Here is a 101,803-nt window from a genome sequence, read left to right as displayed (position 1 = left end):
TCTCAAGCTACCGCTACCTCCCGCAGGAGTCTCACCCCCTCCACTTCAGTCAACAGGGAAGAGATTTGCTTAGACATAGTAGATTGCTTTAACACCCTGTTTCCTTCCGTTATGGGAGTTCGCTTTCCGCGGGGCGTGTGCTTGAGCCTCCTCGCTGCGCTGTGGGGTCTCAAGCTACCGCTACCTCCCGCAGGAGTCTCACCCCCTCCACTGCAGTCAACAGGGAAGATTTGCATAGATAAATTGATTGCTTTAACGCCCTGTTTCCTTTCGTGAAAATTTGGTATGGTAAGAGTAAGAGTGTCTTAGGAGGCAAGGTATGAAAGAGAAAAGTGTGTTAAGGGAAGAGATGAAAAAAATACTAGGGAACATGGACCGTTTAAGCCATGCAGCAAAAAGCAAAGCGATTCATGATAAGTTGTTTGCTTCAAAAGAATGGCAGGATTCACAAACAATTGCTGTGACCATTTCACGTTATCCTGAAGTGGATACGGAAGCCATTATTATGCGCGCGTGGGAAGAAGGAAAGAAAGTGGCCGTACCGAAATGCTTTCCAAAGAATAAAAGCATGGAGTTTTATTTCCTAGAAAACTTCAATCAACTGGAAACCGTCTACTTTGGATTAAAAGAGCCCATTGTCTCAGAAGTGGAAATATGCTATAAAGACAAGCTCGAATTAATTCTAGTTCCTGGTCTGATTTTTGATGAGGAAGGATATAGAATAGGCTTCGGCGGTGGTTATTACGACCGTTACCTGGTTGATTACATTTGCTCTAAAGTATCATTGGCATTTACAGAACAGCTGGTTAAGAAAGTTCCAACAGATCAATTCGATATACCCGTACATAAAATTGTGACAAATGAGGTCGTGTATGACTGCTCTATTAGAAAATGAGGTTGTATTGTTAATAGGTATTGCTTTGTTGGCATGGGGAGGATATAAACTAAAGGCATTAGCTGCTTCCGGAGCGATTGGAACGTTCCTAGTAGGGATTTTAATTGCAATAGGTTTTAAAGGGTATGGTCTTCTATTGATTGGACTATTCTTTGTTACCTCTAGTTTCTGGAGTAAATATAATCGTAAGCAAAAGGAAAGCATTACTGATATGCACGAAAAAGGTTCGCAACGAGATATAGTGCAAGTTTTCGCTAATGGCGGAGTACCTGCGCTATTAGGGGTTTTGGCATACCTGTTTCCTGCTGATTATTGGATTTACGGCTTCGTCGTTGCCATAGCTGTCGCGAACTCAGATACTTGGGCATCGGAAGTAGGTTCACTAAGTAAAAAGCGCCCGTTCTCAATTATACAGATGAAAACAGTGGAGCCAGGAACGTCTGGGGCAATCTCTTTACTTGGAACACTAGCGTCAATTGTAGGTTCTGCATTAATAAGTGTAGTTTCCTACTTTTTCTGGAGTGAAATAAATTTCGCGATAACCATTCTGCTTACCGCAATGGGGGTGTTGGGCTGTTTTATTGATACATTCTTAGGTGCAACTGTTCAATCCGCCTACAGATGTAAAGTATGCGGAAAGCGTGTGGAAAAAACAGAACACTGTCAACAACCCACACAATTAGTAAAAGGCAATTCGTGGGTGAACAACGATGTGGTCAATATCTCCTCCATATTAATAGCAAGTGTCATCACTATCTTGGTACTGTTGTAACGAAATAGTTATATTTTGCTCAGTATTTCACAATCTTTTTTGGTATAATATATTTGAAACGTAACCTAGGTGAAAAGAGGAGATACCATGAGAAACGGAATTAGTCGTGTTGCTTTAATAGGAACAGGGTTCGTCGGTTCAAGTTATGCATTCGCCTTATTGAATCAAGGCGTGACAGAAGAACTCGTATTGATTGATCTGAACAAGGAAAAGTCAGAAGGCGATGCAATGGACTTAAATCATGGAATAGCATTTGCGCCAACACCAACGAGAATCTGGTATGGTGATTATAAGGATTGTCAGGATGCAGACATTGTGGTGATATGTGCCGGTGCCAATCAGAAACCAGGTGAAACGAGATTAGATCTTGTCGAGAAGAATACGAAAATATTTAAAAGTATAGTGGATGAAGTAATGGGGAATGGATTTGATGGCATCTTCCTCGTTGCAACAAACCCAGTTGATATCTTAACTTACGCTACTTGGAAGTTTTCAGGCCTGCCTAAAGAGAGGGTAATCGGTTCAGGAACCATTCTAGATACGGCTAGGTTCCGCTATGTTCTCGGTGATTATTTTCAAGTAGATGCCCGTAATGTGCATGCTTATATCATCGGGGAACATGGAGATACGGAACTGCCTGTATGGAGTAAAGCTGATATTGGGGGAAAACCAATCTTAGAGCTGATGGCGAAGCAGGAAAAATACAAAGAGGAAGATCTAAATGACCTATTTGTCAGTGTAAGAGATGCTGCCTACCAAATTATAGAGAGAAAAGGTGCAACCTATTATGGAATTGCCATGGGGCTTGTCAGACTGACAAAGGCAATCCTACAAAATGAAAATTCCATTTTAACGGTTTCAGCCTATTTGGATGGAGAATATGAAAGTGAGGACATTTACATTGGAGTTCCCGCTATCGTCAACAGAAACGGAATTAGAGAAATCCTTGAACTTGACTTAAGTGAAAAAGAAAGGGAGCAGTTTCAACACTCTGTTCAAGTACTTTCAGAAATAAAAGATAAAGTATTCTAAAACATGTCTATTCTTGGGCATGTTTTTTTCATTTTTAAGCAAGATATAGATAGGAGGGATGACAATGGGATTCTTACTAAGAATTTTTCTAATAGGCGTGGGTACATATGCCATTTACCAAAGTCGTTATAAAATCCTAAATTATATTTTGGGAATCGCTAGCATCAGAAGATTTGTTGTAGCATTCGGAATGGACATTCCATTTGTACGCGAACGATTTTTACAAACCGTATTTCGAGGATAAACTGCCAGTAGTTGCTGGTGGTTTTTCTTTTGTTTTTAAAATTACATAAAATTAACATTGCATTAATATTCTTCCTCTATAATTTATTCTGTTAGGCGAATAGGAGTTACAGGGGGATCAACTGGATGAAACAACTAGTAAAATATAAAAAGAGAATGGACGAGAAATTTCAACATTACATCGGAAAAATAAATTTAGGAACTAGACTATTCCTACTCTTTATAACATTGATGTTGGCGTCTATATCGGCAGTCGGGCTGGTTTCTTATATCAAATCAAAAGAAATGACCGTCAATAGTATAGAAAACCGTCTTGTTAGAGAAGTAGAGCTTATGGGTTACATTGCAGAAAACTTAAAGTTTACATACATAAGTGATGATGCATATTTTATGCAGCAGTTGGAGGTGAATATACGCTCTCAAAGGGATACATTGAAAGAGGATGGAATCTTTTCGGAGTTCTTTTACATAACCAATAACGAGACACAGCCATTCAAGGTAAGCGAAGGTAATCTTCCTAAAATGACAGATTCCATGGTGGATGCAATGGTCAACAGTAAAAATGGCATTATTAAGGAAAGCATTAATGGGGTGGAATATACTATCTCATTTAGGGAAATGAAGGAGCTGGATGGAATTTATGGTTTGATTATTCCAACTAGTTCTTATTTAAGTCCTGTCCATGATATGGGTATTTTCACACTTATGGTCATCATTGGTAGTATCGTGATTTTCACTTGCATTACAATTATTTTTGTTCGAACTTTAACAAAGCCATTATCTGTTCTTCGGGAAGCAATGAGAGAAGGAAGAGAAGGGAATCTTCGGCCAGCTAAAAACATTAAGACATCGATTCCTGAAATTGTGTCTCTAAACAAGAGCTATAATTCCATGATTCATAACATGACACAAGTATTAAGAGAGATCAAGCAAACGACGAAAGAATTAGAAGAGACAGGTAACCACCTTGGACTTTCATCAGAGGATTCCATGGTTTCCACACATCAATTGATAAGTTCCATCAATATGGTAAAAGAAGGGGCTATGCAAACTGCTTCTAGTTCTGAGACCAGCGTTGAATCGATTAAAGAAATGAAGGACCTTATAGGAGAAATGCAAAAAAATATGTCACATGTTTTTTCTAGTTCGAATCGAATGGATGACTCTGCCGAGATAGGGAAAAAACACATGAATACACTTATCACAACTATTATCAAATTTGAACAGGATTTTGAAGAATTGTCCAACACCGTGAAAAATGTAAAAGATTATTCAGTTTCTATTACAGGATTAGTGGGGTTAATTAAAGGGATGGCGGAACAAACAAAGCTATTGGCACTGAATGCAACCATTGAAGCTGCCCGAGCAGGAGATGCAGGGAAAGGATTTGCTGTTGTAGCTAACGAAGTAAGAAATCTAGCAGAACAATCAACTTCTGCCGCCGAGGAAATCACAAATTCCATTGGGCATATGGAAAATGTAACAGCTAAAGCTGTAAATGAATTTGAAAACATGCATGTGAAAATTAAAGATAACTTACACATGGCAAACCTTTCAAAAGTTACATTTGATGAGCTCATGTCTGAAATGGAAGAAGTGAGTGAGAATCTAACTGTCATTAATGGAGACTTGAAGGGTTGGAAAGAGTTTTTACCTAATTTAGAGTTTGCAGCTGACAGTTTACTCTCTGTGTCGCAAGAAACCTCAGCAAGTTCAGAGGAAATGCTATCAGCAAGTGAGAATCAGGTCGAACAGATGGAGTACACAAATGAAATAGGCAAGAAATTGAATGCCCTGTCTAAATCACTTTCTGTTATTGCTGCAAGGTTTGAAATCAATAATTAAACTTCTTGATAACAGCTTCTAGAACGACTGTTGTACCGTTATATTTTTACTTTTCTCCTTGAACCATTTAAAATAAAGGGAACGAGGAGGCGGGCAATTGAAACAAGATATCTTATTTTGGCAGATCATTCAACATTTTGTTGTAATGAAAGAATATCGAATTTTACATATCTCTCCAGATCAAAACGAACTTTGGTTAGAAAACCTTACCCATAAAAAAGCACCAATTATTAGAATCTATCGACATGATCTAGATTGGAGCACGTGGCTTCAACGTGATATTGAAAATGCATCCAGACACGTTGTTAATTTCAAGCAGCAACTGCGAAAGCGTCGTTTACATGCATTCAATATATATGTATCTTCATACCCTCCTGTCGATGATTGGGAGTTCAGGGTGGAAGAACCTTTTGTAAGTGAAAAAACGGAACTTCATTCTATCGTGTTGCATGAAGGCAATACACAAAAAGCGTTAAATAGGATTTCTCATGTAACTGGGGATGAGGTAACCATAAAGGAACAGGACGCACTAGATGATCTTGGACTATATCATCTCAAGCAAAGTGTTCTAAACGCATCCTCACAAAGAGATAAAAAGGAAAGGTCTTTGTTTCAACATGGAAAACCCCTTTTCACCTACTTTTTTATCTTTTTACACCTAGTAATGTTTTATCTACTGGAAACAAACGGAGGAAGCCAGAATCCTGAGACATTGGTTAAGTATGGTGCAAAATATAACCCAGCCATTCTGGAAGGGGAATGGTGGCGTTTCTTTACACCTATTATTCTCCATATTGGGGTACTTCATCTATTGCTAAACACAATGGCGATATTTTACCTAGGCACTGCGGTAGAAAGAATATATGGGAACGTTCGCTTTCTAGTCATTTATTTGTTTGCTGGATTTGCTGGTTCTTTAGCTAGTTTTGTTTTTACTTCATCGTTATCTGCAGGTGCCTCCGGTGCAATTTTTGGTTGCTTCGGTGCGCTCTTGTTTGTTGGGATAACCCACCCTAAGTTATTTTTCCGGACAATGGGTACGAACATTCTCGTATTAATAGGAATAAATCTAGCGATCGGATTCACCATTCCAGGTATCGATAATGCAGGTCATATTGGCGGGTTGATTGGTGGCTTTTTAGCATCAGCTATAGTGCATTTACCGAATCATAAAAAATTTATCCAGAGAATTTTTGGTTTAGCATTAGTTTCTGTTTTAACTTTCTTTCTCTTACAAAAAGGGTACAATGCCGAAAATCCAACTGCTCTCATTAAACAGGCAGAAACATTCATTCAACAAGAAGAATATGAAGAAGCATATAATCTGCTTATTGATTTAGAGGAAAGGGAGGAGGAATTCCCTGAGGTCCTTTTCTATCTTTCCTACATAGATATTCAAGAAGGAAAAATAGAGAACGCGAAGAATCGATTAGAAAGACTTACTACTCTACAGCCTAGTTTTCATGAAGCGCATTATAATTTAGCATTAGTTTATTTGGAGCTGGATGACGCTGAAAAGGCATCAAGTTCTATTAATAAAGCAATCGAACTTGATTCTACCGTGGAAGCATACAATAGCCTTCGCACAGAAATAGATGGGTTAATAGAAGAATAAATTTCTTATAAAAAACAGCAAGGACTACCATTCCATTGAGATGGGAGTTCCCTGCTGTTTTTTTGTGCAATCTTGTATTATTTCTTTGGGATTAGCAGAAAATGAAAAGATGATAAGTACTTCAAACCTAATATATGAAGAATTAGGAGGAAATCATTTTGACTTGGCATAAACCAACGAGAAAAATGTCGGGAAACTTCGATGAAGATGTTGGATATTTAAAAGAAAGAATGGCTGTTGATAAAAGTTTTGATTTAATCTTTCTAGACCTCCATTATGCGGGCAGAAAAATAGGAATGTTCTTAGTGGACGGTTTCGGTAAAGATGATATCATGCTCTTTTTAATGAAATTTCTATCCGACCTATTGCCAGAAGATCTTAATGAAAAACCTCTGGACAAGTTATTAAAGACCTACATACCTTATGTCGAAATTGGTAAAACAGACGATTTGGAAACAGTTGTAGATCAGGTCCTTGCAGGTCCAACTGTCATCATTGTAGAAGGACTAGAGGAAGCGATCATTATTGACTCAAGAACGTATCCAGTTAGAGGTCCGGAAGAACCAGACATGGAAAGAGTGGTTCGCGGTTCCAGGGATGGATTCGTTGAGACAATGATATTCAACTGCGCATTAATCCGTAGAAGGATAAGAGACAGTTCACTCAGAATGGAATATTTGCAGGTAGGAAGAAGATCAAAGACTGATATAAGTATCTGTTATATGGATGAACTGGCAGATCCCGATCTGGTAGAAAAAATTAAAGATTCATTAAACAACATTGACACAGATGGTCTGCCAATGGCTGAAAAGACACTGGAGGAATTTGTAGGAGGAAGACACTGGAATCCTTATCCTACAGTCAGATACACAGAAAGGCCAGATACAGCAGCGGCGCATTTATATGAAGGACATGTACTAGTCATAGTAGATGGTTCTCCAAGTGTCATCATAACACCGGCTACTTTTTGGCATCATCTGCAACATGCTGAAGAGTACAGAAACAAACCGGTTGTTGGGGCGTACTTAAGGCTGGTTAGATTCCTTGCAGTCTGGGCGTCTATATTTATTCTACCTTTATGGTACTTGCTAGCAACGAATACACAGTTACTGCCTGAACAACTATCTTATATCGGGCCGACTGAAACGGGTGAAGTTCCTTTAATCGCCCAAATACTTATTATAGAAATCGGGATGGACATGCTCAGAATGGCAGCCATTCATACGCCAACTTCTTTAGGTACCGCCCTTGGATTAGTAGCGGCAATTCTCATTGGAGATGTTGCAGTAAAAGTAGGTCTTTTTGTACCAGAAATAATTTTGTATCTGGCTATTGCTGCTATTGGAACATTTTCAACTCCGAGTTATGAACTTAGCTTGGCAAACAGATTATTTAGGATTGTGCTCCTTTTATTGACTTACATGTTTGGAGTAATTGGCTTTATGATAGGACTTGTCATTCTCATTCTATTCCTGATGATGATGAACTCTTACAACGTTCCTTACCTATGGCCATTTATCCCATTCAATTACAGAGGTTTCCGTGATGTTATAATACGATCACCGATTCCGTTGAAAAACAGAAGGCCGACAATCCTACACTCGGAAGATCCGGATCGATAAAAAGAATTTAATAAAGAAAAACGGATGGTCCTCAACCCATCCGTTTTTTTATGAAGATTAAGAAAGCATATAAAAGGTTGATTTCCGTTCCAGGCGCTTCGCTTGCCTGCGGGCAGCCCGTGAGCGTCCTCAGGCTTCGCATTCAGGGGTCTCACCTGTCCCTTCCTCCCGCGGGCGTCTACGCGCCTTCCACTTCAATCATCAAAGTTACTTCATTCAAATAAAGAAATTGTTTAAGTATTAAAATAACATCATTAACCTTTATGTGATTCCTAGCTGAGGATTGGAGCAAATGGCGAAGACTCCAGCGGGGGAGAAACGGTTGGTTGAGACCCCGCAACGAAGTGAGGAGGCTCAAGCACCGTCCCGCGGAAAGCGAAGCCAATTGCGGAAAGGAACAGCGGAGGTTAACCATCCAACTTAAGCTTTTCAGAATTAAAAGGACTGGCATGGTTTTCTCGGTTTTTCTTACGTTTTCTTGCTTGACGCCACAAGTGAATCCTTTATACTAAAAATGGAGCGTAAACCCTTTCAACTAGTAAAGCAGAAAAGGTGAAGTCATGAAAACAATGTTAGACATAAGACAACTCTTAAAAAGCTATGGAGCCTTTATTTATACAGGCGACAAAATAGCAGATCTAGAGCTGATGGAAGATGAAATAAGGGAGCTCTATCGCTCAGGAGTATTGGACGCAAGTGTGTTCCAATCCGCCATGATTATCCTGCGACAAGAATTATCCAAATTAAGATAAAGAAAAGGTGAAACAAATGGAAAACAAATGGCTAGTAGGTGTCGACTTAGGTGGCACAACGATAAAGATGGCGTTTATTACACAATACGGTGAAATCGCTCACAAATGGGAGATTGTAACGGATATAAGTGAAAAAGGAAAAAATATTACAACAGATATAGCAAAGGCTATAGATAGTAAATTAGAGGAACTTGGTGAATCAAAATCAAAATTAAAATCACTTGGAATGGGTGCGCCAGGTCCAGTCAATATGGCAACTGGTTTAATATACGAAGCAGTTAACTTAGGTTGGGAAAACTACCCGCTTAAAGATCTCTTGGAAGTAGAAACGGGATTGCCTGTAGTAGTAGATAATGACGCGAACCTTGCTGCAATCGGGGAGATGTGGAAAGGTGCCGGTGAAGGATCTAAGGATCTCATTTGTGTTACCCTCGGAACGGGAGTTGGAGGCGGTATCATTACCAATGGAGAAATTGTACATGGCATAAACGGAGCCGGCGGAGAAATTGGTCATATTACAGTGATCCCAGAAGGTGGAGCACCTTGCAACTGTGGAAAAACAGGGTGTCTGGAAACGATTGCATCTGCAACTGGTATAGTTCGTCTTGCTAAAGAAGCGATGGAAGAAAATCCAGGAAGTAAGCTGGAAGAGTTAGCACAACAAGAAGGATTAACAGCAAAGTTAATATTTGAACAGGCGGATGCTAAAGAAGAGATTTCACAATACGTTGTCGATAAAGTCTCCTCTTATCTAGGACTGGCTCTTGCAAATTTGGCAAACGCCATGAACCCGGAGAAAATCGTTATTGGTGGGGGAGTATCAAAAGCAGGAGATAAATTATTAGATCCTGTTCGTCATCATTTTGTAAAATACTTATTTCCAAGAACCAAGGTTGGCGTGAAAATTGCTGAAGCAACCCTAGGAAACGATGCTGGGGTAATCGGAGCGGCTTACCTTGCAAAAACAAAATTGTAAAAAAGTGTGTAGTTTATTCTTTCTTTCTCTTGGGTAAAAAAGATAGAAGGAAGCGAGAATAGCGCGTAATGGAGGCTTCTTAATAGAAGTCTCCATTTTTTGACTATTTTGAATAAAAAAACATCTTTATTTTTTGAAACTTTTAGGCTTGTACCGCGTCTATTATATATAGTCGCAAACAACGCCAAGACTATTATTCTAGCTCTTCAATATAAATACAGTATTAATTATCCATTGATTTTTTGTAAAAAAAGTTTTAAGATATGTCGTAGCCAAATTTTTTGAGTGATGAAAAGTTGGTCATGGATACATCTAAAATGTTTTTTAAACAATAATAATAAATACCGAAACTAATAAAGAGCTTCCCTGTCTTTGCTATAAGGAGGTAAAAAAAGATGAAGCAAGCTTTTAAATCCAAAGTGCCTTTTATCCTAATTGCAGTTGTCCTGCTCTGGATAAAAACATATATCGTATATAAAACAAGTTTTAACATTACAATTGAATCCCTAAAACAAGAATTTATTCTATTTATTAACCCATTAAGCTTTATCCTGCTTATTGCCGGTTTTGCCCTCTTCTTTAAAGAAAAGGGAATGAAGCGATACCTAATTATTACAAGTTTTATCGTTTCGTTTGTACTTTATGCAAATGCAGTCTATTACCGTTTCTTTAATGATTTCATCACCATTCCGTTACTTTTCCAATCAGGTAACATGAGTGATCTAGGCGGTAGTATTACGGAACTAATGACACCTGTTGACTTACTAATGTTCATCGATGTAATTATTCTGATTGCCATTGCAAAGTGGACTCCATCATTTGTAAGCATGAGCACGTGGAGGCCGAAAGTTCGCAAGATGTACTTCTTATCCATTGTAGGTATTTTTCTCTTCAACCTAGGTTTGGCTGAAACAGAAAGACCTCAATTATTGACTCGTACATTTGATCGTGAAATCCTTGTGAAAAACTTGGGTACGTACAACTATCATGTGTATGATGCAGTCATCCAGTCCAAAACTCGTGCACAACGTGCGATGGCGGATGGAAGCGAACTTGCTGAAATTCAAAACTATATTAATGCTAGCTATAAAGCACCAAATGACGACCTTTATGGTATTGCAAAAGGCAAGAATGTCATAGTGGTAAAATTAGAATCCATGCAATCCTTTGTGATTGATAAGGAAATCAACGGTGAGCCGATCACTCCGTTCCTAAATGAATTAAAAGACCAAAGTTATTACTTTAATAACTTCTTTCATCAAACAGGTCAAGGGAAAACATCTGACTCTGAATTTTTATTAGATAATTCCTTATACCCTGTAGGACGCGGTGCCGTGTTCTTCACTCATGGAACTAATGATTTCCATACAGCAACACCTAACGTAATTAAAGAAGAAGGTTATACACCGGTTACTTTCCATGCAAACAACAAAAGTTTCTGGAATCGAGATGTAATGTATAAGTCACTTGGATATGACCAATTCTTCGATATTGAAAGTTATGATGTAAACGAAGAAAACTCTGTAGGTTGGGGTTTGAAGGATATTGAGTTTTTTCAACAATCCATCCCATACATGCAGGACCTAGAAAAACCTTTCTATGCAAAATTTATTACGTTAACCAATCACTTCCCATTCGTCTTGGATGAAGAAGATAAATTTGTAGATGAATTCGATTCTAACAGTCGTACTTTGAACCGTTATTTCCCTACAGTAAGATATAGTGATGAATCAATTAAAGTCCTTTTTGATGAGTTAAAGAAATCAGGTCTTTATGAAGATTCCATCATTATTCTGTACGGAGATCATTATGGTATCTCTGAAAACCATAACGAAGCAATGAGCCAGTATTTAGGAAAAGAGATCACTCCTTTTGAAAATGCTCAATTACAGCGTGTGCCAATGTTCGTACACATTCCAGGTGTAACGGATAAAAATCCGAAAGAATTTGATACAGTTGGTGGACAGATTGACCTTAAGCCTACTATCAAACACTTACTTGGAATGGAAACGAAAAATGATATTCAATTCGGTGCAGATCTTTTCTCCGAAGACAGAAATGATTTTGTAGTTTTCCGTGACGGTAGCTTTGTAACAGACAAAGTGGTATATGCAAAAAACGCTTGCTATGATAAGGAAACGGAAGAAGAGACAGACCAATCAGCATGTGAGCCTTACATGGAAAAAGCGAAAAAAGAGCTTCAATATTCCGATGAAATTGTATACGGAGATTTGCTTCGTTTCTATGACGGAACATCCATTCAAATGGACGATAGCAAATTGGAAGAATAAAGTCAAAACACCGAAAGCAGGTTCAATGCTATCGGTGTTTTTTTTATACATCTCCATATCGTTCTAAATTTTAGCCATTCACCATATGGATTAGTATAAATGCTAATGGTGGGCGGTGATTTAGAATGAAGGTCTTGGCAAGAAGAGGCGACTCCTTATGGTACTATGGCCAATTATTTGGGTTGCCATTAGATTTAATATGCGATTCCAACCCTACGATATCATCTGGTTCAGAACCCCTTAAAACGGGAGAAGAAATAGCTATTCCTGGGTATGTACCTAGAGATCATAGGATTCAAAAATTGGAGACCATCCACACAATTGCTCAAAAACTAAATATAGCACCTGATTGTATGCTGCTATTAAATCAAAATAAAGACATTGGTCGTTTAAAAGTTGGAGATGTTCTGAACATTCCACATAGAATGACACAAAACATAGTTAATCCTAAAAAGCGATACAATTATGAATCATTAAAAAATGACATTGAAAAGCTAAAGGACATTTATCCATTTATTCAATGCAATTCTATTGGACAATCTGTGATGGGAAAACCATTGCATCACATTCGATTAGGGAAAGGGAAAAATAAAGTACATTGGAATGGCAGTTTTCATGCAAACGAATGGATTACTAGTGCGGTAATTATGAATTTACTCAATGATTACCTTAGATGTTTAACAAACTTTACCCCACTAAGAGGAATCTCATGTGCACCTTTATATGAACAATCAGAGCTTTCTATTGTTCCGATGGTAAACCCTGATGGAGTAGATCTTGTACTAAATGGCCCTCCAACTGAAACACCATACAAGGAACTTGTGGAAAGTATTAATCTTGATCGTCCTGATTATTTAGGGTGGAAGGCAAACATTAGGGGAGTAGATTTAAATAAACATTTCCCTGCCAATTGGAAAATTGAAAAGGTTAGAAAAGAAGAGAAAGTTCCTTCACCTCGAGATTTTCCCGGTGACCTGCCATTGACTGAGCCTGAAGCAGTGGCGATGGCAAACCTGGCCGATAACGAAGACTTTAATAAAGTGATTGCTGTTCACACCCAAGGAGAAGAGTTCTACTGGGGATATGAAGGGCTGGAACCTAAGGAAAGTGAAAGGATTGCTCAGGAATTTGAAAGGGTCAGTACCTATAAAAGCGTCCGTTATGTCGACAGTCACGCTGGATTTAAAGATTGGTTCATTCAGGAATATAAAAAGCCTGGCTTTACTTTGGAACTTGGTAAAGGAATTAACCCACTTCCATTGTCCCAATACGACACTATTTATCAAAAAACCCTCGGCATCTTTTTAGCTTCCCTATACACTTAAACGGCAAAGCAGCCAGCTTGCCGTTTTTTTTAGGGTGAAATTATTACTGTAGGAATATTAATTTTTTTTAGCTTGTATTGAAACCTTTCCTGCCTCATAATCGTTATTAAGATAGGAAAAAAGGAGGGGTGCAATGAAAAAGAATTTTTGGGTAGTCTGTATCATAATTTGTATGTTGATAGGATGTCAATCTCCTTCTCACCCCAAGGATGTTAGTAACGCACCTGCTCTCTCAAATCAGGAAAAACAAAAACCTTTCAAACCATTAAACTTTCATAATGAGAAAAAGCTCTCTATACCCTTTGATCAATTTAGTGCTGTTTCAGAATGGTTGAATGATGATACCATATTATATATAGTTAACGATGGAACAGGTTCTATCATTCATTCCTTTGATCTGGTTTCCGGTGAAACAGATATATTTTATCAATCTGAAGAACTAATAATGTCAGTAGAAGCAAATAAGACGTATGAAATGTTTCTTGTTCGATCTGCCGTTTCCGCTACAGAAGGGAAGTTAAGGGTTCTATCTGATAAAGGAGAAGAACTTGCAGAATGGAAATTTGAAAATTCCATAGATCTTGTTTTTTCATGGAATCCCTTTTCTGGTCAACAAATAGTTGCCTCCTCTTTTAAGGAGGACTGGTCTTACGATAGCTATCTGCTTGATGTAAAGAACAAAAGTATGGTAAAAAAAGATGTGAAAGATCCGTTTGTCCAATGGCTTCCATATGAAGAAATAGCTTATATAGATTGGAATCATGATATGCCTTCTCTAGAAGCTCCGCTATATGCAGAGAATTTAGGGACAAATGAAAAAAGGGAGCTCAAGGAAAGTGTCGTAATGTTTCATGCCTATGACAACCTACTATTAACCGCTGGGTCAGTGGATGATAATGGTATAGCATCCTATTCGTTTTCTAGCCTTCCTGAACTGGAAGAAATACAATCTTATAAAGCGCCATTACTAACGTTATATTCCAATTATTTTATTCCTTATTATGATTTTGTAGAAAACTCAAAAATATTCTATACATTTGAGTCAAATCGAGCTGGGAATGCAGATGGATATAACGATGGTTTTCAATTCATTTCATTTGACAGCACAAATGGACTGAAAAAGGTTCTTGTAAAAGAAATGGAAAACAAGCCATTGAAATGCTCTCCAAACGGCATCTATTGTTTATACGGCTACCAATTAGAGCAATTAATAATTCCTTCAACAAAGGAAATAGTAAATCTAGTGGAATTATCCTAAAAGAGGGGTGTAAAAAGAATGGCGATTGTTGATGTAACCGTTATTCCTATTGGAACAAATGGGCCAAGTGTAAGTGACTATGTTGCAGATATTCAAGACATATTAGAGGGGTTTAAAAAAGAAGGGAAAATCAACTATAAATTAACTCCGATGAGTACCATTATAGAGGGAGAGCTCCCGACATTATTGCATGTGGTACAAGTTATCCACGAAGCACCGTTCCAAAAAGGCCTTCATCGAGTAGCAACCAACATAAGGATAGATGATCGCAGGGACAAGAGTGTTCAAATGGAAGATAAGCTGCGCGCAGTGGAGTCAAAACGCTCCATATAAGCGATAAATAAAATGCCAGACACTCCAAATGTGAGATGTGCTGGCATTTTTTATATTCTATCTAATTAAATATAGAAACTCTTTGTTAAGCGGCCTTGTCCTTTACACTTGTTACATTTCTTATAGAAGGGTAGTATGAAGAGCTTCCGTCTCCCTGTCCCACTGCAACTACCGCACAATGTTTTTAATGCCAACCATATCACCCTCCTACAAATTTTCTATTAATAGTATTTCCTTAAATCCCTAAATATAGTATATTCACCAATTTGATTTTGGTTTAAATATTTCACTGAATGCAAAAAAGAGCATCCCTCCCAGTACGGGTGGATACTCTTTTTCTTGTCTTAGTAAAATTAATGTGCTACCGGGTAACCGTGTTCAATAACAGTCATTACCGTAAACCAACCAAAAACTGCAACTGTTCCAAATGCGAAAAGAACTGCTAAGAAGTTTTTTTCTTTAAGGGAACGGACAAGTGCAAATACGCATAAAAGTGTTACAAGTCCAAAAATAATAACTAATGGCAAGGTTAACGCCCCTTTCAGAGATCATTTCCATTTCTATTTAAAAGAAATTCCGTAAAATAAGTATGTAATGGAACATTACACTACACTCCATTTACATTTTAAATGTTTTCTCACTATTTGTCGAGGTCAAAAATTGACACTTCTATGTCATATGCTCGAGCTACTTTCAGCATAAATTCTTGATTTTCTTTATCAATGATATAGGATTTCTTATATTGTTCCTCTATAGCAATAATTGATTCCTCTAATTGAATGAGAAACATATCAATATTAACTTGTTTACCGCTTTCAATTCCAAATATGGATATCATATCTTGATACAAATAATGATTGTTTTTTTCCGAAACAAAACCATAGTCCGTGAAAAGGCTTGTAGCAATTGGATTTTCTATAAGAGAAAGTGAATACGTTTCCTCTAGTATACTTCGGTCCATCAACATGTTTTTTACGACTTTTGCCTCCATGGCAGAATCGGTAATCAGCATACTATCATCAGAATCAAAAATGCTGGCTATTTCTTTAAGCTGCAAGAGAAGATTTTGGAAGTATTGCGGTTTATCCTCTGCACATTGTATTTCCAAACCGAACATTGACTTCATAGGCAATTTCCTTTCGTTTCTCAAGTTCTACTTCTTAGTGTAAAATAGATGGATAGATACTTCAAGGAAAGGTGAGGAAAGAAATGAAATGGAAACAGCTACCACTGGGCCCGCTGCAAACAAATGCGTATCTCCTAATAAATGAAAAAAAAGAATGCATCGTTTTCGATCCTGGAAGTGAAGGGAATGCATTCAATTCCTACTTGGAAGAAAATACGCTAAAACCGTTAGCTATATTATTGACACATGCACATTTCGATCACATAGGTGCAGTAGATGCAGTTCGCAAACACTGGGATATACCGGTATATGTACATAAAAAAGAAAAGAATTGGCTTGGTGATTCAAGTCTTAATGGTTCCCAGTTTTTTCAACTTGGACCGATAACGGCTATGCCTGCCGACCATCTTATTCAATCTGAAGAAAAACTGGTCATTTCCAATTTCGAACTAGACATATTGTTTACGCCAGGCCACTCACCAGGCAGTGTGAGCTTTTATCATGAACCTAGCAAAGTGGTTTTTGCAGGAGATGCTCTTTTTGCCGGCAGTATAGGAAGGACAGATCTACCAGGTGGCAATCACGATCAGCTTATACAAAGTATACACAACAAGCTGTTGACGCTTCCGGAAGAAACGACCGTTTTATCTGGCCATGGAATGACTACAACCATCGAGAAGGAAATGGATAGCAACCCATTTCTTAATGGATTTTAAGGAATGATCCCAACATTTCTGCAAGAAAAAATAGAGAAGGCCCCTGGACAAAAACTGGATTATTCCGAATATATGATGACTGCACTTTATCACCCTTGTGAAGGCTATTACATGAAACCAAAGAATAAGGTAGGTACGAAAGGGGATTTTATCACAAGTAGCAATGTCCACAACGTTTACGGGAAACTATTTGCAAAACTGATGGTAAAGTATTTTAATGAAACAAATATTCCACCAGTCATCATCGAGGTAGGCGGAGGAAATGGGAGGTTTGCTAAGCATCTATTGGAAGAGGTAAAGCTCCTTGATGCACCGCTCTATGATCGCTTGAAATATGTAATGGTGGAAAAAAGCTCCTATCATATCAAAGTCCAGCAAACCAAAATCCCATATACGGCACCTGTGAGCTACTTTACTTCTTTAGAGGAAGTCCCCGTTCAACTTAGAAATGGTGTTCTGTTTTCCAATGAACTATTCGATGCACTGCCTGTACATGTTATTGAATATACAAAAGGAACTGTAAAGGAAGTTTTCGTAACGATAAACGAAGAAGGTAAACTAGTGGAGAAGAACGCTCCCCTTATTAATGAGGAGATCCTTGCTTATATAACTACGAACAAAATACGTTTTTCTGAAGGCCGGAGAATGGAAATTCCATTAGCTATGATGGACTTTGCGAAAATACTTGGAGAGTGGTTGCTTTCAGGTACCATTATTACAGTTGATTATGGATACCGTTTCTCTGAACTATCAGGTCAGGATTTAAAAGAGGGCAGTCTTCGTGGTTATTACCAGCATCAACTGATAAAGGATCCACTAAAATATCCTGCTGACATGGATTTAACCTCCCATATACACCTGGATGCTTTAGAAGAGTGCTTAAATGAGTTGGGGTTCTCTCATGTAGGAACCATGAGGCAGGGGGACTTTCTTGTGGCTGCAGGAGTACTTGATTACCTGCAAGATAATCAGGATCCAAATCCCTTCTCAGAGAAAAGTAAGCAAAACAGATCAATAAGGACCCTGATTATGGACGGCAGCTGGAGTAACGCCTTTCATGTCCTTATTCATGAAAAAGGAACGAATAAATGGCACAAATTAATAAATCCGGAACCACAATAAAAAGCGATGACATAAGTCAATCGCTTTTTATTGTTTAGCTACGTATGTTTAATGACCACCAGATCCAGGCACCATCATAAATGTTGTCCAATACGAGAAGGCAACAAAGAAAATTGTTAAATATGCTCCGAAAATATAGATGTACATACGTTCAGATAGCTTAAGATAACTTAATAAAATGAAGAATACCGTTTGTCCGAAGAAAAGTAAAGACGTTTGAGTCATGTGGCCAAGATAAAACATAACCGCAAAAATCCCAGTCCAGAAACCCATTACACGGTACATACGATCCATATGTATCCCCTCCTTACGCACTAATCCTTATGCTTGTCACTTTCCTATTATAATGTACCAATACTTTACTTGTAAATAAGCGTTTGTTTCTAGTTTGTGACGATTACAAGATAAGTACATTTTTCTCCAGTTCCATAATGATTATGCAACTATTTTTCTATCATACCTATTTCCATTATAGTGCAAAGTTAAACAGAAAGCCTTCTTTTTTCATAAAGAAAAAATGTTGTCGCAATTTGTTCAAAAAATAGTTATCATTTTACTGTACAAAAGTTATACAACTGGTATACAATGAGATTAACATAAAACATTGAAGAAAAAATTATGAACGGGGAGGTAAGCATGATGAATGAAATCATTTTTTACAGTTACCCAAGTTGTACGTCATGTAGAAAGACAAAGAAGTGGTTGAAAGGAAATAACATTGCATTTCAGGAGAAGCATATCTTTAGGGATACACCAAACAAAGAAGAGATGATGAAGATCCTTTCGCTAACTACAGAAGGAATAGATGAAATATTAGCGACTAGAAGCCAAACGTTTAAGGACCTTGGGATTGATGTTAATGAGCTATCGCTTTCCCAACTAATTGAATTAATCATTGAGGAACCTAAGCTACTAAGAAGGCCCATCATCACTAGTGGGAAAAAGCTGATTGTTGGTTATAACGAATCTGCGTTACAGAAGCTTTCTAGACAGAAATCTAAAATTGATCTAAAGAAATCTGTTTCATAAAATCTGATTCAGCCATTCCATTTACCCCCTCGGTAGATTGAATGGTTTTTTTGATTAAGAAAGCATATAATCCGGTTGATTCACGTTCCAGGCGCTTCGCTTGAGCCGAGGCCACTGAAAAAGTCTTCGATTTTTAGTAGTTTGTTTAGACACCGCTGTTGATTTCCGCAAATTGCTTCGCTTTCCTAGGGGCTTACGTGAGCCTCCTCGGCTACGCCTGCGGGGTCTCCACCTTGCGCTATCTCCTTCAGGACAAGGAAGGCTTCGGCAGCGCTTCTTCGCACGAAGAAAATGCGTAGCATTTTCGAGGAGTCTTCGCCTTCTGCTACAATCACCAGCTAGGAATCATTAAGCTTTACATTATCAGTTTTTCAGTGTCCTTGCTTTAGCCTGTAGAATCTCACCTGTCCCTTCCTCCCGCGGAAAGCGCAGCCATTTGCGGAAAGGAACAGCTGCGGTTAATCAAACAACTATTAGTATCTAACATAAGAAGGACCGAGCAGTTATGCTCGGTTTTTCTTATGTTTTTTTGAAAGTTTTAAAACGTTCACTACTTTTCGTCTTTAACTTTTTATATAGAAGGTGAAAGGGGGTGAGAGCATGGCAGATTACGCAGTGGAAAATGTCCAACTTCGCCTGATGTATGAATTAGGGGAGGATGAAAAAGGGAACTTGTTGTACCGTTCCAAAAACTACAACAACATTAAAGTGGATGCAGACGCGACAGCATTACTACAAGCAGCAGGAGCAATTTCTGGTCTTCAGACAACACCTGTTTCTAATGTTAGACGTAGTGAGTTGCACTTCCTAGGCTAATTTGTACAACTAAATCTTAAAAGAAAGGAGGTGTATACATGTTTACACTAGAATTAATCTTCCTCAATGAAGAGGGATCAAAGGTTAAAGTGTCCGTTGATGACCCTAGAGCAGGTCTAACACAGGTGGAAATGGAAGGCGCAATGGATACAATTATTGCCGCAAATGTTTTTACCTCTAAAGGTGGAAACTTCGTCTCAAAGGATAGTGCAAGAATTGTTGAACGTAACGTTACGGAGTTTGATATAGCATAACAAACTTAGGAAAGGTCTACTCTATATCGGTAGGCCTTTCCTATTTGAACAAAAAGGAGGAGAGGTCATGGATCAATGGTGGACATGGATAAGCGAAGTTGGTTTCCCGATTGTAATTACGTTTTACTTGTTGCATCGTATAGAACAAAAACTAGAAAATGTAACAAAAACGTTGCAGCAACTTCCATATCAATTATCCAGGGAAACATTGCCTTCAAGAAACATTAAATGAGAGGGAAATAGGCTATGGAACTTGTAATATGGTTCTATAGCCTGTTTTACGTAATAGATGTATTGTGGTAACGTCATTGTTGCATAAACTCTTTGCCTTTAACTCAAATTTCGTTAATAATAAGAAGAAGAGAATGACATGAAGGATGTTGATAACATGACGAATAAAAAAATAGTTTTCACAGGCGGCGGCTCAGCAGGTCACGTCACCCCGAATATTGCCATTATGAATAAATTAAAAGCCACAGGGTGGGATATTACATATATTGGTTCAAGAAAAGGAATTGAAGAGGATATTATCGGTAAAGAGGATATCCCTTTTCACGGTATTTCAAGTGGTAAGCTTCGACGCTATTTTGACTGGAAGAACTTTTCCGATCCGCTTAGAATCATTAAAGGGGCCATGGAAGCCCTACTAATATTACGGAAAGTGAAGCCAAAGGTCGTATTTTCTAAGGGGGGATTTGTAACAGTTCCTGTCGTGATGGCAGCGAAAATGTTGAAGATACCTGTTATCATTCATGAATCAGACATCACACCGGGCCTTGCAAATAAAATTGCAACCAAGTTTGCGACGAAGGTATTTGTCACCTTTGACGAGACAATGAATCACTTTCCATCGGATAAAGTATTATTTACGGGTTCTCCTATAAGAGAAGAATTATTCCAAGGTAAAGCTCAAGAAGGAAGAGCTTGGCTTGGATTTCATGAGAAAAAACCGATACTTACCATAATGGGAGGAAGTCTCGGAGCGAAAAAAATTAATGAAACCTTACGGCAAGTACTTTCACAATTAACGGAGCAATATCAAATTGTCCATCTATGCGGAAAAGGAAACATGGATCATTCCCTTGAAGGTGTAAAAGGGTATAAGCAATTTGAATATATCAATCAAGAATTACCAGATGTTTTAGCAGCATCTGAGTTCATTATCTCAAGAGCGGGTGCCAATTCGATTTTTGAATTCTTGGCGTTACGTAAGCCAATGCTATTAATCCCCCTTTCTAGGAATGCAAGCAGGGGGGACCAAATACTAAATGCCCAATCGTTTGAGAAAAAAGGGTTTGCAAAAGTTTTATTCGAAGAAGACCTTACAACAGAAACACTCTTAAACCAACTAGAGGCGCTTAAGCATGAGAAAGATCAACTGCAAAAAAACATGTCCCAAGACAGCGCGCCGAACACCCTAGAGATCATCCTTAAACAAATTATAAACACAGCGAAATAAAGGTATATGAATGCTATTTGACGGAAGCAATCTTTTATTAGGTTGCTTTTTGCATTTTTTTAAAAATGAGTAGTAAAAAATAAGTAGGATTTTCCATTTGAGGGTAAACTACCAAGAACTAATTCTATCAATTAGAAAGAGGCTGATACCGATGAAAAAACAAACATTAAAGCTATTCACCATCTCCCTCATAGGATTTGTCATCATCATATCCGTCCTTCTATATTTCTTTTCAGAACGATTTACCCGGTCATGGCTTCCTATTGATAATGGATTCGGGGAGACTGTGGCCCTGTCTCCTGACGATCAATCGATCGTTTTTCCTTTTTTTCAAAGCGGGGATGGAGCGTTATATAAAGCAGATGTTGATGGCAGTAATGTCAATCAGCTTACCTACCCAAGGCAGGAAGAAAGCCATGTGCATCCTCGTTTTTCTTCCAAGGGAGATAAGATCCTCTTTTTATCCCAAGAAAAAGGTGATAACACATTAACTAGATCACTTTACATTATGAATAGTGATGGTAGTGATCTCGTCCGCCTATCACAAGATGGTGAGCTAATAACAGATGCGATTTTTTCCCAAGATGACCAATCCATCTTCTATTTAGCAGCAAAGAAATATAAAGAAGGCAATGAAATGGAGGAAGGGCCAACTAACATCGACTTATATACCATCTCAATAAAGGGTGACAAGAAGGAGAGACTAACTCATGATGAAAGCTTGAAAAAGCGAAGTCTCTCATTAACAAAAGATGGAGCGAAACTTGGCTATGTAGAGTGGGGAAAAGAGGAAGATAAAGGTCTGTATTCTTCCTTTATTATCATGGATACTCAAACAATGGAAAAGAAATATGTAAATCCTAGTTTTGAATTTAAAACAAATATTATCTATAGCGGCAAACTCTCTCCTACTGGAGACATTATTGCATTTTCCGCTGCAAGTGAAAATCCTCGTGAAAAGTCAGAGTATATCTATGAAATGTACACCATGAATGTGAGTGGGAAAGAAGTTCAGCCTATTACAAGTTTTCGTACTTTAATTACTGAGCCGGTATTCTTCCGTGACAGAAACAGGGTGTTATTTATTCAGGATCAGAGTTGGTTGAGAGGAAAACCGAATTACAAACTGTGGGCAGTGGATATTAACGGTGAAAAGATTCAATCCATCCCTTTACAAATGCCTCAGTTTTCTGGGACCATTCTTTAATTATGAAAATATAACAAAGCCCAAGTCCGCAAAGACTTGGGCTTTGTTTGCTTATTGGAACATTGGTAGTAAATAACTGATAATGAACCAAATGATTCCAAAAAATATTATGAGGTAGGCAGTATATTTAATGAATGTTGAAGCGACTAAACCGCGATCTTCTTTAGTTTCTCTTTTATCAACTCTCACATCTCTATCTTCCATATAAATTCCTCCCAATAAATCTTTGTTTTACCAAATATATACCCTGCTGGTACCTGGTTAAACCTTTTCTAATACATGTGAAAAAAGAACTATACTGAGAAAGTAACTAGCAATAACAGTGCAGGAAAGTGTATAATGACTTTTAGGTATAATTCGATGAATTTTCATCTGACTTTCCCAAGTGGGACTTTGTATCTATATTTCAGGTTAAAAGATATAATGAAAGTATCAGATGATTATAAGATTATTTTAATGAAATAAAACTATTTTTAAAGATATAAGAGGTATTTTATGAAGAAGAATTGGTTAAAGTTTATACCTTTAATTTATCTGTTATTTGGATTTGTATGGATTGGACTGACTGATTATTGGATATACGTACTAAAGCAAAACGAACATTATGTTATTTCAGAATATATTAACCTTCTAAAAGGCTGGCTATTTATACTCTTCACAACGATACTGTTATATGTGATTCTGAAAAAGCATGCGGCATTAAAAGAGCTTGAACAAAAGGAACAAGAGCTGTCAACTCTAATAAACAATATGCCTGACTTTGTATGCTTCAAAGACGGTGAAGGTAGATGGCTGCAAACAAATGAATATGGTCTAGAGCTTTATGATTTGCAAAACGTTGATTACAAAGGAAAGACGGATGTAGAGTTAGGGGCTTATTCTCCACATTTTTTGGAAGCTTTTGAATATTGTATGATAACAGACGAGCAGACCTGGAAGGGAGGCAAGATTTCTCGGGATGAGGAATCGTTCTGCCTTGCAGATGGGGAACAGAAGACATTTGATGTGATTAAGGTTCCGTTGTTTCATGCGGATGGGCGGAGAAAAGCACTTGTTACGATAGGTAGAGACATATCATCTCTGAAAAAAACGGAACAATTGTTGGTAACAAAAGAGAAACTATCCGTGGTTGGTGAACTTTCCGCGGGTATTGCCCATGAAATAAAAAATCCGTTAACCTCAATCAAGGGGTTTATTCAATTGATCCAAAGGTCTGGAAATGCAAACAAAAAGCATGTGGAAATGGTGCTATCTGAAATTGATAGAATAAATGATATTGTCTCAGAGCTGCTCGTTCTATCTAAACCTCAAACAAAGGAACTAACACTTATTCCGATATTAGAAGTCCTCCAATATGTAATCAACTTAGTGGAGAATGAAGCAAATAATTATAACATTTCCTTTTCCATTGAAAAGTTGGATCCTAAAACGATGGTAAGAGGGGACAAGAATAATCTCAAACAAGTATTTATCAATTTAATTAAGAACTCCATGGAAGCGATGCCTAGCGGAGGGACTATAACCATTAGCGGTTTGACAAATTCAGAAGAGGGAAGAAGTAGTATTCAAGTGAAAGATGATGGGATTGGAATCTCATCTTCCAATATGGATAATATCGGTAGTCCTTTTTTCACTTCCAAGGAAAAAGGAATGGGACTCGGATTGACGATAACCAAAAAGATTATTGAAGAACATCAAGGTAATATCCGTTTTGAAAGCAAAGAAGGAAACGGGACAACTGTCACGATTGACCTTCCAACACAATAAAAAATGTGCGTTTGATAAGAGATAGATGACCAAGCAGTTCATAGATTTATGCATAAAATATATCGTGTGCAGCTTCCTTCTCCTTTCGTACACGGGATTATTGGACAGAGACTAAGTCTCTGTCCCTTTTTTCTTTTAACATATTTAAAGGAAGTATTTTTTGAAATAAAGGGTATAAATAAGACATTCTAGTTGAAATGGGGAGACTGATGTCAATGAAAAAAATATATGACCTTATTGGAATAGGGATAGGGCCTTTTAATCTGGGTTTGGCGGCATTAATAGAAAAGCAGCCTGATCTTTCTTCCATCTTTTTTGATAAAGAAGAGTGTTTCAACTGGCATCCAGGTATGCTTATTGAACAGTCTGATTTGCAAGTTCCATTTATTGCAGACTTGGTTACTTTTGCTGATCCGACAAGTCCTTACAGTTTCCTCAATTATGTACATAACCAGAACAGGCTTTTTCAATTTTTCTTCTATCGTAGGTTTGATATCCCTAGAAGAGAATATAATCTTTATGCAAAATGGGTATCAGAGCAACTTCAAAACTGCCAATTTCATTCAGAAGTAGTGGCGGTCTCTTACAACGGGGATGTTTATGAAGTTGAGGTGAAAAACGCAGATACATTTGAAGTCGAAACGTATTTTGCAAAGCATGTTGTAGTTGGGACAGGTAGTGTCCCTTTCATCCCAAACAATATGGAAGAAAGTGAACATTTGGTTCATACAAGTAAGTATTTACAAGCTGTTAATGAAATTAAAGATTCCTCATCCGTTATTATCGTTGGATCTGGCCAAAGTGCTGCAGAGGTTTTCTACGAATTGCTTGAAGATCAAAAGCATAATAACTACTCTCTTACTTGGTACACTCGATCTTCCAGCTTTGCTCAGCTGGAAAGTGCAAAGCTTGGACAGGAGGTATTCTCGCCAGACTATGTTCAATATTACCATTCTCTTTCCTATGAAAAACGAAAAGAAGCACTGGCAAGATTGGATACGGTCCGTAATGGGGTGGACAAAGAAACTTTAATTATGATCTATGACCTTCTGTACAACCGTTCAGTTGAAGGGCTGGATAAAAAGATCACCATACAGCCCTTAACAGAAGTACATGCTATTAAAGAGGAAGATAACTCCTTAATCGTCTCCTGCCATCAATGGGAGAAGGGAGTAGATTTTACGGTACGAGCAGATAAGGTCGTACTCGCAACAGGTTACAAACCTCACATCCCTAAGTGGATTTGGAATAATAAAGAGGAAATCCAATGGGAAAGTGAAAAGGAATTCAAAGTAGACAAGAAGTTTCGCTTAGTTTGGAAGAAAGAAAGAATGAATCATATATATATGTCCACCAATCTTGACCATTCTCATGGTACAGCAGCTACCAATTTAAGTCTGGCAGTCATGCGGAACCAAACAATTATTAACGATGTGGCAGGTAAAGAGATTTATCCCATTCAGAAGGATTCCATTTTTCAGCAGTTCTTGCCGGATGCGCAAGGAAACGTTTAGTTTGATTGCTGGCGGGTACTTTATCTAATGTAGCTAAGTGGCTCTGAATATATTGCAAAGCGTATCATCCTTGCAGCAGAGCAATCTAACAAAAAGGAGTCGTTATATAATGAGTAAAAAAATTGCAGTATTACTAACCAATGAATTTGAAGACTCAGAGTACACAGAACCTGCCAAAGCTTTTGAAGAGGCTGGACACAAGCTGACAGTTATTGAGAAATCCAAGGGAGAAACCGTTAAAGGTAAAACGGATGGAGTGGAGGTCACAACTGACGCAGGAATTGATGATGTAAGTCCAGAAGATTTCGATGCCTTGTTGCTCCCGGGAGGATTCTCACCGGACATTTTAAGGGCGGATGACCGCTTTGTTACCTTTACGAAAGCATTCATGGATGACCAAAAACCGGTTTTTGCTATCTGTCATGGCCCGCAATTACTAATTACGGCAGAAGCACTTAAAGGAAGAGATATCACGGGATATACTTCCATTAAAATTGATCTGCAAAACGCAGGTGCTCATTTCCATGACAAGGAAGTTGTCGTATGTCATGATCAGTTGGTTTCTAGTAGAACACCAGATGATATTCCTGCTTTCATCAGAGAATCATTGAAGGTTTTAAGTAAATAAAAAAAGAAGGATCCAGACGAGGAGAAATACTCCAATCTGGATCTTTTTTTATGAAACAAAATACCAAAATATACTAAAAAGTTTTATTGGAATACGTTTTTATTTAAAGATTACTATTATTTTCATACATAAACTTATATAACAAGCGTCATTTGTTTCATGTGCACCTTGTTTTAATAAGGTTTTAGCACATATAAATGAAAAGTCTGAATAATTAGACTCATATTATTCTAGTTTGATTGAATCATAAACATAATACTGTTATAATATTAAGAAAATTGTAACACAAAAGGAGGGAATTGGTTGAATTTATATATATCGGTTGATATGGAAGGAATTAGTGGTCTGGTAGATCATACCGATGTCGATTCTAGACTGCATAACTATGAACGTGGTCGTAAAATAATGACCCAGGAAGCAAATGCGGTGGTGACCACGGCTTTTGAAAAAGGTTTTAACGAAGTAATTGTCAATGATAGCCATTCAAAAATGAATAATTTACTGATTGAGGATCTTCACCCTGAAACCAAATTGATTTCAGGTGATGTGAAACCGTTTTCTATGGTTCAAGGATTGGATGACAGCTTTGATGCTGCCATTTTTGTAGGATATCATGCAAGAGCATCGTTGAAAGGCGTCATGACACACTCGATGATTTTTGGTGTAAGAAATATGTACATAAATGACGTGCAAGTTGGCGAATTGGGCTTTAATGCCTATGTAGCTGGTTATTATGGTGTACCAGTCATCATGGTGGCAGGGGATGACCAAACAGCCCTTGAAGCAGAAAGCCTCATCCCAGGTATACATTGTGCAGTTGTCAAGGAAGCAGCATCACGTTCCGCTGCAAAATCACTGACTCCCATTAAAGCACAAGCGCTAATTAAAGAGCGAACATCCAAGGCATTGGATGACATACATAATATAAAACCGTTGGTCCCGCCTGATCATCCAACGTTACGTATTGAATTTGCCAATTACGGACAAGCGGAATGGGCAAACCTTATGCCTGGAACCGAAATAGAGCCTGGAACAACAATTGTCAAATATCAGGCAAAAGATATAAAAGAAGCTTATCAGGCTATGCTTGTGATGACAGAATTGGCTATGAGAACAACATTCTGTTGATGGATACTTCATTACATAAAAACCCTATTGTATAGAAAGTGTGAGTGGGAGAATGGGAACTTTTATAATAAAACGATTACTAGCAATGCTCATAACTTTATGGGTCATTATCACTTTGACTTTCTTCTTGATGCATGCCATTCCGGGTTCGCCACTCAATGAAGAGCGCTCTACAAGCGATGTGGTTCAACGTAACTTAGAAGCACATTATCATTTGGACAAGCCGATACCGGTGCAATATGTGATGTATTTAAAGACATTAGTGACATTGGATTTCGGCCCATCGATTAAACAACCTTCCCAAACAGTAAACGACATGTTGGGGCGAGGTTTTCCAATTTCGTTCGAGCTTGGGATGATTACGTTAACGATTGCCGTTATTTCAGGTATTTTCCTGGGAGTAATTGCTGCTCTTAAACGTAATGGTGTCATTGATTACATGGCAATGACCTTTGCAGTGTTCGGAATATCTATCCCCAATTTTGTCCTTGCTACCTTGCTCATACAGCAAGTTGCAGTTACTTGGGGCTTGCTTCCGCCTGCCACTTGGACGAGCTGGAAGCATATGATTTTGCCCACATTGGCTCTTGCAACCGGTCCGATGGCAATCATTGCGAGATTGACTAGAGCAAGCATGATGGAAGTGTTGACACAGGATTACATACGAACTGCAAAAGCAAAAGGGTTATCCCCTGTAAAAATTGTGTTTAAGCACGCACTTCGAAATGCGCTGCTACCGGTTGTTACTATTTTGGGAACTCTTGCTGCAGGGATTTTGACTGGAACATTTGTGATTGAGAAAATCTTTGCCATTCCCGGCATGGGGAAATATTTCGTGGAAAGTATCAACTCCCGTGACTATCCAGTCATTATGGGAACGACCGTTTTTTATAGTGCGTTTTTAATCATCATGCTTTTCCTTGTAGATATAGCTTACGGGATATTAGACCCTCGTATTAAGCTTCATAAAAAGGAGGGGAACTAATATGGCGCAGCGTAAACTCCAAGAAAATCACGAAAACAGAATCCCGGATGAATGGTTTAAACCTGTTGATAAAAATAAGGGAGAAGCAGAGGCTGTTGTCCGGCCAAGTCTTTCTTATTGGCAAGACGCTTGGCGAAGGCTTTTGAAAAATAAACTGGCGATGGCAGGGTTGGTTTTTCTCGTATTCTTGACCATCATGGCCATTTTTGGTCCTATATTTTCCCCTTACAGTGTGACGGAAACAAATCTGCCTAATCAGAATCAACCACCTTCCTCCACCCATCTTTTTGGTACAGATGAACTCGGAAGAGATGTTTTCACCCGTACCTGGTATGGTGCCAGAATTTCCTTATTTGTTGGTTTAATGGCCGCTCTGATAGATTTTATTATCGGAGTAGTTTACGGAGGGATTGCAGGCTACAAAGGTGGCAAGACAGATAACGCCATGATGCGTGTAGTGGAAGTGCTCTATGGACTTCCTTATCTATTGGTTGTCATTTTACTTATGGTTGTGATGGGCCCTGGATTACTGACGATCATCATTGCACTAACTGTGACAGGTTGGGTTGGGATGGCGAGGATTGTCAGGGGGCAAGTATTACAAATTAAGAATTATGAGTTTGTGCTAGCATCTAAAACATTTGGAACGAAGACCTCTCGAATTATTAGAAAGAATCTTCTTCCAAATACGATGGGACCGATCATTGTCCAGATGACATTGACGGTACCGGCAGCAATATTCGCCGAAGCATTTTTGAGCTTTCTTGGATTAGGTGTGAGTGCACCTTATGCTAGCTGGGGTGTAATGGCGAATGATGGACTGCCAACGATCATTTCAGGACATTGGTGGCGCCTTTTCTTCCCGGCATTCTTCATCTCCATGACAATGTTTGCGTTTAACGTGCTTGGAGACGGATTACAAGACGCACTAGATCCAAAGCTGAGGAGGTAAGTGACATCATGGAAAAAGTACTTCAAGTAAAAGACTTACATGTTTCTTTTACAACATACGGTGGCGAAGTGAAGGCGGTCCGTGGGGTAACCTTTGACCTGCATAAAGGGGAGACGCTGGCCATCGTAGGAGAGTCAGGCTGTGGGAAAAGTGTAACGTCACAAAGCATTATGCGTTTGATTCCTGAACCACCAGGCCGCATTACGCAAGGTTCCATTCATTTTAAAGGAAAAGACCTAACGAAAGTGCCCGAACCGGAAATGAGAAAAATTCGTGGAGCGGATATCTCCATGATCTTCCAAGATCCGATGACAGCATTAAATCCTACCCTGACGGTCGGGGATCAAATCATGGAAGGGATCATACAACATAAGAAGGTATCCAAAGCAGAAGCAAAGAAACAGGCGGTGGACATGCTTAACCTAGTCGGGATCCCTAGTCCGGCAGAGCGCCTAAAGCAATATCCTCATCAGTTCAGTGGAGGAATGAGGCAGCGTATTGTCATAGCAATGTCCCTCGTCTGCCAACCGGAAGTATTGATTGCAGACGAACCAACAACAGCACTAGATGTGACAATCCAAGCTCAAATTCTTAACCTATTCAAAGATATCCAAAAGAAAACAGGTGTCTCCATCATCATTATCACTCATGACCTCGGTGTAGTAGCACAAGTGGCAGACCGTGTAGCTGTCATGTATGCAGGGAAGATTGTGGAGTCTGGAAATAGAAGAGAGATCTTCTATAGAGGTGAGCATCCGTATACGAAAGGTCTATTAAACTCCGTTCCTCGGCTCGATTTAGAAGATGAAGAACTGGTGCCTATTGTAGGGTCTCCACCTGATTTATTTTCACCACCGAATGGCTGTGCATTTGCAGCAAGGTGCGAGCATGCGATGGAGGTATGTGAGCGTGTATATCCGATGAAGACAACCTTGTCGGAGGAACATCATGTAGATTGCTGGCTACAGGACCCAAGAGCTCCTAAACCAGTAAAAACAGTGATTTCTACTATAAGGTAAGACTTATAGTGAAATAGAATCATAGCTGTTGATTATAGCACAGGGCGAAGACTCCTGAGGGAGTAGCGCTAGGTGGAGACCCCGCAGGCGAAGCGGGGGAGGCTCTAGCAGCGCCCCTAGGAAAGCGAAGCCCGGTGCGGAAATCAACAGCGGTGTCTTAAACATTTAAGTATGAAAAAGGGGGAGTAACACATGAAAAAGGTAATGGCATTATTAATGACCGCGATGCTTGTGTTCGTCTTAGCTGCATGTACAGCAAGCAACAACGCAGGCACCGACACGAGCGAAGGCACTAACAACAACGACAGCTCAACAGGAGAAAAGGTTCTTCGTTTGAATAACGGATCTGAACCAACATCATTGGACCCGCCAATCGGCTTTGACTCTTATTCCTGGAACGCACTAAACAACTTGATGGAGGGGTTGACTCGCCTAAATGACGAGCATCTTCCGCAAGAAGCTACAGCAGAAAAATGGGATGTCTCAGAAGATGGAAAAACTTACACGTTCTATATCCGCGACAACGCAAAATGGTCTAATGGGGACGATGTAACTGCAGGAGACTTTGAGTTTGCCTGGAAGCGTCTACTAAACCCTGACACAGCATCTCCTGCTGCCTTCCTGGGTTACTTCATTGAAGGTGGAGAAGCGTATAACAACGGCGAAGGCTCTGCTGATGACGTGAAGGTAAAAGCAGTTGACGAGAAAACATTAGAAGTCACACTTGTAGCTCCACAAACATATTTCTTAAGTGTTATTACAAATCCAGCCTTCTTCCCAATCAATGAGAAGGTGGCTTCAGAAAATCCAGAGTGGTTTTCAGAAGCGGATTCTTTTGTAGGAAATGGTCCGTTCAACCTTTCCGAGTGGGAGCATGAAAGCCACATTGTAATGGCTAAAAATGATCAATATTGGGATGCTGATGCAGTAAAGCTTGATAAAGTTCACTGGGCAATGGTGAATGATACCAATACCGAATACCAAATGTACCAAACAGGAGACCTGGATACTTCAGGAGTTCCTGCAGATGTGAGTGAGCAGTTGTTTAAAGAAGGAAAAGTTAATGTCGGAGAGCAAGCGGGAACTTACTTCTTCCGTTTCGGTGTAGAACAGGAGCCATTCCAAAATGCCAACATCCGTAAAGCATTTGCGATGGCAGTGAACCAACAAGATGTTGTGGACTACATCACAAAAAGAGAAGAAGAGCCAGCTAAAGGATTTGTTGCAAAGGGCTTTAATGACCCATCCGGGAATGATTTCCGCGAGACAAATGGAGACCTTGTAACGTTTAATGCAGAAGAAGCAAAAGCGTTACTGAAAAAAGGAATGGAAGAAGAAGGGTATGAAACATTACCAGAAGTAACGTTGACTTATAACACAAGTGATGAACATAAGCGTATTGCTGAAACACTACAACAAATGTTTAAAGACAACCTGGGAGTGGATGTAAAACTGGCAAACATGGAATGGAATGTATTCCTTGATGCGCAAAAAAACCTAGAATTCCAATTCTCCCGCAGCTCATTCTTGGCTGACTATGCGGACCCAATCAACTTCTTGGAGAATTTCCAGACTGGTCATTCTATGAACCGTACGGGCTGGGCCAACTCCAAGTATGATGAACTGATCCAAAAAGCACTAAACGAGGCAGATGAAGCAAAGCGATTTGAGTTAATGTATGAAGCAGAAAAGGTGCTATTTGAAGAGATGCCTATTATCCCATTGTATTTCTATAACCATGTTTATCTTCAAAACGAAGCGGTAAAAGGAATCGTTCGCCATCCTGTTGGATATATCGAACTGAAATGGGCAGATAAAGAATAACAGGTTATAAGGAGGCCACTGAAAAACTGATAACGTAAAGTTTTTATTTATTCCTAGCTGTTGATTGGAGCAAAAGGCGAAGACTCCTGAGGGAGATAAAGGTAGATTGAGACCCCGCAGCGAAGCGAGGAGGCTCAAGCACCTTCCCTAGGAAAGCGAAGCCATTTGCGTAAATCAACAGCGGTGTTTAATAAAATTTTAAAATCAAGGTCTTATTCAGTGGCTTCGTTATAAGTAGGGAGGCTCCCCAAATCCCCTAGGAAAGCGAAGCCTAGTGCGTAAATCAACAGCGGTGATTAACAGAGCTTAAGTTTTAGAGGAGAAGGGTGTTCACTGAACACCCTTTTCATTGAAATAGGGAATACATACTGATAAGTCACGATCATACATATACATAGCTTAATAGAATCTATATAGGAGAGGAGTGGCGAAGCATGAAGCCACTGCGTTTGAAAAAAGGTGACACAGTAGGAATCATCGCACCAGCAAGCCCCCCGAAACAAGAAAAATTGAAACTTGCACTACCTTTTTTGGAAGAGGAACTAGGATTGAAAATAAAGATGGGCAAATATGTGGATGCCCCATACGGTTACCTTGCTTCAAAGGATGAGGAGAAGCTGGATGATCTGCATGCGATGTTTCAAGACGAAGAAGTAAAGGGCATTTTTTGTGCGTGTGGTGGGTTTGGAACGGCAAGGATCGCCTCCAACATAGATTATGACATTATTAAAAATAATCCTAAAATTTTCTGGGGCTACAGCGACATTACCTTTTTACATCAGGCATTTTACCAACAGGCCGGATTAACTTCCTTTCATGGTCCGATGCTGAGCTCTGATATCGGACTCGATAGCATCCACCCTCTATCAAAAGCATATTTTCAACAGCTATTTGAACCAACGGAAATAGTATATACAGAAGAACTTTCCCCTCTTGAAGTGATGAATGAGGGCGTTGCAACCGGAGAGTTGGTTGGCGGAAATCTAACCTTGCTTGTAAGTTCACTTGGAACTCCGTTTGAATTGCAGACGAAAGGAAAGATCCTTTTCTTTGAAGATATTGACGAACAACCATACAAAGTGGACAGAATGCTTAATCAGCTGAAAATGGCCGGAAAATTTGCGGATGCAGAGGGAATTGTCATAGGCAATTTCCATAACTGTGTACCAGATGAGGGAAAAGCATCCTTGACGCTAGAGGAGGTTATCACACAGCATGTACAAGATGCCAATAAACCGACTATTAGCGGTTTCCAAATTGGACATTGCTCACCAAATATTGCGGTGCCTCATGGTGCGAAAGCGGAACTGAACACATATAACAAGACATTAACCATCCAAGCAGGAGTGGATTGAGAGGAGAGGAAATCATGAACATACAACAAATGGAGACTTTTCGAATGGCAGTTCCTCTTTCCAAACCATTCAAAACAGCGTTGCGTACGGTGTATGTTGCCGAAGCGGTGGTAGTGAAAATCACCTGTGATAACGGTCTAATCGGATGGGGGGAGGCACCTCCAACACATGTTATCACAGGGGACAGTCTTGATAGTGTGGAGTATGCCATTCACCAAATTTTAAAACCGATCCTATTAAACGAGAACCTACTGAACTATGAACCGTTACTGCAAAAACTACATAAATCACTTGTCCGTAATTCAAGTGCAAAGGCTGCAGTGGATATGGCCATCTATGATTGCTTGGCCCAACACAGCAAGCTGCCTCTTTATCAATACTTGGGAGGGGCTAAAAAGGAACTTGAAACAGACTTTACCGTCAGCGTCAATTCCCCGAAGGAGATGGGAGAGGACGCATTGCTTTATTTAGAGAGAGGTTTCCTTGTTCTCAAGGTAAAAGTAGGGAAAGACGATATGGCGACAGATATTGCCAGAATTAGAGAAATCAGAAGCCGTGTTGGAAATGCTGTGGAAATTCGTTTGGATGCAAACCAGGGCTGGACGGCAAAGGAAGCCATACGCGGTATTCGCAAAATGGAAGACCTGGGATTGAATATAGAGCTTGTGGAACAACCTGTCATAGCACACGATTTAGAAGGCTTAAAACAGGTTACCGGCTCAGTGGAAACACCGATAATGGCAGATGAGAGTGTATTTACACCTGAACAGGCCCTTCAAGTACTCCAAACTCGAAGTGCAGACCTGATTAATATCAAACTTATGAAGTCCGGCGGAATTTTCCAGGCTGAGAAAATTAATAGTATCGCAGAAGCCTATGGAGTCGAGTGCATGGTGGGCAGTATGATCGAGACAAGGCTCGGCATCACAGCAGCGGCGCATTTTGCCGCCAGTAAAAGCAACATCACACGATTCGATTTCGATGCACCACTTATGCTGGCCGAGGATATTATTACAGGCGGTATCATCTATAACGGTCGAAAGATTAGTTTTCCAAATGCCAATGGATTAGGCATCATTGATGTAAATGTTAAAGGAGGAGTCAACATTGAGTAAATATGTCATAAATGTACCGGTTGCTACCATCTGGACCTCTTATGATTCACCAAGAAAACTGGATGAAAAAGCCACCTCCAATCCTACCGATATAAGAAGATGGCTGAATTCACTGAACTTTGAAACAAGACTAGAACTATGTGATGCTAACCTCATCCAGTCCCAATTGCTTTTCGGTCAGGAAGTTCTCGTTTTGGAAGAGAAGGAGAACTCATACCATATTATTGCTTTGACCCAAGGCTCATCGAAGGATCAAAGAGGATATCCAGGTTGGGTCCCGAAGTGTCAAATTACGGAAGTTTCGGACTGGAAACTTAAAGAAGGCCCTGTAGCAGTGGTGACAAGCAACCTTGCTCCCTTATTTTCAAAAACGGAGAAAGAGTTACTTGAGCTGAGCTTTCAAACCATTTTACCGGTAGTGGAAAAAGAGGAAGGGACAGTAACGGTTCAACTTCCTGATGGTAAGGTTGGAGTGCTAAGGGAGGATGATATTTCAGTTTATGAGGGGCTAGCTTCCATCCCTAAAGGCTCTGGAGCGGATATCGTTCAGACGGGAGAGAGATTTCTTGGCCTTCCATATTTATGGGGTGGCATGAGTGGTTATGGCATGGATTGTTCCGGTTTCAGTTATACGATGTGTAAAGCAAATGGGTATATCATTCCACGTGATGCCCATGACCAGGCAAAAGAAGGGATGGAGGTTCCGCTTAATGCTTTGGAGCCGGGAGACCTATTGTTTTTCGCTTATGAAGAAGGGAAAGGAAAACTCCATCACGTTGGAATCTATCATGGAGACGGCAAACTCTTACACTCACCCAAAACTGGAAGAGATATTGAGATTCTTCCTATGGAAAATACTATCTATGAACAAGAACTATGTGCAGCAAGAAGGTACTGGCAAAAGGACGGGGAATAAACATGCAAAAGAAACTACTACAAGTAAAAAATCTGCAGAAATATTTTTTCCTTGGAAAAAAACAAACCTTAAAAGCGGTAGACAACGTATCATTTGATATATATCAAGGGGAAACTTTCGGCCTTGTTGGTGAGTCTGGCTGTGGTAAATCTACTACAGGAAGGACCGTTATTGGTCTTTATGGAAAAACATCAGGCGAAGTGACCTTTAACGGAAAAGATGTCCACAGCCTTACGGAGAAGGAAAAATTCGCCTTCCATCGAAACATGCAAATGATTTTCCAAGACCCATATGCATCGCTCAATCCGCGTTCCACCGTAAAAGAAATCATTTCTGAACCCATGGAAGTACATGGAATCTATAAAGATAGTAAAGAACGAACAGAGCGAGTCTATCAATTGTTGGAGGATGTTGGTCTGAACCGCGAGCATGCGAACCGTTATCCTCATGAATTCAGCGGGGGACAAAGGCAGCGAATTGGGATTGCCCGAGCGCTGGCCTTGGATCCGGATTTTATCATTGCCGATGAACCGATATCTGCATTGGATGTATCCGTCCAAGCTCAAGTCGTGAACTTAATGAAACGGCTTCAGAAAGAAAAAGGCTTAACCTATCTGTTTATCGCCCATGATTTATCTATGGTCAAGCATATCAGTGATCGTATAGGGGTTATGTACCTTGGGAAAATGATGGAATTGACCGAAAGTAAGGCACTGTATAAAAAGCCGTTGCATCCATACACACAAGCCTTGCTATCTGCTATACCGATTCCAGACCCGGATGTGGAAGACCGAAGAGAAAGACAGATTGTCCAAGGGGAGATACCAAGCCCGATAAATCCACCAAGCGGCTGTGTCTTCCGCACCCGTTGTCCACATGCAATGGACGCATGCAGCAAGTCGATCCCTGAGTGGCAGGAAGCAGAAGACAAGCACTATGTAGCATGCCATTTATATAACGAAAAGATTGTAGGACCAGATAAAGTAAGGGAAATGGTGGCAAGTGCGCATGATGGGAACTGAAACTCGATTGTTGGAGTTGAAGGAACGTGTTCAGGCGGTGGTGGATTCCACAGCCGGACACGTTAGTTTTATGATGGAGGACAATTGTGGCCAGCTACTGGAAAAAGATTGTGATGTAGTGAAAAAGGCGGCCAGTCTGATAAAGATTCCGATATTGATGGCAGCTCTTAAACAGGTGGATGCAAGCAACTTAAGTCTGTCTGACAGATTAAATCTTGATATGGAAAATCGTGTTGGTGGTGCAGGTGTTATTCAGTATTTAGATCAAGAGACAAGTTTCACTCTATACGACTTATTAACACTGATGATAACGGTATCCGATAATAGTGCTACCAATAAAATTATTGACCTTGTAGGAAAAGATTTTGTTAACAAATTCTGTACGGAGCAAGGATTAAGCAACACGATATTAGAAAGAAAGATGATGGATTTTAAAGCAACCGATGCAGGATTGGAAAACAGAACATGTGCTCGAGATATGGTTGCATGTCTAAAGATTCTCCTAGATTCCAAGTCGAATGTATGGAACCGAGAAAGTAAGCAGTTAATGATGAGTATGTTAAGAGCTCAGCAACTTCTGGATAAATTGCCATTTTTCATGAACCTAGATACTGTGCAGATTGCCAACAAGACAGGCGAGCTGCCAGGTGTGGAACATGACTGTGGAATTGTGACTTATGGAGATAAGACCTTGGTAGTGGCAGTTCTAGTAGATGATCTGGTTGATAATCCTACAGGTAAGCGAGCAATTCAAAAGATTGGGCGTATCGTGGACGAATATCTTAGAAGTTCCTGTTCTATTTAAAGAGAGGAACTTTTTTTTGATGAAATTAAAAATCTTGAAGGAATCTGTCATTTTTTGAAGAATAATATAAGGGCAGTAAATTTTAGAGAAAGGAGTAATCCATTACTTCCCATACTATCCTTAAAATCAATGAAGAATGAGGTGACAAATGAATATTGAAAAGAAATGTGAAGAAATTGTCCGTCAAGCAGTCCGCTTACAAGTTTCAGATATTCACATTAAACCCCTAGAAGCGTCTGCTAAAGTCCTTTTTCGACTCGATCACTACCTCTATGATCAAGAAGAGCTTCCACTTGAAATCTATGAAAGAATGTTGTCCCACTTAAAGTTCCAGGCCGAAATGGACATCGGAGAAACAAGAAAACCCCAAAACGGCGCCTTAAAGCTCTACGTTGACTCCAAACCGATAAACCTTCGACTCTCTACATTGCCGACAGTTAACCAGGAAAGCCTGGTTATCCGAATCCTGCCGCATGATGATAAACAATTCCCTTTAAAACACCTATCCCTTTTTCCTAACTCTACCAGAAAGTTATTTTCCTTAATGAAACATTCCCATGGACTTGTTTTGTTTACCGGTCCTACTGGATCTGGGAAAACCACTACACTGTATTCCATTCTAGAAGAATCAAAAAGTTTGCTGCAACGCAATATCATTACTTTAGAAGATCCTGTTGAGCGAAAAAGCAGACATGTTCTGCAGGTGCAGGTAAATGAAAAGGCGGGTATTACCTATGCCTCTGGGTTAAAGGCAATTCTAAGGCATGACCCGGATATTATTATGGTTGGGGAAATTAGGGATGAGGAAACGGCCAAGATTGCGATAAGGGCGTCGTTGACAGGCCATTTAGTGTTGAGCACCTTGCATACGAGAGATGCAAAAGGAGCGGTTCATCGTCTGTTGGAGTTTGGAGTCACCCAACAGGAGCTGGAACAAACATTAATAGCAATTTCGGCCCAAAGATTAGTGGAGTTGAAATGTCCTTATTGTCAAGGGGAATGTACTACTTTTTGCAAAAAATATAGAAATCACAGGTTAGCAAGTGTATATGAACTCTTGTATGGGCGGGAATTGTCAAAGGTGATGGAGGAGTGTAAAGGAACAAAAGTGCAACTATGTTATCCAACCTTGAAAGAAGTAATTAAAAAAGGAATAGCATTGGGCTTTATTCACCAGAGGGAATATGAAAGATGGGTAACTGATGGAAAAAACAAATAAGGGGTGGTCATTGAAAGTTCAAGAGGATTTCTTAAAAAGGATGGGTGAGCTATATTCTAATGGGTATTCTTTGTTAGAGGCTTTAGAGTTGATGAGTATTCACTTTGAAGCGGATAAAAAACGTAATTTACTAGAAGCAATACAGGAATTGCAAAAAGGATACAGCGTTCATCGGGTATTAGAAGGACTTCGTTTCCATCAGGATATATTGTCCTTATTGTTCTTCTCCCAGAAACATGGCAATCTAGGTCAGGCTTTTAGGACAGGGGGAAATATGCTTGAACGGAAAAGGCATTATCGTGAAAAAACCATTTCTATTCTCAAGTATCCGATTCTACTTATTTTTCTAGTTTTGATCATGCTCATTTTTGTTCAATTGATTTTACTGCCTCAGTTTCATCTGCTTTTTTCTCAAATGAATATCTCCTTAAGTCCAGTCATCTCCCTATTCTTCAACCTTGTAGTCCGAATTCCAATCCTTGTTTCAATTCTCGTGTTCTGTTTTCTTATAGCCTATATTTTTTTTAAGGTTTATGAAAAAAGAACGTCACCTTCCAAGAGGGTAAGCATGTTAATGCGATTTCCCATTGTAAAAACCTTCCTCTCCCTTCATTATTCACATTATTTCACACAACAGCTTAGCACATTGCTATTAAGCGGATTGACCATTAATGAAGCCATCACTGTTTTTGAACAGCAACGCTATCACCCTTTTTTCCATGTGAAAGCAAAAGAATTTCGGTACAGGCTGGTAGAAGGTGAAAAATTAGAAAAGTTAGTGGAAAGTGAGAAAGTATTTGTTTCCGGGCTTTCCATCGTAATTGTTCACGGACAAAAGAACGGTAAATTGGGTTTAGAGCTCGAACAATACAGCAAGCTTTTACTAGTAAAGATGCAGGAGTTTAGTGAAAAGTTGTTGAGAAGAATACAACCTATTTTATTCCTCGGCGTAGGCGGGTTTGTATTTGTTTTATATCTTTGTATTTTCATTCCAATGTTTCAATTATTAGGAGGGTTATAAATGGGAAGATATCTGTTGAATGATCGCGGGTTCACGTTGGTAGAGATGCTTTTGGTCATGCTTGTCATCACTGTGTTGTTACTAATCATGATTCCAAACGTAACAAAGAACACAAGTGTGATCGGCGATAAGGGGTGCGAGGCACTTCTCAGCATGGTGGAAGCACAGATGCAAGCATATCGGTTGGATACGGGAAGTAATGTAACAACAATAGATGATCTGAATACTCAGGATTATCTTGCTGATCGTTTTGATGAGACAACGGCAACATTGAATTGTCCGAACGGAAGTGTCATTACAATTGTTAATAACAAGGCGATTGCAAGTAGTGCAGGAGAGTAAAAATAAGACTAATGGGGGTTACACACTCCTCGAATCATTACTAGTCATTTCTATCATTTCTGTCCTTCTTTCCGTGACTGTTCTGACATTAAGTTCTACACAGGAAAGCTATATAGGCGAGCATTTTAACGAACAATTAAGCAACGATCTCTTGTTCGCCCAACAATATGCACTAAGCTCAAAGAACAGTGTCTATATCGTCTTTACCCCAAGCGAGAACTATTACCGAATTCGGCAGGGAACCTTTCAAATAAATGAACTTGTGGTGAGGGAGTATCATTCTTCCATAAGAATAGACACCCGAACAATGGGGCAGAGAATTACGTATCTGGGCAACGGCAGCATCAACAAATCTGGGGCAATTGCAATATATGTGGATGAGAAGGAACTCTATCAATATGTCTTTACACTTGGAAAGGGACGTTTTTATGTGGAAAAGTCATAGAGGATTCACTTTGCTTGAGGTATTGGCAACGCTTGTTATTTGGATGGTGATCGCTTCTGTACTACTTCCCGGTCTTGTAAAAATGAATCAAGAACGAAAAGGATTTGTTTTAGAGCAACAGGCGCGATTTATTTTGACAATTGAACTGGAAAGCACTCGTTCCCAAGAAGGGGTGTTTCAGGAAAAGACCTTGAATATAGACGGCACCATCTACACCGTTACATTAAAAGAAGGAACTATTCCTCCCACATTGTGTGTCTCCTATAGTGATTATCAGCTATTGGTGAAAGAAAGGTGTATATATGTACGATATCCGTAAAGACGGAGGATTTACCCTATTGGAAGTGCTGATTTGCTTTTCCGTTATATTAATTCTTACGGCTTTGTTTCCAATTTTGATTAAAAATTTGGTTATCTTGACAGAAAAGAAGGAAGGCATCCATCCATTTGAGCTAGAGGTTTTTATTCAACAGGCGACGCGGGAAGTAAGGACAGCCAAAAAGACTTCAGTGGAAGCAGGAGATTTTGTCATCATCAACCAAGGGGGGCAAAGGGTGACATATGAATTCTTTCAACAAAAGATAAGGCGGAGAGTAGATGGTACGGGCCACGAATTACTCCTTCATCATGTTAAAAAAGTTGATTTTACGGAACGTGCAAATGGAGCAATTTTCATCTTGGAAGGAAGTGATGATGCTACCTATGAATTCAGAGTTAGTGCTATACCAATTAAATGGCATCCAGAGTAAAAGGGAAGCAGGATATATTTTTCCCGTGACGATATTTATGAGTATTCTATTGTCTGCTTTCTTGCTGCATCAAATTGAGAGTTTCCGGCTTGAGAAGTTATTTTACCACGAAACCAATCAGCAGATGGAATTAGAAGCTATGATGAAATACACATGGGATACTATCCGAGCTGAGTCTTTAATGGCAGGTAACAACCCCTATCCCAATTATATTTTTCCAACGGGTGTAGCTTCTGTCACCTCAAAAGACTTGGATGAGAAAAAGGAAATAATGATTATATGCTCCACAACGGAAGGTAGAGAATACAAGGCGACCATCATTTATGATATGGGGATTCAAGAAGTTATTGCTTGGTATGAAACCAATTAAATTTAGTCCTTTGTCTTCACCATATCACTGTCCTTTTCATATAGATGTACAGTGATAAAGGAGGTTTTCGCCTAATGCATCAAGCGGACAATGGAATGCCCATTCAATATATGGTGGTAGAGCCATATGTGTACCATACATTAAAAAGCATCGTCGGAACCGAAGTGGTAATCGAGACAACACGTGGTTCCATTAGAGGCAATTTGAAAGACGTAAAGCCTGATCATGTAGTACTAATGGCAGGTGACTCCAGCTTTTTCATTCGCACTGCTGAAATAATTTGGATCATGCCGGATAATTAAAAAGAGTGATGAAAAAGCACTTGCCATTTCCAGCAAGTGCTTTTTCTCCTATAATGGTAATATGGTTGAGGCAGTTGGAAAGAGAGGGAATCAACATGCAAAATGTTTATCTAACGGGTTTTATGGGGGTAGGGAAAACCACTATCGGACAGGCAGTAGCGCAAAAACTTGGCGTCTCTGTTGTGGATACGGACTTTATGATTGAAAGTAACAAAAACATGTTAATAAAGGACATTTTTGAAAAGTTTGGAGAAGATTATTTCCGTGATCTAGAATCAAAAACTTTAACACTGCTTCCTTCTGAGGATGTTATTGTAACCACTGGAGGAGGAATTGTAACGAGGCAAGAAAACATGGAATGGATGAAAGAAAACGGCTGCGTAATCTTTCTTTATGCAGATCCAGAAGTAATTTGGAATCGATTAGAAAATGATACTACAAGACCTCTTATTCAACAAAGAAAAAAGGAAGAGGTTCTAGGGTTATTTGTAAATCGACTCCCGTTCTACAAGCAAGCCCATATTACATTGGATACAACAGACTTTTCTTTGGATGAAGCGGTTGAGGCTGTACATAAAGCGATTAAAACATGGAATAACCGTCAACACTAAAGGTAAAAGTATTTCCCTTTGGCGGTGATTGATATTGAAGACAAATGATTATGTAAAATACGTGACACAACAATTGGTTACCTACATGGATCAACCGAAAGAAGTTAAACGAGAGCAAAGGCAAATTAGAAAGCAGGAGCGTTCTCCTATCGCCTTCCAACTATTTGGCGTCATTCCATATGCCATTATGATGATATTCAAAAAGAAGAAGTAAGGCAAAAGTATTGCCAAACTTTTGTTTTTTATGCTACAATCTCATCGGACAGTTAAGAAGCGTTCAACTAAATGTTCATGCAAATGCTTTCAACATAGATAAGGACTTTACGTGTTACTGATACGATCAGGCATGAGTGAAGAGGTTTTGATCCATACTAAGGGGACGAGTGTACCCTTTTATAGAGACGAGCCCTCACTCATGCCTTTTTCTATACTCTTTCCTACATATTCACCGCGGTTACTGGTGAAAGCTACAGGGTATAGGATAAGAGAGAACAAGGTTCTTTTAGTTGAATAGCTTCTAAAAGTAAAAAATACACATATCTCAAAGGAGTTTGATTACAATGGCAGAAAAAACATTTAAAGTAACAGCAGATTCAGGAATTCACGCACGTCCGGCAACTCAATTGGTACAAACTGCAGGTAAATTCGATGCGGACGTAAACCTTGAGTATAACGGTAAATCTGTAAACTTGAAATCCATCATGGGTGTAATGTCTCTAGGAATTCCTCAAGGAGCGGAAATCAAGATTGTTGCAGAAGGTTCTGATGAGAGCGAGGCAATTTCTGCGATTGAAGAAACTTTGAAATCAGAAGGGTTAGGGGAATAATGTCAAACACGATTCAAGGTATACCTGCTTCTAGCGGGATTGCCATTGCGAAAGCATATCGTCTTGAAAACCCAGAGCTATCTGTGGACAAAAAGACGATCGACAATGCCCAAGCGGAAGTGGAAAGATTTGAAAAAGCAGTAGAGATCTCAAAAAATGAATTGGAAAAAATCAAAGAGCACGCCCATAAGGAGCTTGGAGCAGATAAGGCGGAAATCTTTTCTGCACACCTTCTTGTATTAAGTGACCCTGAACTTTTAAATCCAATTAAAGATAAAATCAAAAGCGACAGTGTAAATGCTGAGTTTGCTTTGGATGAAACAGCAGGCATGTTCATCAACATGTTCGAACAAATGGGCAATGAGTACATGAAAGAGCGTGCAGCGGATATCCGCGACGTGACAAAACGTGTGCTAGCTCACCTTTTAGGTGTAACAATTTCCAATCCTGCACTTATTTCAGAAGAAGTTGTCATCATTGCGGAAGACTTGACTCCTTCTGACACTGCTCAACTTAACCGTCAATATGTAAAAGCTTTTACAACTGATATCGGTGGACGTACGTCTCACTCCGCTATCATGGCACGTTCCATGGAAATTCCAGCAGTAGTTGGAACAAAGAACGTCATGGAAACTATCCAAAATGACACAATGGTGATTATTGATGGTTTGGACGGTGCGGTGATCGTCGATCCGACAGAAGAAGAAATTGCTAATTATAAAGAAAAGCAAGAGAAGTACGAAGAGCAGAAAAAAGAGTGGGCTAAGCTTGTCAACGAGAAGAGTCTTTCTTCTGACGGACAAGAAGTCGAACTTGCTGCAAACATCGGTACTCCTAAAGATGTGAAGGGTGTTCTTGCCAATGGCGGAGAAGGCGTTGGCCTTTACCGTACAGAATTCCTTTACATGGGTAGAACCGAACTTCCGACAGAGGACGAGCAGTACAAAGCTTATAAAGAGGTTCTTGAAAATATGGAAGGCAAACCTGTTGTAGTCCGCACATTGGACATCGGTGGCGATAAGGAACTGCCTTATCTAAACCTTCCTAAAGAGATGAACCCATTCTTAGGCTTCCGTGCGATACGCCTTTGCTTAGAAGAACAAGATATTTTCCGTACACAGCTTCGTGCTTTATTGCGTGCAAGCTCTTACGGAAACCTGAAGATCATGTTCCCGATGATTGCAACATTGGACGAGTTCCGCCAAGCAAAAGCCATTCTTTTAGAAGAAAAAGAAGCGCTTGTGAAGAACGGCACAACTGTTAACGAAAATATCGAGATAGGTATCATGGTGGAAATTCCATCTACAGCTGTGATGGCTGATATTTTTGCGAAGGAAGTAGACTTCTTCAGCATCGGAACAAACGACTTAATTCAATACACAATGGCAGCGGACCGTATGAACGAACAGGTTTCCTACCTGTATCAACCATACAACCCGGCAATCTTGCGCCTAGTGGATAATGTCATCCAAGCTGCACACAAAAACGGTAAATGGGCCGGCATGTGTGGAGAAATGGCTGGCGACCCAATCGCAATTCCAATTCTTTTAGGACTTGGACTAGACGAGTTCAGCATGAGCGCGACATCCATCCTTCCTGCAAGAAGCCAATTGCGTGGTATCTCAAAAGAGGAAGCTGCTTCCTATCGTGAAGAGATTCTTAGTATGAGCACTGCAGAAGAAGTAGTGGAATTTGTGAAAGAGAAGTTTAATGTGTAAGCATGGAATAGAACGAGGCCAACTTTCCTTTTATGGGAGAGGTTGGTCTTTTTTTGTGGCTTTTTGGAGGTTAGAAGGGGTGAAAAAGTTACAATATCGGTTGAAAAAGTCATAATGAGCGTCAGAAAAGTTACAATGACTCATCAAAAAGTCACAATCATCCTAAAAATAGTTACAATAACACTTTCAGAAGTTACAACCCCCTTTGAGCCAGTGAAGTTCCCCTCGTGAAAATATATAAATTCTCACTAAACCTACAATTCCGCATCCTATGATACAATATTCTCATCAACCAAAAGGAGGAAATGCATAGTGATACAAGAAAGATTGACCAAATACGCAGAACTTGCGCTAAAAGTTGGCATCAACCTGCAAGAAAACCAACCTCTAGTCATCAATGCCCCTATATCAGCAGCACCATTTGTCAGAGAGGTTGCAAAAATCGCATACAAGCTTGGTGCTAAATACGTACATACTGAATGGAATGATGAACAACTAACAAAGATTACATATGAAACGGCCTCAACAGACTCACTCCAGACTGTTCGTGAGTGGAAAGTAAAAGGAATGGAGGAAATGGCGGAGGAAGGAGCGGCATTTATGTCCATCGTTGCTTCCAACCCAGATCTTCTGAAAGACGTAGACCCTGAGCGCGTTTCTATTTCTAATAAAGCTCAGGCAAAAGCCATGCAAAACTACCGGAAATACATCCAAACTGCTAAAGTCAGTTGGGCAATTGTTTCAGTCCCATCACAGGAATGGGCAGCTAAGCTATATCCAGGCAAATCTCCTGAAGACCAGGTTGCAAGCCTATGGGAAAACATTTTCCAAGTAACGCGTGTTAATGAAAACGACCCAGTAGAAGCTTGGAATAAGCACATCAAAACCTTGCAAGAAAAGTTACAAGTACTTAATACGAAAAAATACAAAAAGCTTCATTACAAAGCGCCAGGAACGGACCTAACTATCGAACTTCCAGACGAACAGGTTTGGCTTGGCGGTGGAATGAACAATGATCAAGGTACTTATTTCGTTCCGAACCTTCCAACAGAAGAAGTGTTTACGGCACCTGTAAAAACCGGAGTTAACGGTGTAGTAGCATCCACTAAGCCGTTAAACCTGAACGGAAATTTAGTAGACAACTTCAGCCTTACATTTAAAGAAGGTAAGGTGGTAGAGTTCACTGCAGAGCAAGGATATGAAGTGTTGAAAAAACTATTAGAAACGGATGAAGGAGCATTGCATCTAGGAGAGGTGGCGCTTGTACCACACAGTTCACCAGTTTCGAAACAAGAAGTGATTTTCTATAATACACTGTTTGACGAAAATGCCTCTTGTCACTTGGCTCTAGGGTCTGCCTACCCAATCAATATTGAGGGCGGGGCACAAATGAGCAAGGAAGAGCTAGAAACAAAGGGAATCAACACCAGCATGATTCACGTGGACTTCATGATTGGTTCAGGGGAGTTGAACATAGAAGGAGAAACGGAAGATGGAGTTAAAGAAGCAATCATGACAGATGGAGAATGGGCCATCTAATCATAGAGCAGGAGAATTTCTTTTCAAAAAGAAGAACTCCTGCTTTTTTCTTTTGGTAAAATTAAAAGAAAGATTTTCCAACTTTCCAAGGGATAGCGTCGTCTAATCCTTAAACTTAAAAGAGGAGAAGGTGAAGACAGCTTGGAAGATTCATTAAATCAACATGATCCGAAAAAAATGCATCTTGAAAGTATTATGAATCAATACGGGAGCGACTTGGTGAAGTTAGCATATTCCTACGTGAAGGATTTTCAGATTGCTGAAGATCTTGTACAAGAGGCTTTTGTAAGCTACTTCAATCACATAGATAATTTTCGAGGTGAAGCAAGCCCGAAAACTCTTCTATATAGGATAACCATCAACAAATGTAAAGATTATTTCAAGAGTTGGCATTACCGGAAAGTAAGGATTTCTGACTTGTTTGGACGGCTAGGAGAGGATAAAACCCAGACCCCTGAAAACGTAATACTGGTGAAAGAACACAAGAAAACTATAGCTGACATGGTATTGAACCTTCCATTGAAATATAGAGAGGTTGTATATCTCTATTATTATGAGGAGCTTGGCTTGAAGGATATTAGCAACACTCTTAATGTTAACCTCAGTACGGTTAAAACGAGGCTATCTAAAGGGAAAGAACTGTTGCGAGTTCACTTTGAGGAAGGGAGTGTTGGCAATGATTGAAAAAGAATTAAAGGAATTACGAAAAGAAATGAATCAATATATTTTCAATGATGTGTCTTTTAAGGAGGATAGTAAAGAAGGTGTTATTTTGAAAATTGGAAGAAAACCTCAAAAAAAGCGGAGTCGCAATCTTATATATAGTGTGAGTACCCTCGCTATAGCTGTTTTGTTTTTTATGGTCTTTCCCCTATTATTTAGTGATCAAAAAAATACCGGAGTCATTACAGACAACATCACAAATGAGACAATAGACAGAGTGAATTATGAAAAAGATATGTTGTTGTATGAACATGGAAGCGACAATATGGATAGGTATGATTATAACTATTATAAAGAGCCTATTGTGATTGACCCTGACTATTATAACGATAAAGAATTTAGGCGAGGGGACGTTGTGTATTTTCAGTATCCTGAAAATGGATTATATCAACTTGATATGAAAAATTCATACGGAGAGCCCAAATCCATTTCGAGAGTAGTTGGACTGCCTGGCGAAATCATTCATATTAATGATGGACAAATATATATAAACAACAAAAAATTGGACACATTCTACGGAAATGCAGTAAACAATCCCCGAAATGATGCTATAAAAGACTCACTTAACGAACATGAACTTGAAAAATATCGTATACCTGAGAATCATGTTTTTGTAATTGGTGATAGTTGGTGGAGAAGTGTGGATAGCATAACTTTTGGGTCCTTATCAGTAGAAAATATCGAGGGGAAGGTTTTAGGCTATCGGAAATAGAATTAATAAGAATGTCTTTTTATAAGGGGATGAGTAGTTGAATAAGAAAATATTACTAAGTCTACTTTTCACATTCCTTGCTTCTAATAACGTATTTGCCTTGGACTAGGCTTATCCATTTGTGGTTTATAAAGGCGGAGTGTACGAGGTGACCGATGAACGACTCACTAAAGGAGAAATAGGTAATGAGATTGGGGAGGTTAAAAGAAAGGCTGATGAGTACTCTGGCAGCTATTATGGAGATTCATCCAACCTTTATGATAAAGGCACAAAGTATTATGACATTGAGGGAGTTGCCCCTGATACAGCCATAGCAATAGAAGAACGTAGCGGGGAGTGGGTAAAAGCTGTCTACCTTAATGAAGCACCTTTTCATTGGACAGATCTCCTCCCATATATCTTGCTAGGGATTGCCTCCTTTGTTCTATTTATTATTTTATCTTTAAGGTATGCAAGAAAAAGAGAGACCCGTCAGTATTAGCGAGGCCACTGAAAAACTAATAACGTAAAGTTTTTATGATACCTAGCTGGTGATTGGAGCAAAAGGCGAAGACTCCTGAGGGAGATAAAGGTAGCTTGAGACCCCGCAGCGAAGCGAGGAGGCTCAAGCACCTTCCCTAGGAAAGCGAAGCCATTTGCGGAAATCAACAGCGGTGGTTAAAAATACTAAAATCAAGACTTTTTCAGTGGCTTCGTATTAGCAGATCTCTCCATCAGTCTTACTTTTTCTTAGGCTTATACGTATAGGGTGGATACTTTACTACTGGTTCTTTTTCTTTTCGTATGTTTTTTGTAAAGGAAGAACTGATATTGACATTACTGTCCACCAGTTGTCTTGGCGTCAGCGCCATCCACTGGGCAAGTGACACGTCCTCAAACCGATCACTTTTGAACATTTCGAGAAACCAAACCGTTTCATCGCCTGTGTTCTGGATATAATGTCCGGTTGCAAATGGGACATAACCGACGTCACCAGCCATATAATCAAAGGTTCGGGCAGTCCCGTCCCCAAGAAAGACTGTCATGCGTGCTTTTCCTGTGAGGTAATATTGCCATTCATCGTTGTTAGGATGCCAATGGAGTTCCCGCATACCCCCGGGTTTCACTTCCACTAGTGCAGCTGCTACAGTTTTGGATATTTTGAAAACGGTGGAATCGACAATGCGAACCGATCCTCCAGAAAATTCAAGTGGTGGCTGTTTTAGTAATTCATATTTGAATGGAAGAGGAACCTTTCCATTAGGTGATGAGACAGCCTGCGTTTCAAGAGGTCCTGGCACCTCGCTTTGATAGATGTATACCTGTCCTTTTGGCCGATCGTCAAATGTACTCTCAGGAACTCCAAAGTTGGCAGATAATACCTCCTTTGGCGTATGGGCAAACCAGTCGGAAATGGAAAGAGTGCTTAAATCGGAAAAATCGCCAGAGTCAAAAACCAACAGGAATTCACATTGCTCCAATCCTTGAATGGAATGGGGGATGCCTGGTGGAAAATACCACAAGTCACCAGGACCGACATCGGCAATAAAATTCTTTCCGTTCTGATCAACAGCAGTAATGCGTGCACGTCCAAGGATCATATAGGACCATTCCGCCTCTTTGTGCCAATGGAGCTCCCTAACACCACCTGCGGTTAGACTCATGTTAACACCAGCCAAAGTGGTAGCGATGGGAAGTTCTCTGACCGTAACCTCTCTGGACCATCCTCCGTGTTTCAGAATCATAGATGTATCCGAGAAGGAGAAACGCAGATTTGGAACAATACCGGCATCCGTTTTTGGTGGCACGAGCAGATCAGGATTCTGTAAATCTCTCAGTACATTTCTCGGGCCAAGATCCAATGCTCCTGCCCCATCGCTTCTGATAGGCTGGGGGATTCTTTTATCTATTTTTTCGCCAGTCATCTCGATCACCCTTTATTAAAGATAATAAGGAAATCCACACTATTCTACTGTTATGAAACGATATTAAAAAATAGAAGAGGGACAAAATCATGAAAATTACACTACGAGAAATAACAGCTGAAAACTGGCAGAAGGCAATTCAATTAAAAGTATCAGAGAACCAACAAAACTTCGTCGCATCGAACCTGTATTCCCTTGCGCAAGTGCAGTTCTTACCGGAATTTAAGGCTATGGGAGTTTATGTGGAAGAGGAAATGGTTGGTTTTACGATGTATGGTATTGACGCGGATGACGGGAACTACTGGATCTACCGTTTAATGATAGATGAAAAATCGCAAGGGAAAGGTTTTGGAAAGGCTGCACTTAATGAAGTGGTGGAGGACATAAGAAACACAAACTCCACAGGCATTCCGTATGTCGTGCTGGGCTTTGAACCGAAAAACCACCTAGCAAAAAAGATGTATGAAAAGGCTGGTTTTATTGAAACGGAGATGGCTTCATGGGGAGAGCAACTGGCAAGATTAGAACTAAAAACACCAGTTGATATCGAGGGTCCTAACGTAGTGGAAGCTTTGACCGCTCATAAAGAGCACTACACCGAAATGGCGTTAGACCTCTGGCCGGAAAGCGCGGAGGATGAACTCCATGAGTCTTTTCATGAGATTATGGCTTCTAATCGGGACAAGATTTTATTTTACCGATCTGGTTCCGAGTTTGTCGCCTTTATCCATCTTTCTATCAGAGTGGATTATGTGGAAGGAACGGAATCATCACCGACAGGGTACATAGAAGGGATATATGTGAAGCCTCAGTACAGAAGGCAAGGGTACTCCGCAAAGCTAGTGGAGGTAGGAGAACAGTGGCTTAAAAAGAAAGGTTGCAAGCAAATCGGATCGGACATCCACCTGGACAATCATGTAAGCTATGATTTCCACATTGGAATGGGCTTTAAGGAATCAAGCAGATTAATCGCATTTATTAAAGATATAAAGGGGTAATAGGGATGAATCAACTATTGGAAAGTAATCGCAAAAGCTGGGACAAGGTCGCCCATTATTTCAACGGGGTGGATGCCCTTCCAAGTTACGGGCCTTTCAGTCAGACCGAAGAAGAATTGAAGCTTTTGGATGATTTGCAAAACAAAAAGGTGTTGGATATCGGGTTTGGAAGTGGTCATTCTTTAAAGTATATGGCGGAGGAAAAAGGCGCTACAGAACTGTGGGGAGTGGACCTTTCCACCGAGCAGAAATTAGCTGCAGAAAAAACCCTTCATGGCCTGGAACCCCGCTTATATTGTGCGCCGATGGAACAAGAAATCGACCTTCCCAAAGATTATTTTGATTGTGTTTATTCCATTTATGCGTTGGGCTGGACGACAGATTTAAAGGCAACCTTGCAGCTGATCTATTCCTATTTAAAACAAGGTGGAAGCTTCCTTTTCAGCTGGGATCATCCCTTATATGCTCATATTAGTAGCGAAAATGGTGTTATTACTTTAAATGGTTCCTACCAGCAAGAAGGACTGCATACCTTTGAAAATTTCAAAGGAGAAGATGCACCGATGACCATCCACACTAGAAAACTGGCAACTTACATAAATGAACTGATTCAAGCAGGCTTCACTATTGAGAAGGTAGTAGAAAGTGAGGCAGGTGCACGTTTTAAAGATGAGGACGCTCCGGTATCTGACCGCTACTATTCTCTTTACAAAACTCGCAGGTTTCCATCAACACTAATTATTAAAGCCAGAAAATAAGGGGGATTAGAGATGTTTTTCATTAATGTAGAGGGTGCTGTGTACAGAGGGGACAAATGGTTAATGATTGAGCGGAGTCGCAAGGAGGAGCATGCAGGTGGGATGCTTTCCTTTGTTGGAGGGACGGTTGATCCAGAAGGTGCTTCTTCTAATATTTTGGAGCGGACTTTGAGACGTGAGTTAATGGAGGAAGTAGGAATCAAGGTTCAAGAAATTATGACGTATGTCCGCAATACCTCTTTCGTTTTGCCGGATGGCCGGGAAGTTGTGGACATCGTATTCTTGTGTGAATGGAAGAGTGGCGAGCCCTTTCCTAAGAGTCCGGATGAAGTGGAGGCTGTTCATTGGATGACGACCGATAAAATAGTGAACCATCCTAAAACGGAATCCTATTTACATGACAATATTAAAGAAGCAGATAGATTAAGAAACCTGCCAAAACATAGCACAAACGAACAGGAAACCAATTGTTCACGCTGATAGGATAGACATAAGGGGTGAGGTTATATGGCGTTGGTAGAGTCGATTCAGCAGGCAATCGAATATATGGAAAAGAATCTGACAGAAGACATTACGATTGGGGATATAGCTAGACATGCAAATGTTTCTTCCTTTCATTTTCAACGTACATTCGGTTTATTGACGGATACATCGGTTGCAGAATATTTGAGAAGAAGAAGGTTGACGCTTGCTGCACAGGAATTGCTTACAACAGACAACAAGATTATCGATATCGCCTACAAATATGGTTACGACACTCCCGAGGCTTTCACGAAGGCATTCCGAAGGCAACATGGTACTTCTCCAACAGAAGTGCGGAAGCATGAAGGGAAGCTGCAAACTTATAACCGCCTGGTCATCCAGGTGACATTGGAAGGGGCAGAACCGATGAAGTATAGTGTAGTGAACAAAGAGGCATTTACAGTAGCTGGGAAAAAACGAAGATTTTCATGTGCTAATGATGAGCAGTCCAGGGAGATCCCGAAGTTTTGGCAGGATGTGAATGCAGAAGGTTTCACAGATAAGCTGTTTACATTAAATAATGGTGCCATTAAAGGCGTCCTTGGCGTGTGCGAAGGAACAACAGAAGAGATGAAATCAGAACAGGTGATGGACTATTGGGTGGCGGCTGCGATTGAAGGCGAAATTCCGGTAGAACTGGATAAATTAGAGATTCCAGCTTCTAAATGGGTAGTTTTTGAAGTGCACGGCCCGATGCCACATGCCATGCAGGATACTTGGAAGCGTATTTTCTCGGAGTGGTTTCCATCCAACAGCTACGAGCATTCTGGAGCACCTGATTTTGAATTGTACACGGATGAGAATCCGTCGAATCCAGACCTTTACTCGGAGATATGGATACCGATAAAATAAATAGTAGATGGTCCACCTTGTCGTGAAGAGGTGGACTTCTTATTTTTTTGAAAATAGAGAGGAGAAACTTCATCCATGGAAGACAATATTGCACAGGCGCACAAATTCACCAGTCATCATAAAAAAGGATTAGAAGAGGATAAGAAATGTGGCTGTTTTTATTGTTTGGAAATTTACAGCCCTACTCTTATAACAGAATGGATTGACCGAGATCAAACGGCCATATGTCCCCATTGCGGCATTGATTCTGTTATTGGGGAAAGTTCAGGGTTTCCTATTACTAAAGAGTTTTTGGAGAAAATGAATCAAGCTTGGTTTTGATACTAAAATCTTTATAGATGCCAGAAAAAGGAGAAATCCATAAAGTCTGGCATCTAAGGAGCTGAACGATGCCAGAAAAAGGAGAAATCCATAAAGTCTGGCATCTAAGAAGCCGAACGATGCCAGAAAAAGGAGAAATCCATAAAGTCTGGCATCTAAGGAGCTGATCGATGCCAGAAAAAGCAGAATCCCACAAAGTCTGGCATCTAAGAAGCTGAACGATGCCAAAAAGTGCAGACCCCTCTAAATTCTGTCATCATTCAAACTAAAGCCCCTCCAAAAAACCTCCCACGTCGCCACATCACCTTATAATCCTACCAAAAATGGATACACTGGAGAAATAATGCTAGTCGTATGTTCTTAAAAAAGAACAAAACTCTTGCTTAATAACGAATTGTAAATGTATAATTGTTCTTACTAGAGAACAAAACCGGCGTGGAGGTGTGCCATAATCAAAAAGCTATTAATCGCGCTGTTGCTATTAAACTTTTTTGACGGAGTTGCTACATATTTTGGTCTGCACTTTCAACTAATTAATGAAGGTAACCCGTTAATGAAATCCCTCTATGAAACAAGCCCGGCCTTATTTTTACTCTTTAAATTTGGCATCTCCATACTTCTACTGTTCTTCATACAAAATAATCTCAAACTTAAATCAGCCATTCTTAAAGTGGTCTGCATTACCGCCGTTTGTGGGTATAGCCTTGTCACAGTGCTACATATCTATTGGATCTACTACTATTTAAATTAAAAACATACACAATGGTAGTTTTCATCTACCACTGTGTATGTTATTAATAAAACTAGGACTTAAATAGAAAAGCCCGCCGTTAATGATTGTCACATGAATTTTTGGCTCATATTGCTCTTGAAGAGCTTTCTTTTCTGTTTCATAGGCCTCTGGCTTTTCTTCATCATCCTCGTAAAAATGTGTTAAAAGCTGGAGATCTTGATCCCATCTTTTCCTCGCGTCTTCTGCCCATTGATGATCTTCAGTTGCAATAAATCCATTTACATAATGCTCAAGCCTGGTAAGTCCACTTGCCGGCTTAATAATCGGAGTCATGGTAAAACAAAAATCAGGAATCTTAGGTGTCAGATTGATCTTTTCCACTTCTTCTTGAAACTTTTCTACAATCGTGCCAGTAATCAGATGGATACCAAGTGACATAATGACATCCTTCTTGCGGTCGCATTGATAACTTACTTTCATATTGACATTTAGCCATGGATGCAGGGGAAGATGACCTTCACCGGTATGAGAAGGAATATTTTCATACAGCCGAATATACCCTGCTAGACTTTTCGTGGATTCAAAAATTTGGTGCATACGTGGAGAGCCAAAATGGACATGATCCCCTTTTAAGTCTTCAGGTGCCTTGTTGCTGTCGGTAATCAAAGTCATCTTCATCGGATTTGGCACACCGCCTGTTTTTTCGAGGTAGTGCCAATAAAAAGGCCGGTTCATCAGTTCTTTGTCCATATCAATGGTCAATTGCACGGCAAGATGGCTGTTCGTGTTCTCGACTATTTCACAGCTGTTCGCCGTAAAGTATCGCTCCAAAAATCTATGAATTTCCCGCTGCTGCATGTGGACCGTCCTCCTTTTTCATCTGATCGGCAAATTCAATAATAGAGGAGAGGTTCTCCATCTTTATCTTCATTTCACCCTCTGACTTTGAATGAAGCATGATGTCTTGTATGTGCTCTTCTAAATTCTTGATTTCCATCTTCGTCAAGATATCATCAAGCTCTCCAATTACTCGTTCAAACAGATTAATTTTTTCATATAGCAACTTTAAAATATGTTCCTCGACGGTGTTACTTGTGGCAAAATTATAGATGTTCACATCACGCTCTTGTCCGAGCCTGTGAATCCGGCCAATGCGCTGCTCAAGTCTCATAGGGTTCCAGGGAAGGTCGTAGTTAATAATGTGGTTACAGAATTGCAGGTTGATTCCCTCGCCCCCGGCTTCTGTTGCAATCAGCACTTGCACATGATTTTTAAACAATTCTCTCATCCAATCCTTTTTACCTCGTTTGAAGCCTCCCCGAAAAGGAACAGATGTGATGCCATTTTGCTTTAAGAACCATTGGAGATACATTTGTGTCGCTCTATATTCGGTGAAGATGATGACTTTGTCATTTACATTTCTGATCAGCTCTAAAACTTTCTCTGCTTTAGAGTTTCGTCCAACCAAATCAATTTTTTCGAAAATGTTCAAAAGCCCCTGTGAGGGTTGATAATGTGGATTTTCTTGTTGCTTCCGTTCGATCATATTTTTAACGGTATAGTAGACAGCTTCCCTGCTGCTGCATGCTTCCCGCTGCAAGGTCATGATGGAGAATTGACTGGTAATCGGCACATAAGGATCTGTCTTTAACTGATTAATGGCATCATAAAGATCCTGTTCCTCTTTTGAAAATTCAATGATACAAGACTCCACATTTCTTTTTGGCCAATCAATGCCTGTATCCCCGCGCCTGTTTCGGATCATCACTTTATTGACGAGTTCTTTTAAATAATCGTCGTTCTCAAGCTTTCGGTCTTTTGCACGAAACACTTCCGTAAAATTACTCTCGCTCCCTAGGTGGCCGGGTTTTAGAAGGGACACTAGGTTGAAAATTTCTTCCACTTTATTTTGAATAGGAGTGGCTGTTAACAAAAGGCAAAACTTCTTCTTTAAATTCTGTACAAATTCATAGTTTTTGGTTTTATTATTTTTCAGTTTGTGAGCCTCATCAATTATCACCATGTCGTATTCCAAGCTATTGATGATTTCGCGGTGCGGACTCCTTTTTGCGGTATCAATTGAAGAAACCACTACATCACATTGCTCCCAAACATAACTCTTTTTTTGACCGATAGCGGGGATGTAGAATTTTTGATTCAATTCAATGGCCCATTGTGATACAAGGGATGCTGGAACTAAAATCAAAACCTTTTTCACTAGTCCTCGAATCATATATTCTTTAAGAATAAGTCCTGCTTCAATGGTCTTACCTAGCCCCACTTCATCGGCGAGTATGGCTTTCCCGTTCATCTCCTCCACCACATTTCTGGCAACTTCCAACTGGTGAGGAAGTGGAGTCAGTTGTGGCAAGTGGGAAGGAGCAAGCAATCCTTCAAATTCTGGGATGCTTAGATGGTTTTCCACCTCTAACGCAAGCTTGAATAGTTCGTAATTAGCCCAAGGACCATCATCTTCCATGCGTTTTAACAGTTCGTCCTGCCATTCTTTATCAAAAACAATCTCTACATTCATTGTTGTGCATCCTTTCTGAATTATCCAATTTATAGTATGTTGCAAAAGGATAGCGTTTTCATTAGAAAATATTGATAATCTACTTGTTTAAACACGAACATTTAGCTATATAAAAATAATAATAATAAGTGTTTTTATATTGCCAGATTCCTTTGTCTAATGGTAGGATAATAGTGAGCTTTTTAAGGCAGATTGCCTGGCTATATAAACATGAATGTTGTAACTTTCTATTAGTATGACCATGTTTAAAGAAAATATTATATTGCGAATGAGAACAAGGGGAGAGACTGCCATAAAAAATACGGCAGCGCCGAAGGAGCAAGCAGAATGACTGTGAATCTCTCAGGCAAAAAGACTCTTGTTGGACGCAACTCTGGAGAGCGTTTATTCCTATTGATTCGGAATAAACCACCAAAGGGGAAAGCCTTCTATATAAGGTAAACTTTCAGGTGCAAAGGACAGAGAACTCTTTTTTGAAAAAGGAGTTTCTCTGTCCTTTTTTGGATCAGAGCAAAAAGGCAAACTAGTAGGTTTACATTCTTTTGGTTAGTAAAAGGAGGAGAAAAGTAATGACTGAACTTAAAAAAACACCATTATTTGATGTGTACAAAGAGCATGGTGGTAAAACGATTGATTTTGGTGGATGGGATCTGCCCGTTCAATTTTCAAGTATTAAAGAAGAACACGAAGCGGTTCGAACAAAAGCCGGTTTATTCGATGTTTCCCACATGGGAGAGATTGAAGTAAAAGGAAAAGACAGTCTTGCTTACCTACAGAAAATGATGACAAATGACGTTTCCAAACTCAAAGACGGTGGTGCACAATACACAGCAATGTGTTATCCGGACGGTGGGACGGTAGACGATCTTCTAGTCTACAAAAAAGCGGATGAGGATTACCTGCTTGTTGTGAACGCATCCAATATAGAAAAAGATTATGATTGGTTAAAAAGCCATGCAATAGAAGAAGTAGAAGTCACAAATATCTCAGAGAGTATCGCACAGCTTGCGATTCAAGGTCCAGTTGCAGAGAAAGTTTTGCAAAAGCTGACAAGTACGGACCTTTCAGAAATTAAATTTTTTAAATTTAAAGAAAATGTAGATATTGATGGTATTTCAGCGCTTGTTTCTAGAACTGGTTACACAGGTGAAGATGGATTTGAAATCTATTGCCAGCAAGATGACGCAGTTCAACTTTGGAACACGCTGCTTGAAGCTGGAAAAGAAGACGGGCTAGTTCCATGCGGATTAGGTTCACGTGACACCTTGCGCTTTGAAGCCAAGCTTGCTCTTTACGGTCAAGAACTTTCAAAAGACATAACACCGATTGAAGCTGGTATTGGTTTCGCAGTCAAAACGAACAAAGAAGAGGATTTCTTCGGGAAAGAAGTTTTAAAAGAGCAAAAAGAAAACGGCGCACCTCGAAGTATCGTTGGAATTGAAATGATAGACAAAGGAATTCCTCGACACGGCTATGAAGTGTTTGTAGGTGACGAGCAAGTTGGGGAAGTGACAACTGGTACTCAATCTCCAACTTTAAAGAAAAATGTCGGCCTGGCACTTTTGAAAAAAGAATTCACAGATCTTGAAACAGAAGTGGAAGTGCAAGTTCGTAAAAAACGTCTAAAAGCAAAAGTGGTAAAAGCACCATTCTATCAACGTCCGAAAAACTAACCGGAGAGGGGAACTCACATGAAACATCGTTATTTACCGATGACAGACCAAGATATTCAAGAAATGCTTCAAGTAATAGGAGTACAAACTATTGACGAACTATTTTCAGACATCCCGGAAAGCGTTCGATTTGACGGAGAACTGAAAATTAAACAAGCAAAATCTGAGTCAGAATTGATGCGTGAGTTAAGTGAGCTTGCTGCTAAAAATAAAGATTTAAGAAAGCATGCTTCCTTCTTGGGAGCTGGCGTATACGATCATTACATGCCGGTCATCGTTGACCATGTTATTTCCCGTTCTGAATTTTACACAGCATACACGCCTTATCAGCCTGAGATCTCACAAGGGGAACTGCAAGCTATCTTTGAATTCCAAACAATGATTTGTGAACTAACAGGCATGGACGTGGCAAACTCGTCTATGTATGACGGCCCAACAGCCTTCGCAGAAGCAGCGATGCTTTCTTGCGGTCATACGAAAAAGAAAAAAGTGCTTATTTCGGGCGCAGTTCACCCTGAAGCAAAAGCAGTGGTAACTTCTTATGCAAAAGGACAATATGTGGAAGTGGTAGAGATCCCAACGAAAAATGGAGTAACCGATGTAGCTGCATTAGAAGAAATGATGTCATCTGACGTTGCGGCAGTAATGGTTCAATATCCAAACTTCTTCGGTCAAGTGGAGCCGCTGCAAGAAATTGAAAAAATTGCTCATACAGACAAGGGAATGTTCGTTGTTTCTTCTAATCCGTTGGCGCTTGGTGCTCTGACACCTCCGGGTAAATTTGGTGCTGATATTGTAACAGGTGATGCGCAACCATTCGGAATCCCTACTCAATTCGGTGGACCGCATTGTGGTTATTTTGCGGTAACATCCAAATTGATGCGTAAAGTTCCTGGTAGATTAGTAGGTCAGACAGTGGACGAGGAAGGCCAACGCGGATTCGTTCTGACGCTGCAAGCACGTGAACAACATATCCGTCGTGATAAAGCGACTTCCAACATCTGTTCCAACCAGGCATTGAATGCACTCGCAGCATCTGTTGCCATGACAGCCCTTGGCAAAAAGGGTGTGAAGGAAATGGCCGTACAAAACATCCAAAAAGCACAATATGCTAAGCGTTCTTTAGAAGCAGCAGGTCTTGAAGTAACATTCAGCGGTCCGTTCTTCAACGAATTCGTTGTAAAACTGTCCACTCCTATTAAAGAAGTAAACCGCAAGCTTCTTGAAAAAGGAATGATCGGTGGCTACGACCTAGGAACATACTATCCTGAACTGGAAAACCATATGCTACTTGCAGTTACAGAATTACGCACGAAAGAAGAAATTGACACACTAGCGAGAGAAATGGGGGCTCATCAGCAATGAAGAAGCAAAATCAACCACTCATTTTTGAAATGTCCAGAGAAGGTCGTATTGGATACAGCCTGCCTGAAAACGATGTACCTGAAGTAGATTTAGCAGAACTTTTCCCAAGCGAATACATCCGCGAGGAAGCACCAGAACTACCGGAAGTTTCCGAGCTTGATATTATGCGTCACTATACAGCATTGAGTAATCGAAACCACGGTGTGGACTCCGGCTTCTACCCGCTTGGTTCTTGTACGATGAAATATAACCCGAAAATCAATGAAAACGTAGCACGCTTCCCAGGCTTTGCACATATCCATCCATTGCAGTGTGAATCAACTGTACAAGGTGCGTTGGAATTGATGCACGACTTGCAAGAGCACTTGATTGAAATCACAGGAATGGATGAAGTGACACTGCAACCTGCGGCCGGAGCACATGGTGAGTGGACAGGTCTAATGATGATTCGTGCATTCCATGAAGCAAACAATGACCATAACCGTACAAAAGTTATCGTTCCTGACTCCGCACATGGAACAAATCCGGCTTCTGCAACTGTTGCTGGTCTTGAAACCATTACGGTTAAATCCGATGAAAACGGTTTGGTAGATTTAGAGGATCTTCGCAGAGTGGTAGGGGAAGACACGGCTGCTTTGATGTTGACCAACCCGAACACGCTTGGCCTTTTTGAAGAGAATATTCTAGAAATGGCGCGCATCGTCCATGATGCAGGCGGAAAGCTTTATTATGACGGAGCGAACCTGAATGCGGTATTAAGCAAAGCGCGTCCTGGAGACATGGGCTTTGACGTGGTTCACCTGAACTTGCATAAAACATTTACAGGCCCTCACGGTGGCGGTGGTCCTGGTTCCGGTCCAGTCGGCGTTAAAGCTGATTTGATCCCTTACTTGCCTAAGCCATTAGTAGTGAAAAATGAAGACGGCACGTTCGGTTTCGACTACGATCGTCCACAATCTATCGGTCGCGTGAAGCCGTTCTACGGAAACTTCGGCATTAATGTTCGTGCATACACGTATATCCGTTCTATGGGTCCAGATGGTCTGAAAGCAGTAACGGAATATGCCGTACTGAACGCGAATTACATGATGCGCCGTTTGGCAGAGCACTACGATTTACCGTTTGACAGACATTGTAAGCACGAATTTGTGCTAAGTGGTAAGCGTCAGAAGAAGCTTGGTGTTCGCACATTGGATATCGCCAAACGCCTGCTTGACTTCGGCTACCATCCGCCAACGATTTACTTCCCATTGAATGTGGAAGAGTGCATCATGATCGAGCCGACTGAAACGGAATCAAAAGAAACATTGGATTCCTTCATTGAAGCGATGATCCAGATTGCGCGTGAAGCGGAAGAAAATCCGGAAGTCGTTCAAGAAGCACCTCATACGACCGTGATTAAGAGATTGGATGAGACGCTGGCAGCGCGTAAGCCAGTGTTGCGTTATCAGAAGGAAGCTTGAATGAGATTTTGATTGGAGAGAGGACAGGGGGACCTGTTCTCTTTTCTATGGTGTTGGACGGGAACTTGCGGGTTTAATGGTGTCGGATTTGGTGAGATTGTGTCGATTTCTTGATATGTTGTGATTTTTATTGATATATGCTGAAAATTATTGATATATCCCGAGAATTATTGATATATCGGAATTTTTCTTGATATATTTCATTTTTTCTTGATATCCGTAGCATGCCGACTCCGTTCTATCACTTTAATGCCATAAATCAGCACACCTCATCTTTTTTCACTTCTCAAACTCCCCAAAAACCCGTAAGATATAACTAGAAACAAAGGGAGGGGAAAGCAAATGTACTATGAGCAAACCTATAAAGCACGAGAAGAACTGCTAGAATTATTAAAAGGAATCTCAGAAGAACAACTGCATCAAAAACACGAAAACCTCTGGACCGTCTCTCAAAACGTAGAGCACTTATATCTAATTGAAAACAAGATCACCAACGGCCTAAGAAAAGCGATTGAAGTGAAACATGAAGTAGAAGAGAAAGAATTGAATTTGGCAAAAATCCTAGCCAACAGAACATATAAAGTGGTGGCTCCGGAAGACATTACTCCTTCCGAACACCCGTACACAAAAACAGAACTAATAGATTTGCTGGAGCAATCCAGAGCTAACCTGAACACATTCATTCAAGAAGTGAACGAAGAGACTTTACATAAATACGGCTTTAATCACCGCTGGATCGGCGACCTCTCTGCGCAACAATGGGTACAACTAATAGGGTTCCATGAGCGACGTCACATCGATCAAATCAACCAAACATTAAACAACACCGTTCAATAAACACAAAAGAGCACTTGCAGTTACTTACTCTGCAAGTGCTCTTATCTATTAATTCTTCGTTCTAATTTTACCGCCCCATTGCTTGAAGCCGCCCTTAAGTTGATAAAGCTGCGTGTACCCTTTACGCTTTAACATTTGAGCTGCACGACCACTACGCATGGTGTTCTGGCAATAAATATAGACAGGTTGGTCTTGTCTTACCTCTCTCATTCTCATTTTCATTTGAGATAGAGGGATATTTCTTGCGCCAAGGATGTGCCCGCCTTCATACTCTTTTGGTTCACGAACATCAATCAATTGCGCTTTACGATAACCAGCACGAAATTCTTCTTCCGTTAAGGTTGTTAGAATTTTACGTTGGTAGATAAACATGATCACTGAATAGACAATAAATGCCGCCAAAATTCCTAAAGTTACGTATAAAGCCAAACTAGACAACCCCTCTTTTTCTTTTTATACCAAAGTATATTATATAAAAGCTCGTCCGAAATGTCATCCTTTTCTACTAGCCGGCCATAAAAAACTGCCAAGCTTTAACTTTGAAATCCCGGTGTACTTTTGGTAGACTAATTCATCATATAAAGATAAATGAGGTACATAACATGACTAGAGAAACTTGGAGGTTTATTGATTCACAAAATCAATCTCCTGCATTTAATATGGCGCTTGATGAAGCATTATTAGATTGGCACAGTAAAGGCATCATTCCACCAACTATCCGTTTTTATGGTTGGAATCCTCCGACATTATCTGTCGGTTATTTTCAAAAAGTAGAAAAAGAAATAAATATGGAACGTGTAAAAGAACTTGGCCTTGGGTTTGTTAGAAGACCAACAGGTGGCCGTGGTGTCCTTCACGACATGGAACTAACCTATAGTGTTATTGTCTCGGAAGAGCATCCAGAAATGCCGCAAACGGTAACAGAGGCATACCGAGTCATTTCAGAAGGTATTTTAGAAGGTTTCAAAGCGCTTGGACTTGATGCATACTTCGCAATTCCAAGAACAGAAGAGGAAAAGCAAGGATTGAAGAATCCCCGTTCTTCTGTTTGTTTTGATGCACCATCCTGGTATGAGCTTGTAGTAGAAGGAAGAAAGGTTGCCGGCAGTGCGCAGACACGTCAAAAAGGTGTCATACTTCAGCATGGCTCCATTCTACTAGATATTGATGAGGACATGTTGTTTAGCCTGTTTAACTACCCAAGCGAACGCGTAAAGGAACGAATGCAGAAGAATTTTAAAAATAAAGCGGTGGCAATCAATGCTCTTCGCGAGAATCCAGTTACCATGGAAGAAGCAAAGAAGGCTTTTTATGAGGGGTTTGAAAAAGGACTTAACATTACACTTGAAACATATGAACTGACAGAAGCAGAATTAGCTGAAGTACATGCCATAATGGAAAAGAAATATTCCACAGACGAGTGGAATTATAAAAGATAACGAGGAGCATATTTCTCGTTATCTTTTTGTTTTGCACTACATCTAGTAGGGTAGTGTAAAGAGTCGACTAGATATGTAAAAAGTCAAGAATGAAAAATAAAAAAATATTTTTCGTCAAATAGGAAGGATTTTCTTAAAACGTTGGTACAGTAGGCTCGCTATAATTCGTAAAAATGCGCAACCGACAAAAAAAGTCATTCTGCCTCGAAAATAGATTATAATCTTCGTTTCTCTTGATTATCCTCCCTAAATTGACCCTTTTACAATTTGACAAATTTAGATTTATTCTGCGGAAAATCAATATATAGTAGTGTCGAAAATATTTTATATACTATATGTTGATATTTTGCCAACAGATATGATACCTTATCTGTACAAACAAATTTTACAGGAGTAACTTTTGGTAGAACTACTAGTTTTAGAGGAGTTGTAATAATGACCATTGCTATTAATGAAAACAAATTGAAAATTAATGTAGAACGCTTGAACAAGGACATCGGCTTGTTTCCTCAAGTACACCCCATTACAGAGGACATGACCACCACACATAAAGGTGTTTCCCGCCTGGTCATGCTCGATCGTTACGCATTCAAAGATACAGAAAAAGTAACACTTACCGCTGGAGATTTTGTTGTATTAACGATTAAAGAAGATCCCAAATTCCCTGCAAGAGGTCTTGGTTTCATTCAAGACATAGACTGGTCTACCAAGAAGGCTTCTGTACTAATTGAAGAAGAGTATCGTGGAGTTCTGACAAAGCAAGGTGAAGCCGAAACAGGCGTAGTTGTTCGTTCCCTGGATGTCATTGAAAAGCCTCTAGAAGTCTTCTACGAGCAAATTGCCAAACGTAACGCAAAAGGCTTGGCAGCGGTAGAAACGACAGAAGAGAATCGCCAGGAATGGTTTGAGAAGTTCTATCATGAACTAGTTAACATGAACTTTGTTCCAGCTGGACGTGTGTTATATGGTGCTGGGGCTGACACGGATGTAACATACTTCAATTGTTATGTGATGCCGTTTGTGCAAGATTCCCGTGAAGGAATTTCGGAACACCGTAAACAAGTAATGGAAATCATGAGCCGCGGAGGCGGGGTTGGTACAAACGGTTCAACGCTTCGTCCACGAAACGCGCTTGCAAGAGGAGTGAACGGTAAATCTTCTGGTAGTGTTTCATGGTTGGATGACATTGCAAAATTGACGCATCTTGTGGAACAAGGTGGATCAAGACGTGGTAAATCAGCTTAAGTGCCTCGTCTATAAACAAACCTCGTGAATTGCTGGAAAGTCTTTCATGACTTGTTGGCTACAACGTGACTGGAAACGGTGAGCGTGAATGCTTAAGAACAACAAGCGGTCAAAGATAATCAGCAGCCAAGCACCTGTCAAATGGTGAAGGTTCAACGACCATCGAAAACATGCCGAAGTTTGGCAGAAGTGAGTAGAGTAGGATTCAAGCGAATCCGAAGTGCGAGGACACTTTTACAAGTGTAAGATATGGTCTGAACTCTATGGTGACATAGAGAGTCGATTAAGCGAATCGGCGTAACGAAATGGCTCAAATGATTATGCTAGCAGACTGGCACCCAGATATCGTCGAATTCATCATTTCCAAAATGCAAAACCCGAGAATTTTGCGCTACCTAATTGAAAATACAAACGATGAAAGCATCAAAAAAGCGGCAGAGGATAAACTGAAGTTCACTCCATTAACAGATCAGGAAATCACAATGTACCAATCTGTTACAAACTTCAAGCACATCCCTGGATATGGCGGATTTACAGAAGCCATCATCAAGGATGCAGAGCAGAAGTTAAAAGTTGGTGGAACTTACACCGTTCATAACTCAGAGTTCCTAACTGGAGCCAACATCTCCATTACCCTAACAAAAGAGTTTATGGAAGCTGTTGAGAATGATGCTGACTTTGATCTTCGTTTCCCTGATGTGGAAGCATACGATAAAGACGAAATGGCTATCTACAACGAGCAGTGGTCAGAAGTTGGAGACGTACGAGAGTGGGAGAAACTTGGTCACAAGGTGAGAGTGTACAGAAAGATAAAGGCAAAAGAACTTTGGAACCTGGTCAATATTTGTGCAACCTACTCAGCAGAACCTGGTATCTTCTTTATCGACAATGCCAACGATATGACAAATGCTAAAGCATACGGACAAAAGGTTGTAGCAACCAACCCATGTGGAGAACAACCCCTCGCACCATTTTCTGTCTGTAACTTAGCAGCTGTTAACTTGGCTCAATTTGCAGACAAGGAAACGAAAACAGTAAACTTTGAAAAGCTAAAACAAACAGTAGAAGTCGGCGTTAGAATGCAAGATAATGTAATCGATGCAACGCCTTACTTCTTAGAAGAAAATAAAAAGCAGGCATTAGGAGAGCGCCGTGTTGGTCTAGGAGTAATGGGCCTACACGATCTTCTAATCTATTGTGAAACAGAATACGGCTCTGAAAAAGGCAATGAGCTTGTTGATAAAGTATTTGAAACAATCGCAGTTACTGCGTATCGTGCTTCTGTGGAACTTGGAAAAGAAAAAGGAAGCTTCCCATTCCTTACTGGTGATACAGAAGAAGAAACAAATCGCCTTCGTGAAGCATTCACGAAAACAGGCTTCATGAGCAAAATGCCGGAAGATATCAAAGAAGGTATCATGACTTCAGGTATCCGTAACTCTCACCTGTTAACAGTAGCTCCAACTGGTTCAACAGGAACGATGGTAGGAGTATCTACTGGACTTGAGCCATACTTCTCCTTCTCTTACTTCCGCAGTGGACGTCTAGGGAAGTTCATTGAAGTAAAAGCGGACATCGTTCAAGAATACTTGGATGCAAACCCAGAAGCGGATGCAGAGAACCTTCCAAACTGGTTCATCTCTGCTATGGAACTTGCTCCTGAGGCACATGCGGATGTTCAATGCATCATCCAAAACTGGATAGACAGCTCCATTTCCAAAACGGTAAACGCACCGAAAGGATATACGGTCGATCAAGTTAAAAAAGTTTACGAACGCCTTTATAAAGGTGGAGCAAAAGGTGGTACCGTGTATGTGGACGGAAGCCGTGACTCCCAGGTACTGACGCTAAAAGCAGAAGAGAACACGATGGATGAAGGCGAACAAATCCAAATGGAAGATGTCGTCAAAAAGCCTGTAGTGCTTGTTGAAACGATCAACGATCTACGTTCAACCAATGTACAATACGGATCAGAAGTAGGAAATACCTGCCCAGTATGTCGTATTGGAACGGTTAAAGAGATTGGCGGCTGCAATACTTGCACAGATTGCGGTGCGCAATTGAAGTGTGGATTATAATTTTATCGAAACGAGTATGGATTACTAGTGTATTCCATACTCGTTTTTGTTTTGGCGATAGAGATGGGTTTGTCTCCGCCCGAACCCACATCAGATAAGTTAAAACGGTAGTAGAGAAGCGCTGTCTCCGCCCAATTCAACATGAGAAAAGAAATAACGGTAGTAGAGAAGCGGTCTCTCCACCCGAAACCATGGATAAGAAGTAAAAACGGTAGTAGAGAAGCGGTCTCTCCGCCCGAAACCACCGAAAAGAAGTAAAAACGGTAGTAGAGAAGCACACTCTCCGCCCAAAAACATCCACAGAATGTCCAAACGGTAACAGAGAAAGCCACTTTAAACGCGAAAACACCCCAAAGCCTACAAGAGAATACAAGACACCTTGAAAGAGGTAAAAGTCGACATACAAATCTTCCATTTCAACAGTTATCAATACGAAAAGAATTAAACAAAGCCCTAACTTGTCATCCCCCGTGAGTTAGGGTATCATTTTATATGACGGCTTAGAACGTGGATTGGAAACGGAGGGATATTATGCCTACCCCAAGTATGGAAGATTACATAGAGCAGATATACATGTTGATTGAAGAAAAAGGATATGCACGGGTTTCAGACATTGCCGAAGCATTGGCGGTACATCCCTCTTCTGTAACAAAAATGGTCCAAAAACTTGATAAAGACCAGTACTTAATCTATGAAAAATATCGCGGACTAGTTCTTACCTCAAAAGGAAAGAAAATCGGTAAGCGATTAGTATATCGTCATGAATTACTCGAGCAGTTCTTAAGAGTGATAGGTGTAAATGAGGAAAATATTTATGAAGATGTAGAAGGCATTGAGCATCATTTAAGCTGGAATGCCATTGATCGTATTGGTGATCTTGTTCAATATTTTGAAGAAGAAAAAGAACGTGTGGAAGCTTTGCAAACCATCCAAAAACAAAATGAAGAGAACCAATAAAGAGATAGACCTTGCCATCTGGCAGTGAGGTCTGTCTCTTTTTTTGCTCTCGACAAGGAAAAGGGTATATTTTGCCCGTTTCCTTATTAAAGATGTAAAAGGAAGTTATCCGTTTCAATGTGATGGAGGGATTCCATTGAAGATAGATGGTGTGTTTTCAGGTGGCGGAATCAAAGGATTTGCGCTTATCGGAGCGCTTCAGGCTGTGGAGGAAAGGGGATTAAAGTTTCAGCGGTTAGCAGGGACAAGTGCGGGTTCTATTGTCGCCGCGTTTACAGCAGCAGGGTATACCTCAAACGAAATCCGTAACATGCTAGATGAAACAGATATTATGAATTTCTTGGATCAGAGAAGGACATTATTGCCTTCCCCCATTACGAAGTGGCTGCTTTTGTATTGGAGACTTGGTTTGTATAAAGGGGATGTTTTAGAGAGGTGGATGGAGAAGAAGCTTGCTGCAAAGGGAATAAAAACTTTTGGTGATCTCCCTAAGGACCATTTAAGAATTATTGCTTCTGACCTTACAAGTGGAACCATTGCTATCCTTCCTGATGACCTTCCAAAATATAATATGGATTCAAAGAAGTTTTCTGTAGCCAAAGCAGTAAGGATGAGCTGCAGTATTCCGTATTTTTTTGAACCTGTCAAGCTTAAGGGGAAGGGAGTTACCTATCTATTTGTAGACGGTGGAGTATTGAGTAATTTTCCAATATGGCTATTCGATAATGATCGCATCCCAAAAGTTCGTCCTGTACTTGGAATTCAATTAAGTGCAAAGCAAGAGGATCGGCCAGTCAACAAAATAAATAATGCCATAACCATGTTTGGTGCGTTGTTTGAGACGATGAAAGATGCTCATGATGCCAAGCATATCTCAAGTCGCCATGAGAAGGATATCATCTTTATCCCGATGGACCATATTGCCCTCACGGAATTTGCGTTAACAGAGGAAAGGAAACGAGGGCTGGTGGAAATAGGGAGAAAAAGAGCAGAGGCATTTTTGATGAAGTGGTGTTACTGATACAGAAAAAACCGAGCTCCCTTCTTTAAAAGAAAGCACGGTTTTTCTTTTTGCCCTTTTTCCCTTCAATAACGGTCAGATGGGATGGGGTTTTTCTTTTTGGTACGGACGGTTTTGACGGTTTAGAGCTTGCTCGATCTCTACTAGATGTAATTGGGCTGATAGTTGGTTTGGCGCTTCCGGTTGCTGCGTATTTCTTTTTCGATTGCTTGACAGCCTTACTATACCGGGCATCCGTTTTCGCTCCGATTTTCCCTTGGATAAAATAGCGGAAAATCAAATAAAATACGGTTGCACCCCCTACAATTAAAAGGAGACTCGTAAATAATCCCCCTGGATTGCTAAATAATTGAATGATCAAATAAAAAGCTGCTAAAGAAATAAGAGTATAAAATATTGGTTTTCGATAGCTTCTTTTCATTTTCGCCACCTCCCAGGTAACCAGTATGCTTGTTTTCGATGGTTACCACCACTGATTGTTTTAATAGTATATTTTCTAGGATAAGGCTTGTTGCGGATTTTTATACTATTTCTTCGGTAATCTTTTTCTCTGAATCTTGTTCTAGCTCCAATAATCTCTTAAAGGAAAGGATGGCAACCTCTACTTGGTCGTCCGTGGGCTCCTTTGTTGTTAGCAGTTGCAACCAAAGACCAGGATACCCCAAAACTTTTAAAACAGGAATTTCGCGGACTTTGTTTGTAAGCTGTAATACTTCAAAAGAGATACCTAATACAACGGGGATTAGCGCTAAACGGTTCACAACCCGCAGCCATAGAGGGTCTAGGGGAACAGTAAGGTAAACAAAGAATCCCACAATAACGGTGAAAAGAATAAAACTACTGCCACATCTATAATGCAATCTTGATTGTGCTTGAATATTGCTTACAGTTAATTCTTTCCCGTTTTCATAAGCGTTAATCACTTTATGCTCTGCGCCATGATATTGAAATACCCTTTTAATGATCGGGGTAAAGGAAATGAAGTATATGTATGTCAATAAAAGCAACAATTTAAAAACCGTTTCAATCAATACCTGTGCAAAATCCCCAGGGAAAAGTGGCTTTGTTAGTTCTGCCAAAAATACGGGCACAAGCGTGAAAATGAACTTCCCGAAAATAAACGATAAAACCCCGACTGCTGCAACGCTAAGGATCATTTCTAGTTTGGATGGCTCTTTTTTATTATAAATCTCTTCCTCATCTTGACTCGGATCCACATCATATCGTTCCGTGGAGAAATTCAGATGCTTGGATCCATTCCCTGCTGCTTCCACTATTGCGACAATTCCTCGAATAAAAGGAATTTTTTTAAGCGACTGTAATGTCGGGTTTGTTTTTCTTGGCACTTGCAGATATTCAATGGAGTCATCTTTTCTGCGAATGGCAGTAACATAATGGCGTTTTCCACCAAACATCACGCCTTCAACCACAGCCTGTCCTCCATAAACAGGTTTTGAATCATTTGACATAAATAGCACCAACCTAACTTTTCTAAGAAGAAAAAATTTCTATTACTTAATATTCTACCCGAATCTTCAAAAAACCTCTACTCCCTGAGATTCTTTGTTTGAAAAAGTTCCCTAGTACTGTATGGTTCTGTCGTTCTTATGGAAAGATATGTGTAATGATACAGAAGAAAGGGAGCAAAATCATGAGCGATAATAAGAAATTAGAACAAAACCAAAGAGAAGAACCTATGGGGTTTATGACAAAAGTAATCGTTACCGGATTTATCGGTGGTGTGTTCTGGAGTTTTATCGGATATATTGCCTACATATTCAGCTTTACCGAAATCAGCCCAAATGTGGTACTTCAGCCCTGGGCACTTGGTGATTGGAAAAAGGGATGGCTGGGGTATGTAATTAGTATCATCCTGCTTGGCTTGTTTGGTATCGGCGCTGCGCTCATTTATGCCGCGATACTTAAAAAGTTTCAGCAATTCTGGATTGGGATTGTTTACGGCATTGCACTTTGGGGACTGGTTTTCTTCTTATTAAACCCAATGTTTCCTTCCATTAAGACAGTCAAGGAACTTACCCTAGATACAAACGTGACAAATGTATGCTTATACATATTGTTTGGGGTTTTTGTTGGCTATTCCATCTCATTCGAGCACAATGAAATGCAGAATCAGGACAAACAGCACTCCCAACAACAAACACAATCCTCATCGAATGAGTAGTAGGGAATAACGGAATGTGATAGAATGTTCAGTAATTGAACATTCTTTTTCTTTTTGAATAGGGGTGTTGATTTTATGAAAAGGAGATCGTAGAATGCGCTTACTTGTTCTTAACGGGCCTAACCTAAATAGATTGGGACTAAGGGAACCCGCAGTTTATGGCAGTCAAACATTGCAGGATCTCGAAGCGCAACTTCAAGCATTCGCAGGCAAAAATTCGTTTGAACTAACTTGTTTCCAAAGCAATCACGAAGGAGAGCTTATCGATACGCTTCACGATGCGGAAGGCCATTACGACGGGATCGTCATAAACCCTGGTGCCTTCACCCACTACAGCTATGCAATTCGCGATGCCATTGCAAGCATAACTGTACCAGTAATGGAAGTACACATTTCCAACATACATAAGCGGGAAGAATTCAGACACACATCCGTCACCGCACCAGTAACAACAGGCCAGATTGTAGGCCTTGGCTTTTATGGATACGAACTGGCACTATTAGCTTTATTAAATCAGAACAAGGGGGAATAGCAAGATGACAAAATTAACAAAACTTAGAGAGAGCTTTCAAACTTCAGGAATTGATGCATTACTAATTACAAGCGGAAAGAACCGCCAATACATCACAGGTTTTACCGGCTCAGCAGGAGTGGCAGTCGTAACAGAAGACAAAGCTGTATTCATCACTGACTTCCGTTACACGGAACAAGCAGCCAAACAATGTGAAGGCTTTGACATCGTCCAGCACAAAGGCGGACTTGTAGAAGAAATTGCAAATGTTGTCAAAGACCTTGGAGTAGCAAAACTTGGCTTCGAACAGGACCATGTCACTTTTTCCACCTATTTAAACTACAAAACAACAATTAAAGCAGATCTTGTCCCTGTTTCTGGCGTAATCGAAAAGTTACGCTTGATTAAGAGTGAACAAGAGATTAAGATATTAAAGGAAGCTACACAGATTGCTGACGCAGCTTTTGAACATATTCTTACATACATCAAGCCAGGGCTAACAGAATTGGATGTTTCCAACGAGTTAGAATTCTTCATGAGAAAACAAGGGGCTGTTTCCTCATCCTTTGATATTATCGTAGCTTCTGGTTACCGCTCAGCCCTACCTCATGGCGTCGCTTCAGATAAAGTGATTGAAAAAGGTGAGTTTGTAACGCTTGATTTTGGAGCTTACTACAAAGGCTACAACTCTGATATTACAAGAACACTTGCTGTGGGAGAGCCAAGCGATGAGCTGAAAACGATCTATGATACTGTATTGGAAGCACAGTTACGAGGCATGAGAGGCATCAAAGCAGGCATTACCGGCCGTGAAGCGGATGCATTGACACGTGATTACATTACGGAAAAAGGATATGGAGAGTACTTTGGACATTCTACAGGTCATGGACTTGGAATGGAAGTGCATGAAGGTCCTTCTCTGTCTGTGAAATCAGACACAGTTTTAGAACCGGGAATGATTGTAACAGTAGAACCTGGTATTTATGTTGCTGGATTAGGCGGAGTGCGTATCGAAGACGATACAATCGTTACAGAGACAGGTAACGAAACACTTTCCTTCTCTACAAAAGAACTTATTATTTTGTAAAAATGTATCTAACGTCGTGTAGACTAGAGTACGGTACTCAAGGATACAATACGTGTAGGGCATTATTTTACATAGCTTTAGGAGGAACTAATAAATGATTTCAGTAAACGATTTTCGTACAGGTTTAACAATTGAAGTAGACAATGGCATTTGGCGTGTAATGGATTTCCAACACGTTAAGCCAGGAAAAGGAGCAGCATTCGTACGTTCTAAATTACGTAACCTACGTAATGGTGCTATCCAAGAAAAAACATTCCGTGCTGGTGAAAAAGTAGCCAAAGCACAAATCGACAACCGCAAAATGCAGTACCTTTATGCAAACGGCGATATGCATGTATTTATGGACAACGAGTCCTATGATCAGTTGGAACTTCCTTCTGCTCAAATCGAATACGAATTGAAATTCTTGAAAGAAAACATGGAAGTGGCCATCATGATGTACCAAAGCGAGACGCTTGGAGTTGAGCTTCCAAATACAGTAGAACTAAAAGTAGCTGAAACAGAGCCAGGCATTAAGGGCGACACAGCTTCCGGCGGATCTAAGCCAGCAGTTATGGAAACTGGTGTAACAGTTAACGTACCGTTCTTCGTGAACGAAGGAGACGTATTGATTATCAACACTACTGATTCTTCTTACGTTTCAAGAGCTTAATTTGATTTTTTTAAAATAGGAGAAGATCCCTTGTTGGTAGGGGGGAGCTTCTCCTTTTTTGTTGTTGTGTGCGCATTCTGTGTGTTGTGATTTATTCCAATATAGGGAATCTATAAGCCTGAACTCCAGTGAGATCCGGGGAAGTGTCCAGTAGAGCGGTTCTATAAGCCCGAACGGCTGTGAATTCTGGCTGAATCGTAAAATAGAGGCGTTCTATGATCAATGAGCTCCAACTTCAATGAAATCCGGTTGAAGTGTCAATAGAAGGAAATAAAAGGTATCTCTACGCCCGAACAGCAACCATATTGTTGAAAACGGTAAGAGAGAAGCCGTCTCTCCGCCCGAGCGGCAACCATATTGCTGAAAACGGTAAGAGAGAATACGTCTCTCCGCCCAAACGGCAACCATATTCATGAAAACGGTAAGAGAGAACACGTCTCTCCGCCCGAACGGCAACCATATTCATTGAAAACGGTAAGAGAGAACACGTCTCTACGCCCGAACAGCATCCAAAATCATAAAAACGGTAAGAGAGAAGCCATCTCTCCGCCAGAACAGCATCTCAAATCATAAAAACAGTAAGAGAGAAGCCATCCCTACCCCCAAACCCCCAAAAACCCCACTCAAACAGGAAAATAGTTTAAAAGCCAAACTCACTTCCCAAACCAAACCACATCAAACACATTCTCCACAAGCATCCGACCGTCAGAACCATCAACCTTACTCATCCAAATATGCCTCCTGCCATCCGCATCTTCGCGTATCCAAGCCAACGATGATCCCTCTCGCAACACCACAGGCTCTCCATCAGAATAACCATCTGGCGTTTCCACAATCTTAATTGCCTCTTTTTCCTTCAAGCCTACCAAATATAAAGAAGACACAAATTTCTCAGTGCTCTCACTGGTCTCTCGCCCTCGAGCCACCACAATATTCTCATCATCCACCCAGTCAAAATCCACATCCGCAAACCCTTTTGGCGTATGTGTCTTTTTATAATTTGGAATAATGGTGCTTGTTGTCAGGACTTTATTAGTAACAACTCCACTGGTCATCCTGCCGCCGCCCTGAATTGAGGCAAGAAGAGGTTTAGTCGGCGCCCACTTTATCCAGTTGGGATCAAGTAACATTTCCCCAAGTGGAATAAAAAGCTTGTTCTCTTTTACATATACACTCAGCATATTGCTGTCAGCTGACCACGAAGCTGTAGGGGTTACCACCATCGCTAAGTTTTTCCCGTCATGAGACCAAGAAAAATCCTCTACATCTACTGCTAAAATAGAAGTGTCCTCGTATTTTAGAGGCGACGAAACGGTGTGAACCGGTGTTACTTTTACATCCATTTCATGGGCTTCTTTCTCTACGCCCCAATGAACTTCGTAAAGTCTTGGGTGGCTCCAGCCATCAGGAAATAAAGCGGCGCTGGCAGATGCAATTAAGTTGACACCTTCCGCATCCCAAGTGAAACTAGATACACCACCTGTAAGCTGATGAATAATGGGCGTTCCGGAAGTGAGTTCCACTACGCAGAGAATGGAGCCTGTCAGAAAGGCAAATGTACGGTCAACGGGATTCCACTGTGGATCATGCCCGGCAATTTTTAGTTTACTGGAACTCATGGTTTCAGTATTATATAACCAGATGTCATATTCCTCAGTATCTGATTGCAGATCCACCTGTTTAGCTTCATAAACAAGCCATTTGCCGTCATTTGACCAACTGAATTTTCCTACATCAATGTTTTCTTGCAATGGGACTTCCTTCGTACCATCAAACAGCCATAAGGAATGGTATCTTGTAAAAGCAGCTTTCTGTTGATCCGTTGCTGCAGAAAAGCTAGATAAAGGTGAGAAAACAACAGTTACAGCCAATAGGCAAACCAATAAATATTTCATGATAAAAGCCTCCTAAAATATTCCTACGCCTTAGTGTTACCAGCTACCATCATTTCATGAATAAAACAAAATCAGAATTTAAGTTGAAATTAGTGAAAAAGATGGTATAGTAAAGTAGTGGAATTATTCCAAGTGATATTTTTTTTGTTGATTTGTGCAAACGGTTACGCAATTGTGCAACCGTTATCATAGTGAAGTGTAGTTAATAAGGGAGTGTATCAAGATTGAAAAAGATATGGTGGAAAGAAGCAGTTGCCTATCAGGTATATCCTAGAAGTTTCATGGATTCCAATGGTGACGGTATTGGTGATTTAAGAGGAGTTATTTCTAAACTAGATTATTTAAAAGATATGGGTATAGATGTTATATGGATTTGTCCGATGTACAAATCTCCGAATGTAGATAATGGGTATGATATCAGTGATTATCAAGATATTATGGAAGACTTCGGAAACATGGCAGATTTTGATGAGTTATTAGAAGAAGTGCATAACCGCGATATGAAGCTTATCATTGATTTAGTTATCAATCATACATCTGATCAGCACGAGTGGTTTATTGAATCTGCATCTTCTAAAGACAATCCAAAACGCGATTGGTACATTTGGAAAGATGGAAAAAAAGGCAAAGAGCCAAACAACTGGGAAAGTATTTTCAATGGTCCGGCTTGGAAGTTGGATGAGAAGACTGGCCAGTATTACATGCACATCTTTGCAACAGAACAGCCTGACTTGAACTGGGAAAATAAAGATGTCCGCTTTGCATTGTACGATATGATCAACTGGTGGTTGGATAAAGGGATTGACGGTTTCCGTGTGGATGCAATATCCCATATTAAAAAAGAACCTGGATTCCCAGACTTACCGAATCCAAAAGGTTTAGATTATGTTCCATCTTTTGACTACATGATGAATGTGGAAGGAATTCAGAAGCATTTAGAGGAATTAAAAGAGCAAACGTTTGCGCGTTATGACATCATGACTGTAGGGGAAGCAAATGGTGTGAAGCTGAACCAGGCAGATGAGTGGGTTGGCGAAGAGAACGGGAAGTTCAACATGATTTTCCAATTTGAACACCTTGGTCTTTGGGAAAAAGGAACAGAAGGCGGCGTAGACCTTCTTCAATTAAAAAAAACATTAACAAAATGGCAAAAAGGCTTGGAAGGAAACGGCTGGAATGCATTATTCCTCGAAAACCATGACCAGGCTCGTTCTGTTTCGACATGGGGTAATGATAAAGAGTATCTAGTAGAAAGTGCGAAATCACTTGGCGCATTGTATTTCTTAATGCAGGGAACTCCATTCATCTATCAAGGTCAAGAACTTGGTATGACGAATGTGAAGTTTGATAGCATCAATGATTATGATGATGTTGGCATGAAAAACCTTTACGATATTGAGAGTGCTAAAGGGGAAGAGCATGCTCAAAAAGTAATGGAAATCATCTGGGCTAAAGGTCGTGACAATTCCCGTACTCCAATGCAATGGAATGACGAGCCAAACGGAGGGTTCACCACTGGAACTCCATGGATGGGCGTAAATGAAAACTACAAAACCATCAATGTGGAAAAGCAATGGAACGATCCAAATTCTGTATTAAGCTTCTATCGCGACATGATCAAAATCCGTAAAGAAGAGGAAGTATTTGTCTATGGTGAATACAACCTGATTCTTGAAGATGACACACAAGTATACGGTTATACAAGAACACTTGATAACAAGGTAGCGGTTGTGTTGTGTAACTTGAGTGAAGAAGAGGTAACAGTAGAACTTGGAGACCTTGAGGTTTCTTCTGCAGACCTTCGTCTTCAAAACTATGAGGTTGCTGCTCATAAAGGTGTGTCTGAAGTGACATTGAAGCCTTATGAAACTCGTGTATACGTGCTAGCTAAGTAAATCTATATTTGGAAAGTCTCACTTAATGGTGGGACTTTTTCTTATTAAAAATTTTTTTGAAAAAGTCATTGACACCTCTTCTTTAAGGCGGTAAAGTAATACTTAATTCTTTTAATAAACTAAATATTTCGATCTCTTATCAAGAGTGGCAGAGGGACTGGCCCTATGACGCCCAGCAACCGTTCCATTTGGAATTGGTGCTAAATCCTGCAAAACAGTGATGTTTTGAAAGATAAGAGAGGGACAAGTCTTTTTGTTTTCAATTAGCGCTCAAACCTCTCTTTCTTGGAGAGGTTTTTTATTTTGGTTTTGAATAAGCACGCTGTTGATTTTCGCACTAAGCTTCGCTTTCCTAAGGGCGCTGCTGGAGCCTCCTCGCAACGCTTGAGGGGTCTCCATCTAGCGCTACCTCCCTCAGGAGTCTTCGCTCTGTGCTCCAATCAACAGCTATAGATTCTAGAAACTTTAGTTATTTTAGCGAAAGAAAAATTACTCAAAAAAGGGAGTACGAATGATGAAAAAAAACATTTTTAAAAAAGGAATTGTAGCATTAACAACAGCGACATTATTATTAACAGGTTGTAGTGCTGGAGGTGATACTGCAGCGAGCAGTAAGCCGACGGGGCCAATTGAAAATGTACCAGAGAAATTTGCTGATGGAGAAGGTGCAAAAATTAAAGTTATCCGTAAGATTGGCGGGGATGATCATACGGCTCAATTTTTAGCAGGGGCGAAAGAGGAAGGGGAATCCCTTGGTTTTACAGTGGATGTGTTTACTGCAAATGGAGACAGTGCAAAATTCCATGATGCAATCAATCAGACTGTTAACCAAGATTATGATGGGGTCATTATCTCTCATGGCGATGATGCGGCAACTGTGGAAGGTGTCCAGCAGCTAGTCCAAAGCGGCAAAGAAGTGGTGACATTTGATTCAAACGGAGACCTGGCCAACATTGAAGGCGTTACATTAACTTCTCAAGATGATGAGGAATTGGCGAGATTAGCACTTGATCAATTAGTCAACGATTTCAACGGGGAAGCGAATGTGGTGTATCTGTGGGTGGACGGTTTCCCACCGATGGTTCGACGCAACAATGTGTATAAAGAAACGTTAGAGAATAATCCTGGTCTGAACGAACTGGAACGCTTTGGCGTTGCAGCGGCAGATACTTCGGTTCAAACACAGAACGCGGTTGCGGCAATGTTGAACAAGCATCCAAAAGGAAGCATTGATGCTATTTTTGCTACATGGGATGCATTCGCAGTCGGAGCAGCTCGTGCATTGAAAGAGGCCGGCAGAGAGGAAATAAAGATTTACGGAATTGATGTTTCTAATGCAGACTTGCAGGAAATCAGTACAGAAGGAAGTCCTTGGAAATACACAGCAGCAGTGGATCCTAAATTAATTGGTGCTGTTAACCTTCGCTTGCTCGCGAAAAAACTTGCTGGGGAAGAAACGCCGCAAACTTATGACTTGGAAGCTTCGTTAATCTCTCAAGAAGAATTGCAACAATCAAGCGAAGCGGTGAACATGGGCAACCTTTCATCTGTCGTGGAAGGATGGGGAGAGTCTGATGCCTTTTTAGAAGAGTGGATGAACACGTTGAAAGAGCATTACAAAAAATAAAAAAAAGCACTCTCTTCATCAGGAGAGAGTGCTTGTATGTTTGAAGAAAGGGGGGGCAGAATGACCAACACAACACTTGAAATGAAAGACATATCCATAGAATTTCCTGGGGTGAAAGCTTTAGACCAGGTGACATTTACCGCAAAACCCGGAAGTGTGCATGCCTTAATCGGGGCCAATGGAGCGGGGAAATCGACGTTAATGAAAGTGCTGGCTGGAGCGTACGATCATTTCCGCGGGGAAATCAAACTCGGAGGCAAGGAACTCTTCATTTCTAAACCAACTGACTCCCAAAAGGCAGGCGTACAAATCGTTTATCAGGAAGTGGATGCGGCGTTGATTCCGACTCTGACGGTAGCGGAGAATATTATGTTGCAAGAGACGGTGCAGCACGCTGGAAACAAGCAATGGATACGTTGGAGAGAGATACATAAAAAAGCAGAAATGCACTTAAAAAAATTGGATAGTAACATCTCAACCAAGCGTCTAGTAAACACGCTGACGTTGGCAGAGAAACAAATGGTCCTCCTGGCAAGAGCCATTTCAACAGATTGTTAGTTTTTGATTCTGGATGAACCAACAGCGCCCCTAAGCAACAGAGAGACAGAAAAACTCTTTTCCGTCATCAAGAGATTGAAAGAGGAAGGGGTAGGGATTATCTTCATTTCCCACCGTATTCCGGAAATCGTGGAAATCTGTGATGAAATAACGATTATGAGAAATGGTCAAGTAGTCAAACGGGACATGGTGGTTAACCTTAGACCAGATAAGATTGTAGAGTGGATGCTCGGTCAGAAACAGGAGCAGCAGTTTCCGGAACACCATCCAACCATTGGTGCGACCATTCTAGAAGTAGAAAGACTCAGCGCTCATAGTATAGTGAAAGATGTAAGCTTACACGTTAAAGCAGGAGAAGTGGTGGGGATAGCTGGACTTGTTGGAGCGGGGAAAACGGAGCTGTGCAAGGCATTGTTTGGAGATACACCCAAAACTACTGGTACTATCCGAATTAAAGGGGAACTTGTCAAAGTAAAAAGCCCTCATGTTGCGGTACAAAACGGATTGGCCTTTGTTCCAGAGGAGCGGAGAAAAGAAGGTCTCATCCTCCACGAATCCGTACAAACAAATTTAATATCCGCTAATCTCCATGCATTCACAAAAGCTCTGCATTTTCTTGATAAAAAAACGCAAAAAACAAAATCACAAGAAATCATCAGAGCTTTAGGAATTAAAACGCCGTCACCCGACACAAGCGTTCACACACTTTCAGGAGGAAATCAACAAAAAATCGCTATTGGAAAATGGCTTGTCTCTGATGCGGATATCTATATCTTTGATGAACCGACAAAAGGAGTCGATGTTGGAGCAAAGCGCGACATTTTCGAACTGATTGCCTCCCTTGCCAAACGCGGTAAGGCCATCCTTTATGCCTCATCGGAGCTTTCAGAGATTGTCGGTTTGACCAACAGAGTGTATGTCCTATACGACGGCAAGGTGACAAAAGAGCTTTCCACCTCAGAAACAGACGAGCAAGAGCTTCTATACTTTTCAACAGGGGGACAAAGAAATGAAAACTGACATACCAGTTCAGGAGGACGCCAAACCGGCCTTCCGCTTTGAATTATTCGACTTCTTATATAAATACGGGACCATCATTACCATTTTTGTATTGATTGCCGTCTTTGCCCTAGCGAACCCAACATTCATCCAATCCAATAATGTCATCAATATCCTAAGATCCATATCCATTGTTACGATTATCTCAATCGGTATCACCATTTCTCTAACAGTGAATGGCTTCGACTTATCGGTAGGTTCTGTTGCTTCCCTATCCAATGCCATCGTTATCTCCATGTTTGTATGGTTTTCACAAAATACGGCAGTGGCAATCTTTTCTGCAATCACGGCAGCACTGTTGGTAGGGGCTTTCAACTCTTTTATGATTGTAAAACTGAAAATTCCTGATATGCTGATGACCCTTGCGACTATGTTCATCATTCAGGGAATTGCTTTAACCTATACAAAAGGCTCTACAATTTCACAAAATATGGTCATGCCTGACGGTACGTTTGCAACGGGAACCATCAGCCCACTGTTTCAGAAATTTGGGCAGGTACCATGGATTATTATCATCATGTTAACGATTGTGGTGGTGGTTCATATTTTTCTCACCTACACGAAGCATGGAAGATTTATGTACATCATCGGTGGAAATGCAGAAGCCGCCAAGCTTTCGGGTATTGCAGTAAATAAATACAAAGTAGCGGCATATTTATTTTCTGCCTTATTAGCAGCAATCGGCGGAATGGTGCTGGCTTCAAGGATCATGACAGCAGAAATAAATGCCGGAACCCCGTATTTAATGGATTCTGTCGCAGCGGCATTCATAGGGTTTGCCGTACTCGGAGCGGGCAAACCGAATGCCTTCGGGACATTTATTGGTGCAGTATTAATCGGAATCCTGCAAAATGGTCTTGTCATGATGTCTGTTCCCTATTATGCCATGGATATCGTCAAAGGCCTTGTGCTCGCCTTTGCATTAGGGATTACGTATTATAAGCAAAAATAATAGGCGCTTTCCCCAACTAGGAGGCGTCTTATTTTCCAAAAAAGATTGAGATATTTGACTGTTTTAGGTAGTGTAGAATGGAAATGGGGGATTTTATGGAAATTGTTCTAGAGAAAGCTACATGTGAAGATGCTCTTCTAATTTTTGAGATGCAACTAAAAGCTTTCAGGCCATTGTTAGAAAAATATAGAGATTTTGATACAAACCCAGCAAGTGAAACCATTGATAAAGTTAGAACAAGATTAAATAATCCTAATGGTGATTTTTTGAAAATTGTAGTTGATGACACCATTGTTGGTGCTATTTATGTCGTTAGAAAAGAAGGCTCACATTGGATAAGTCCGATGTTTATTCTTCCTGATTACCAAGGCAAAGGCATAGCACAAAAAGCTATAATCTCTGTTGAGAAAAAGTTTATGGAGGCAACCAGTTGGGAACTGGCTACCATTTTAGAAGAAAGACGTAATTGTTACCTGTATGAAAAGATGGGATACGTCAAAACAAGTGTCACGAAAAAAATAAATAAACATACAACTTTAATATTTTATAAAAAGGAAAATTGAATTACATAAGTTACATACGTTTTATTATTGCGTTAATTCACTTTATGAGTTAACGCTTTTCATATTGTTAGACTATCCAATTCTCCCCTCCCTCTAATAAATAGATACTTCAATGGAAATAGTAGGTATTAATAAGAATTTGGAGGGGAAAATTTTGAGTTCAACAGAGAATGCATTATCCATTTACGCTTTAGGCGGTCTTAATGAAATCGGTAAAAATATGTATGCTATTGAATATGGAGACAATATAGTCATTATCGACTGTGGCAATAAATTTCCTGATGAAAGTCTATTAGGTATTGATTTAATTATTCCCGATATAACTTATTTAGTTGAACATAAAGAAAATATAAGGGCTTTAATTGTTACACATGGTCATGAAGATCATATTGGAGGGATTCCCTTCTTTTTGAAAAAAATAAATGTTCCTGTCTACTCCACACGCTTTACGTTGGGATTAATAGAGTTGAAATTAAGGGAGCATAAGCTCTTAAGGGAGACGGAACTTGTTGAAATAGATTCTAATTCAAGCTTACGATTTGATGATATAGGTGTGGAATTCTTTAAGGTAAATCATAGTATTCCAGATTGCTTAGGGATAGTGTTTCAAACACCAGAGGGGAAAATAGTACATACAGGTGATTTCAAATTTGATTTAACCCCTGCAAATAATGAGCATTCTGATATTCATAAAATGGCCCAAATCGGTAGGGATGGAGTACTTCTTCTACTGTCTGAAAGCACCAATGCAGAACGTCCAGGTTTATCCCCATCGGAACAAATGGTGGGTAAGCATGTTGAGGAAGCCTTCATGAAAGCGGAACGTAAAGTAATCCTTTCTACCTTCGCATCCAATATCAATAGAATCCAACAAGTGGTCGATGCTGCTAAAAAAACACATCGTAAAGTCGCACTGCTTGGGCGAAGTATGTTGAATGTAGTAGATGTTGCCATGGAAAGAGGTTATTTAACAGTACCAGATGGTATGTTGATAGAACAACATGAAATCAATGAACTGGCCCCTGAAAAAGTGGCTATTTTATGTACAGGGAGTCAAGGAGAGCCATTAGCTGCCCTTTCCAGACTATCAACTGGAAACTTCCGTGGAGTTGAGATCTTGCCGGAGGATATAGTTATCATTGCGGCTGGTCCAATACCTGGAAATGAGCGAAATGTTACACGTGTGGTAGACAACTTACTCTCACTAGGGGCAAAAGTAATTTATGGCACAGGAAGTTCCTCAGGAATGCATGTTTCTGGGCATGGTTATCAAGAAGATTTAAAACTGATGCTCACCTTGATGAAACCAACATATTTTATCCCAATTCACGGTGAATATAGAATGCTATACCATCACCGCTTGTTGGCTGAGTCAGTTGGGGTAGAGCAAGGGAACACGTTCATTATGAATAACGGTGATGTGGTCGACATTACTAATTCACTTGCCCGGCAAACCCGTAAAATTCCAACAGGAAATACTTATATTGATGGCCTCGGAGTGGGTGATGTTGGGGATATTGTCTTACGGGATCGTAAACAACTCTCTGAAGACGGTATGCTTATAATTGTACTAACATTGAGTAAAAGGGAAGCAAAGCTAATTCACGATCCAGACATCATTTCTCGAGGATTCGTGTTCCAAAGGGATTCAGAAGATCTTCTCAGAGACGTTAAAAGTCTTATCAAAAAGACGGTTAGCGACTTGAAAAAAGAGGACAAAAACCAATGGAACATAATAAAACAAAGTACGAAAAAATCAGTTGGTCAATATCTTTTTCACCAAATAAAAAGGAAACCGATGATTCTACCTATAATTATAGAGGTTTAACAAATGGAGAGAATGTTTCTGCGTTTCCTCAAAATAATTGAACAGGAGGGTTTTCATGGTGTCATCTAAATCAAAGCCAATTATTATGCTTGTTATCGATACATTAATGGACCCACCTTTGCAAGAAGCCATCAAGGGTGATCGAGCACCTGCACTTAAATTTTTGATAGACAATGGTAGGTATTTTCCAGATGTGGTCAGTCCTTTCCCAACCATGTCAGTCAATGTAGATACAACCATTCTAACGGGTACCTATTGCAATGAACATTGTCTACCTGGATTGGTATGGTTCGATAGCAAGGAAAATCGACTCGTGAATTATGGCAGTCATATTCGTGAACTATGGAAGCTGGGTATAAGCCAATCGCTTGAAGATATATTATTTAACATGAACGGCAGCCATATCAGCAAGGATGTAAAAACGATACATGAGGAGATAGAGGAAAAAGGGAAAAAGTCTGCTTCTATAAATGCACTTATTTATCGTGGCAATACCCCCCATTATTATAAATTGCCAAAATTAATTACATGGTTTACCACAATAAAAAAAGATCGTCCAACATTTGCTCCAGCAGCATTTACATACGGATCGTTAAAAAATATCAGTGGTTCAACCCGTTTTCAACGGCTGTGGCAGAGGTTTGGGTTCAACAATTCTTTTTCCATACAAGAGTTAACCCATTTAATCAAATCAGATCAATTACCTGCATTTACAATTGTTTACTTTCCCGAACTGGACCAGCGGGTTCACAAGTATGGTCGCATGGACATTCTAGGCATAGAGAAAGTTGATCGCTATCTGCAGAAACTGCTGAATGTATATGATACTTGGGAAGAAGCCATTCACCAACATATATGGATAACGATTGGGGACAATGGGCAGGCATGGGTTGATTCCAACCGAAAAAAAGCCCTGATAGATTTAAGGGAGTTATTTGGTGAATACGACATTATGAAGCTAAAAAAAGGAATTCAGCCTCAAAATTAAATAGTGTTAGCGGTTAATGAACGGATGTCTTATGTATACACATTAGATAAGCAAAACCTATCAATAGACGAGCTCGTCCAAACCGTTCAAAATGAGGAACGAATTGACGTGATTGCTTGGAAAAAAGGTTCCTACATCGTCGTACGGGCCGGAAAAGAAGAAGGGGAACTCCGTTTTCGCAAGGGAGGACCATTCATTGATTCCTATAACCAATCATGGAACCTCGAAGGCAACTTAAATTTACTGGATTTGACAATAAGGGACAATGAAGTTCATTATGGGGACTATCCCGATGCCCTCGAGAGACTGTATAGTAGTCTTTATTCTCATCAAGGCAATTTTATCGTTGTCAGCGCGAAGCCAGGGTATGAGTTCATCGGTGAAGGATCCCCCACTCATGTAGGAGGTGCAAGCCATGGCGGCCTTCATAAACAAGACTCCTTGATCCCTTTAATTGTTACAGGAACTAACTCACAGCCTTCCTATTTACGTATTAAAGAAATAAAAGAATGGATATTGTCCTTGATTGGTTAAAAAAATAAAGTCTATCAAGAAGATATTAGGCAACGGATCATGCGTTAGAGATGTTGAAGAATTTATTACCCTAACATCAAGATGCAAAGATTTATAGAAATTTAATAATTTGTAACCTGCCGAGTTGGATTTTTAAACGTTGTACAGAAGTTCTTAAAATTAATAATGCTAATTGTGTTAAAGGACGCTTACTGAAGTATGGTAAGCTTCTTTTTTATGGAAAATACCTTGAGTAAATCTTCAAGGTTTGAAATAATTGGTATAAAGCTATCGGGGAGCAATTGCAACAAGTGGGTCGAAGTACCTAAAAAAGGGGTATTTAATTACAAAACAGAATGAATATCATAATTAGTTAACAAAAGAGAGGAGGAATATTGTTGGAATGGCTCTGGTTACCGTTAATTGTTGCATTTTCACTAATGTATTATGCTCATAAGAATGGATTGAAACATAAGGAAAAATTAAGAGAAATTGATTTGAAAGAGAAACAAATTGAGTTAGAAATGATGAAAGAAAGAAACAGCTCAAATACTGATAAAAAGGGTTAAGGTTAGAATTACTTGTTAGTCTTCAGATAAAGAGGGCAATTGAAACATAATCTGGCTAGTTTAGCAATCTAGGATAGGTATAAGATCTATCCATATTTTAGATTTGATAGAATCAGAGAAGAGGGGGGAATGGTATGATAATTAGAGAAATTAAAATGGAAGATGCAGAAAATTTATTAAACCTAATAAAGGAAGTTGAGAGTACAGCTGCTTTTATGCTTATGGAGCCCAGTGAACGAGAAACTAGTCTTGAACAACAGCAAAAACGGATAGAAGTAATGGACAAGCAAAACAATTCAACGACATTTGTTGCAGAAGAAAATGGCAAATTCATTGGTTACTTATTTGTTATGGGCGGAAGCGCTAAAAGAACAAAACACTCCGCATATCTTGTTATAGGTATTTTACAAGAATATAGAGGAAAAGGAATAGGTACAAAACTGTTTAATGCTGTTACAACTTGGGCTTTAAAACATAATATTTCACGATTAGAATTAAGTGTTGTTACCGAAAATGAGTCTGGTGTAGCACTCTACAAGAAATGTGGTTTTGAAATAGAAGGAACGAAAAGAAATTCCCTTATGATAAATGATAGAGCTTATGATGAGTATTATATGTCAAAGTTATTGTAGCTTCTTATTCAGAAAGTTCAATTATTTTTCTTTCAATAAGGAACACTGAAATCTCAAATGCTTCAATTCTCCTTTTGGCTAAAGTAATCTGAGATTTATATCTATTAGGATTTTCTTTAGCTTCAAGAGTTTTTACAGTTTCTCTTAATTTGTTAAGCGTAGAGTCAATTTGACGTTTTGCTTCAACCAAGTCAGGTGTTTTAATATCCATCTGATTACACTCCTTTATCGATTTTTAAAAATTAGAATAATAAAGATATCCGAAAATGAGAGTTCTGTCAATGCACGATCAATTCGTTTTGACATCTTGTTTTTGATCTGCCTATAAGTTGCTCTTATATCATTATAAAGGAATCGAAACTCGATGAGTCGAATTTTCATAGTGTGTGATTGGTTGTATTTTTAATATTCCTAATGAAATGAAGAACCAATTAAAAAATGAGGGGATTGGTTGTATGCAAGTTGTAACCAAAATGTTTTTAGAACAACTCGATATGCATTGTCATGATAATGAGTGGTTTGCATCTATGGATCATGCGCTTCAAGGAGTCACTGCAACAGAGGCATCATGGACAAGTTCTGGTATCAACAATTCTATTTGGCAGATTGTCAACCACTTGATATTTTGGAATGAAGATGTAATCCATCGAATTAATGGCACGGAGAATCCGCATAAGGCAAAAGACAATGAAGAAACCTTTGGGAGTCAGGGGGATCCTGAAGACGAAGTAGGATGGGCCCAGACAGTGCAGGTCCTTAATGAGGTGATTAATAAATTGAAAAGTGTCATAGAAGATCTTGACGATGAAAAGTTAAAATCTCCGTATGCAGCTAACAGCTCCTCTACTGAGCGTTTACTTAGTAATATCATGATGCACGATGCGTACCATATCGGCCAAATTGTCCTTTTGCGAAAGTTGCAATCTTCTTGGGGTGGCGTTGATTGGACTTGAAGCATCATATAACAAATTAAAACGTATATAGAGAGCGTGTTTCATCGCTCAATAGTTGGGCGCGATCCTTGAAAAAGGATCCGCTCATTTTTATTAAGGACCTGAATTAAAAACAACTTATTGTAGGAATTTTTAGATTATGAAATAATTGGTAGTAGGCAGTAGATTAGGAATACGAAATGAGTTAAGTAGAAGGTGAATGATACTTTATTTGGGTAACGGAGGACTTATGAAAACTCACTATTATTTAGGTTGGTTTAGCAAGTTTTTTCCTGAGAATTTGGGCAGGGTGATACAGGGGGATATTACTGATAGAAAATCGCTTGTTATGATTAGTTCGAATCCATCTCTTTATGAAGATGATGGCGCTACCGAACGCTCGTGGCTTGACCAGGCCGGGATTATATTTGGGAAATACCATTTAATAAATTATCGGGTTCAAAAGGAAGATGCCCACATGTTAATTCAAAATGCTTCAGTCATTTTCTTGTTGGGTGGAAATACGCCTAAACAAAATGATTTTTTGATGGAATACGGATTGTCAGATTTGATTTTAAAAAGCAGAGCGGTTGTCATGGGAGCAAGCGCCGGTGCTATTAATATGTCCGCAAAATGGATATGTTCGAAAAATCTTGGATATAAGGTTGAAACAAGCTCTGTATACAAAGGGATCGGTCTTGACAATTTTTCCGTCTTGTCTCATTTTGATCTTGAAAATAACATTGCGCACGTCCAAAACGAATTATCTTTTTTATCTGAAGAAATGAATATCTATGCGTCAAACAAAGATTGCGCTGTACGTGTTAAGGGAGACAAAATTGACATTTTGGGTGATGTATATTTGATTTCCCACTCCAAGATTAAGAAATTGGATGTGACACTCTAGTTTATCGCTAATGCTTATTTGGACACTCCATAATAAAAGTGAGGTATTAAAATGCTTGACATACCATGCGATGAGTTCAGGTGACACATCCTTATTGGAAGCTGAGATTACGTAAATATTATAACATCCAAACGAGAAGAAACTAATACTCAGGCAATCTTATCTCTGATTTTCGGGATAATATCACTCCTGGGAATAATGGGAATCTGAGATGATTGTTATGTGGCTGTTCGGTAAACTTTTTAGCAAAGGAGATTGAGTGTGAGTAAATATAAGATAACAACATATTGTTTTATTTTACTAGTACTAGTATTTACACTAACCGCTTGTAGTCAGGATCCAGTTTTTAACTTGTACGAGGGAAAAACTTTAGACATAGCAGTTGTAGGAGAACCACCAGAAGTAAAAGAAGATCAAGTAACATTTACAGAAATATCATTTGATGAAATGACACCTGAAGAATTGACTTTTTATGATGCGGTTTTTATTAGAGAGAATAATCTTTCAAAGGCGGCTGAAGACCAATTCGCAGATGTTTATTCAGTTTCCACCATTCCATTTTACTTTATTGGAACGGATAATTTTGTTCCTTTTACGGAAAAAGGTTTGGAATACGACACTACATCAGAATGGACAGCTGGTGTGAGTTATGCGGTTGGTGTTCTTATCTCACATGAAGATGATACATTGAAACATTGGGGATTTGGTCTGCACAATGACATTAATAATGATGAGCATATCAAAGAAATGTATTCAAGGATCTTCATGTCAATTGATGAGTTAAACACTGCTCAAAATACTAATGACAATCCTACAAATGAGGTAACAATTGAAAAGGAACTAAATAAGGACAACACTGAGGCAGACCTTGAAGATAATAATGAAACAAACGAAAAAGTTGATACATCAATCAATGAAACTATTGAAGAAGAAGAAGCTTCTACAAGTGTAAAAGAAAAGTATATCCGGCAATTAGGATATACAAAAAAAGAAGCGGAAGAATTGGAAGCAACAGATTCATCGACATACGCGTTGAAAAAAGTGGAAAATGATCGATGGGAACTATGGGATAATTTATTAAATGAAATTTATGGTGTCTTAGAGGAGCAACTTTCCGCTGAAGAGATGGTCGAGTTAAGAGAAGAACAAAGGAACTGGATAACCTATCGAGATGATCGTGCATTGGAAGCATCTCTAAAGTATAAAGGCGGTACCCAAGAGCACCTAGAATACGTGGCTGTGCTGGCAAACCTGACAGAAGAAAGGTGCTATGAATTAGTTACGAATTATATGAAGTAATGTATTAATTAAATCCCAGTAAAGCAAGGTTTATAGTTTATTTGTAGAGGAGCGAATTTCTTGGAATTTACCACCGAAAGATTAATAATCAGGCCGTTTAAAAGTGATGACTTATTTGACGTATTTCACATTTACAATAACGAAGACATATGTAGATATCTACTTCATCATAAATGGTCAAATGAAAGCATGAAGGAATTGTTTGAAAAAAAATTAAAAAACCATTCCTTAACTAAAGAGACCAGCTTAAGTCTAGCAGTGGTGGACCGTACAAAGGTAATTGGTGATTTATCTGTATGGTTTACTGGCATGAAGGATACGGTTGAAATTGGGTACAGTTTTTCTGCTGAAGTTTCAGGGAAGGGGTATGCAACAGAAGCAGTGAGTCAGTTAGTCAGAAAATTATTTTACGAACAGGAAGTGCACCGTATCCAAGCGACACTTGATGCAAGGAATATATCCTCCCAAAAATTGTGTGAGCGTATAGGGATGAGAAAGGAAGCTCACTTCATCCAGGATTTCTGGAGTAAGGGTGAGTGGACAGACAGTATGGTATATGGAATGCTGGTCTCGGATCTGAAGAACACAAGGGATTAAGGGGAGCGAAAGTTGGAGGCTTGTTATGAACCGCTTTAAGTATAACTTAATCATGTGTGGGATTTTCGTTTCATTATATACTATTGCCACAATGGTTTTGGAATTTTTCGAAGGCAATAAAATAACTACAACCCTATACTACGGACTGAGGAATATTGGCTTTGGTTTTGTTTTATATAACTTAGTGTTTAGCTTCCTTCTATACCTGATTTCCTTCTTACCTTTAACTCTTCTTCTAAACAAGTTCGTAGAATCTTTATTTCTAAGAATTATAGTTTATTCTTTTATAGGAGGTATAAGTGGAATCTGGATTTTTAATCATTTATACAATTATCAAGATTTTATAAGAAGTTATGAATTTAATAAAAGTAGTGCAATTATTGTTTTCGGTGTATCTGGTACTATCTATGCATTAGTAGAATATTATCTTTTTAATAGAATAACCTATCGGAGTAATAATCAAAGTTAGTCACTGATAATTCTCCTTTCATCAATTAATAAATCGATAATGTCCAAACTAATAATATATGTAAACAGTCATTAAAAATATTCAGAAGACTAATTCTACAAATAAATTAATAGACAATATGGTAAAGGTAGCTTACAGTTCTTTATTTATTCTCATTAACTTATCAAAACGGCGAGGAAGGTGAATGGCTATGATACTATGGTTTCGGCATTTACCACAAGTGAGTTTGGATTCGACAGTATGGACTCCTTTTATACAAAATAACTGGTACCGAGAGCATTATATGAAGTTTGTATACCTTCTACAGGTACTCCTTTTATTCATACCATCAATCTTCAGTACAAATTTCTCTCATATACCTTCTTTTGCACTCATCATAATAGGCATCTTAGTCTTCTTTCTTCACGAATGTCTTCACATATTAGTTATAAAAAAAAAAGGCGATATAAGCCTAACTTTTAGTGGTATATTTTTTTGGATCAATACAAATGCCATCCTCTCTAAAGCTAGGTTTTGGGTCTTTATGAGCTTGCCATATATTGTTTTATGAATTGTGCCTTTCATTCTATCGTTTTATGTTTCAGGAGATTTGAAATTAATCTTATTATTTATTAGTTGGTTCAACACGTTGATTTCTGCCTCGGATATCATCAATTTATTCCTCATTGCACTTAAACCGAAGAACACACTTTTTTGCAGAGGATATGTGAGGATGGGGTAAAGGCATTTAAAAACATGAACGGTCTGATTAGTTAATAAATTGAGGTGAACAAATTGTCAAATATAGGACTGCTAACAGTTACACACGACCCGATGGGAAAAAACATTAAGCTGTTTATGGAATTACAAAAAGAATTAGAAGATATCTATCCAGAGCTTTATATAACGATAAGTGAGGAATCCTCGTATACACTCATTGACCAAATTCAAAAAAGCAATTTTAAAGTAAAAGTAATCCCAAAAAAAGGAGCGGCTGCAGCAAGAAGGGAAGTTGTCAGCTTGGGACTTTCTGGTCATAGTGAATATTATCATTATTGCGACCTAGACAGACTTCTAACTTGGGGAGCAAACCATCTTGATGAGCTGAAACTATTAACCTCTAATTTACCGAGTTGCGACTATCTTATTTTAGGGCGTACAGAAAGAGCCATGGAAACACACCCGGAGGAATGGATTGAAACAGAAAAGATTACAAACAAAATTTGTTCTCTTGAGTTAGGATTGAACTTTGATATAACAGCCGGTTCCTGCTTGTTTTCCAGGAGCAGTGCGGAATATATAAATGAACATTCGAAAGAAAAAATGACGGATGCCGAATGGGCAATGATTGTACATAGAATCGCAAAACTTGAAATCGGTTACGCCCCTGTTGAAGGTTTAGAATACCATGAAGAAATAAACGGAATTACAAGAAGTTTAAGTGAATTGGAAAAGTGGATAGCCCGTTTAAAACTTAGTTCCATTATCAGTGAAACGGCTTTAACTACTGGGAAATAAATTCCAAGCGAAATGAGGGAAGTAAATGAGAATCTCTTCTTTTCTTCGTAACTTTTTATTACTTGTTTTTTTAATCAACATGATTGGGTGTAATTCTGATATTAGTGTTAGTTCAGATATAACCATTGATGGGAAAAATTTAGATTACGTTGGTTTTTCAGGTATACCAGTAGAAGAGATAGATACCAACAATCCTCCTGAAATTTATAAAGATTTAGAGCGGGTGGTTGTAAAGCCAAGTGAAATCATAAAGATAAATTATGAAGACATGCCAAAGAAGGTTTATTTAACGTATTGGAAGGATGAAATTCTTCAGGAAGAGAATGTAGTTTTGAGGAATTTTGAACTTACTACGCCTGAAAGTGACGGGGTATATGTCTATAAAATAGCTACTAAGTGGAATTCTCGGGTTGCAATAAATTATTTGCTTGTGGTTGAAGTGAAAGATGAAGATTAATTGGCTAATATTAAGATCATCTATAAATTTAATAAATGTCTTTGTAAAAGAGCGGAGTTACTGCTCTTTTTTATTTGTCCTCGTAACAATAAACAGAGTATGTTCTCTTATTATGTGTGTCAGACTTTCTATCAGACTTTTCTAAAAACTTTGACAGGATGTTAAATAGTTAACATCTTTAGCAAGAAAGAGAGGTTATTATTATTTTAAATAATTTGAAAATTCAAACGACAGAGAGGGCAATTTATGGACTGGAAGAGTGTGAAGGAAGAGGCTACTTTGTACTTGCAGAGGTTGATACAGTTTGATACCTCTAATCCGAGTGGGAATGAGCTTCCCGCAGCTGAATATCTGGCTTTGTTGGCGAATGAAAATGGCCTACTTGCTCGGGTAGAAGAGACTGGTACAAATAGGGGGAATCTAATTGTATCTTACAATGGGACGTTCCATAAACCAATTATCCTATTGTCACATCTTGATGTAGTGCCTGCAAGAAAGCAAGATTGGTCAGTAGATCCTTTTGCAGGGGAAATCATTGATGATGTGCTATGGGGGAGAGGTACGATTGATACGAAACAACTCACAATTATGCATCTTATGACCTTAATCCTTTTAAAAAGAAATGGTGTGGTGTTTCCTTTTGATTTAGTTCTAGTTTCAACGGCGGACGAAGAGAATGGCAGCGAGCTGGGGTTAAAGGCACTTCTTCCAAAGTACGAGGGAATGTTTAAGAATTCATATGTATTGAATGAAGGTGGAGGTTTCCCGATAACAATTCGTGATCATCATTATTATCTTTGTGAAACAGGGCAAAAAGGAGTATGCCGGATCCGACTATCTTTTCCAAAGAAGATAGAGCAAAATGCTTATTTTCCCGTGCAGGAGGAGTTGAAGATGGCTTCCACAATTATTAAGGAAATTGCCTTATTAAACCTTCCTGGAGAATTACCATTTACAACGAAAAGTTTAATAGAGACGCTGACTTCAAGTGTACAGGATGTCACTAAAATAAAGTTCCTCTCCCATGAGGAGCAATTATTGCTATTGAAACCTTATGTAAGCCCCTTTCTCTATCAACTGTTCAGAGCGATGTCAGAGACGACCTTTACGGTTACTAAGTGGAATGGAGGAAGAAAATACAAGGAACTCCAAGGAGATAGTGAAATTTTTCTTGATTGTAGGACTATACCGGGAATTAGCAAGAAAGAGATAGAATCAGAGCTTGAAAGATTGATAGCTGGGAGAGATATCAAATTCGAGATACAAAGCTTTGAAGAGGGCTATGAGTCTACATTTGAAAGCAAGCTATTTGAACAGATGAATATTGTATTACAAGGATACATACCAAATGCTACCATTGTTCCTTTTCTGTCAGTGGGAAGCAATGATGGCAGGCATGTCAAGCATCTGCAAAGTAAGGTGTACGGTTTTTCGCCAATGCTGCCGGATATGACTTTTGAAAGGGTCCTGCCAATGGTGCATGGTGTGGATGAGCGGCTGCCATTGGAATCATTGAAATTTGGCATTCAAGTACTATATGGAACACTTACAGGAATGGAAGGGAGCGATTTGCATGAAAACGAGTAATCGAACAATCGCAAAGGAAAAACTGGATCAGGCAGTTGTACTATTGAACAAGCATAATATTGATACATGGATGATTGTTACGAGGGAAGGATCCGATCCTAGTCTTCCTCTTTTAGTCGGAACACGCTCAATTCACCAAGCTGTTATTTTCCTGAACAGGCATGGACGACATAAGGTGGTAACCTCAGTAAGTGACAAGGAGGCGTACGTCGAGACAGAGCTTTTTGAAGAGGTAATTATCTACGAAGCATCTATCGATGACGTGTTTTTGCAAGAATACAAGCAGGAAAATCCGAAAAGATTCGCGTTGAACATTTCAAATGATGACCATTTATGTGATGGATTGACGCTTGGGTTGTACAAATGGTTAGAGCGGGTGCTTGGAAAAGAGGAACTGCAGAAAAAAGAAACCTCCAGTGAGGAGATTTTAAAAGAGCTTCGCAGTGTGAAGTCTACTTCCGAGCTGAAAGCGATGCAGGGCGCCATCGAATTGACGACGGACATTTATGAGGAAGTCTTTCAGTTGATAAAGCATGGAATGACAGAAAAGGAGATAGGTCAGCTTTTTGTTGAAGGGATGAAAAAACGTGGAGTGACGAATGGTCTAGGGAATCCATATGACCCTCCACTTGTCTGCACGGTTCGAAATGGATTGGCACACCGAAAGCCAGGCGATTATGTGGCAGAACCGGGGGATATCGTAATCATTGATTTCAGCTTGAAATACGAAGACTATGTTTCGGACATTGCCCGTACCTGCTATTTATTGAAACAAGGGGAAACGGAACCGCCAGCTGATGTGACAGCTGCTTTTGAAGCTGCTTTTGTTGCCATTACGGAATCAATTGAGGCACTATTACCAGGAAAAAAAGGCTATGAAGTGGATGCGGTTGGAAGAGAATGTATCGAGCGGCATGGGTATCCGACGATCCGTCACTCTGTCGGACACCAGGTAGGACGGGAAACACATGATGGTGGAACAATTCTTGGACCGCGAAGAACTCCTCCAAGAAAATCGGTCGAAGGAACAATTCGTATAGGGGAAGTGTACGCAATTGAACCTACCGTCATTCAGGATGAGGGTCTTCCTTGTATGCTTGTTGAGGAAAATGTCCTCGTGACAGAGAATGGGCCGAAGATATTAAGCAAACGTCAAACCTCTTTGATTTTGATTCCTTATGAGTGAGAGCCGGCCGATGAGAATGTTGGAAGAAACAGAACAGCAGGCACTGACCATTTTCAAGAAGTTATTAACAATTGATACAACGAATGGAGAGAAAGAAGAGCGAAAGGCTGCGGAGTATTTGGAAGAAATCCTGCTCGATGAAGGTATCCCGGTTCATTTTTATGAGAATACCTCTGGGAGAACCAATTTAGTAGCGAAGCTTGTGGGTGGAGAGGAAGAGCCTCTTTATCTAATCTCCCACCTTGATGTAGTCAGAGCAGAAGAAGCCAAGTGGGAACAACCGCCATTCTCGGGTGTGGAGGTCGATGGTGTGATTTGGGGTAGAGGAACTCTTGATACGAAGCAGCTGACGGCGATGCAGGTAAATGCCTTTCTTGAATTGGCCAGGTTGAAGGATTCGTTGAACCGTGATGTTTATTTGCTGGCAACTGCCGATGAGGAGAATGGTAGCGGTGAGGGGATGGGATTTCTAAAAAAAGCACATCCGGATCTGTTTCAAAAAGGTATGGTAATTAATGAAGGTGGAGGATTCACAGTAAATTACAAAGGTCACACTTATCTACTCTATACGGCAGGTGAAAAAGGGGTAGCGAAAGTGAAGGTAATCGCAAGAGGTCAGGGAGGACATGCGTCCTGTCCCCCTGAAAATCAAGCTATTCTCACTCTTGCTAAGGCAATGGAACGCCTTCTCTCCTGGTCCTTTCCAAAGAGTTCAACCAAGGTTTCTACCAAATTTAAGCAAGTCCTCGGCATTGACGATATAAGCTTGGTTCCAAAAACAGAGGATGAAAAATTGTTGGTTGATTTGTTGGAGTATATGGAAACAACAGGACCTGTAGTGAACAAGTTAGAAATAGGGTCTGTGGTAAATGCCATTCCATATCTTACGGAGGTCGAAGTGGAATTTCGCCTTGTTCCAGGGACGACTAAGGAACAGTTGTCAAGGTGGCTGGCAGAGGCTCTATACGGGGTGGAGGTAGACATAGAGATTACGAGCTTAGAAGAAGGATTTGAATGTGAACTTGATGCCCCTTATATTCGAAAGATGGAACAGGCGTTAAAGGATGTAGGATCCAATGCAACACTCCTACCGTTTCTCGCACTTGGAAGAACGGATGGACGTTACTTTGGAGATACAAGGTCCGCCATCTATGGTTTTTCTCCGCTAACAGAAAAGGATGCATTTGTCAGTGTTCTTAAAAAAGTGCATAACCATAATGAAAATATTACTAGAGAGTCCTTTCTTTTCGGAACGAACGTACTCTCTTTGCTTATAAAATCAATTTGCAGGAAGTGAGGGATGGAACCATGAAGTACTCTGTTAATTTTGAAAAAATGGAACAAGCAATTCAGTATTTAAACCAGCAGGAAATCGATCTATGGTTAATTGTCACAAGTGAAGGAAGTGACCCGTGCCTAAATCTTGTTACGGGTGTCAAAACGGTGGGACCTGGAGCGTTTGTTCTAACAAGAACAGGAGAGAAGCTGGTACTGTGCAGTTCCATTGATGCACAAGATATTGAAGAATCGGGATTGTTTCAGGAAGTAATTAAATATACCACTAGCTTGGCTGACCCGTTAAAAGAAGTGGTTAGACGATTTCAGCCAAAAAAGATTGCGCTCAACTATTCAGAGGATGAGCACCTGGCTGACGGACTGACGGTCGGACGTTTTCGTTGGCTAAAGGAAACGCTCAAGGGAGATTTTTCAGGGGAATTTGTATCTTCCCAGTCCTTCTTAAGTCGATTACGAAGTATTAAGACTGACCGAGAAGTCGACACAATCTACCGAGCCATTCGCTTAACGCATGAAATATATGATTCAGTTATTAGTCAACTAAAGGTTGGATTAAGTGAGAAGCAGGTCGGTCAATTGTTTGTGGATGAGATGGAACGTCATCACGTTGTTAATGGAATCGATCGTGCACTATCCATGCCAATTGTATTGAAGGAACGGATCGCTCATCGTTCTCCGAGTGATGCAGTGATCGAACCTGGGGACCTACTAATTATGGACTTTAGCATTGATATTGATGGCTATGTTTCTGATATTGCCAGAACTGTCTATTTCCTGAAAGAAGGGGAAAAAGAAGCGCCATCGCATGTGAACCGAGCATTTACCACCATCTATGAGGCCATCACAAAGGCTGCTGAAGGATTGAAGCCGGGGGTTACTGGCTATCAAGTGGATGAAATAGCTAGGGCACATTTGACAACAAATGGCTACCCAGAGATTACTCATGCGACAGGTCATCAGATTGGTAGAGATGTCCATGATGGGGGAGTATTGCTTGGCCCCAAATGGGCTCGGTACGGTTCTTCGCCGTATGGTCAAGTAGAAGAAGGGATGGTATTCACGTTAGAACCAACCTTATTCACTGATCAAGGTCTTCAATTTATTGTGGAGGAGAATGTTCTTGTGACGCAAGATGGTGCAGAATTCCTGACAGAGCGTCAAAAAGAACTGATTCTGATTCCCGCCATATGATTTTCGATAGGAGGTGAAAGCTCGTGGGAGTTTATATAGTAAAACGGATTCTTCATGCAATTCCCATTCTTATAGGAATAACAATTCTTACCTTCCTTATTATGCAGCTTGCTCCGGGAAATCCAATGCAGACAATGATTAATCCCAAAATATCAATGGAAGAAATGGAAAGAGCCCAAGCAAGTCTAGGATTTGACCAATCTAAAATTGTCCAGTATTTCAATTGGTTGAAAGAAATTTTACAAGGGAACCTTGGATATACCATCAAAACCGGGCAATCTGTCAGTGATTTAATTTTAGAGAGGCTCCCTGCGACGTTAACACTTACCGGTTCAGCCTTTATCATGGCATTTGTAATCGGTGTCCCGCTTGGAGTATTTTCTGCGACACATCGTTATAAGCTACCGGATTATGTTCTTACGGTATTTGCATTTATCGGAATTTCCATCCCGTCCTTTTTCTTCGGGCTTGGACTAATCTTTATTTTTGCGTTGAAGCTTGGATGGTTCCCCACTTCCGGAATGGCGTCAATAGGTGCAAACCTGACCGGATTTGCCCTCTTTATAGACCATTTGAAACATATTATTCTGCCTGCTGTTGTTCTTTCCTTACCGACAGTAGCGGTCGTAATGCGATTTACGAGGTCAAGCCTGTTGGAAGTACTAAATCAGGATTTCGTTCGTACGGCAGATTCGAAAGGGTTAAGCAGGAAAGTGGTCATTGTAAAGCACGCATTAAGAAACGCGCTTATTCCGGTAATTACTATCTTTGGTCTTTCCATACCGTTCCTATTTGGTGGCGCCTATATTACTGAGCATATCTTTAATTGGCCAGGGATGGGAAGCATGGGTATCCAGGCAATCGTTGGAAGGGAGTACCCAGTCATAATGGCATTGAATTTGTTTACATCTATTCTGGTTCTATTGGGAAATCTACTCGCTGATGTTCTCTATGCTTGGGCAGATCCAAGAATTAGATACAACTAGTGAAAGGAGGGAAGCCGAGTGAATGGAAGTGTGGAAATACAAAATGAACCACCTTTAGTTCCAAGCAAGCCTGAATGGAAGAGAAAAACCTTTAGACAGGCAGCCTGGAAGCGTTTTAAGAAAAACAAATTGGCGTTAGTTGGTGCCGTCGTGTTGGCATTATTGATTCTGTCAGCACTATTAGCTCCACTTATCGCTCCATATAATCCATATACTTCTCAAGAAAATGATCTAGGACTAATCAATGTACTGCAAGCTCCTAATTCAGAGCATTTGCTAGGAACAGATAGCCTCGGACGCGATCTGCTCAGTCGTATTATTTATGGGGGAAGAGTTTCGTTGAGTGTGGCCTTAGTAGCGGTATGTATTTCTTCATTTATCGGTATTGTGATGGGATTACTTGCCGGTTATTACGGCAGGTGGGTTGATGTTATCGTGATGAGGATAACGGATGTAGTTATTTGTTTTCCAGTATTATTTCTGGTTATCTCCGTTGCCACTCTACTAAAGCCTAATCTCTATAATGTTATGATTGTTATTGGACTTGTGAGCTGGACAACAATGACAAGATTAGTGCGTGGGGAAGTCCTGCGACTCAGGGAAATGGAATACATTGAAGCCTCCAAGGCACTTGGTCAGAGCAACTTAGTTATAATAGGAAAACATATCTTACCTAACATCATGGCACCTATTACTGTTCAGGCGACACTCCAAACCGCAGAAGCAATTTTAACAGAGTCTGCTCTAAGCTTTCTTGGTGTCGGGGTGCAGCAGCCCATCCCAAGCTGGGGGAACATGCTGAATGAAGCTACCTCAATCACAATTTTACAGTTTAAGCCGTGGGTATGGGCCCCACCAGGCTTTGCCATTCTTTTAACAATCCTATGCATTAATTTTTTGGGTGACGGTTTGCGTGATGCACTCGATCCAAAAATGAAATCATAGGCACCATACATACCATTGAAAGGAGGGTTGAATGACGCAGGCTGCCATTTTTATGTCCTGTATCCATTGGCTGCTTTCACTTCCTATGTCATTTCTATTTTTACAATGTCATTTTTACGAAAAGAGCCTATTCAATCATTGATTAAGGGGGATTTATATGAAAAAAAGATTGAATATTTTGTCAATAATTGCAATTGTATTGATTTTGCTAGTAGGTTGTACTTCCGAAAGTAGTACGGATAGTAATACAAATAACAAACAAAACGACAATGCAGATACAGAAGAGCCGAAGCAAGGAGGTTCCATTACGATTGCCTCAGCAAGCGAACCGGGTAACTTAAACCCGCTGATTTGGGCTACTTCTTCTGACACTCTTGTCACACATATGATCTACGATTCTTTGGTTATTCCGGATGAAGAATTAAAAATGATTGGAAGTTTGGCTGAAAAATGGGATGTTTCCGAGGATGGGAAAACATATACCTTCTATTTACATGAGGGCGTTACATGGCATGACGGTAAACCATTTACTGCCAGGGATGTTGAATTCACCTATACATCGCTTGCTCATCCAGACTATGACGCAGGGGCCTATTGGAGAGTGGATCCGGTCGTAGGTGCTGCTGAATATAAAGCAGGTGAAGCGGACTCTGTAGAAGGAATTAAAGTCATCGATGATTATACGATATCGTTTACAACAAAAGAGCAGTTTGCACCGTTTATTTCAGGGCTGTTTATCGGCGTTCTACCTGAGCATATCCTGTCAGAAATTTCTCCGGCAGAATGGGCAAAGCATGATTCCAACCGTGCTCCTGTAGGAACTGGACCATTTAAATTTGACTCTTGGGAATCTGGACAATTTATTCAACTAAGTGCAAATAAAGACTATTTTAAAGGTACACCCCACCTTGATAGTTTAGTAGTTCGCTTTGGTGATGCAAATACAATGTTGGCGGCATTCATGAACAAGGAAATTGATATTACTTCAGTACCGATTGCCGAAATAGAATCGATTAAGTCACTTGATTATGCAAATGTCGTACTGTCAGATCAACTAAGCGTGTACTATGTCGGATTTAATGCCAAGAACGACCATTTCTCAGATGTGAAAGTTCGTCAAGCGTTGGCTCATGCAACAGAAAAGCGTGTTATCGTTGCTTCCATTCTAGGAGAATATGGAGAGGTCGCAGATGACATCTTCCCTTCAAAGCACTGGTCGCATAGTCCGGATCTTCCAATCTATGACTTTGACAAGAGTAAAGCGGAATCACTTTTAGAGGAAGCAGGATATAAAAAGAACAGCAAAGGCATCTTCGAAAAGAACGGCAAGGAGCTTAGTTTTACTCTGCAAGTACCAACAGGAACTAAAGAAAGAGAAAAAACGGCTGCACTCTTAAAACAGCAATATGAAGCAATTGGCGTTAAAATGGAACTTCTTTCCTTGGATTTTCCTACGCTTGTCACAAAGTTACTTCCACAAACTGCAGATGGAAAACAGCGAGAAGTGACAAAGGATGACTATGATGCCTATATTCTTGGGTTTGGTATAGAAGCAGATCCGGATGAATATCGTAGTTATTTCGGTTCGGCGTACATGCCTCCAAATGGGTATAATTTTGTTGGGTATTCAGATTCACTTGTGGATGAACTCCTTGACAAACAATCGAAGGAAGTAGACTTTGAACAGCGTCAGAAATATATTTGGGAGGTCAGTAAGAAACTTGCAGAGGATGAAATCTGGATCCCAATCTATGAGCAAAGCGCTACGTATGTTGCCAATGAGAAAGTGGCAGGATTTACTCCGGATTTCAGAGGTGTGACATTTAACGCTCGCGAGTGGAGTGTTAAATAATCTTCTGCTAACAGACAAAGAAATCGGATTCGTTCGATTTCTTTGTCCCTTTTAACAATACCAATCTATCAAGCAAAAAGGACAGATGCCCATGTT

Annotated in this window: 104 protein-coding genes, 4 pseudogenes and 3 riboswitches (1 of these 111 running past the window's edge); of the genes and pseudogenes, 96 read left to right on the top strand and 12 right to left on the bottom strand. The window is 39.9% G+C overall.

Annotated elements, in window-relative coordinates:
• The first annotated feature begins 319 nt into the window (after positions 1 to 319).
• From HF078_RS15235 to HF078_RS15175, 13 genes are all read left to right on the top strand, one after another.
• Positions 320 to 895 (top strand): 5-formyltetrahydrofolate cyclo-ligase, encoded by a 576-nt coding sequence (locus HF078_RS15235; protein WP_169291911.1) that lies wholly within the window; start codon positions 320 to 322, stop codon positions 893 to 895.
• Positions 873 to 1,667 carry a DUF92 domain-containing protein gene (locus HF078_RS15230; protein WP_169291910.1) on the top strand — a complete coding sequence of 265 codons (795 nt, stop codon included), beginning with the start codon at positions 873 to 875 and terminating at the stop codon, positions 1,665 to 1,667. The genes HF078_RS15235 and HF078_RS15230 overlap by 23 nt, the downstream gene beginning before the upstream one ends.
• An 87-nt stretch (positions 1,668 to 1,754) precedes the next feature.
• Positions 1,755 to 2,699, top strand: a complete 945-nt coding sequence (locus HF078_RS15225; protein ID WP_169291909.1) for an L-lactate dehydrogenase — start codon at positions 1,755 to 1,757, stop codon at positions 2,697 to 2,699.
• A gap of 64 nt (positions 2,700 to 2,763) precedes the next feature.
• Positions 2,764 to 2,943 (top strand): hypothetical protein, encoded by a 180-nt coding sequence (locus HF078_RS15220; protein ID WP_169291908.1) that lies wholly within the window; start codon positions 2,764 to 2,766, stop codon positions 2,941 to 2,943.
• Positions 2,944 to 3,068: 125 nt separating this feature from the next.
• Positions 3,069 to 4,787, top strand: coding sequence for a methyl-accepting chemotaxis protein (locus HF078_RS15215; protein WP_169291907.1), 1,719 nt, complete (start codon positions 3,069 to 3,071; stop codon positions 4,785 to 4,787).
• Between the two features lie 97 nt (positions 4,788 to 4,884).
• Positions 4,885 to 6,402, top strand: coding sequence for a rhomboid family protein (locus HF078_RS15210; RefSeq protein ID WP_169291906.1), 1,518 nt, complete (start codon positions 4,885 to 4,887; stop codon positions 6,400 to 6,402).
• Positions 6,403 to 6,587: 185 nt separating this feature from the next.
• Positions 6,588 to 8,024, top strand: a complete 1,437-nt coding sequence (locus tag HF078_RS15205; RefSeq protein ID WP_169291936.1) for a spore germination protein — start codon at positions 6,588 to 6,590, stop codon at positions 8,022 to 8,024.
• 560 nt (positions 8,025 to 8,584) lie between these two features.
• The gene (locus HF078_RS15200) at positions 8,585 to 8,776 is read left to right on the top strand and encodes a YqgQ family protein (RefSeq protein ID WP_169291905.1); all 192 of its coding nucleotides are present in this window, start codon (positions 8,585 to 8,587) and stop codon (positions 8,774 to 8,776) included.
• Positions 8,777 to 8,792: 16 nt separating this feature from the next.
• The gene (locus HF078_RS15195) at positions 8,793 to 9,752 is read left to right on the top strand and encodes an ROK family glucokinase (protein WP_169291904.1); all 960 of its coding nucleotides are present in this window, start codon (positions 8,793 to 8,795) and stop codon (positions 9,750 to 9,752) included.
• Positions 9,753 to 10,147: 395 nt separating this feature from the next.
• The gene (locus HF078_RS15190; protein ID WP_169291903.1) at positions 10,148 to 12,043 is read left to right on the top strand and encodes an LTA synthase family protein; all 1,896 of its coding nucleotides are present in this window, start codon (positions 10,148 to 10,150) and stop codon (positions 12,041 to 12,043) included.
• A 125-nt stretch (positions 12,044 to 12,168) separates the two neighbouring features.
• Positions 12,169 to 13,368, top strand: a complete 1,200-nt coding sequence (locus tag HF078_RS15185; protein ID WP_169291902.1) for a M14 family metallopeptidase — start codon at positions 12,169 to 12,171, stop codon at positions 13,366 to 13,368.
• Positions 13,369 to 13,501: 133 nt separating this feature from the next.
• Complete coding sequence (locus tag HF078_RS15180; RefSeq protein ID WP_169291901.1) at positions 13,502 to 14,626, top strand: YqgU-like beta propeller domain-containing protein; 1,125 nt, start codon at positions 13,502 to 13,504, stop codon at positions 14,624 to 14,626.
• A gap of 18 nt (positions 14,627 to 14,644) precedes the next feature.
• A complete protein-coding gene (locus HF078_RS15175; RefSeq protein ID WP_168864101.1) occupies positions 14,645 to 14,959 on the top strand; it encodes an MTH1187 family thiamine-binding protein in 315 nt (104 codons plus the stop codon).
• A 353-nt stretch (positions 14,960 to 15,312) separates the two neighbouring features.
• Here the strand turns inward: HF078_RS15175 and HF078_RS15170 are convergent, their stop codons facing one another.
• Both HF078_RS15170 and HF078_RS15165 read right to left on the bottom strand, forming a co-directional pair.
• Positions 15,313 to 15,486 carry a DUF2759 domain-containing protein gene (locus tag HF078_RS15170; protein WP_082380823.1) on the bottom strand — a complete coding sequence of 58 codons (174 nt, stop codon included), beginning with the start codon at positions 15,484 to 15,486 and terminating at the stop codon, positions 15,313 to 15,315.
• 113 nt (positions 15,487 to 15,599) lie between these two features.
• Complete coding sequence (locus tag HF078_RS15165) at positions 15,600 to 16,085, bottom strand: hypothetical protein (RefSeq protein WP_169291900.1); 486 nt, start codon at positions 16,083 to 16,085, stop codon at positions 15,600 to 15,602.
• An 83-nt stretch (positions 16,086 to 16,168) separates the two neighbouring features.
• On the opposite strand from HF078_RS15165, the gene HF078_RS15160 reads away from it, so the two are divergent.
• Positions 16,169 to 16,801 carry an MBL fold metallo-hydrolase gene (locus tag HF078_RS15160; RefSeq protein WP_169291899.1) on the top strand — a complete coding sequence of 211 codons (633 nt, stop codon included), beginning with the start codon at positions 16,169 to 16,171 and terminating at the stop codon, positions 16,799 to 16,801.
• 3 nt (positions 16,802 to 16,804) lie between these two features.
• The gene (locus tag HF078_RS15155) at positions 16,805 to 17,923 is read left to right on the top strand and encodes a class I SAM-dependent methyltransferase (RefSeq protein ID WP_169291898.1); all 1,119 of its coding nucleotides are present in this window, start codon (positions 16,805 to 16,807) and stop codon (positions 17,921 to 17,923) included.
• Positions 17,924 to 17,971: 48 nt separating this feature from the next.
• Here the strand turns inward: HF078_RS15155 and HF078_RS15150 are convergent, their stop codons facing one another.
• Positions 17,972 to 18,217: a DUF2626 domain-containing protein gene (locus tag HF078_RS15150; protein WP_010194612.1), complete on the bottom strand. Its 246-nt coding sequence runs from the start codon at positions 18,215 to 18,217 to the stop codon at positions 17,972 to 17,974.
• 345 nt (positions 18,218 to 18,562) lie between these two features.
• Between HF078_RS15150 and HF078_RS15145 the strand changes: the two genes are divergently transcribed.
• The 6 genes from HF078_RS15145 to HF078_RS15120 all read left to right on the top strand — a co-directional run bounded on the left by HF078_RS15145 (position 18,563) and on the right by HF078_RS15120 (position 22,688).
• The gene (locus tag HF078_RS15145; protein WP_169291935.1) at positions 18,563 to 18,952 is read left to right on the top strand and encodes a Spx/MgsR family RNA polymerase-binding regulatory protein; all 390 of its coding nucleotides are present in this window, start codon (positions 18,563 to 18,565) and stop codon (positions 18,950 to 18,952) included.
• A gap of 600 nt (positions 18,953 to 19,552) precedes the next feature.
• Positions 19,553 to 19,768: a DUF1659 domain-containing protein gene (locus tag HF078_RS15140; RefSeq protein ID WP_169291897.1), complete on the top strand. Its 216-nt coding sequence runs from the start codon at positions 19,553 to 19,555 to the stop codon at positions 19,766 to 19,768.
• A 38-nt stretch (positions 19,769 to 19,806) separates the two neighbouring features.
• On the top strand, positions 19,807 to 20,022 hold the full coding sequence (locus HF078_RS15135) for a DUF2922 domain-containing protein (RefSeq protein WP_169291896.1): 216 nt from the start codon (positions 19,807 to 19,809) through the stop codon (positions 20,020 to 20,022).
• Between the two features lie 67 nt (positions 20,023 to 20,089).
• A complete protein-coding gene (locus HF078_RS15130; protein ID WP_169291895.1) occupies positions 20,090 to 20,254 on the top strand; it encodes a YvrJ family protein in 165 nt (54 codons plus the stop codon).
• Positions 20,255 to 20,410: 156 nt separating this feature from the next.
• A complete protein-coding gene (locus HF078_RS15125; RefSeq protein ID WP_169291894.1) occupies positions 20,411 to 21,481 on the top strand; it encodes an undecaprenyldiphospho-muramoylpentapeptide beta-N-acetylglucosaminyltransferase in 1,071 nt (356 codons plus the stop codon).
• Positions 21,482 to 21,632: 151 nt separating this feature from the next.
• Positions 21,633 to 22,688 (top strand): hypothetical protein, encoded by a 1,056-nt coding sequence (locus HF078_RS15120; RefSeq protein ID WP_169291893.1) that lies wholly within the window; start codon positions 21,633 to 21,635, stop codon positions 22,686 to 22,688.
• A gap of 51 nt (positions 22,689 to 22,739) precedes the next feature.
• Here HF078_RS15120 and HF078_RS15115 read toward each other — a convergent pair whose 3' ends face one another.
• Complete coding sequence (locus HF078_RS15115) at positions 22,740 to 22,892, bottom strand: hypothetical protein (RefSeq protein ID WP_010194621.1); 153 nt, start codon at positions 22,890 to 22,892, stop codon at positions 22,740 to 22,742.
• Between the two features lie 291 nt (positions 22,893 to 23,183).
• Here HF078_RS15115 and HF078_RS15110 point away from each other — a divergent pair, with 291 nt between their 5' ends.
• The 29 genes from HF078_RS15110 to HF078_RS14970 all read left to right on the top strand — a co-directional run bounded on the left by HF078_RS15110 (position 23,184) and on the right by HF078_RS14970 (position 48,777).
• Positions 23,184 to 24,455 (top strand): ATP-binding protein, encoded by a 1,272-nt coding sequence (locus HF078_RS15110; protein ID WP_169291892.1) that lies wholly within the window; start codon positions 23,184 to 23,186, stop codon positions 24,453 to 24,455.
• 215 nt (positions 24,456 to 24,670) lie between these two features.
• Positions 24,671 to 25,969, top strand: a complete 1,299-nt coding sequence (locus HF078_RS15105) for a lysine N(6)-hydroxylase/L-ornithine N(5)-oxygenase family protein (RefSeq protein WP_346775350.1) — start codon at positions 24,671 to 24,673, stop codon at positions 25,967 to 25,969.
• A gap of 109 nt (positions 25,970 to 26,078) precedes the next feature.
• Positions 26,079 to 26,597 carry a type 1 glutamine amidotransferase domain-containing protein gene (locus HF078_RS15100; RefSeq protein ID WP_169291890.1) on the top strand — a complete coding sequence of 173 codons (519 nt, stop codon included), beginning with the start codon at positions 26,079 to 26,081 and terminating at the stop codon, positions 26,595 to 26,597.
• A 303-nt stretch (positions 26,598 to 26,900) separates the two neighbouring features.
• Entirely contained in the window at positions 26,901 to 27,725 is an 825-nt protein-coding gene (locus HF078_RS15095; protein WP_169291889.1) for a M55 family metallopeptidase, read from the top strand.
• A gap of 52 nt (positions 27,726 to 27,777) precedes the next feature.
• The gene (locus tag HF078_RS15090) at positions 27,778 to 28,710 is read left to right on the top strand and encodes an ABC transporter permease (protein WP_169291888.1); all 933 of its coding nucleotides are present in this window, start codon (positions 27,778 to 27,780) and stop codon (positions 28,708 to 28,710) included.
• A gap of 1 nt (position 28,711) precedes the next feature.
• The gene (locus HF078_RS15085) at positions 28,712 to 29,662 is read left to right on the top strand and encodes an ABC transporter permease (protein ID WP_169291887.1); all 951 of its coding nucleotides are present in this window, start codon (positions 28,712 to 28,714) and stop codon (positions 29,660 to 29,662) included.
• Positions 29,663 to 29,670: 8 nt separating this feature from the next.
• On the top strand, positions 29,671 to 30,681 hold the full coding sequence (locus HF078_RS15080; protein WP_169291886.1) for an ABC transporter ATP-binding protein: 1,011 nt from the start codon (positions 29,671 to 29,673) through the stop codon (positions 30,679 to 30,681).
• A gap of 192 nt (positions 30,682 to 30,873) precedes the next feature.
• On the top strand, positions 30,874 to 32,505 hold the full coding sequence (locus HF078_RS15075; RefSeq protein ID WP_169291885.1) for a peptide ABC transporter substrate-binding protein: 1,632 nt from the start codon (positions 30,874 to 30,876) through the stop codon (positions 32,503 to 32,505).
• 434 nt (positions 32,506 to 32,939) lie between these two features.
• Entirely contained in the window at positions 32,940 to 33,860 is a 921-nt protein-coding gene (locus tag HF078_RS15070; RefSeq protein WP_169291884.1) for a S66 peptidase family protein, read from the top strand.
• A 14-nt stretch (positions 33,861 to 33,874) separates the two neighbouring features.
• Complete coding sequence (locus HF078_RS15065; protein WP_169291883.1) at positions 33,875 to 34,975, top strand: dipeptide epimerase; 1,101 nt, start codon at positions 33,875 to 33,877, stop codon at positions 34,973 to 34,975.
• Entirely contained in the window at positions 34,968 to 35,891 is a 924-nt protein-coding gene (locus HF078_RS15060) for a C40 family peptidase (RefSeq protein ID WP_240951763.1), read from the top strand. The genes HF078_RS15065 and HF078_RS15060 overlap by 8 nt, the downstream gene beginning before the upstream one ends.
• Positions 35,892 to 35,893: 2 nt before the next feature.
• Positions 35,894 to 36,913 carry an ABC transporter ATP-binding protein gene (locus HF078_RS15055; protein WP_169291881.1) on the top strand — a complete coding sequence of 340 codons (1,020 nt, stop codon included), beginning with the start codon at positions 35,894 to 35,896 and terminating at the stop codon, positions 36,911 to 36,913.
• Positions 36,900 to 37,718 carry a serine hydrolase gene (locus tag HF078_RS15050; protein ID WP_169291880.1) on the top strand — a complete coding sequence of 273 codons (819 nt, stop codon included), beginning with the start codon at positions 36,900 to 36,902 and terminating at the stop codon, positions 37,716 to 37,718. The genes HF078_RS15055 and HF078_RS15050 overlap by 14 nt, the downstream gene beginning before the upstream one ends.
• Before the next feature lie 148 nt (positions 37,719 to 37,866).
• Positions 37,867 to 38,937 carry a competence type IV pilus ATPase ComGA gene (gene comGA / locus HF078_RS15045; RefSeq protein ID WP_169291879.1) on the top strand — a complete coding sequence of 357 codons (1,071 nt, stop codon included), beginning with the start codon at positions 37,867 to 37,869 and terminating at the stop codon, positions 38,935 to 38,937.
• The gene (comGB, locus tag HF078_RS15040; protein WP_169291878.1) at positions 38,921 to 39,958 is read left to right on the top strand and encodes a competence type IV pilus assembly protein ComGB; all 1,038 of its coding nucleotides are present in this window, start codon (positions 38,921 to 38,923) and stop codon (positions 39,956 to 39,958) included. The genes comGA and comGB overlap by 17 nt, the downstream gene beginning before the upstream one ends.
• 15 nt (positions 39,959 to 39,973) lie before the next feature.
• The gene (comGC, locus tag HF078_RS15035) at positions 39,974 to 40,300 is read left to right on the top strand and encodes a competence type IV pilus major pilin ComGC (RefSeq protein WP_169291934.1); all 327 of its coding nucleotides are present in this window, start codon (positions 39,974 to 39,976) and stop codon (positions 40,298 to 40,300) included.
• Entirely contained in the window at positions 40,287 to 40,745 is a 459-nt protein-coding gene (gene comGD, locus HF078_RS15030) for a competence type IV pilus minor pilin ComGD (protein WP_169291877.1), read from the top strand. The genes comGC and comGD overlap by 14 nt, the downstream gene beginning before the upstream one ends.
• Positions 40,729 to 41,064 carry a type II secretion system protein gene (locus HF078_RS15025; RefSeq protein WP_169291876.1) on the top strand — a complete coding sequence of 112 codons (336 nt, stop codon included), beginning with the start codon at positions 40,729 to 40,731 and terminating at the stop codon, positions 41,062 to 41,064. The genes comGD and HF078_RS15025 overlap by 17 nt, the downstream gene beginning before the upstream one ends.
• A complete protein-coding gene (gene comGF, locus HF078_RS15020; RefSeq protein ID WP_169291933.1) occupies positions 41,048 to 41,494 on the top strand; it encodes a competence type IV pilus minor pilin ComGF in 447 nt (148 codons plus the stop codon). The genes HF078_RS15025 and comGF overlap by 17 nt, the downstream gene beginning before the upstream one ends.
• Positions 41,436 to 41,864 (top strand): competence type IV pilus minor pilin ComGG, encoded by a 429-nt coding sequence (locus tag HF078_RS15015; RefSeq protein ID WP_205831637.1) that lies wholly within the window; start codon positions 41,436 to 41,438, stop codon positions 41,862 to 41,864. Before comGF ends, HF078_RS15015 begins: the two co-directional genes overlap by 59 nt.
• Before the next feature lie 74 nt (positions 41,865 to 41,938).
• A complete protein-coding gene (locus tag HF078_RS15010; protein WP_240951762.1) occupies positions 41,939 to 42,166 on the top strand; it encodes a YuzF family protein in 228 nt (75 codons plus the stop codon).
• 95 nt (positions 42,167 to 42,261) lie between these two features.
• The gene (locus tag HF078_RS15005) at positions 42,262 to 42,777 is read left to right on the top strand and encodes a shikimate kinase (protein WP_169291874.1); all 516 of its coding nucleotides are present in this window, start codon (positions 42,262 to 42,264) and stop codon (positions 42,775 to 42,777) included.
• Positions 42,778 to 42,811: 34 nt separating this feature from the next.
• A complete protein-coding gene (locus tag HF078_RS15000; RefSeq protein WP_082380817.1) occupies positions 42,812 to 42,991 on the top strand; it encodes a YqzE family protein in 180 nt (59 codons plus the stop codon).
• A gap of 346 nt (positions 42,992 to 43,337) precedes the next feature.
• Positions 43,338 to 43,604: a phosphocarrier protein HPr gene (locus HF078_RS14995; protein ID WP_010194663.1), complete on the top strand. Its 267-nt coding sequence runs from the start codon at positions 43,338 to 43,340 to the stop codon at positions 43,602 to 43,604.
• Complete coding sequence (ptsP, locus tag HF078_RS14990) at positions 43,604 to 45,322, top strand: phosphoenolpyruvate--protein phosphotransferase (protein WP_169291873.1); 1,719 nt, start codon at positions 43,604 to 43,606, stop codon at positions 45,320 to 45,322. The genes HF078_RS14995 and ptsP overlap by 1 nt, the downstream gene beginning before the upstream one ends.
• 312 nt (positions 45,323 to 45,634) lie before the next feature.
• A complete protein-coding gene (locus HF078_RS14985; protein ID WP_346775349.1) occupies positions 45,635 to 46,861 on the top strand; it encodes an aminopeptidase in 1,227 nt (408 codons plus the stop codon).
• A 141-nt stretch (positions 46,862 to 47,002) separates the two neighbouring features.
• Positions 47,003 to 47,545 carry a sigma-70 family RNA polymerase sigma factor gene (locus HF078_RS14980; RefSeq protein WP_169291872.1) on the top strand — a complete coding sequence of 181 codons (543 nt, stop codon included), beginning with the start codon at positions 47,003 to 47,005 and terminating at the stop codon, positions 47,543 to 47,545.
• On the top strand, positions 47,538 to 48,296 hold the full coding sequence (gene lepB, locus HF078_RS14975) for a signal peptidase I (protein WP_169291871.1): 759 nt from the start codon (positions 47,538 to 47,540) through the stop codon (positions 48,294 to 48,296). The genes HF078_RS14980 and lepB overlap by 8 nt, the downstream gene beginning before the upstream one ends.
• Before the next feature lie 148 nt (positions 48,297 to 48,444).
• Positions 48,445 to 48,777, top strand: coding sequence for a hypothetical protein (locus HF078_RS14970; protein ID WP_169291870.1), 333 nt, complete (start codon positions 48,445 to 48,447; stop codon positions 48,775 to 48,777).
• A 238-nt stretch (positions 48,778 to 49,015) separates the two neighbouring features.
• On the opposite strand, the gene HF078_RS14965 is transcribed toward HF078_RS14970, so the two are convergent.
• Complete coding sequence (locus HF078_RS14965) at positions 49,016 to 50,200, bottom strand: oxalate decarboxylase family bicupin (RefSeq protein ID WP_169291869.1); 1,185 nt, start codon at positions 50,198 to 50,200, stop codon at positions 49,016 to 49,018.
• An 86-nt stretch (positions 50,201 to 50,286) separates the two neighbouring features.
• Between HF078_RS14965 and HF078_RS20930 the strand changes: the two are divergent.
• The 7 genes and pseudogenes from HF078_RS20930 to HF078_RS21315 all read left to right on the top strand — a co-directional run.
• Positions 50,287 to 50,730: pseudogene (locus tag HF078_RS20930) on the top strand (GNAT family N-acetyltransferase); the annotation flags it as partial.
• A gap of 72 nt (positions 50,731 to 50,802) precedes the next feature.
• Positions 50,803 to 51,198, top strand: a complete 396-nt coding sequence (aac(6'), locus tag HF078_RS14960) for an aminoglycoside 6'-N-acetyltransferase (RefSeq protein ID WP_277350524.1) — start codon at positions 50,803 to 50,805, stop codon at positions 51,196 to 51,198.
• A 5-nt stretch (positions 51,199 to 51,203) separates the two neighbouring features.
• Entirely contained in the window at positions 51,204 to 51,956 is a 753-nt protein-coding gene (locus tag HF078_RS14955) for a class I SAM-dependent methyltransferase (RefSeq protein ID WP_205831636.1), read from the top strand.
• A gap of 12 nt (positions 51,957 to 51,968) precedes the next feature.
• Complete coding sequence (locus HF078_RS14950) at positions 51,969 to 52,436, top strand: NUDIX hydrolase (RefSeq protein ID WP_169291868.1); 468 nt, start codon at positions 51,969 to 51,971, stop codon at positions 52,434 to 52,436.
• A 27-nt stretch (positions 52,437 to 52,463) separates the two neighbouring features.
• Complete coding sequence (locus tag HF078_RS14945; protein WP_169291867.1) at positions 52,464 to 53,330, top strand: AraC family transcriptional regulator; 867 nt, start codon at positions 52,464 to 52,466, stop codon at positions 53,328 to 53,330.
• 75 nt (positions 53,331 to 53,405) lie between these two features.
• Entirely contained in the window at positions 53,406 to 53,651 is a 246-nt protein-coding gene (locus tag HF078_RS14940) for a cytoplasmic protein (protein WP_169291866.1), read from the top strand.
• Between the two features lie 475 nt (positions 53,652 to 54,126).
• Positions 54,127 to 54,402 carry a DUF5658 family protein gene (locus HF078_RS21315; protein ID WP_481748023.1) on the top strand — a complete coding sequence of 92 codons (276 nt, stop codon included), beginning with the start codon at positions 54,127 to 54,129 and terminating at the stop codon, positions 54,400 to 54,402.
• Positions 54,403 to 54,423: 21 nt separating this feature from the next.
• On the opposite strand, the gene HF078_RS14935 is transcribed toward HF078_RS21315, so the two are convergent.
• Together HF078_RS14935 and HF078_RS14930 are read right to left on the bottom strand one after the other, a co-directional pair.
• The gene (locus HF078_RS14935; RefSeq protein ID WP_169291865.1) at positions 54,424 to 55,242 is read right to left on the bottom strand and encodes a YqhG family protein; all 819 of its coding nucleotides are present in this window, start codon (positions 55,240 to 55,242) and stop codon (positions 54,424 to 54,426) included.
• Entirely contained in the window at positions 55,220 to 56,917 is a 1,698-nt protein-coding gene (locus tag HF078_RS14930) for a DEAD/DEAH box helicase (RefSeq protein ID WP_169291864.1), read from the bottom strand. The genes HF078_RS14935 and HF078_RS14930 overlap by 23 nt, the downstream gene beginning before the upstream one ends.
• 268 nt (positions 56,918 to 57,185) lie before the next feature.
• Positions 57,186 to 57,285, top strand: a riboswitch (glycine riboswitch).
• Positions 57,286 to 57,288: 3 nt separating this feature from the next.
• Positions 57,289 to 57,381: riboswitch (glycine riboswitch) on the top strand.
• 105 nt (positions 57,382 to 57,486) lie between these two features.
• On the opposite strand from HF078_RS14930, the gene gcvT reads away from it, so the two are divergent.
• The 4 genes from gcvT to HF078_RS14910 all read left to right on the top strand — a co-directional run bounded on the left by gcvT (position 57,487) and on the right by HF078_RS14910 (position 62,255).
• Positions 57,487 to 58,590, top strand: coding sequence for a glycine cleavage system aminomethyltransferase GcvT (gcvT, locus tag HF078_RS14925; protein ID WP_169291863.1), 1,104 nt, complete (start codon positions 57,487 to 57,489; stop codon positions 58,588 to 58,590).
• Positions 58,591 to 58,608: 18 nt separating this feature from the next.
• Positions 58,609 to 59,955 carry an aminomethyl-transferring glycine dehydrogenase subunit GcvPA gene (gcvPA, locus tag HF078_RS14920; protein ID WP_169291862.1) on the top strand — a complete coding sequence of 449 codons (1,347 nt, stop codon included), beginning with the start codon at positions 58,609 to 58,611 and terminating at the stop codon, positions 59,953 to 59,955.
• A complete protein-coding gene (gcvPB, locus tag HF078_RS14915; RefSeq protein WP_169291861.1) occupies positions 59,952 to 61,418 on the top strand; it encodes an aminomethyl-transferring glycine dehydrogenase subunit GcvPB in 1,467 nt (488 codons plus the stop codon). Before gcvPA ends, gcvPB begins: the two co-directional genes overlap by 4 nt.
• A 342-nt stretch (positions 61,419 to 61,760) precedes the next feature.
• Complete coding sequence (locus HF078_RS14910; protein WP_169291860.1) at positions 61,761 to 62,255, top strand: DinB family protein; 495 nt, start codon at positions 61,761 to 61,763, stop codon at positions 62,253 to 62,255.
• Positions 62,256 to 62,303: 48 nt separating this feature from the next.
• Here HF078_RS14910 and HF078_RS14905 read toward each other — a convergent pair whose 3' ends face one another.
• A complete protein-coding gene (locus HF078_RS14905; protein WP_060664943.1) occupies positions 62,304 to 62,684 on the bottom strand; it encodes a rhodanese-like domain-containing protein in 381 nt (126 codons plus the stop codon).
• 173 nt (positions 62,685 to 62,857) lie between these two features.
• Here HF078_RS14905 and HF078_RS14900 point away from each other — a divergent pair, with 173 nt between their 5' ends.
• The 5 genes and pseudogenes from HF078_RS14900 (at position 62,858) to HF078_RS14880 (ending at position 68,995) form a co-directional block, all read left to right on the top strand.
• The gene (locus HF078_RS14900; protein WP_169291859.1) at positions 62,858 to 63,694 is read left to right on the top strand and encodes a lipoate--protein ligase family protein; all 837 of its coding nucleotides are present in this window, start codon (positions 62,858 to 62,860) and stop codon (positions 63,692 to 63,694) included.
• A gap of 435 nt (positions 63,695 to 64,129) precedes the next feature.
• Positions 64,130 to 64,927 (top strand): annotated as a pseudogene (locus HF078_RS14895) (ribonucleotide reductase N-terminal alpha domain-containing protein); the annotation flags it as partial.
• Between the two features lie 320 nt (positions 64,928 to 65,247).
• Positions 65,248 to 67,017, top strand: a pseudogene (locus tag HF078_RS14890) (vitamin B12-dependent ribonucleotide reductase); the annotation flags it as partial.
• A 531-nt stretch (positions 67,018 to 67,548) separates the two neighbouring features.
• Positions 67,549 to 67,974 (top strand): transcriptional regulator MntR, encoded by a 426-nt coding sequence (mntR, locus tag HF078_RS14885; protein WP_169291857.1) that lies wholly within the window; start codon positions 67,549 to 67,551, stop codon positions 67,972 to 67,974.
• A 136-nt stretch (positions 67,975 to 68,110) separates the two neighbouring features.
• A complete protein-coding gene (locus HF078_RS14880) occupies positions 68,111 to 68,995 on the top strand; it encodes a patatin-like phospholipase family protein (RefSeq protein WP_169291856.1) in 885 nt (294 codons plus the stop codon).
• A gap of 25 nt (positions 68,996 to 69,020) precedes the next feature.
• Here the strand turns inward: HF078_RS14880 and HF078_RS14875 are convergent, their stop codons facing one another.
• Together HF078_RS14875 and HF078_RS14870 are read right to left on the bottom strand one after the other, a co-directional pair.
• Entirely contained in the window at positions 69,021 to 69,416 is a 396-nt protein-coding gene (locus HF078_RS14875) for an SA1362 family protein (RefSeq protein WP_169291855.1), read from the bottom strand.
• 100 nt (positions 69,417 to 69,516) lie between these two features.
• On the bottom strand, positions 69,517 to 70,464 hold the full coding sequence (locus HF078_RS14870; protein ID WP_169291854.1) for a DUF1385 domain-containing protein: 948 nt from the start codon (positions 70,462 to 70,464) through the stop codon (positions 69,517 to 69,519).
• Positions 70,465 to 70,646: 182 nt separating this feature from the next.
• Between HF078_RS14870 and HF078_RS14865 the strand changes: the two genes are divergently transcribed.
• From HF078_RS14865 to efp, 4 genes are all read left to right on the top strand, one after another.
• Positions 70,647 to 71,177: a YqhR family membrane protein gene (locus HF078_RS14865; RefSeq protein WP_205831635.1), complete on the top strand. Its 531-nt coding sequence runs from the start codon at positions 70,647 to 70,649 to the stop codon at positions 71,175 to 71,177.
• Between the two features lie 94 nt (positions 71,178 to 71,271).
• Positions 71,272 to 71,709, top strand: coding sequence for a type II 3-dehydroquinate dehydratase (aroQ, locus tag HF078_RS14860; protein WP_169291853.1), 438 nt, complete (start codon positions 71,272 to 71,274; stop codon positions 71,707 to 71,709).
• Positions 71,710 to 71,713: 4 nt separating this feature from the next.
• Positions 71,714 to 72,775, top strand: a complete 1,062-nt coding sequence (locus HF078_RS14855; protein WP_169291852.1) for a M24 family metallopeptidase — start codon at positions 71,714 to 71,716, stop codon at positions 72,773 to 72,775.
• 94 nt (positions 72,776 to 72,869) lie between these two features.
• Positions 72,870 to 73,427 carry an elongation factor P gene (gene efp, locus HF078_RS14850; protein WP_060664926.1) on the top strand — a complete coding sequence of 186 codons (558 nt, stop codon included), beginning with the start codon at positions 72,870 to 72,872 and terminating at the stop codon, positions 73,425 to 73,427.
• Positions 73,428 to 74,080: 653 nt separating this feature from the next.
• On the opposite strand, the gene HF078_RS14845 is transcribed toward efp, so the two are convergent.
• Positions 74,081 to 75,322, bottom strand: coding sequence for a PD40 domain-containing protein (locus tag HF078_RS14845; protein WP_169291851.1), 1,242 nt, complete (start codon positions 75,320 to 75,322; stop codon positions 74,081 to 74,083).
• Positions 75,323 to 75,546: 224 nt separating this feature from the next.
• Here HF078_RS14845 and HF078_RS14840 point away from each other — a divergent pair, with 224 nt between their 5' ends.
• From HF078_RS14840 to HF078_RS14800, 11 genes are all read left to right on the top strand, one after another.
• A complete protein-coding gene (locus HF078_RS14840) occupies positions 75,547 to 77,217 on the top strand; it encodes a glycoside hydrolase family 13 protein (protein WP_169291850.1) in 1,671 nt (556 codons plus the stop codon).
• 133 nt (positions 77,218 to 77,350) lie between these two features.
• Positions 77,351 to 77,456: riboswitch (SAM riboswitch) on the top strand.
• Positions 77,457 to 77,731: 275 nt separating this feature from the next.
• Complete coding sequence (locus HF078_RS14835; RefSeq protein WP_169291927.1) at positions 77,732 to 78,844, top strand: sugar ABC transporter substrate-binding protein; 1,113 nt, start codon at positions 77,732 to 77,734, stop codon at positions 78,842 to 78,844.
• A 60-nt stretch (positions 78,845 to 78,904) separates the two neighbouring features.
• Positions 78,905 to 79,402: an ATP-binding cassette domain-containing protein gene (locus HF078_RS21310; protein WP_481748022.1), complete on the top strand. Its 498-nt coding sequence runs from the start codon at positions 78,905 to 78,907 to the stop codon at positions 79,400 to 79,402.
• A gap of 3 nt (positions 79,403 to 79,405) precedes the next feature.
• Positions 79,406 to 80,422, top strand: a complete 1,017-nt coding sequence (locus HF078_RS14830) for a sugar ABC transporter ATP-binding protein (RefSeq protein WP_481748021.1) — start codon at positions 79,406 to 79,408, stop codon at positions 80,420 to 80,422.
• Positions 80,412 to 81,413 (top strand): ABC transporter permease, encoded by a 1,002-nt coding sequence (locus HF078_RS14825; protein ID WP_169291849.1) that lies wholly within the window; start codon positions 80,412 to 80,414, stop codon positions 81,411 to 81,413. The genes HF078_RS14830 and HF078_RS14825 overlap by 11 nt, the downstream gene beginning before the upstream one ends.
• 95 nt (positions 81,414 to 81,508) lie before the next feature.
• Positions 81,509 to 81,976 carry a GNAT family N-acetyltransferase gene (locus HF078_RS14820; protein ID WP_169291848.1) on the top strand — a complete coding sequence of 156 codons (468 nt, stop codon included), beginning with the start codon at positions 81,509 to 81,511 and terminating at the stop codon, positions 81,974 to 81,976.
• 154 nt (positions 81,977 to 82,130) lie between these two features.
• Positions 82,131 to 83,804, top strand: coding sequence for a ribonuclease J (locus tag HF078_RS14815; protein WP_205831634.1), 1,674 nt, complete (start codon positions 82,131 to 82,133; stop codon positions 83,802 to 83,804).
• Positions 83,805 to 83,859: 55 nt separating this feature from the next.
• A complete protein-coding gene (locus HF078_RS21215) occupies positions 83,860 to 84,792 on the top strand; it encodes an alkaline phosphatase family protein (protein ID WP_346775347.1) in 933 nt (310 codons plus the stop codon).
• Between the two features lie 24 nt (positions 84,793 to 84,816).
• Positions 84,817 to 85,326, top strand: a complete 510-nt coding sequence (locus tag HF078_RS21210; RefSeq protein WP_346775346.1) for an alkaline phosphatase family protein — start codon at positions 84,817 to 84,819, stop codon at positions 85,324 to 85,326.
• A gap of 377 nt (positions 85,327 to 85,703) precedes the next feature.
• Positions 85,704 to 85,874 (top strand): hypothetical protein, encoded by a 171-nt coding sequence (locus HF078_RS14805; RefSeq protein WP_169291846.1) that lies wholly within the window; start codon positions 85,704 to 85,706, stop codon positions 85,872 to 85,874.
• 134 nt (positions 85,875 to 86,008) lie between these two features.
• Entirely contained in the window at positions 86,009 to 86,506 is a 498-nt protein-coding gene (locus HF078_RS14800; RefSeq protein ID WP_169291845.1) for a GNAT family N-acetyltransferase, read from the top strand.
• Positions 86,507 to 86,510: 4 nt separating this feature from the next.
• Here HF078_RS14800 and HF078_RS14795 read toward each other — a convergent pair whose 3' ends face one another.
• Positions 86,511 to 86,717, bottom strand: coding sequence for a hypothetical protein (locus tag HF078_RS14795; RefSeq protein WP_169291844.1), 207 nt, complete (start codon positions 86,715 to 86,717; stop codon positions 86,511 to 86,513).
• A gap of 244 nt (positions 86,718 to 86,961) precedes the next feature.
• Here HF078_RS14795 and HF078_RS14790 point away from each other — a divergent pair, with 244 nt between their 5' ends.
• The 15 genes and pseudogenes from HF078_RS14790 to HF078_RS14720 form a co-directional block, all read left to right on the top strand.
• Entirely contained in the window at positions 86,962 to 87,459 is a 498-nt protein-coding gene (locus HF078_RS14790) for a DinB family protein (protein WP_169291843.1), read from the top strand.
• Between the two features lie 229 nt (positions 87,460 to 87,688).
• On the top strand, positions 87,689 to 88,345 hold the full coding sequence (locus HF078_RS14785) for a Type 1 glutamine amidotransferase-like domain-containing protein (RefSeq protein ID WP_169291842.1): 657 nt from the start codon (positions 87,689 to 87,691) through the stop codon (positions 88,343 to 88,345).
• A gap of 261 nt (positions 88,346 to 88,606) precedes the next feature.
• Positions 88,607 to 89,644, top strand: coding sequence for a lysozyme inhibitor LprI family protein (locus tag HF078_RS21205; RefSeq protein WP_346775345.1), 1,038 nt, complete (start codon positions 88,607 to 88,609; stop codon positions 89,642 to 89,644).
• Positions 89,645 to 89,704: 60 nt separating this feature from the next.
• The gene (locus HF078_RS14775; RefSeq protein ID WP_169291841.1) at positions 89,705 to 90,241 is read left to right on the top strand and encodes a GNAT family N-acetyltransferase; all 537 of its coding nucleotides are present in this window, start codon (positions 89,705 to 89,707) and stop codon (positions 90,239 to 90,241) included.
• A 653-nt stretch (positions 90,242 to 90,894) separates the two neighbouring features.
• Positions 90,895 to 91,431 (top strand): annotated as a pseudogene (locus tag HF078_RS14770) (DUF3267 domain-containing protein).
• Between the two features lie 53 nt (positions 91,432 to 91,484).
• Complete coding sequence (locus HF078_RS14765) at positions 91,485 to 92,207, top strand: hypothetical protein (protein WP_169291840.1); 723 nt, start codon at positions 91,485 to 91,487, stop codon at positions 92,205 to 92,207.
• Between the two features lie 25 nt (positions 92,208 to 92,232).
• Positions 92,233 to 92,664, top strand: a complete 432-nt coding sequence (locus tag HF078_RS14760) for a hypothetical protein (protein ID WP_169291839.1) — start codon at positions 92,233 to 92,235, stop codon at positions 92,662 to 92,664.
• Positions 92,665 to 92,910: 246 nt separating this feature from the next.
• Complete coding sequence (locus HF078_RS14755) at positions 92,911 to 94,251, top strand: M20/M25/M40 family metallo-hydrolase (RefSeq protein ID WP_169291838.1); 1,341 nt, start codon at positions 92,911 to 92,913, stop codon at positions 94,249 to 94,251.
• A complete protein-coding gene (locus tag HF078_RS14750) occupies positions 94,238 to 95,437 on the top strand; it encodes a M24 family metallopeptidase (protein ID WP_169291837.1) in 1,200 nt (399 codons plus the stop codon). The genes HF078_RS14755 and HF078_RS14750 overlap by 14 nt, the downstream gene beginning before the upstream one ends.
• Positions 95,438 to 95,447: 10 nt before the next feature.
• Positions 95,448 to 96,734, top strand: coding sequence for a M20/M25/M40 family metallo-hydrolase (locus tag HF078_RS14745; protein ID WP_169291836.1), 1,287 nt, complete (start codon positions 95,448 to 95,450; stop codon positions 96,732 to 96,734).
• A gap of 11 nt (positions 96,735 to 96,745) precedes the next feature.
• Positions 96,746 to 97,924 (top strand): M24 family metallopeptidase, encoded by a 1,179-nt coding sequence (locus HF078_RS14740; RefSeq protein ID WP_169291835.1) that lies wholly within the window; start codon positions 96,746 to 96,748, stop codon positions 97,922 to 97,924.
• Positions 97,925 to 97,947: 23 nt separating this feature from the next.
• The gene (locus HF078_RS14735; RefSeq protein ID WP_169291834.1) at positions 97,948 to 98,910 is read left to right on the top strand and encodes an ABC transporter permease subunit; all 963 of its coding nucleotides are present in this window, start codon (positions 97,948 to 97,950) and stop codon (positions 98,908 to 98,910) included.
• An 18-nt stretch (positions 98,911 to 98,928) separates the two neighbouring features.
• Positions 98,929 to 99,855, top strand: coding sequence for an oligopeptide ABC transporter permease (opp4C, locus tag HF078_RS21200; protein ID WP_346775344.1), 927 nt, complete (start codon positions 98,929 to 98,931; stop codon positions 99,853 to 99,855).
• A gap of 157 nt (positions 99,856 to 100,012) precedes the next feature.
• Positions 100,013 to 101,707: an ABC transporter substrate-binding protein gene (locus tag HF078_RS14725; RefSeq protein ID WP_169291833.1), complete on the top strand. Its 1,695-nt coding sequence runs from the start codon at positions 100,013 to 100,015 to the stop codon at positions 101,705 to 101,707.
• Positions 101,708 to 101,798: 91 nt separating this feature from the next.
• Positions 101,799 to 101,803: the beginning of a M24 family metallopeptidase gene (locus HF078_RS14720; protein WP_169291832.1), read on the top strand. The gene runs 1,063 nt beyond the window's last position; only the first 5 of its 1,068 coding nucleotides appear in the window; its start codon is at positions 101,799 to 101,801; its stop codon lies off the right edge, out of view.

The organism is Bacillus sp. RO2 (genome assembly GCF_012911845.1).
Classification (GTDB): Bacteria; Bacillota; Bacilli; order Bacillales; family Bacillaceae_I; genus Sutcliffiella_A.
Note: the sequence above shows the minus strand (reverse complement) of the source record. Positions and strands in the feature narration are given on the sequence as shown.

Bases quoted from the DNA above. Each gene is read 5' to 3' on its own strand.
- HF078_RS15235 (WP_169291911.1), top strand. From the start codon at position 320: ATGAAAGAGAAAAGTGTGTTAAGGGAAGAGATGAAAAAAATACTAGGG.
- HF078_RS15230 (WP_169291910.1), top strand. From the start codon at position 873: ATGACTGCTCTATTAGAAAATGAGGTTGTATTGTTAATAGGTATTGCT.
- HF078_RS15225 (WP_169291909.1), top strand. From the start codon at position 1,755: ATGAGAAACGGAATTAGTCGTGTTGCTTTAATAGGAACAGGGTTCGTC.
- HF078_RS15220 (WP_169291908.1), top strand. From the start codon at position 2,764: ATGGGATTCTTACTAAGAATTTTTCTAATAGGCGTGGGTACATATGCC.
- HF078_RS15215 (WP_169291907.1), top strand. From the start codon at position 3,069: ATGAAACAACTAGTAAAATATAAAAAGAGAATGGACGAGAAATTTCAA.
- HF078_RS15205 (WP_169291936.1), top strand. From the start codon at position 6,588: ATGTCGGGAAACTTCGATGAAGATGTTGGATATTTAAAAGAAAGAATG.
- HF078_RS15200 (WP_169291905.1), top strand. From the start codon at position 8,585: ATGAAAACAATGTTAGACATAAGACAACTCTTAAAAAGCTATGGAGCC.
- HF078_RS15195 (WP_169291904.1), top strand. From the start codon at position 8,793: ATGGAAAACAAATGGCTAGTAGGTGTCGACTTAGGTGGCACAACGATA.
- HF078_RS15190 (WP_169291903.1), top strand. From the start codon at position 10,148: ATGAAGCAAGCTTTTAAATCCAAAGTGCCTTTTATCCTAATTGCAGTT.
- HF078_RS15185 (WP_169291902.1), top strand. From the start codon at position 12,169: ATGAAGGTCTTGGCAAGAAGAGGCGACTCCTTATGGTACTATGGCCAA.
- HF078_RS15180 (WP_169291901.1), top strand. From the start codon at position 13,502: ATGAAAAAGAATTTTTGGGTAGTCTGTATCATAATTTGTATGTTGATA.
- HF078_RS15175 (WP_168864101.1), top strand. From the start codon at position 14,645: ATGGCGATTGTTGATGTAACCGTTATTCCTATTGGAACAAATGGGCCA.
- HF078_RS15165 (WP_169291900.1), bottom strand. From the start codon at position 16,085: ATGAAGTCAATGTTCGGTTTGGAAATACAATGTGCAGAGGATAAACCG.
- HF078_RS15160 (WP_169291899.1), top strand. From the start codon at position 16,169: ATGAAATGGAAACAGCTACCACTGGGCCCGCTGCAAACAAATGCGTAT.
- HF078_RS15155 (WP_169291898.1), top strand. From the start codon at position 16,805: ATGATCCCAACATTTCTGCAAGAAAAAATAGAGAAGGCCCCTGGACAA.
- HF078_RS15150 (WP_010194612.1), bottom strand. From the start codon at position 18,217: ATGGATCGTATGTACCGTGTAATGGGTTTCTGGACTGGGATTTTTGCG.
- HF078_RS15145 (WP_169291935.1), top strand. From the start codon at position 18,563: ATGAATGAAATCATTTTTTACAGTTACCCAAGTTGTACGTCATGTAGA.
- HF078_RS15140 (WP_169291897.1), top strand. From the start codon at position 19,553: ATGGCAGATTACGCAGTGGAAAATGTCCAACTTCGCCTGATGTATGAA.
- HF078_RS15135 (WP_169291896.1), top strand. From the start codon at position 19,807: ATGTTTACACTAGAATTAATCTTCCTCAATGAAGAGGGATCAAAGGTT.
- HF078_RS15130 (WP_169291895.1), top strand. From the start codon at position 20,090: ATGGATCAATGGTGGACATGGATAAGCGAAGTTGGTTTCCCGATTGTA.
- HF078_RS15125 (WP_169291894.1), top strand. From the start codon at position 20,411: ATGACGAATAAAAAAATAGTTTTCACAGGCGGCGGCTCAGCAGGTCAC.
- HF078_RS15120 (WP_169291893.1), top strand. From the start codon at position 21,633: ATGAAAAAACAAACATTAAAGCTATTCACCATCTCCCTCATAGGATTT.
- HF078_RS15115 (WP_010194621.1), bottom strand. From the start codon at position 22,892: ATGGAAGATAGAGATGTGAGAGTTGATAAAAGAGAAACTAAAGAAGAT.
- HF078_RS15110 (WP_169291892.1), top strand. From the start codon at position 23,184: ATGAAGAAGAATTGGTTAAAGTTTATACCTTTAATTTATCTGTTATTT.
- HF078_RS15105 (WP_346775350.1), top strand. From the start codon at position 24,671: ATGAAAAAAATATATGACCTTATTGGAATAGGGATAGGGCCTTTTAAT.
- HF078_RS15100 (WP_169291890.1), top strand. From the start codon at position 26,079: ATGAGTAAAAAAATTGCAGTATTACTAACCAATGAATTTGAAGACTCA.
- HF078_RS15090 (WP_169291888.1), top strand. From the start codon at position 27,778: ATGGGAACTTTTATAATAAAACGATTACTAGCAATGCTCATAACTTTA.
- HF078_RS15085 (WP_169291887.1), top strand. From the start codon at position 28,712: ATGGCGCAGCGTAAACTCCAAGAAAATCACGAAAACAGAATCCCGGAT.
- HF078_RS15080 (WP_169291886.1), top strand. From the start codon at position 29,671: ATGGAAAAAGTACTTCAAGTAAAAGACTTACATGTTTCTTTTACAACA.
- HF078_RS15075 (WP_169291885.1), top strand. From the start codon at position 30,874: ATGAAAAAGGTAATGGCATTATTAATGACCGCGATGCTTGTGTTCGTC.
- HF078_RS15070 (WP_169291884.1), top strand. From the start codon at position 32,940: ATGAAGCCACTGCGTTTGAAAAAAGGTGACACAGTAGGAATCATCGCA.
- HF078_RS15065 (WP_169291883.1), top strand. From the start codon at position 33,875: ATGAACATACAACAAATGGAGACTTTTCGAATGGCAGTTCCTCTTTCC.
- HF078_RS15055 (WP_169291881.1), top strand. From the start codon at position 35,894: ATGCAAAAGAAACTACTACAAGTAAAAAATCTGCAGAAATATTTTTTC.
- HF078_RS15050 (WP_169291880.1), top strand. From the start codon at position 36,900: ATGATGGGAACTGAAACTCGATTGTTGGAGTTGAAGGAACGTGTTCAG.
- comGA (WP_169291879.1), top strand. From the start codon at position 37,867: ATGAATATTGAAAAGAAATGTGAAGAAATTGTCCGTCAAGCAGTCCGC.
- comGB (WP_169291878.1), top strand. From the start codon at position 38,921: ATGGAAAAAACAAATAAGGGGTGGTCATTGAAAGTTCAAGAGGATTTC.
- HF078_RS15025 (WP_169291876.1), top strand. From the start codon at position 40,729: ATGTGGAAAAGTCATAGAGGATTCACTTTGCTTGAGGTATTGGCAACG.
- comGF (WP_169291933.1), top strand. From the start codon at position 41,048: ATGTACGATATCCGTAAAGACGGAGGATTTACCCTATTGGAAGTGCTG.
- HF078_RS15015 (WP_205831637.1), top strand. From the start codon at position 41,436: ATGATGCTACCTATGAATTCAGAGTTAGTGCTATACCAATTAAATGGC.
- HF078_RS15010 (WP_240951762.1), top strand. From the start codon at position 41,939: ATGCATCAAGCGGACAATGGAATGCCCATTCAATATATGGTGGTAGAG.
- HF078_RS15005 (WP_169291874.1), top strand. From the start codon at position 42,262: ATGCAAAATGTTTATCTAACGGGTTTTATGGGGGTAGGGAAAACCACT.
- HF078_RS14995 (WP_010194663.1), top strand. From the start codon at position 43,338: ATGGCAGAAAAAACATTTAAAGTAACAGCAGATTCAGGAATTCACGCA.
- ptsP (WP_169291873.1), top strand. From the start codon at position 43,604: ATGTCAAACACGATTCAAGGTATACCTGCTTCTAGCGGGATTGCCATT.
- lepB (WP_169291871.1), top strand. From the start codon at position 47,538: ATGATTGAAAAAGAATTAAAGGAATTACGAAAAGAAATGAATCAATAT.
- HF078_RS14965 (WP_169291869.1), bottom strand. From the start codon at position 50,200: ATGACTGGCGAAAAAATAGATAAAAGAATCCCCCAGCCTATCAGAAGC.
- HF078_RS14955 (WP_205831636.1), top strand. From the start codon at position 51,204: ATGAATCAACTATTGGAAAGTAATCGCAAAAGCTGGGACAAGGTCGCC.
- HF078_RS14950 (WP_169291868.1), top strand. From the start codon at position 51,969: ATGTTTTTCATTAATGTAGAGGGTGCTGTGTACAGAGGGGACAAATGG.
- HF078_RS14945 (WP_169291867.1), top strand. From the start codon at position 52,464: ATGGCGTTGGTAGAGTCGATTCAGCAGGCAATCGAATATATGGAAAAG.
- HF078_RS14940 (WP_169291866.1), top strand. From the start codon at position 53,406: ATGGAAGACAATATTGCACAGGCGCACAAATTCACCAGTCATCATAAA.
- HF078_RS14935 (WP_169291865.1), bottom strand. From the start codon at position 55,242: ATGCAGCAGCGGGAAATTCATAGATTTTTGGAGCGATACTTTACGGCG.
- HF078_RS14930 (WP_169291864.1), bottom strand. From the start codon at position 56,917: ATGAATGTAGAGATTGTTTTTGATAAAGAATGGCAGGACGAACTGTTA.
- gcvT (WP_169291863.1), top strand. From the start codon at position 57,487: ATGACTGAACTTAAAAAAACACCATTATTTGATGTGTACAAAGAGCAT.
- gcvPA (WP_169291862.1), top strand. From the start codon at position 58,609: ATGAAACATCGTTATTTACCGATGACAGACCAAGATATTCAAGAAATG.
- gcvPB (WP_169291861.1), top strand. From the start codon at position 59,952: ATGAAGAAGCAAAATCAACCACTCATTTTTGAAATGTCCAGAGAAGGT.
- HF078_RS14910 (WP_169291860.1), top strand. From the start codon at position 61,761: ATGTACTATGAGCAAACCTATAAAGCACGAGAAGAACTGCTAGAATTA.
- HF078_RS14900 (WP_169291859.1), top strand. From the start codon at position 62,858: ATGACTAGAGAAACTTGGAGGTTTATTGATTCACAAAATCAATCTCCT.
- mntR (WP_169291857.1), top strand. From the start codon at position 67,549: ATGCCTACCCCAAGTATGGAAGATTACATAGAGCAGATATACATGTTG.
- HF078_RS14875 (WP_169291855.1), bottom strand. From the start codon at position 69,416: ATGAAAAGAAGCTATCGAAAACCAATATTTTATACTCTTATTTCTTTA.
- HF078_RS14870 (WP_169291854.1), bottom strand. From the start codon at position 70,464: ATGTCAAATGATTCAAAACCTGTTTATGGAGGACAGGCTGTGGTTGAA.
- HF078_RS14865 (WP_205831635.1), top strand. From the start codon at position 70,647: ATGAGCGATAATAAGAAATTAGAACAAAACCAAAGAGAAGAACCTATG.
- aroQ (WP_169291853.1), top strand. From the start codon at position 71,272: ATGCGCTTACTTGTTCTTAACGGGCCTAACCTAAATAGATTGGGACTA.
- HF078_RS14855 (WP_169291852.1), top strand. From the start codon at position 71,714: ATGACAAAATTAACAAAACTTAGAGAGAGCTTTCAAACTTCAGGAATT.
- efp (WP_060664926.1), top strand. From the start codon at position 72,870: ATGATTTCAGTAAACGATTTTCGTACAGGTTTAACAATTGAAGTAGAC.
- HF078_RS14845 (WP_169291851.1), bottom strand. From the start codon at position 75,322: ATGAAATATTTATTGGTTTGCCTATTGGCTGTAACTGTTGTTTTCTCA.
- HF078_RS14835 (WP_169291927.1), top strand. From the start codon at position 77,732: ATGAAAAAAAACATTTTTAAAAAAGGAATTGTAGCATTAACAACAGCG.
- HF078_RS21310 (WP_481748022.1), top strand. From the start codon at position 78,905: ATGACCAACACAACACTTGAAATGAAAGACATATCCATAGAATTTCCT.
- HF078_RS14825 (WP_169291849.1), top strand. From the start codon at position 80,412: ATGAAAACTGACATACCAGTTCAGGAGGACGCCAAACCGGCCTTCCGC.
- HF078_RS14820 (WP_169291848.1), top strand. From the start codon at position 81,509: ATGGAAATTGTTCTAGAGAAAGCTACATGTGAAGATGCTCTTCTAATT.
- HF078_RS21215 (WP_346775347.1), top strand. From the start codon at position 83,860: ATGGTGTCATCTAAATCAAAGCCAATTATTATGCTTGTTATCGATACA.
- HF078_RS21210 (WP_346775346.1), top strand. From the start codon at position 84,817: ATGTCTTATGTATACACATTAGATAAGCAAAACCTATCAATAGACGAG.
- HF078_RS14800 (WP_169291845.1), top strand. From the start codon at position 86,009: ATGATAATTAGAGAAATTAAAATGGAAGATGCAGAAAATTTATTAAAC.
- HF078_RS14795 (WP_169291844.1), bottom strand. From the start codon at position 86,717: ATGGATATTAAAACACCTGACTTGGTTGAAGCAAAACGTCAAATTGAC.
- HF078_RS14790 (WP_169291843.1), top strand. From the start codon at position 86,962: ATGCAAGTTGTAACCAAAATGTTTTTAGAACAACTCGATATGCATTGT.
- HF078_RS14785 (WP_169291842.1), top strand. From the start codon at position 87,689: ATGAAAACTCACTATTATTTAGGTTGGTTTAGCAAGTTTTTTCCTGAG.
- HF078_RS14760 (WP_169291839.1), top strand. From the start codon at position 92,233: ATGAGAATCTCTTCTTTTCTTCGTAACTTTTTATTACTTGTTTTTTTA.
- HF078_RS14755 (WP_169291838.1), top strand. From the start codon at position 92,911: ATGGACTGGAAGAGTGTGAAGGAAGAGGCTACTTTGTACTTGCAGAGG.
- HF078_RS14750 (WP_169291837.1), top strand. From the start codon at position 94,238: ATGAAAACGAGTAATCGAACAATCGCAAAGGAAAAACTGGATCAGGCA.
- HF078_RS14745 (WP_169291836.1), top strand. From the start codon at position 95,448: ATGAGAATGTTGGAAGAAACAGAACAGCAGGCACTGACCATTTTCAAG.
- HF078_RS14740 (WP_169291835.1), top strand. From the start codon at position 96,746: ATGAAGTACTCTGTTAATTTTGAAAAAATGGAACAAGCAATTCAGTAT.
- HF078_RS14725 (WP_169291833.1), top strand. From the start codon at position 100,013: ATGAAAAAAAGATTGAATATTTTGTCAATAATTGCAATTGTATTGATT.